Source organism: Vibrio mediterranei, assembly GCF_900088415.1.
GTDB lineage: Bacteria > Pseudomonadota > Gammaproteobacteria > Enterobacterales > Vibrionaceae > Vibrio > Vibrio mediterranei.
This window is the reverse complement of record NZ_FLLQ01000008.1, coordinates 57,672-173,014: the sequence shown is the minus strand read 5'-3', so window position 1 is coordinate 173,014 and position 115,343 is coordinate 57,672. Positions and strand designations below refer to the sequence as shown.

The 115,343-nt window shown below is 43.6% G+C and carries 97 protein-coding genes, 1 other RNA gene and 2 pseudogenes (2 of these 100 cut by a window edge); 68 read left to right on the top strand and 32 right to left on the bottom strand.

From position 1 onward, the window contains the following. The 4 genes from VME0621_RS20630 to VME0621_RS20615 form a co-directional block, all read left to right on the top strand. Window positions 1–718 carry the 3' portion of a cytochrome c1 gene (locus VME0621_RS20630; RefSeq protein ID WP_006075656.1) on the top strand. It extends 20 nt beyond the left edge of the window, so only the last 718 of its 738 coding nucleotides appear in the window; the start codon falls outside the window, past its left edge; it ends in the stop codon at window positions 716–718. Between the two features lie 88 nt (window positions 719–806). Further along, window positions 807–1,442: a stringent starvation protein SspA gene (gene sspA / locus VME0621_RS20625; RefSeq protein ID WP_006075657.1), complete on the top strand. Its 636-nt coding sequence runs from the start codon at window positions 807–809 to the stop codon at window positions 1,440–1,442. Between the two features lie 6 nt (window positions 1,443–1,448). Continuing rightward, the gene (gene sspB / locus VME0621_RS20620; protein ID WP_038224381.1) at window positions 1,449–1,934 is read left to right on the top strand and encodes a ClpXP protease specificity-enhancing factor; all 486 of its coding nucleotides are present in this window, start codon (window positions 1,449–1,451) and stop codon (window positions 1,932–1,934) included. 142 nt (window positions 1,935–2,076) lie between these two features. After that, entirely contained in the window at window positions 2,077–2,328 is a 252-nt protein-coding gene (locus VME0621_RS20615) for a hypothetical protein (protein ID WP_143696325.1), read from the top strand. On the opposite strand, the gene VME0621_RS20610 is transcribed toward VME0621_RS20615, so the two are convergent. Together VME0621_RS20610 and VME0621_RS20605 are read right to left on the bottom strand one after the other, a co-directional pair. Further along, a complete protein-coding gene (locus VME0621_RS20610; protein ID WP_197498264.1) occupies window positions 2,325–3,878 on the bottom strand; it encodes a winged helix-turn-helix domain-containing protein in 1,554 nt (517 codons plus the stop codon). The two genes, VME0621_RS20615 and VME0621_RS20610, sit on opposite strands and share 4 nt — an antisense overlap. 140 nt (window positions 3,879–4,018) lie before the next feature. Further along, a complete protein-coding gene (locus VME0621_RS20605; RefSeq protein WP_062459948.1) occupies window positions 4,019–4,516 on the bottom strand; it encodes a winged helix-turn-helix domain-containing protein in 498 nt (165 codons plus the stop codon). Window positions 4,517–4,847: 331 nt separating this feature from the next. On the opposite strand from VME0621_RS20605, the gene VME0621_RS20600 reads away from it, so the two are divergent. From VME0621_RS20600 to VME0621_RS20550, 11 genes are read left to right on the top strand one after another with little or no spacing between them, the layout of a single operon-like run. Further along, complete coding sequence (locus VME0621_RS20600; protein ID WP_051867776.1) at window positions 4,848–5,378, top strand: prepilin-type N-terminal cleavage/methylation domain-containing protein; 531 nt, start codon at window positions 4,848–4,850, stop codon at window positions 5,376–5,378. 55 nt (window positions 5,379–5,433) lie between these two features. Further along, window positions 5,434–6,480, top strand: coding sequence for a hypothetical protein (locus tag VME0621_RS20595; protein ID WP_062459947.1), 1,047 nt, complete (start codon window positions 5,434–5,436; stop codon window positions 6,478–6,480). An 11-nt stretch (window positions 6,481–6,491) separates the two neighbouring features. Next, complete coding sequence (locus tag VME0621_RS20590) at window positions 6,492–7,235, top strand: TcpQ domain-containing protein (protein WP_062459945.1); 744 nt, start codon at window positions 6,492–6,494, stop codon at window positions 7,233–7,235. Next, complete coding sequence (locus tag VME0621_RS20585) at window positions 7,198–8,628, top strand: type II secretion system protein GspD (protein ID WP_157769578.1); 1,431 nt, start codon at window positions 7,198–7,200, stop codon at window positions 8,626–8,628. The genes VME0621_RS20590 and VME0621_RS20585 overlap by 38 nt, the downstream gene beginning before the upstream one ends. Beyond that, complete coding sequence (locus tag VME0621_RS20580; protein WP_157769577.1) at window positions 8,625–9,137, top strand: hypothetical protein; 513 nt, start codon at window positions 8,625–8,627, stop codon at window positions 9,135–9,137. Before VME0621_RS20585 ends, VME0621_RS20580 begins: the two co-directional genes overlap by 4 nt. Continuing rightward, window positions 9,134–9,934, top strand: coding sequence for a hypothetical protein (locus tag VME0621_RS20575; RefSeq protein ID WP_062459940.1), 801 nt, complete (start codon window positions 9,134–9,136; stop codon window positions 9,932–9,934). The genes VME0621_RS20580 and VME0621_RS20575 overlap by 4 nt, the downstream gene beginning before the upstream one ends. Continuing rightward, the gene (locus tag VME0621_RS20570; RefSeq protein ID WP_062459938.1) at window positions 9,927–10,478 is read left to right on the top strand and encodes a hypothetical protein; all 552 of its coding nucleotides are present in this window, start codon (window positions 9,927–9,929) and stop codon (window positions 10,476–10,478) included. The genes VME0621_RS20575 and VME0621_RS20570 overlap by 8 nt, the downstream gene beginning before the upstream one ends. Continuing rightward, the gene (locus VME0621_RS20565; protein ID WP_062459936.1) at window positions 10,475–12,007 is read left to right on the top strand and encodes a GspE/PulE family protein; all 1,533 of its coding nucleotides are present in this window, start codon (window positions 10,475–10,477) and stop codon (window positions 12,005–12,007) included. Before VME0621_RS20570 ends, VME0621_RS20565 begins: the two co-directional genes overlap by 4 nt. Before the next feature lies 1 nt (window position 12,008). Beyond that, window positions 12,009–13,019, top strand: a complete 1,011-nt coding sequence (locus tag VME0621_RS20560) for a type II secretion system F family protein (RefSeq protein WP_062459934.1) — start codon at window positions 12,009–12,011, stop codon at window positions 13,017–13,019. Window positions 13,020–13,035: 16 nt separating this feature from the next. Beyond that, window positions 13,036–13,824, top strand: a complete 789-nt coding sequence (locus VME0621_RS20555) for an EAL domain-containing protein (protein WP_062459931.1) — start codon at window positions 13,036–13,038, stop codon at window positions 13,822–13,824. Next, entirely contained in the window at window positions 13,784–14,419 is a 636-nt protein-coding gene (locus tag VME0621_RS20550; RefSeq protein WP_062459929.1) for a hypothetical protein, read from the top strand. The genes VME0621_RS20555 and VME0621_RS20550 overlap by 41 nt, the downstream gene beginning before the upstream one ends. A 413-nt stretch (window positions 14,420–14,832) precedes the next feature. On the opposite strand, the gene VME0621_RS20545 is transcribed toward VME0621_RS20550, so the two are convergent. Both VME0621_RS20545 and pykF read right to left on the bottom strand, forming a co-directional pair. Continuing rightward, entirely contained in the window at window positions 14,833–15,516 is a 684-nt protein-coding gene (locus VME0621_RS20545) for a GntR family transcriptional regulator (protein WP_038223427.1), read from the bottom strand. A 154-nt stretch (window positions 15,517–15,670) separates the two neighbouring features. Next, window positions 15,671–17,083, bottom strand: coding sequence for a pyruvate kinase PykF (gene pykF, locus VME0621_RS20540; protein WP_006075666.1), 1,413 nt, complete (start codon window positions 17,081–17,083; stop codon window positions 15,671–15,673). Between the two features lie 534 nt (window positions 17,084–17,617). Here pykF and VME0621_RS20535 point away from each other — a divergent pair. After that, the gene (locus tag VME0621_RS20535; protein ID WP_065311732.1) at window positions 17,618–18,286 is read left to right on the top strand and encodes an HAD-IA family hydrolase; all 669 of its coding nucleotides are present in this window, start codon (window positions 17,618–17,620) and stop codon (window positions 18,284–18,286) included. 15 nt (window positions 18,287–18,301) lie between these two features. Here the strand turns inward: VME0621_RS20535 and VME0621_RS20530 are convergent, their stop codons facing one another. From VME0621_RS20530 to rpiB, 3 genes are all read right to left on the bottom strand, one after another. Then, on the bottom strand, window positions 18,302–19,051 hold the full coding sequence (locus tag VME0621_RS20530) for a metalloregulator ArsR/SmtB family transcription factor (protein ID WP_062459926.1): 750 nt from the start codon (window positions 19,049–19,051) through the stop codon (window positions 18,302–18,304). Between the two features lie 145 nt (window positions 19,052–19,196). Then, a complete protein-coding gene (gene rpe / locus VME0621_RS20525) occupies window positions 19,197–19,874 on the bottom strand; it encodes a ribulose-phosphate 3-epimerase (RefSeq protein ID WP_006075705.1) in 678 nt (225 codons plus the stop codon). Next, a complete protein-coding gene (gene rpiB, locus VME0621_RS20520; protein WP_038225066.1) occupies window positions 19,867–20,319 on the bottom strand; it encodes a ribose 5-phosphate isomerase B in 453 nt (150 codons plus the stop codon). Before rpiB ends, rpe begins: the two co-directional genes overlap by 8 nt. Window positions 20,320–20,534: 215 nt before the next feature. Between rpiB and VME0621_RS20515 the strand changes: the two genes are divergently transcribed. The 9 genes from VME0621_RS20515 to arsB all read left to right on the top strand — a co-directional run bounded on the left by VME0621_RS20515 (window position 20,535) and on the right by arsB (window position 29,427). Continuing rightward, window positions 20,535–21,971 (top strand): sucrose-specific PTS transporter subunit IIBC, encoded by a 1,437-nt coding sequence (locus tag VME0621_RS20515; protein ID WP_231892981.1) that lies wholly within the window; start codon window positions 20,535–20,537, stop codon window positions 21,969–21,971. 46 nt (window positions 21,972–22,017) lie between these two features. Next, window positions 22,018–23,427 carry a glycoside hydrolase family 32 protein gene (locus VME0621_RS20510; protein ID WP_062459924.1) on the top strand — a complete coding sequence of 470 codons (1,410 nt, stop codon included), beginning with the start codon at window positions 22,018–22,020 and terminating at the stop codon, window positions 23,425–23,427. A gap of 83 nt (window positions 23,428–23,510) precedes the next feature. Beyond that, window positions 23,511–24,371: an SIS domain-containing protein gene (locus VME0621_RS20505; protein WP_231892984.1), complete on the top strand. Its 861-nt coding sequence runs from the start codon at window positions 23,511–23,513 to the stop codon at window positions 24,369–24,371. Between the two features lie 181 nt (window positions 24,372–24,552). Then, on the top strand, window positions 24,553–24,876 hold the full coding sequence (locus VME0621_RS20500) for an ArsR/SmtB family transcription factor (protein ID WP_062459922.1): 324 nt from the start codon (window positions 24,553–24,555) through the stop codon (window positions 24,874–24,876). 53 nt (window positions 24,877–24,929) lie between these two features. After that, window positions 24,930–25,934 carry an ArsJ-associated glyceraldehyde-3-phosphate dehydrogenase gene (locus tag VME0621_RS20495; RefSeq protein ID WP_038224056.1) on the top strand — a complete coding sequence of 335 codons (1,005 nt, stop codon included), beginning with the start codon at window positions 24,930–24,932 and terminating at the stop codon, window positions 25,932–25,934. A gap of 2 nt (window positions 25,935–25,936) precedes the next feature. Next, window positions 25,937–26,431 carry a cyclin-dependent kinase inhibitor 3 family protein gene (locus tag VME0621_RS20490; protein WP_038222618.1) on the top strand — a complete coding sequence of 165 codons (495 nt, stop codon included), beginning with the start codon at window positions 25,937–25,939 and terminating at the stop codon, window positions 26,429–26,431. Window positions 26,432–26,617: 186 nt separating this feature from the next. Then, window positions 26,618–27,838, top strand: coding sequence for an organoarsenical effux MFS transporter ArsJ (gene arsJ / locus VME0621_RS20485; protein WP_062459920.1), 1,221 nt, complete (start codon window positions 26,618–26,620; stop codon window positions 27,836–27,838). Window positions 27,839–27,969: 131 nt separating this feature from the next. Continuing rightward, window positions 27,970–28,278: an ArsR/SmtB family transcription factor gene (locus VME0621_RS20480; RefSeq protein ID WP_050798630.1), complete on the top strand. Its 309-nt coding sequence runs from the start codon at window positions 27,970–27,972 to the stop codon at window positions 28,276–28,278. 99 nt (window positions 28,279–28,377) lie between these two features. Further along, on the top strand, window positions 28,378–29,427 hold the full coding sequence (gene arsB / locus VME0621_RS20475) for an ACR3 family arsenite efflux transporter (RefSeq protein WP_006072623.1): 1,050 nt from the start codon (window positions 28,378–28,380) through the stop codon (window positions 29,425–29,427). Window positions 29,428–29,470: 43 nt separating this feature from the next. Here the strand turns inward: arsB and VME0621_RS20470 are convergent, their stop codons facing one another. From VME0621_RS20470 to VME0621_RS20460, 3 genes are all read right to left on the bottom strand, one after another. Next, window positions 29,471–30,319, bottom strand: a complete 849-nt coding sequence (locus tag VME0621_RS20470) for a GGDEF domain-containing protein (RefSeq protein ID WP_038224050.1) — start codon at window positions 30,317–30,319, stop codon at window positions 29,471–29,473. A gap of 221 nt (window positions 30,320–30,540) precedes the next feature. Further along, window positions 30,541–32,310 carry a bifunctional lysophospholipid acyltransferase family protein/GNAT family N-acetyltransferase gene (locus VME0621_RS20465; protein ID WP_062459918.1) on the bottom strand — a complete coding sequence of 590 codons (1,770 nt, stop codon included), beginning with the start codon at window positions 32,308–32,310 and terminating at the stop codon, window positions 30,541–30,543. A 188-nt stretch (window positions 32,311–32,498) separates the two neighbouring features. Then, entirely contained in the window at window positions 32,499–34,631 is a 2,133-nt protein-coding gene (locus tag VME0621_RS20460) for a TonB-dependent siderophore receptor (protein WP_038224048.1), read from the bottom strand. A 220-nt stretch (window positions 34,632–34,851) separates the two neighbouring features. On the opposite strand from VME0621_RS20460, the gene VME0621_RS20455 reads away from it, so the two are divergent. From VME0621_RS20455 to rpoS, 9 genes are all read left to right on the top strand, one after another. Then, window positions 34,852–35,505 carry a PilZ domain-containing protein gene (locus VME0621_RS20455; protein ID WP_062459916.1) on the top strand — a complete coding sequence of 218 codons (654 nt, stop codon included), beginning with the start codon at window positions 34,852–34,854 and terminating at the stop codon, window positions 35,503–35,505. Between the two features lie 116 nt (window positions 35,506–35,621). Further along, window positions 35,622–35,903, top strand: a complete 282-nt coding sequence (ftsB, locus tag VME0621_RS20450) for a cell division protein FtsB (RefSeq protein WP_006072631.1) — start codon at window positions 35,622–35,624, stop codon at window positions 35,901–35,903. Continuing rightward, the gene (gene ispD, locus VME0621_RS20445; RefSeq protein ID WP_062459914.1) at window positions 35,900–36,610 is read left to right on the top strand and encodes a 2-C-methyl-D-erythritol 4-phosphate cytidylyltransferase; all 711 of its coding nucleotides are present in this window, start codon (window positions 35,900–35,902) and stop codon (window positions 36,608–36,610) included. Before ftsB ends, ispD begins: the two co-directional genes overlap by 4 nt. Next, entirely contained in the window at window positions 36,607–37,086 is a 480-nt protein-coding gene (gene ispF, locus VME0621_RS20440; protein WP_006072635.1) for a 2-C-methyl-D-erythritol 2,4-cyclodiphosphate synthase, read from the top strand. The genes ispD and ispF overlap by 4 nt, the downstream gene beginning before the upstream one ends. A gap of 12 nt (window positions 37,087–37,098) precedes the next feature. Next, window positions 37,099–38,076, top strand: a complete 978-nt coding sequence (truD, locus tag VME0621_RS20435) for a tRNA pseudouridine(13) synthase TruD (RefSeq protein ID WP_062459912.1) — start codon at window positions 37,099–37,101, stop codon at window positions 38,074–38,076. A gap of 4 nt (window positions 38,077–38,080) precedes the next feature. Further along, window positions 38,081–38,845, top strand: coding sequence for a 5'/3'-nucleotidase SurE (gene surE, locus VME0621_RS20430; protein ID WP_062459910.1), 765 nt, complete (start codon window positions 38,081–38,083; stop codon window positions 38,843–38,845). 4 nt (window positions 38,846–38,849) lie between these two features. After that, window positions 38,850–39,473 (top strand): protein-L-isoaspartate(D-aspartate) O-methyltransferase, encoded by a 624-nt coding sequence (locus tag VME0621_RS20425; RefSeq protein WP_038224039.1) that lies wholly within the window; start codon window positions 38,850–38,852, stop codon window positions 39,471–39,473. Further along, the gene (gene nlpD, locus VME0621_RS20420; protein WP_038224037.1) at window positions 39,474–40,430 is read left to right on the top strand and encodes a murein hydrolase activator NlpD; all 957 of its coding nucleotides are present in this window, start codon (window positions 39,474–39,476) and stop codon (window positions 40,428–40,430) included. A gap of 115 nt (window positions 40,431–40,545) precedes the next feature. Continuing rightward, on the top strand, window positions 40,546–41,523 hold the full coding sequence (gene rpoS / locus VME0621_RS20415) for an RNA polymerase sigma factor RpoS (RefSeq protein ID WP_062459908.1): 978 nt from the start codon (window positions 40,546–40,548) through the stop codon (window positions 41,521–41,523). A gap of 74 nt (window positions 41,524–41,597) precedes the next feature. Here the strand turns inward: rpoS and VME0621_RS20410 are convergent, their stop codons facing one another. The 3 genes from VME0621_RS20410 to VME0621_RS20400 all read right to left on the bottom strand — a co-directional run bounded on the left by VME0621_RS20410 (window position 41,598) and on the right by VME0621_RS20400 (window position 44,499). Continuing rightward, the gene (locus VME0621_RS20410; RefSeq protein ID WP_062459906.1) at window positions 41,598–42,209 is read right to left on the bottom strand and encodes a TIGR04211 family SH3 domain-containing protein; all 612 of its coding nucleotides are present in this window, start codon (window positions 42,207–42,209) and stop codon (window positions 41,598–41,600) included. Window positions 42,210–42,431: 222 nt separating this feature from the next. Then, on the bottom strand, window positions 42,432–43,694 hold the full coding sequence (locus VME0621_RS20405; protein ID WP_062459904.1) for an inorganic phosphate transporter: 1,263 nt from the start codon (window positions 43,692–43,694) through the stop codon (window positions 42,432–42,434). A 124-nt stretch (window positions 43,695–43,818) separates the two neighbouring features. After that, window positions 43,819–44,499, bottom strand: coding sequence for a TIGR00153 family protein (locus VME0621_RS20400; protein ID WP_038222611.1), 681 nt, complete (start codon window positions 44,497–44,499; stop codon window positions 43,819–43,821). 205 nt (window positions 44,500–44,704) lie between these two features. Here VME0621_RS20400 and VME0621_RS20395 point away from each other — a divergent pair, with 205 nt between their 5' ends. Next, a complete protein-coding gene (locus VME0621_RS20395; RefSeq protein ID WP_038224031.1) occupies window positions 44,705–46,222 on the top strand; it encodes a CYTH and CHAD domain-containing protein in 1,518 nt (505 codons plus the stop codon). A 46-nt stretch (window positions 46,223–46,268) separates the two neighbouring features. Here the strand turns inward: VME0621_RS20395 and VME0621_RS20390 are convergent, their stop codons facing one another. Further along, window positions 46,269–47,036, bottom strand: a complete 768-nt coding sequence (locus tag VME0621_RS20390; RefSeq protein ID WP_038224029.1) for a potassium channel family protein — start codon at window positions 47,034–47,036, stop codon at window positions 46,269–46,271. 134 nt (window positions 47,037–47,170) lie between these two features. Between VME0621_RS20390 and VME0621_RS20385 the strand changes: the two genes are divergently transcribed. Beyond that, window positions 47,171–48,427 carry a methyl-accepting chemotaxis protein gene (locus VME0621_RS20385; protein WP_006072656.1) on the top strand — a complete coding sequence of 419 codons (1,257 nt, stop codon included), beginning with the start codon at window positions 47,171–47,173 and terminating at the stop codon, window positions 48,425–48,427. Between the two features lie 90 nt (window positions 48,428–48,517). Here VME0621_RS20385 and panC read toward each other — a convergent pair whose 3' ends face one another. From panC to sfsA, 7 genes and pseudogenes are all read right to left on the bottom strand, one after another. Next, window positions 48,518–49,405: a pantoate--beta-alanine ligase gene (gene panC, locus VME0621_RS20380; protein ID WP_062459901.1), complete on the bottom strand. Its 888-nt coding sequence runs from the start codon at window positions 49,403–49,405 to the stop codon at window positions 48,518–48,520. Between the two features lie 8 nt (window positions 49,406–49,413). Next, complete coding sequence (gene panB, locus VME0621_RS20375) at window positions 49,414–50,208, bottom strand: 3-methyl-2-oxobutanoate hydroxymethyltransferase (protein ID WP_062459899.1); 795 nt, start codon at window positions 50,206–50,208, stop codon at window positions 49,414–49,416. A 24-nt stretch (window positions 50,209–50,232) separates the two neighbouring features. Next, window positions 50,233–50,718, bottom strand: a complete 486-nt coding sequence (folK, locus tag VME0621_RS20370; RefSeq protein WP_062459897.1) for a 2-amino-4-hydroxy-6-hydroxymethyldihydropteridine diphosphokinase — start codon at window positions 50,716–50,718, stop codon at window positions 50,233–50,235. Continuing rightward, a pseudogene (gene pcnB / locus VME0621_RS20365) lies at window positions 50,718–52,068 on the bottom strand (polynucleotide adenylyltransferase PcnB). The gene folK and the pseudogene pcnB overlap by 1 nt, the downstream one beginning before the upstream one ends. 87 nt (window positions 52,069–52,155) lie before the next feature. After that, complete coding sequence (gene gluQRS / locus VME0621_RS20360; RefSeq protein ID WP_062459895.1) at window positions 52,156–53,043, bottom strand: tRNA glutamyl-Q(34) synthetase GluQRS; 888 nt, start codon at window positions 53,041–53,043, stop codon at window positions 52,156–52,158. Window positions 53,044–53,109: 66 nt separating this feature from the next. Beyond that, a complete protein-coding gene (dksA, locus tag VME0621_RS20355) occupies window positions 53,110–53,556 on the bottom strand; it encodes an RNA polymerase-binding protein DksA (protein ID WP_006072667.1) in 447 nt (148 codons plus the stop codon). 131 nt (window positions 53,557–53,687) lie between these two features. After that, window positions 53,688–54,402: pseudogene (sfsA, locus tag VME0621_RS20350) on the bottom strand (DNA/RNA nuclease SfsA). Between the two features lie 56 nt (window positions 54,403–54,458). On the opposite strand from sfsA, the gene hrpB reads away from it, so the two are divergent. From hrpB to acnB, 4 genes are all read left to right on the top strand, one after another. After that, window positions 54,459–56,924, top strand: a complete 2,466-nt coding sequence (hrpB, locus tag VME0621_RS20345; RefSeq protein ID WP_062459993.1) for an ATP-dependent helicase HrpB — start codon at window positions 54,459–54,461, stop codon at window positions 56,922–56,924. Beyond that, the gene (mrcB, locus tag VME0621_RS20340) at window positions 56,921–59,311 is read left to right on the top strand and encodes a penicillin-binding protein 1B (protein ID WP_062459893.1); all 2,391 of its coding nucleotides are present in this window, start codon (window positions 56,921–56,923) and stop codon (window positions 59,309–59,311) included. Before hrpB ends, mrcB begins: the two co-directional genes overlap by 4 nt. Window positions 59,312–59,392: 81 nt before the next feature. Beyond that, window positions 59,393–61,711, top strand: coding sequence for a patatin-like phospholipase family protein (locus VME0621_RS20335; RefSeq protein WP_062459891.1), 2,319 nt, complete (start codon window positions 59,393–59,395; stop codon window positions 61,709–61,711). A gap of 302 nt (window positions 61,712–62,013) precedes the next feature. Then, window positions 62,014–64,611, top strand: a complete 2,598-nt coding sequence (gene acnB / locus VME0621_RS20330; protein WP_038224012.1) for a bifunctional aconitate hydratase 2/2-methylisocitrate dehydratase — start codon at window positions 62,014–62,016, stop codon at window positions 64,609–64,611. A 100-nt stretch (window positions 64,612–64,711) separates the two neighbouring features. Here the strand turns inward: acnB and VME0621_RS20325 are convergent, their stop codons facing one another. From VME0621_RS20325 to hemL, 4 genes are all read right to left on the bottom strand, one after another. Continuing rightward, window positions 64,712–68,098 carry a response regulator gene (locus tag VME0621_RS20325; RefSeq protein WP_062459889.1) on the bottom strand — a complete coding sequence of 1,129 codons (3,387 nt, stop codon included), beginning with the start codon at window positions 68,096–68,098 and terminating at the stop codon, window positions 64,712–64,714. A gap of 233 nt (window positions 68,099–68,331) precedes the next feature. Continuing rightward, on the bottom strand, window positions 68,332–69,354 hold the full coding sequence (gene rsmC / locus VME0621_RS20320) for a 16S rRNA (guanine(1207)-N(2))-methyltransferase RsmC (RefSeq protein WP_062459887.1): 1,023 nt from the start codon (window positions 69,352–69,354) through the stop codon (window positions 68,332–68,334). A 66-nt stretch (window positions 69,355–69,420) separates the two neighbouring features. Further along, window positions 69,421–70,494 (bottom strand): AI-2E family transporter, encoded by a 1,074-nt coding sequence (locus VME0621_RS20315; protein WP_006072681.1) that lies wholly within the window; start codon window positions 70,492–70,494, stop codon window positions 69,421–69,423. A 339-nt stretch (window positions 70,495–70,833) separates the two neighbouring features. Beyond that, a complete protein-coding gene (gene hemL / locus VME0621_RS20310) occupies window positions 70,834–72,126 on the bottom strand; it encodes a glutamate-1-semialdehyde 2,1-aminomutase (protein WP_062459885.1) in 1,293 nt (430 codons plus the stop codon). A 302-nt stretch (window positions 72,127–72,428) separates the two neighbouring features. Between hemL and erpA the strand changes: the two genes are divergently transcribed. From erpA to ilvN, 5 genes are all read left to right on the top strand, one after another. Continuing rightward, window positions 72,429–72,770, top strand: a complete 342-nt coding sequence (gene erpA, locus VME0621_RS20305; protein ID WP_006072684.1) for an iron-sulfur cluster insertion protein ErpA — start codon at window positions 72,429–72,431, stop codon at window positions 72,768–72,770. Between the two features lie 253 nt (window positions 72,771–73,023). After that, a complete protein-coding gene (locus tag VME0621_RS20300; RefSeq protein ID WP_062459883.1) occupies window positions 73,024–74,139 on the top strand; it encodes an efflux RND transporter periplasmic adaptor subunit in 1,116 nt (371 codons plus the stop codon). 9 nt (window positions 74,140–74,148) lie between these two features. After that, window positions 74,149–77,298, top strand: coding sequence for an efflux RND transporter permease subunit (locus tag VME0621_RS20295; protein WP_062459881.1), 3,150 nt, complete (start codon window positions 74,149–74,151; stop codon window positions 77,296–77,298). A 424-nt stretch (window positions 77,299–77,722) separates the two neighbouring features. After that, window positions 77,723–79,459, top strand: a complete 1,737-nt coding sequence (locus VME0621_RS20290) for an acetolactate synthase 3 large subunit (RefSeq protein WP_038224002.1) — start codon at window positions 77,723–77,725, stop codon at window positions 79,457–79,459. Between the two features lies 1 nt (window position 79,460). Continuing rightward, window positions 79,461–79,955, top strand: coding sequence for an acetolactate synthase small subunit (gene ilvN, locus VME0621_RS20285; protein ID WP_006072691.1), 495 nt, complete (start codon window positions 79,461–79,463; stop codon window positions 79,953–79,955). A 67-nt stretch (window positions 79,956–80,022) separates the two neighbouring features. On the opposite strand, the gene VME0621_RS20280 is transcribed toward ilvN, so the two are convergent. The 4 genes from VME0621_RS20280 to VME0621_RS20265 are packed head-to-tail and all read right to left on the bottom strand — an operon-like array spanning window position 80,023 to window position 83,581. Next, the gene (locus tag VME0621_RS20280; protein ID WP_171392134.1) at window positions 80,023–80,721 is read right to left on the bottom strand and encodes a BON domain-containing protein; all 699 of its coding nucleotides are present in this window, start codon (window positions 80,719–80,721) and stop codon (window positions 80,023–80,025) included. A gap of 10 nt (window positions 80,722–80,731) precedes the next feature. After that, a complete protein-coding gene (locus VME0621_RS20275; RefSeq protein ID WP_006072694.1) occupies window positions 80,732–81,322 on the bottom strand; it encodes a phosphoheptose isomerase in 591 nt (196 codons plus the stop codon). A 2-nt stretch (window positions 81,323–81,324) separates the two neighbouring features. Continuing rightward, on the bottom strand, window positions 81,325–81,714 hold the full coding sequence (locus VME0621_RS20270; protein WP_038224001.1) for a YraN family protein: 390 nt from the start codon (window positions 81,712–81,714) through the stop codon (window positions 81,325–81,327). Beyond that, the gene (locus tag VME0621_RS20265) at window positions 81,677–83,581 is read right to left on the bottom strand and encodes a penicillin-binding protein activator (protein WP_231892980.1); all 1,905 of its coding nucleotides are present in this window, start codon (window positions 83,579–83,581) and stop codon (window positions 81,677–81,679) included. Before VME0621_RS20265 ends, VME0621_RS20270 begins: the two co-directional genes overlap by 38 nt. A 62-nt stretch (window positions 83,582–83,643) precedes the next feature. Here VME0621_RS20265 and rsmI point away from each other — a divergent pair, with 62 nt between their 5' ends. The 23 genes from rsmI (at window position 83,644) to VME0621_RS20150 (ending at window position 112,928) form a co-directional block, all read left to right on the top strand. After that, window positions 83,644–84,507 carry a 16S rRNA (cytidine(1402)-2'-O)-methyltransferase gene (gene rsmI, locus VME0621_RS20260; RefSeq protein ID WP_006072698.1) on the top strand — a complete coding sequence of 288 codons (864 nt, stop codon included), beginning with the start codon at window positions 83,644–83,646 and terminating at the stop codon, window positions 84,505–84,507. 30 nt (window positions 84,508–84,537) lie between these two features. Continuing rightward, window positions 84,538–84,944, top strand: an RNA gene (gene rnpB / locus VME0621_RS20255) — RNase P RNA component class A. Window positions 84,945–85,097: 153 nt separating this feature from the next. Continuing rightward, the gene (gene rsmH, locus VME0621_RS20250) at window positions 85,098–86,048 is read left to right on the top strand and encodes a 16S rRNA (cytosine(1402)-N(4))-methyltransferase RsmH (RefSeq protein WP_006072702.1); all 951 of its coding nucleotides are present in this window, start codon (window positions 85,098–85,100) and stop codon (window positions 86,046–86,048) included. 11 nt (window positions 86,049–86,059) lie between these two features. After that, entirely contained in the window at window positions 86,060–86,380 is a 321-nt protein-coding gene (gene ftsL / locus VME0621_RS20245) for a cell division protein FtsL (protein WP_006072704.1), read from the top strand. Continuing rightward, window positions 86,377–88,113, top strand: a complete 1,737-nt coding sequence (locus VME0621_RS20240; protein WP_006072706.1) for a peptidoglycan glycosyltransferase FtsI — start codon at window positions 86,377–86,379, stop codon at window positions 88,111–88,113. The genes ftsL and VME0621_RS20240 overlap by 4 nt, the downstream gene beginning before the upstream one ends. A gap of 9 nt (window positions 88,114–88,122) precedes the next feature. After that, window positions 88,123–89,622 (top strand): UDP-N-acetylmuramoyl-L-alanyl-D-glutamate--2,6-diaminopimelate ligase, encoded by a 1,500-nt coding sequence (gene murE, locus VME0621_RS20235; protein ID WP_062459877.1) that lies wholly within the window; start codon window positions 88,123–88,125, stop codon window positions 89,620–89,622. Further along, window positions 89,619–90,983: a UDP-N-acetylmuramoyl-tripeptide--D-alanyl-D-alanine ligase gene (locus VME0621_RS20230; protein WP_038223997.1), complete on the top strand. Its 1,365-nt coding sequence runs from the start codon at window positions 89,619–89,621 to the stop codon at window positions 90,981–90,983. The genes murE and VME0621_RS20230 overlap by 4 nt, the downstream gene beginning before the upstream one ends. Further along, window positions 90,980–92,062: a phospho-N-acetylmuramoyl-pentapeptide-transferase gene (gene mraY / locus VME0621_RS20225; RefSeq protein ID WP_062459874.1), complete on the top strand. Its 1,083-nt coding sequence runs from the start codon at window positions 90,980–90,982 to the stop codon at window positions 92,060–92,062. Before VME0621_RS20230 ends, mraY begins: the two co-directional genes overlap by 4 nt. 23 nt (window positions 92,063–92,085) lie before the next feature. Then, window positions 92,086–93,414: a UDP-N-acetylmuramoyl-L-alanine--D-glutamate ligase gene (gene murD, locus VME0621_RS20220; protein WP_062459872.1), complete on the top strand. Its 1,329-nt coding sequence runs from the start codon at window positions 92,086–92,088 to the stop codon at window positions 93,412–93,414. A 14-nt stretch (window positions 93,415–93,428) separates the two neighbouring features. Next, a complete protein-coding gene (gene ftsW / locus VME0621_RS20215) occupies window positions 93,429–94,655 on the top strand; it encodes a cell division protein FtsW (RefSeq protein WP_038223992.1) in 1,227 nt (408 codons plus the stop codon). Next, entirely contained in the window at window positions 94,642–95,703 is a 1,062-nt protein-coding gene (gene murG / locus VME0621_RS20210; RefSeq protein WP_062459870.1) for an undecaprenyldiphospho-muramoylpentapeptide beta-N-acetylglucosaminyltransferase, read from the top strand. Before ftsW ends, murG begins: the two co-directional genes overlap by 14 nt. Window positions 95,704–95,721: 18 nt before the next feature. Continuing rightward, window positions 95,722–97,182 (top strand): UDP-N-acetylmuramate--L-alanine ligase, encoded by a 1,461-nt coding sequence (murC, locus tag VME0621_RS20205; RefSeq protein WP_006072717.1) that lies wholly within the window; start codon window positions 95,722–95,724, stop codon window positions 97,180–97,182. Between the two features lie 233 nt (window positions 97,183–97,415). Then, window positions 97,416–98,210, top strand: coding sequence for a cell division protein FtsQ/DivIB (locus VME0621_RS20200; protein WP_096442837.1), 795 nt, complete (start codon window positions 97,416–97,418; stop codon window positions 98,208–98,210). 110 nt (window positions 98,211–98,320) lie between these two features. After that, window positions 98,321–99,583, top strand: a complete 1,263-nt coding sequence (ftsA, locus tag VME0621_RS20195; RefSeq protein ID WP_038223983.1) for a cell division protein FtsA — start codon at window positions 98,321–98,323, stop codon at window positions 99,581–99,583. Between the two features lie 29 nt (window positions 99,584–99,612). After that, window positions 99,613–100,842, top strand: a complete 1,230-nt coding sequence (ftsZ, locus tag VME0621_RS20190; RefSeq protein ID WP_031495612.1) for a cell division protein FtsZ — start codon at window positions 99,613–99,615, stop codon at window positions 100,840–100,842. A 99-nt stretch (window positions 100,843–100,941) separates the two neighbouring features. Then, complete coding sequence (gene lpxC, locus VME0621_RS20185) at window positions 100,942–101,859, top strand: UDP-3-O-acyl-N-acetylglucosamine deacetylase (protein WP_031494089.1); 918 nt, start codon at window positions 100,942–100,944, stop codon at window positions 101,857–101,859. A 496-nt stretch (window positions 101,860–102,355) separates the two neighbouring features. Then, a complete protein-coding gene (gene secA, locus VME0621_RS20180) occupies window positions 102,356–105,088 on the top strand; it encodes a preprotein translocase subunit SecA (protein WP_062459868.1) in 2,733 nt (910 codons plus the stop codon). Window positions 105,089–105,177: 89 nt separating this feature from the next. Continuing rightward, window positions 105,178–105,576 carry an 8-oxo-dGTP diphosphatase MutT gene (mutT, locus tag VME0621_RS20175; protein ID WP_038223981.1) on the top strand — a complete coding sequence of 133 codons (399 nt, stop codon included), beginning with the start codon at window positions 105,178–105,180 and terminating at the stop codon, window positions 105,574–105,576. Window positions 105,577–105,651: 75 nt separating this feature from the next. Beyond that, a complete protein-coding gene (gene dapB, locus VME0621_RS20170) occupies window positions 105,652–106,461 on the top strand; it encodes a 4-hydroxy-tetrahydrodipicolinate reductase (RefSeq protein WP_006075634.1) in 810 nt (269 codons plus the stop codon). A 545-nt stretch (window positions 106,462–107,006) separates the two neighbouring features. Next, window positions 107,007–108,146, top strand: coding sequence for a glutamine-hydrolyzing carbamoyl-phosphate synthase small subunit (carA, locus tag VME0621_RS20165; RefSeq protein ID WP_062459866.1), 1,140 nt, complete (start codon window positions 107,007–107,009; stop codon window positions 108,144–108,146). A gap of 16 nt (window positions 108,147–108,162) precedes the next feature. Further along, window positions 108,163–111,387, top strand: coding sequence for a carbamoyl-phosphate synthase large subunit (gene carB, locus VME0621_RS20160; protein WP_062459864.1), 3,225 nt, complete (start codon window positions 108,163–108,165; stop codon window positions 111,385–111,387). A gap of 166 nt (window positions 111,388–111,553) precedes the next feature. Further along, window positions 111,554–112,051 carry an outer membrane beta-barrel protein gene (locus VME0621_RS20155; protein WP_062459862.1) on the top strand — a complete coding sequence of 166 codons (498 nt, stop codon included), beginning with the start codon at window positions 111,554–111,556 and terminating at the stop codon, window positions 112,049–112,051. Between the two features lie 97 nt (window positions 112,052–112,148). Continuing rightward, the gene (locus VME0621_RS20150) at window positions 112,149–112,928 is read left to right on the top strand and encodes a TSUP family transporter (protein ID WP_062459860.1); all 780 of its coding nucleotides are present in this window, start codon (window positions 112,149–112,151) and stop codon (window positions 112,926–112,928) included. On the opposite strand, the gene VME0621_RS20145 is transcribed toward VME0621_RS20150, so the two are convergent. The 3 genes in view from VME0621_RS20145 to VME0621_RS20135 are tightly spaced (at most 31 nt apart) and all read right to left on the bottom strand, a layout consistent with a single transcriptional unit that may run on beyond the window. Next, a complete protein-coding gene (locus VME0621_RS20145; protein WP_038223974.1) occupies window positions 112,870–113,724 on the bottom strand; it encodes a LysR family transcriptional regulator in 855 nt (284 codons plus the stop codon). The two genes, VME0621_RS20150 and VME0621_RS20145, sit on opposite strands and share 59 nt — an antisense overlap. Window positions 113,725–113,755: 31 nt before the next feature. Continuing rightward, complete coding sequence (locus VME0621_RS20140) at window positions 113,756–114,340, bottom strand: flavodoxin family protein (RefSeq protein WP_174522830.1); 585 nt, start codon at window positions 114,338–114,340, stop codon at window positions 113,756–113,758. 3 nt (window positions 114,341–114,343) lie between these two features. Further along, a protein-coding gene (locus tag VME0621_RS20135) for an ATP-binding cassette domain-containing protein (RefSeq protein ID WP_062459858.1) crosses the window boundary here: on the bottom strand, window positions 114,344–115,343 show its 3' portion. Its footprint extends 455 nt past the window's final position; 1,000 of the gene's 1,455 nt are visible here — the last part of the coding sequence; its start codon lies beyond the right edge, outside the window — the gene reads right to left on this strand; the stop codon is at window positions 114,344–114,346.

Here is a 115,343-nt window from a genome sequence, read left to right as displayed (position 1 = left end):
ACTTTTCGCATTGCTACCATCTCTAGCGCTAGCTGCTGGTGGTAATGTACATCTAGATAAAGCAAACAACGATCTTAGTGACCAAGCATCACTTCAAAATGGCGCTAAGCTGTTTATGAACTACTGCTTTGCATGTCACTCGACGCAATATCAACGTTATGAGCGTGTCGCGAATGACTTAGGTATCCCAGTAGATCTCGCAAAAGAAAACCTTGTTTTCGACCCAGAAGCGAAGATTGGTGATTTGATGGTGAATGCAATGCCACAGAAGCAAGCAGCGGCTTGGTTTGGTGCTGCGCCACCTGATCTAACACTTGTTGCACGTGTTCGTGGTGTTGATTGGCTATATACCTATCTGCGTTCATTCTATGTGGACCCAAGCCGTCCATTTGGCGTGAACAACGTGACGTTCCCGAACGTAGGTATGCCACACGTTCTTGAAGAGCTTCAAGGCATTCCAACTCCAATCTATGAGACGCAAGTTGTTGATGGTCAAGAAGTCCAAGTGGTTGTTGGTACAGAAACTGATGGCCGTGGTGAACTGAGTTCGAGTGAGTATGATGATGCCGTTCGCGACTTGGTGAACTTCCTAGAATACTCTGGTGACCCAGTGAAACTTGAGCGTCATGCGCTTGGTTGGTGGGTGATGGGTTTCCTAGTCATCTTCACCATTGTTGTAGTGTTGCTCAAGAAAGAGTATTGGCGTGATGTTCACTAATTGTGCTATAATCTCGCGCTAATTCCAAATTTGTTCACAATGGAGGCGTCGCCTCCATTGTTTTTTTGTAAGTATCCCGGAGGGCTCCATGGCTGTAGCTGCCAATAAACGTTCTGTGATGACTCTTTTCTCAAGTGCTACCGATTTATATAGCCACCAGGTTCGAATCGTTCTAGCTGAAAAAGGTGTCAGTGTTGAAGTTGAGTTAGTGGATGAAATGAACATCCCTGCTGAGCTTGCTGAGCTAAACCCATATAAGACCGTTCCTACTTTGGTTGATCGTGAGCTAGCCCTTTACGATTCAAAGATCATTATGGAATATCTTGATGAGCGTTTCCCTCATCCGCCACTTATGCCTGTTTACCCAGTTGCACGTGGTAATAGCCGACTAATGATCTACCGTATTGAGCGTAACTGGTACACGCTTGCGGAGAAAGTTATGAAAGGTTCTGCAGAAGAATCTGAGGCGGCTCGCAATAAACTACGCAATGATCTTCTGACACTTGCACCGATTTTTGCTGAGTACGAATACTTCATGAGTGAAGAATTCAGCTTGATCGATTGCTACCTAGCACCACTACTATGGCGCTTACCTGAAATGGGTATCGAGCTAATTGGTCCTGGATCTAAAGAGATCAAAGTTTACATGAATCGTGTATTTGAACGTGATTCATTCCTTGCTTCACTGACTGAAGCTGAACGTGAGATGCGTTTGGTTCGCTAAGTGACCATGGATATTGAAAAAATGACACCTCGCCGACCATACATGCTGCGTGCATTCTATGATTGGCTGGTGGAAAATGATCTAACGCCACACATTGTTGTCGATGCAATGTTACCTGGCGTTCGCGTTCCTCAAGAGTTTATTCAAGATGGTCAAATCATCCTGAATATTGCTCCTAGAGCAGTAGGTCAACTCGAATTGGGCAATGAAGCGATAACCTTCCATGCTCGATTTGGTGGCCGACCACACTCGGTCATCGTGCCTCTCTATTCTGTACAAGCTATTTATGCTCGTGAAAATGGTGCAGGAACAATGTTCGAGCCAGAAGATGCTTATCTTTCAATTGAGGAAGAAGATATTGATACAGCATCATCGGTTGGTTTGACAGTTGCTTCAGATGCTTCAGTAGAAGAGGACGCAAATGAATCAGAGGGTGATGATAGTCAGCCTCCAAAACCTAAAGGCAGACCAAGCCTACGTGTTATCAAATAAAAAAAGCTGCCTTTGGCAGCTTTTTTTTTAATACTTAAACGAAAAATAATAAAAGAAAATACTGGCTCTGATGTATTCGCTAGTTGGAATAAAAGCTGATAGATTAAATTTATACCAGCTAATTATTGTACTAGGTGTGGTCATGTATGCTCAAGTAATTAAAATGCCAAGAGATCTCCAGAGAGACCTATTCGATCATTCTTCTGAGTTTTTTGAACTCGCAAAAGCGATTAAATATCTTATCAGAGGGAAACTTCTCACTAAAGTTATTGCTATCCAAGAAAAGTTGATTTGGATTGAAGTAAATTTTCTGGACAAAAAGGAGTATGAACAATCATATTGTGTGGCGTTTTCAGAAAAAGAGCTAAAGCTTATTGCTTTGTCATATCGTTAAGTAGGCTTGGAGTAATAGTTTAAATAAGGTGAAGCGCGCTTGCAGTAACTAGTGAAAGAATTTATCCAAAAAGGGTTCACTTGATTAAGTGCTAATACTGAATCTAATTCCTTCCAAGGAGAAAGACATTCAGCGCTATTATTCAAGTTAGCGATTCTATGATAAACATATTTGGCGGAAACAATATTGATAAGCGACATTAGAGATTTCATATAATACTCTAGGAACTTGTTTTCATCAGATAAGCGGATTGATATATCCGATCGGACTAAATATAAAAATGAATTATCGATCATTTTTATCGATTCAGATTTGATAAAATAACGTTCAGAATTATAGAAGTCATTAACTCGATAAAATAACAAAGATAGCCAAATATCGACATCCCTTTGGAACTCGGTATTGCTAGCTTCGAGTAGATATGCCCATTTTCGAACAATTTCATTTGAAATAGTTGTATTAGAAAGCACATAAGGAGTGAGATAATTTATCTCGTCGATGTCAGCATATCCTCTTTGTAGAATCTTATCGATAGAATATCGATGAGGGTTATTTGTGAGTTCATAAAGGTTTGACTGAGGAGTATAACAGCTACCATTCTTTATACTAAAAAAATTTACAATATGAGCGTTTATTTTCTTAACGGATTCCTTTATATCTCTAGGATCAATGATTGATTTATAACGATATGATAATTTTTTACTCATATTGTCTACTATATTAATTACTATTACTAGTTCGTTTGTTCTTTTATAACGATTAATGTTGACATTAAGAGTATATTCTGAATGTTTAATATCTTTTGCTCCTGGCCAATATCGGTCTTCTTGAAATGCTGAAAGATAGAAAGAGGGAGATTCTTTATTCACTACATTTATCTGAGAGTTATATAGTTGTGATTGCATCATTAGGAATTTCAAATTTTTCAAATAACGTTTTGAATAATCATCACTTGCCAATATGCTATAAAGCAATAAATCTATGTCCGCAGTACTTATATACTCGCTGTTTGCATGATTGTTGTTTGAAAATCCAGTCTGATTAATGGTCATATGAAGAAAATAATAAGTAAATAATGCGGCAATAATTAGTGTAACGAGTATGGCATTCTTGTTAAATTTTGCTAAATCTCTAAGTTTGAAGTGAGATGCTTCAGGCTTAGTTGGGTCGATATTTAAATCAGTTCTATTTGGAACTAATGAGACAAACTCTCTGTTTAAAAAATAACCTTTTTTAGGATAAGTAACTAACAATTTATGTGCTTCGTTGACAGTATCCAAGCTTTTGAAAATAGAGCGCAGTGTACTAATTCGATTGGAAATCACATTCTTAGATATATATTTATTACCCCAAACTACATCGATTATTTCTTCAGCTGATGTTGGTTTACCTACATTTTGAAGAAGCAATTCCAAAATATCTAAGGTGCGTTGTTCTAAATTTACCACGTTTCCTGAGAATGAAAGTTCTCTAGAATTAGGATTATAGTTTAACTCTCCAATTCTAATAGAGGAGTCTTCGGCTTTCGCTTTATGAAGTAAATCGGTCATATGACAAAGGAGATGAGCAAGATAATAACCCAATGTTAACATTAGATTTTATACATTTCAGCTGTATTTATGTAATAGTGATTTATGAAACTTTAGTTATTAAATTTGTTTCATATGTGATTAGCCAACTGACTTATAGGTTATATGTTCCTATATACTAAGTAAGAACATAGCATAAAAAGAAACAAGGCGAGATAATAAATATGCCTTATATTGGATATCCAAAGTTTTTTAGTATTAGTGCAGCCTAAAGGTACGCCGTCAACATTATCCTCGACTCTAAGTTCCACGTAGTTAGGTGACAAATAGTAACCTTTTTTAGGATATGTTTTGAGTAATTCTCGTGGTTCTATGCTCGCAACATTCTCTCTAACAATACCTCTAAGAAAACAAACACGGTTTGTAACAACATTTTTCGATATAAACTTATTTTTCCAGACGCGACACAACATTGTTTCGGAATCTACTGGAGTACCGACATTAGATAATAGAATCTCTAATACCTCTAATGAACGTTGATCGATAGCGATAACTTTGTCTGTAGAATTTTTAAGTACCCTTGTTGATGGATTATAGACTAGTTCCCCCATTGTTATATCACATTCTAACTGCAATGCTTGATCCAATACATTTTTCATTACTTATCCTTATAACTTAAAAAGAAACTCTATTGTTATCAGATAACTACGAAAATAATACTGGTGTCAGTCTTAAATTATAAGTTGATTAACTAATGTGTAGATTTGTTATGTCGTGTGATTTTTCTGTTAGCTTTTATTAAGTATTGTTTTTAGGTGTAACTGCGTAGGTTGGTGTAATGTCCTACCGACTAAAGCAGTGTCCGGAAGAAGAGTTAACTTCTATTCAGTCGATAGTCTAGTTTAGTAGAGTTATTCAATTGCGATAGAAAAATTCGGTGGCCAACTCTTTAGCCAATGATAAGTAAAATCTAATATATTAGGAGCAGCGATGAAACTTACTCACAAAGGTAAGCAACACAAAAATAAACAGAAAGGGATTGCATTATTAGAGATGATAATTGCAATCGGTATTATAGGAATCATTACAGCTGCAGTTGTAGCTTTATCGTCATCTGCGTTTGCTGAACAGAAAATGAAGGATACGATTTCGAATATATCTCAGCTAACTACAACTATTCAAAGAGCTTATAGTAATGCAAACTCATACAACGGATTAGCTGCATCAGATTTTTCTGATGATCTAAAGAAAAACCCATATGGCGGCTCCTTCAATATCAGTAAATCTGCGATAGGTTCGAATGCTGATGCTGGTTTTACTATAGGCATTGGTGGATTGGATGTAGATACATGCGTAGATCTACTTCAATCGATCGGAAAAAACTATTACTTTGCTAAGGTAGCTGCTGCAGCTCCTTCAGACATCGGAACAGGAGGTATCTCTGATTTTTCTCCGAGCAACCTTAAAACAGTTGAATGTAAAGATGCTGCCGTAAACCCTCTGTGGTTAGGCGATCGCTAGTTTTATGGTTATTGCCTCTAGTACTTGTTACTAGAGGCAATAGTTGGTAAGAGATATGAGCAGAAAACTAAATCAGGGGTTCGCTTTACTTGACACAATGATAGCAATAATGATTGCTAGCATTTTAATGATCGGAAGTTCCTATTATGCAATGCGAAAATCTGAGGAAAAAAAACTAAAATCGGCTGGACAAACGATAGGTTTGGTTAGTAGTTATATTCTGGACTACGTAGACCTAAAAGGAAATGATCTTAATATATCTGATAGTCAAACGTTTACTGATGTATCGTTTAAGCAGCTTAAATCCACAGATTGTCCATCAGGAGAGAGAAATGAAGCATCGTGGAGAAAAGGACTCAGTTGTGCTCTGTCATTTAACTCAAGTCGTTTAGTAGAGTTTTTTTCATGGAAAATAAACAGAAAAACTTCAAGTGAATTTGAGTATCAGCTTGAATATCAGCCTATTAATTCAAAATTAATATCAAATAAAGTTACTGAATCATTAATAGAAGGAGCGATTAGAAATACGATAAGAGTACATGGTTTTGACACAAATGATTTATCAATCAATTTTGTAAAAAACGGTAGCAAAACAATATTAACCGCTTCAACCATAGCAAGACAGTATCTAGCGTCAGACGGCAGTACTAAAATGCAATCTGGTAGCACTATTTGTTGGAAGAATAGCTCGGGTTTAAATGTTTGCCTAAAAGGTGATGACGAAGGAATATCAATATTAGATGGAAGTAATAATCCAAGAAACATCAGTGTAGGCACTGTTATAACTAAAGATACAAGTGGCAATAAACGTTCAACTATCGAGAGTAGGATTGTACAAGACGGTGATAAACTATTAAAGCCAACCTGTCCAACAGGACTAAGGCCGAACATATCACTTTCATTAGCCTCATATGGTATTAGTGGCAGCCTACCTAGTCGTGATCGATATTCGCCAATAATCAGTAATGTCACGGTACCAGGAGCATTTTCTCTAGGTTGGACAACTAGTGGCAGTGAGTGGAATATTAATATTGCATCAAATAACCCAGACGTAGATAAATCTAAGATATTGGCAATGGCGTTAATATGGTGTGATGCATAAGGCTATATTTAATGCGTAAAAAAGTAATAAAAATATCGATGATTTCCTTGACCGTTATAATATTACCGTTGAAAGCTCTCTCTAAGGAGGTAATTGTTAGCAATGGAGATACTCTTTACAGCATACTTAGGGATAACGGAATAAGAAGTAATGCTAATAATGTTTCTTGTATGGTAGCTATTAATAAAATACCTAACGTTAGAGACATTAAGGTTGGCACTAGGTTATCCTTACCGAGTATTAGCACATGTAAATCAATGGCGAGCATTACTCCTGATGTTATAGGGACTTTTGATTTCCCTTATATGGAAAAAAATAACGATTCTAAATTGATTGAATCTAATGAAGAAAATAATTATAGGAATCACGATGAAGTCAAAATTACATGTAGCTACACATTGCCTAAGAATGCAGATAATTATGCAAACATAGAAGGGTTTAACTGTGGTTTCGCTGGGAAAAATCAGAAGCATAAAAGTGAAAGCTATAGCCAAAATACATCGAATAAAAATAGTATGGATGCAAATAGTTTTAACATATACGAGGATAAGACCTTGTATTACAACATTACAGAATGGATGAATAGTATAAACGGTACATTACGGTGGAATTCAGAGATGGATAGTCGAATTATCAGTGATATAAGCTTTGGTAATGACTTTAGAGTGGCGCTTAAGAAGCTGTCTTCCTACTACGGAGAATATAGGTTTACATATTATGAGAAGAATAATGTGCTTGAGGTTACTAATAATTAATATTCTATTTTTGTTTATTGTTTCTGGATGCTCAAATACAAGCAATGTTGAAACGAAAGCAGATATAAATAATGTAAAAAAGCAATTGGAACAGCTCTCATCAAACACTAATACTAGGAAGAAAAACAACGTTTCATTTGTTAATGACTTCCTATTTAGAGGTGAGCAGATAGCATTAGATCGCGAAGTAAAGTACCAAAGCATTAATGTGGCCATGTTTTCTATGTATGACATCTCGCTAATAGAGGCAACAAACCCTATTAAATCAAAAGGGATAAGAGTAGAGGTTATGGATAATTGCAATTTTCCTTCGGAAGAACATAAGTCAACGATTAACTATAAAGGCAATATTGTTGGGTATTTAAACTATCTTAAAGAAATCTATAACTATGATGCGCTTTTTGATGGGAAAAACCTTCGACTTAACAAGTGTTCTGTTTATAACGCTCAGTTACCGGGGAACACATTTACGTCAAATATGAATATGTCCGTAAATGTAGTTTCTAGTAGTCCCATTTCTGGGGTACATAATCAGGATGATATGGACTCTATTGTATCTACAATAGAATCTATATTAAAAGGGGAAGGTGACATCATACTATCAAAACGTACTGGACACATACGAGTTACATCGAGACCAGACAAAATAGATTCAGTTAGAGGGTTTATAGATAGATTACTAAAGAATCAAGAAAAGCAAACCTCTATTGACGTTAAGATTGTGCAATACTCCGGAGATGAAAGTTCAGTTTTTGGATTATCCGGAAAGTTAGCATATAAAGATAATAACTTTTCAAACTCAATAACTTCACCAAATACTAATACTGACTCTCCCGTAGGTGAAATAAAGGGAACTATTGTGTCAGGAAAATTCAATGGAACAGATATATTGCTGTCAAGCCTATACGGAAATAAAAACGTGTCAATTACTAGTTCAATAAATCTTGTCGGTATTAATGGTTCACCTTTACCATTTAATGTGTCAACAAAAAGAAATTATGTACGCTCGATTGAGTCAGAGTATGATAAAGACAAAAACACAGAAACGAAGAGTTATGAAATAGATAGTGTTGAGTCGGGACTTGAATTATTAATGCTTCCAACAATTGATGAACTTAACAATATTGAAATGACCATAATGATTAAACAGAAGGAGCTGTTGAAAATTACCAAGTATGAAAATATCCAGTTGCCGGAAACAACGGAGAACTCCTCTTTTCAAAGAATGCGCCTTCAGTCTGGTGATACTTTAGTATTAACAGGATTTGATGAGAATCGTTTGAATGATAATAGAGGTAGTACTATTCCCGGTATTCTCGCGCTAGGGGGAAGTATTGATAAGAATAAGGCTAATAGGAAAATTGCCATTTTAATATCACCGAAGGTAATATGATGGACATTGGATATTGGACTAATAATGGTATAGGAAAATCAGAAAAGAAGAATTTTAGTCACTTCTATCGAATGATAGGTTCTTCTCTAATTGATAAAAAAAATAGATATATAGTAAGGAAAAACTCCGACTATAATTTGGAGACAGAGTTAATTAGATTGTTAGAAAGCAATCAAGATTTCGATAGTGCTAAGCCTCATTTTGCGGTTTATCATAACAAGGAAACAGACGAAGGATATATAGCAATCTACATAAGTGGAAGATTCCTAAATACAGCGAGCATGTTTCCGCAGCCAGTAAAAATGACGATTGAAAATATAAATAAGATTGTCAGGATGTGCGAAAAATTAGGTGGGCAACTTCATGAGATTAGCGATGTTAGTAGTAAAGTTGAAGGTTCAGTTAGGTTAAAAAAGGTAACTCTACTAGATTATAAATTGGTAGTTTTATGTTTGATAATCTCTTTGTCCTTTATAGCATCTTTAATATTTAGGTCTATATACTTATGAAGCTATCAATTAATACTTTCTTAATGGTGTTCATAGTTATCGGGTTACTAAGTACCGTATATGTATCGGTAAGTACCTTTTTTGATTACAAAGAAAAGCAAGATCTACAATTACTCGAAAATCAACGTATAGAAGCTATAGCTAGTCAAAGCTCCAAAAAGCGTCAAGTTCTGACCTACTTAAACTTACTTAATGCTAAGGATGCATTACTATATTTTCATACAATCGTCAATATCGGAATTCTTAACGAGATATCTGATTGGAAAATTAAAAGTGTCGACTATGGTATTGATAGTGGTTCTCCACCTAAAATATCAGTTATTTATCAGAATATTAACGGCTCTCAGGTATTCTTCATAGAACATATTGTCAATCAAATTGTAGAGTTAGGGTTAATGAAAAAGGAAGACACGGTTAATTTTAGTGACTCAAATAAGATCGCTACTTTAATGTTGGAACCAATACCCTCAGAACCAATACCGATCATAGATTTTGAACACGTCGAAGTCAAAGATACTCACTCAATATCAGACATGGCAAATCTTATTAATAATTATACTGAGCTTTATAGAAATATGGATAACAATATTAAGGTCACTTTAGCGACTACTCAGAATGAGATTTATGTCTCTGAAGATATGAATATATATAAAATTAATCTATCTTATGAAGGAGATATATACTCACTCTACTCCTTGATTGATATATTCCCTGAGTCATCTAATGTCTTCTTTGAGAAGCTATCTTTTAAAGATTCTAAATATGTTGCAGATATAGGAGTGATATATAATGGGTGATTTTATTATAAACAGTAGGCACACGGTTACGGAAATTTCAATTATAATAGTATGCTTTCTATTTTCTTCTCTATCCTACGCCGGCAATATTAATGATGAGTCAAAATCAAAAAATATTACCTCACAAGAAGAGGTTGCCCCTGTCAGTGAGATTGAACAGCGACTTAAAAAATTCCAAAAAAGAAGCATTGAAAACCAAATTTTAATTAAGGGAATAGAGCAGAATATTGAGATTAAAAGGCTTCAACTCGAACAAAAGAAAATACTAGAACAGTTGAAAAAAACATCTAAGCAAGCATCTATTAAAGGAAGCGTTAGGGTTAAAAACAACAATTCTATTAAGACTACAGAGTCTCCAAAAACATCAAACTATGAAATAACCCTTTCTACTATATATGTAATAGATGGTACTACATACGCTGATTTTCTTAACAGAAGTAACGGGGCTAGATTTAGTGGAATTAAACCAAATAGGATCTTCGGTGGTGGGTATAGTTATGTAGTTTCATCAAATGGCACAGTAGAACTGAGGTACAGAAAGTGACTACCAATGTAATCATTGACTATCAAGATATATTAGAGAGAGAAGATTTGTCTGTTACGAAGTATTCTACGGATCTAGATAGCTATAATATCTACATATGCAAGTTAACTAAATCAAACGAAAAATATCTGTTCCTGCCTGAAGATAGTGGAAGAATGGGATTAGCTATTGATAGTTTAAATAAATTGATTCTTAAAAACAGTTTTAATTTTTCTTATTTTGTTCCTTTAAAAGTTGTTTCTGAAATAGATCGTTTGGCTACTAAAGATTTACTTCATGTAGACTCTACCGAGGCTAAACAAACTTTAGTCTCTGTTTTCAGTGACGCTGATGAGTACGGTTCTAGCGACATTCACTTTGTTAGAAATGACCAACAGTGTGACATCTATTTCCGAGTAGATGGAAATAAGAGCTTTTACAAGACATTGGATACAGATAGTGCGGATGCTGCTATATCAACTTTTTACAATGTAGAAGCAATTAGCAAAGGTAGTGCATGGAATAGAAAGGTTCCTCAGGATGCTATGGGGCCGATTCCTAGTCTTAAAGGGAAGATACTAAATCTACGTTATGCGCACTCACCGCTTAAAACGCGCACCGAGCAAGGTTATCATGCCGTCTTTCGAGTACTTCAAGACGGAGGCGTTGGAGAAATTTCTGACTTAACAGATTTAGGCTTTTCTCCCGAAGAATCTGATCTTATAAAAAAAATGGTAAGTAGACCATTCGGGTTAGTAGTTGTTGCTGGAACAACCGGCTCCGGAAAGTCCACAACTATTAAAGGTTTTTTGGAATGGCTATATCTGAGTTTTCATAATAAGTCTATCTCAGTCCTAACTGTGGAAGATCCTGTAGAGTACTCAATAAGAGGGGCTGTTCAGACAAACGTAAAGAGGAATGAACTAAAAGGGGACGATACGAACCCATTTATGCGTTATATCTATTCGGCAATGAGGCGAGACCCTGACGTGTTGTTAATTGGAGAGACTCGTGATCCCGCTACCGCTAAAGCATTAACTGACGTTGTTGAAAGTGGGCACTTAGCGGTAACTACATTACATGCTAGTAGCGTCACAGGTGTTATATCTCGCCTAAATTCACTAGGGATAGAAATGGATAAGCTTCGGTCATATGACTTCTGGGCCGGAATTATTGTTCAAAAACTTCTAAGGAGGACTTGTACTCACTGCTCCCTACCGTTCAACTTTGATGACGAAACTCTTAAATCACGCATATCACATGGTTTATATACACGACTTATTGATAAGAATGCTGATATTCATATATCGAGTGAGTCTGGTTGTGAAAAATGTAGTTACTCTGGCTACAAAGGTCGCCAAATTTGTGTTGAGTTCTTATTCCCTTATAACGAGGTAATCGATTCAGTTGGTACGCAAGAGCTGTTCGCTACTTGGAAGAGATATGAAGATGGAGTAAGTGGTTACACTATGTCTGAAAATGCATTTTCAAAGATTGTTGCAGGCACACTTTGTCCGCAAGAGTATGAGCGAATCTACGGGGTAAATTGACATGTATAATTCAAAAATACGAGTAGAGATATATGAAGCATTTATTGATTGTTTGAAAAATAATGTATCGGTAGTTAGCTTTTTGGAAAGTAATATTACCATCAACAAAAGCATAAAGAACAAAGAGATGGTGAAGTTATACACAGATTTACTTGAGGTGTATAATATTAAGGGCGATTTGGTTTTACTATTAGAGGGCAAGATTCCAGATGATGAAATGCTAATTCTTAAGCTTTCTTCAGAAGCTGGCGATATGGTGATAGGTATTCAGCGAGCTTATGATATATGCGTACTGAAGAAAAAATCAGTTGATAAAATGTTCTCTGCTTTGATAGGCCCGATTGTAATGGTCGGTTTGGTACTATTGATGATTGGCGGATATTCAATAAAAGTTTTTCCAGAGTTTGAAGCAGTTCTTCCCGTTGAACAATGGCCAAAAGTCTCATCGACGCTATATGCTTTAGGTGGTTTTATATTTAGCTTCGGGTTTCCGGTTTTGATTTTCGCAGTTGTAATATCATTGTTTACATTTAATAGATACTTGAAAAATGGAATTGGCAACTTTAGAGAAAAGTTAAGTAATTTGCCTATTGTTTCTATCCTTACTCTAAACTATGCATCTGTATTTTTAGGGGTATTATCTTTGATGATAAGATTAAATGTCCCAGTTGGACATACTTTTATGAATTTTAAAAGTACGACAAATTCCAGGTGGATTCAAAAACATATGGCTAGTATGCAGGATAGGCAAGCCGAAGGTCTTCCATTGGGTGATGTTTTGAATACGGGTTTCTTACCCATACAATTAGTTTCTAAATTAGCGTTATATGCGGAGTCTGCCGACCTGTCATTGGCAGCAGATAAAATATTCATTAACTCACAAACTCATTTAAGTAAAGACTTAGATAATTTGTCTGCGAAGCTGAAAACTATAGCGACTATTATAATTTCTCTTTTTGCAGTTTGGATTTACTTATCAATTATGATGCTAAGTAATAACCTAGCCCCCTAGATGAAAGGAAAATATAGTGAATATAATAAAAAACTATTTTCTACTAATGTTGTTATTGTTAACTTTCTATACTTCTTTAGACGAATATCAATATGCTATATTGCTATCTTCGATATTTTTTTCTTCGATAGTGTTAGTTTTTTACAGTTATTTATTCTATTTGGTGGTTACTTGTAAGTATCATCTTCAGCCTGTAGTAGACTACCAAGAAAACAAAGTGGTCTATTTTGAAATACTCTCTAGATTTTGTTCTAGTAAAACACCAATACAAGTGATTGAGTTATTTCGTCGCAATGGTTTTTTATACTTCCATACTTTTCTTCAGATTAGACGTTTGCAAAGAATGAATACAAGCTTAGATGTAGGTATAAATATCTGTCCATCTCTATTAAGAAGTTGGTATTGTCAGTTCCTACTAAAAACATTATCAAATGCAGAGAATATAAAATATATAGAAATTACTGAAGATTCAAGTGTCGATTACAACTCCCAGGTGATAGATAATATCCTTTTTTTAAAAAATAAAGGAAAGGTGATTGTTGTTGACGACTTTGGTATAGGTAATAATAATATTTTTCTGGTAGATAAGATACTTCCACAGATAATAAAGGTAGACAAAAAAATATCTCAAAAGTTGGACAAAGACAATGAAAGTAGCAATATAACTTTTACAATAGGTCACCTATGTTCTTTTTTTGGTTGTACTTTAGTTATTGAAGGTATTGAGTCTCTGGAACAACTTGAGAAATATGAGGAAATGGACAATGTTTACTTTCAAGGCTTTTACTTCAACAATAGGTTCTAGCGATAAACTATTAGCTCGTATTTTAGGGCTTATATTTATGTGCTCATCTTCTTTAGTGGTTGCTTCATCCACAGGGCAAAAAAATAGCTTTATTTCTGAATGTGATAATAACTATTTTGATCAAAGTAAAAAGCCGGCAACATTTTATGTAATGAATCCCAATGTTGCCACACTAGATGGCACGGTTTGCAGTGGTACTCTAGGCGCATTCCTATCCTTACTGAAAGAGTATCCTGAACTAAAAAGACTAGAAATATATGAAGTTGACGGTAAGCAGTGTAACGAAAGTAAGTTCCAGCTTTTTAACAATATTTATAGACACAAGTTGGAGATAGTCGTTGTGGAAGGTGGTGTGGCTGTTTCTGATGGTATGGACATTTTTCTCGCAGGCAATACATCTCGGCTCGAAACAGGTTCCCGCATTGGATTTTTCAGTGGAAAACCTTTACAAGATAACGAGATTTCGATGATGAAATGCGAACATTTGTATCGTCAGTACTATAAGGACTTGTCTTTGGATCCTAACTTTTATGGGTTCCGCTTAAGGCAACAACCAACAGCACTTTGGCGCACAGAATCGGTCTATTTCTTTTAGAGCGAATATGCATGTGTAAGAGTGATTCAAAATTGAGATTAGTCTCGGATCGAGTGGAAAAAGTCGTGCCTCAACATTAGACTAAAGTCTAGTGCTGGTTAAAACTTGACCTAAAAGGAATAATCAGTAAACTACCAGTTCTTGAATATAGGTCACATTTTTTTACAAACACTTTTCCTGATTTCAAGAACGGAATTCTTCAAGTTTTTGACAAAATATATTAAGGATGTCAAATAGTTGGGTGGTAGAGGTTCGTTATGTACAATCACTTTTTGGTAAGACTTACCATTGGGACTCTCGTTGTTTTAGGTATTAAGCTGAGTGCATTATACTTTTTGCCTATGGTGCTACTATTGAATACGCACCACAAAGAGTTTTTTGGATGGTAAAAATCGGGGCTAGCCCCGATTTTTTTATGCCATTTCTATCTCATCAACCGTTGACTCAATCTCTTTCATCATTCGATTTAGCTGTTCAGCAAGTTGCTGTTTCGCACCATCAAGATCTTTGTCTAGCGTTAGCTTCATGATCTTCTCATGTTCATCGAGGTTGAATAGCTGTGAGAAGTTTTTTGGTGAATGGGTTAACGAGATACGTCGATAACGTTTAACCTGCCTGATAATATCGCTAAAAAACTCAAGCATGTTCTTAGAGAAGCAACCACTCAATAGAGAACTGTAGAAGGCTTCTTGACGCTCTTCCCACTCTTGCCAATTGAAGTTTTCTGCTTGGAACTTAAAGCGCGATAGCTTATGGAACTCAGTCAGTATTTCCAGCTCCCAGCTTTCACTACCTTCTTTGATTGATTTTTCTAGTAACACAGAGGACACAACCTTGAGGCTTTCATATAGGTCGTAGAGTTCGACCTTAGAAACAGGTGCAACCCAGCATCCTTTTTGCGGTTCAAGCTTTACGTACTTAATCCACGAAAGCTGAATTAGTGCCTCTCGGATAGGGGATGCTCCTACGTTATATTTTTCTTTAAGCTCCGCAACAACCAGCTTTTGGTTTGGTTTAAGCTCTCCGGAAAGAATATCCTGACAGATTAGCTTCGCTACTTTGTCTGTCAAAGTTGGGCTAGACACAATGCACCTCATTAACTTAATAGAATTACCTAAAAGCAACTCAGCAGTATGCTGTGTTGTAAAAACGTAAGGATAGTACAGCGTGTTGAAAAATTGGGCAAGATAATTATAAAAAAAAGAGGGCGTATGCCCTCTTTTTATAGATGTTCTGAATGTACTGTAAGAATTATAGTACGTGAACAGAAGCTGTGTTAGTTGTGCCTGAAGCTACTAGAGCACCAGAAACCATTACTACGATGTCGCCTTTCTTACCAAAACCAGACTCTAGAGCGTACTCTTTACCGTTTTTGTAGAACTCATCAGTGCTGTCGATTGAATCAACAAGAACTGGGCGAACACCCTTAGTAAGAACTAGCTGTGCAGCAGTCTTAGGGTTAGTTGTTAGCGCAACGATGCTTGCTGTTGGGAAGTATTTACGTACAGAACGTGCAGACTTACCACCTTCAGTAGCAACGATGATTAGTGGAGCAGCTAGCTTCTCAGCTGTGTCTACTGCACCTTTACATACTGCTTCTGTGATGCGCAGGCGTGGGCTGTCTAGACGAGAACCTAGCTCAGCTTTTAGTGCGCCGTCAGTACGGTTAGCGATTTGAGCCATGATAGTTACCGCTTCAACAGGGTATTTACCTTTAGCTGTCTCACCTGAAAGCATTACTGCATCAGTACCGTCCATGATTGCGTTCGCAACGTCACCCGCTTCAGCACGAGTTGGACGTGGGTTGTTGATCATAGAGTCAAGCATTTGAGTTGCAGTGATAACTGTCTTACGAGCACGGTTACACTTCTCAATCATCATTTTCTGAGCGAAGATTACTTCTTCAGCTGGGATTTCAACACCAAGGTCACCACGAGCAACCATGATACCGTCAGAAAGCTCTAGGATCTCGTCGAAGTTATCTACACCTTCTTGGTTTTCGATCTTAGAAATGATGTGGATGTTCTCGCCACCGTTTGCGTTTAGAACGTCACGGATTTCTTTAACGTCAGAAGCTTTACGAATGAAAGAAGCTGCAACAAAGTCAACGCCTTGCTCACAACCAAATTTTAGGTCGTTCTTATCTTTTTCAGATAGAGCTGGAAGCTGAACAGAAACGCCTGGTAGGTTAACACCTTTGTTTTCGCCTAGAGCACCGTTGTTAAGAACTTTACACTTAACTTCAGTTTCAGTAGTAGAGATAACTTCCATCTCGATTAGACCGTCGTCTACTAGGATAGTGTTACCAGCAGAAAGGTCTTGTGCAAAACCAGCGTAAGTAACAGCAACAGTGTCTTTGTTACCAACAACAGAGATATCTGTTGTGAAAGTGAATTCTTGACCAGCTACTAGATCAACGTCATTGCCGCCTTCTAGTTTGATAGTACGAATTTCTGGACCTTTAGTGTCTAGAAGAATTGCAAGTTGCTTACCAACGTTTGCCATAACTTCACGGAAGTTAGCAATACGAGTGCCGTGCTCTTCGTAGTCACCGTGAGAGAAGTTAAGACGCATAACGTTCATGCCTGCGTTTACTAGTTCAGTTAGCTTCTCTACTGATTCAGTTTTAGGGCCAATCGTACATACGATTTTGGTCTTTTTCATGGAAGATACTCTCCGGGTAAATATTATTACAATTTGAAAGTTAGTATTAGTCTCTCTAGAAGGCTAGGGATGCCCATAAATAATTCACATGAGCTATCAAATGTCTTGCCTATTTTGCTTCTTCTAGAAATGAAAGTCTTTCAACAAGTTTAGTCATTTTATGACCAACTGAGGCGCTTTCTAGGCCACTTTTTTTGAGCTAATCCACTATATTTCAGTAAGATTGCAAAAAAATAACCGCTAATTCTGTAATTTTTTTTCTTTTCGGGCACGAATTCTACCACCGAATTGATCAGATTTCACTGTGCATAACTTGTTTTAGAGCAAGGTTTCGGCGCTTAGTATTTAATTTTTGGATCAAAATAAATAATCCGGATGAATGGGCACCATTTGGTAACTTTTTTTCAAAATAGTAGTCCATACGGTACAAGCTCTTCCTTCATTGAAGCCAATAAACCCTGATGATATTGTGTGCTTTTTATGGCGATTTGTTGTTCGAAGACAACAGACTGAAATCAGGTGGTGAAATAAAATATGGCATCAAAGAGAATCAAATGCGTGATTTTTGATTGTGATGGAACACTGATCGATAGTGAACGTTTGTGTTTGCAAGCTATTGTAGAGGTGCTAAGCAGTATTGGCGTCGAGGTAAACTATGATGATGTCAAAGATCAGTTTCAAGGCGTGAAACTGGAAAAGATCTTCGGGGCACTGGTCGACAACAACTCCAAGCTTGCTAATGATGGTTTAGCTAAGCTTATTAGCCACTATCGATTGCGTTGTAAGGAGCTGTTTGCTGAACAATTAACGGTTATCGATGGTGTCTATGAAGTATTGGATGAGCTGAAGGCGAATAATATTGCGGTATGTATCGCATCAAATGCTCCCCATGAAAAGATGGCGTTTACGTTGCCGCTGGCTAAACTAGACCAGTACTTTGAAGGCACTGTCTTCAGTGCTTTGGATGCCAATGCATGGAAGCCCGATCCCAAACTGTTGCACTACGTGATGGACAAAATGCAAGTGAGCTCAGAAGAGTGTTTATTCATAGATGATTCTCTGGTTGGCATTCAAGCTGGCGTTGAAGCCAATGTAACCACGTTGTACTTTTCCCATGCGGAACCGCATAAAGAGACCACAATCAATAGCTCATATTTACATAGCATTACTGAAATGCACCAACTGCTGACCTTTATTCGATGATACGAAAATGAGTGGCTAATTATGTTTTTCTGGGCGGGTGGTCGATTGGTTGAGTAGCTGATTAGCCGCCACTAATGCTCCTCTCATACTGACCACAGATGCGTCTAGAATGTCGATTGCCCATAGTGGTAGTTTGCCTGAAATGGAGTAAAACGCCCATTGACCTTTTCTTCTATCTGAAACGATCCCGCAATTTCTGAGTACTGCGAGCGCTCGGGAAATCTTAGGCTGTGATTCTTGTAATGCTTCACACAGCTCCCCAACACTCAATTCAACCTCTGTAAAGATCAATAAAGTGATCATGAGGCGAGTCTGATCGCCTAAGCACTTATGTAGTACTAAAGGATCAAAATCTAAATCGTTAGTCGGTTGATGAACGGTAACAAACAAGTCGATGCGCTTTTGCAGATCATATAAAGACGCTTCGAAGGAGATATCAGAGAGTGACGTTGGCGCAGGAAGATCCCAATAAATACTTTCTTCAGTGTTCTCGAATACACCACATTCACGCTGCGCTGAAGAGCAGAGCGTAATTACATAGTCAAAATGCGTGTCTTTAAACTCGTCGATGGACTTTGAATACAGTTCATCGGTAGGAAAATCTGCATCGTTTAATGTCGATATTGTTCTTGCGTCAACCTGACTTGGACTGCTCCCTGCACTAAAGGCTTGATAAAACTCAGCATAATCGCGATTTATAATCGCTTCCGCTAGTTGCGAACGTGCTGAATTGCCTCGGCAGACAAAGAGAATCTTTTTAGTCATGGTTTCCTCAAGAGATTGAGCATCACGGTGTGGTTACAGGCAATATTATGAGAGTTATTTGCAGCTAAAGAAAGACCTTTCATCATTGAAAGGTCTTATCAAGCTATACGCGAGTTTTATAGCAGGAGCGGTTTTAAAGTAGGGGTTAAGCTGCGGTGGCTAGCTTGCCATCTGCAATTGCTCTCAAGTTATCCATGGTTTCCGCATAACTAGTTGGTTTACCAAATAAGCCAGCAGTACCAAGGATAAAGTATTCGATTTTATCCTTAAGCAAATCGATGACTTCAGGGCTGATCGCACCATCAATAGCCAGCTTAGTATCGGTACCTTGTTTGTTGATCATGTCAATAATGCGATCAATTCGATTGAAAGCATTGGCAATGAACTTCTGCCCCGCAAATCCTGGGTTAACTGACATCACCAAAATTACGTCTGTGACATCAAGTACATCTTCAATCACACTCAGTGGTGTGCCTGGATTGATAGCCAGACCTGATTTAATACCTTTAGCTTGAATATTACCAAGCGTACGATGTAGGTGCGGTGGTGCCTCCGCATGAACATACATTAGGCTTGCACCGAGATCAGCAAACATATCAATGTACTGATCTGGATTGGACAACATTAGGTGCACATCGTATTCAATATCGGTTGTATTGCGGATAGCCTTAATATCTTCCGGGCCTAGGGCGAAGTTAGGAACAAAGTGTCCATCCATTACATCAATATGAAGCATATCTACTTTGGCTTTCTCTAGCTCAGCCAACTCTTGAGGTAATTTAGAGAAATCCACACACATCATTGAAGGACAAAACTTAGCCATGAGTGAGCTCCTTTTCGATGTCAGCAATTTGGTTAATACGATTCTGGTGACGGCCACCTTCAAACTCACCTTCTAGCCAACGGTCTACAATCATTTTAGCGAGCTCAATTCCTACGACGCGAGAGCCAAACGAAAGAATGTTGGTGTCGTTGTGCTCGCGAGAAAGCTGGGCGGTGTATGGGTCGCTGCAAACCACTGCGCGAATTCCTGGAACTTTGTTAGCTGCTAGCGAAATGCCAACACCTGTACCGCAAATCAAAATACCGCGCTCGGCTTGACCTGAAATTACTGAGTTTGCAACCGCTTTGCCGTATTGAGGGTAGTCTGTTCGCTCGGCAGATTGAGCACCTAAGTCGATCACTTGATGACCTTTTTGTTCTAAGTGACTAATAACGAGAGCTTTGTGTTCGAAACCTACGTGGTCACAACCAATAGAAATGATCATGTTTGTCTGTACCTTAACCGATGAATATGGCTTTAATTTTACGATAAAATTCACGCCTGTAAATATTTAAATTTCATTGAAATTGCCAATGATTATATAAGTAATTGAAAAATAGCGGATTAAAAATTCACAATAAAATTCACAATAGTGTAAATTTCATAAAATAATTTATTTTGTGATAAGGATCGTCGTCTAGCACGTAAAGGGGTGATAGATTGAAAAGCAATTACTCAATAAACAAATCGCAGGATGAAATGATGTCTTATTCGTTGATTGCAGAAGAGTTGGTTAACTCGTTAGGCGGTGAACAAAACATAGTATCGGTTGCGCACTGTGCAACACGCTTACGTGTAATGGTGGCGGATGAAGCCAAAATCGATAAAGAGAGGATTGAAGATACAGACAAGGTAAAGGGCGCGTTCTTTAACAGTGGTCAGTACCAAATTATCTTCGGAACTGGGACGGTTAACCGTGTGTTTGAAGCGGTTCAGAATCTCGATTTATCGACGTCTTCAAAGTCAGAAATTAAACAAGCAGCAAACCAACAAGGTACGGCGCTACAACGAGCGATTCGCACATTCAGTGATGTATTCGTCCCACTGATACCTGCCTTGGTAGCAACAGGATTGTTTATGGGGCTTCGTGGACTTGTGACGCGACCTGAAGTGTTGGCTATATTTGGCCTAACGCCTGATTCTATCCCTGCAAACTTTATCCTTTATACCCAAATTCTCACGGATACGGCGTTTATTTTCTTACCTGCGATGGTGGCTTGGTCGGCAAGCCGCGTATTCGGAGGGACTCCATTGATAGGTTTGGTGCTTGGTCTAATGCTGGTTTCTCCTGCATTACCTAATGCATGGGCGGTTGGTTTCGGTGAAGCAAATCCATTGATGTTCTTTGGCTTTATTCCAGTCGTTGGTTACCAAGGTTCTGTTATTCCAGCATTTATTGCAGGTTTCCTAACCGCGAAGTTGGAACGCCGCATTCGCTCAATCATGCCAGAAGCGTTTGATTTGGTGATGACTCCGTTCCTAACGCTGCTTATTATGAGTGCTGTTGCACTTCTTGCTGTAGGTCCATTGTTCCACATCGTTGAAGTGACTATGGTAGAGGCAACTAAGTACTTGCTTGACCTACCATTTGGCTTGAGTGGTCTGATTATCGGTTTCGTGTGGGATTTGATTGTTATCACTGGTGTTCACCACGTGTTTAACCTGCTAGAAATCCAGCTACTAGCGAACGAAGGTAGCAACGTTTTCAACGCACTTATCACTGGTGCTATCTCAGCTCAGGGTGCAGCGTGTCTAGCAGTTGGTATGAAGACGCAGAGTAAGAAGCTTAAAGCGCTGTGTTTCCCATCAACGGTATCTGCTTTCCTAGGCATTATTGAACCAGCAATCTTTGGTGTGAACCTTCGTTACTATCGTCCATTCGTATTCGCCCTAGTTGGTGGTGCTGCTGGTGGTTTTGTGGCGCAAATTCTTGGTCTAGCAGCGAGCGGTATGGCAGTAACCGTTATCCCAGGCACGCTACTTTATTTAGATGGTCAGATTCTCTCTTACTTACTCGTTCACGCGGTAAGTTGTGGTGTGGCGTTCTCGTTGACTTACACCATGGGCTTCTCTGACAAGATGCTTGAAAAGAAATAAGCGATTTAATGATAAGCCTCCCTTAATGGGAGGCTTTGGAGTTTTTATGACAGATTCTCAATATTTCCTGCGAACTATCCAATCTTTGCTTAATGCCCCTAAACATGGAGAGCATGATCCATATCGTCCAGTGTGGCACTTCGCTCCACGTGTTGGTTTATTGAATGATCCCAACGGCTTGTCGTTTTTTAATGGTGAATACCATTTGTTTTATCAGTGGAACCCACTCAAATGTGAACATGGTGCAAAGGCTTGGGGGCTAGCAACGTCTTCAGACCTTATCCATTGGCAACATAAACCCTTAGCCTTGGCACCGACTGAAGACTATGAGATATCGGGTTGTTATTCCGGTTCCGCTATTGAAGTCGATGGTAAGCTTGAGCTGTTTTACACCGGTAATGTTAAATACCCAGAGGGTGGTCGAACTGCCTATCAATGTAGAGCACAGCTAGATGAGCAGGGCACGGTAACTAAACTTGGGCCGGTATTGTCATTGCCTGATGGTTATAGCGGTCATGTTCGCGATCCTAAAGTTTGGAAACGTGGCAATCATTATTACATGGTGCTTGGAGCAGAAGATCTGCAGCGGCGTGGCGTGGTGATTCTGTATCGTTCTACTGACCTGCATCAGTGGGAGAAATGTGGTGACATTTACGGTACTGACATTAACGGCAAGCAAGATGCTAACTTTATGCTGGAGTGTCCAGATCTCTTTGCTCTTGATGGTTGCGATGTCATGATTACTTGTCCAAAGACTTGGATAGATATAGAGGGCAAAGCGACAGAAACATTTGATGTTGAGGTCACTTTGGGTGAGCTCGATTACCATCAAGCGCTTTACAACGCTACTGGCAGCCGTTTGATGGACCACGGGTTCGATTTCTATGCGCCCCAAACCTTCGAAGATAACAAGGGACGTCGTATTTTGTTTGGTTGGATGGGCAAACCGGATGAGTTTGAACCTTATCAACCAACTATTGAATATGGTTGGATTCACCAAATGACCTGCCCGCGCAGATTAACAATTCTCAACGGTGAGCTGTTACAACAACCTGTTGAAGAATTGACGACGTTGCGCCGCAACCCACAATCGGGAACCTGCTTATCCACCTCTTTGGTTGGATTAAGTGCCGAATTGTTGCTGCAAGATATTGACGGAGCCACTATCACGATTGAGCTGTCCGACGACTTATCACTGTTAGTCACGCCTTCGAGTATCACAACTCGACGAAAGAACCTTAAAACAGGTTTATGGGAAGATAGAGCATGGAAGGGAAAAGCCTCTTCGTTGCAGCTGATGCGTGACCACTCATGCGTTGAAGTCTTTATCAATGATGGAAAAGCTGTAATGACCAGTCGATTGTTTGGACAAGCAAGTAGCAGTGAGCTGCAATGTGGTTTCCGGTTCGAAAGTGATAAAGCAGTCAGCTACCAGCATTGGACATTAGAAGTTTAGCGATTCAAGTGCACACTCGTCACCGACAGGTGCAGAAAATCCAGTAGTTTTAGGGTTATAATGAAGGAAATACTTTGAGAGCTGTGTTGAAAGTTGTGAACTCGAATCAGGTAATCCCCAATATACGTATGATGATGCCGTCGCTGACTAAGACGGAACAGTCGATAGCGGAAAACTTTTTGCAGCCGCATTTTTTGCAAAAGTCGACCTCGATAAATGAGGTTGCCGAACGATTAAGCGTCTCTCCGGCGCTGATTGTCAAAGTATCGAAGAAGTTGGGGTTTAGCGGCTTTAAACAGCTGAAAGAGTCGTTATATGCGCAGAGCGAAACTCAGTCCTATGCGCCAAGTGAGCGTTTGTTGCCTGATGATAGCGCCGAGAAGATTGTGTCAAAGGTACTGCAAAACTCCATAAATGCCCTAACTGAGATCCTCAATTTTGTGGATGTAAGCATGGTCGACGCGGCTGCAGAGGCCCTGCTAAAGGCTCGAAATATCGAGCTTTTTGCAGTTGGTGGTTCAAGCATCATCTGTGAAGATTTTCAGCATAAGCTGCTACGTATTGGTATTAAATCATCGGTGCCTAAAGATCGTCACTTAATGCTGATGTCAGCGAGCATTATGACAGACCAAGACGTTGTATTGGTGGTCTCTCACTCTGGCCAGACGGTTGATCTCATGGATGCTGTGCGTCAGGCAAAACAGTCTGGTGCGACCGTGATTTCTATTACCAATAACTATCACGCAGAGCTGTCATCTTTGTCGGATATCCCACTTTATGCCCCAGCGTCGCCTGAGCCTGTACTTGGCAAAAACGGCACTGCACGTTTGGTTAAATTGGCGATGATCGACAGCTTGTATGCCACCATGGCAAGCAAAATGCCATCTTTAGCGGAAGAGAGCTTGAGCAAAACCATCAGAGCAGTAGAACGACTACATCGCTAAATTTCCGTTAAATAAATAGTTTATTCTGCCGACTGAGCCCATCGACCGTAAGAAGTTGATGGGCTTTTCTATGTATCCCTATCCATTTAATTATGAAGGTTTTATGACAGGTCAAAAAGATCCTTGACTCTTAATATGTAAAAATTAATATATATGCATATACATATATGAGTATTTAATTATGCTTCCACATGAGTTTTTCAAATTGATGTCTGATGAAACACGTATCCGAACCTTGTTGTGGGTGTCTGCGAATGAATCGGTCTGTGTGAATAGTCTTGTCGAGGCCTTGGGAGAGAGCCAACCAAAAGTCTCAAGACATTTGGCAATGTTAAGGCAAGCTGGTGTACTAAAAGATACTCGTAAAGGGCAGCATGTTTTTTACAGCTTGGCGGAAGGGCTGCCTGGCTGGTTATACAGAACCTTGAAAGGGCTTGAGCAATCGAACTGCTTGCAAAGCGCTTATCAACTAAACTTTAACGAACTTGTGCCACCTTCTAAGTAGGTATTAGGCGTTAGTTCATCACCGAATGTATTAAGTAATTAAGAGATTGAGTTATGGCTATTAAAGTAGGTATTAACGGATTTGGTCGAATTGGTCGTTTGGCGCTGCGTGCTGCTTTCGATTGGCAAGAATTAGAATTTGTATTGATCAACGATGTCGCAGGCGATGCAACCACACTAGGTCACCTGCTTGAATTCGATTCAGTTCAAGGTACCTGGCATCATGGTGTTACAGTCGAAGGTAATGAGCTTGTCATCGATGGTAAACGCATTAAAACCACGCAAGAGCGCGATATCGACGCGATCGATTGGTCTGATTGTGATGTGGTGATTGAAGCAACAGGTGTGCACCGCAAAACTGAATTCTTGAACAAATACTTAGATCAAGGCGTTAAGCGTGTTGTGGTTTCTGCGCCAGTGAAAGAAGCCGGTATTGCTAATATTGTCGTCGGTGTTAACGACGATATTTTCGACGCTGAAGCACATCGTATTGTTACGGCAGCATCGTGTACGACTAACTGTATTGCACCAGTTGTGAAAGTGATTCACGAAAAATTGGGCATTGAGCAGTCATCGTTTACTACGATTCATGACCTGACTAATACGCAAACTATCCTAGATGCGCCACACAAAGATCTACGTCGTGCTCGCGCCTGTGGCATGAGCCTTATTCCAACAACGACAGGTAGTGCTACTGCTATCGTTGAGATTTTCCCAGAGCTTAAGGGCAAGATTAATGGCCACGCTGTTCGTGTCCCGTTAGCGAATGCATCTTTGACTGACATTATCTTTGACGTTAAACGTGACACCACAGCAGAAGAGGTGAACGCGCTTCTGAAAGAAGCGTCAGAGGGTGAGCTGAAGGGAATTCTTGGCTTTGAAGAACGACCATTGGTGTCCATCGATTATAAAGGTGACCAGCGCTCAACGATTGTTGATGCACAATCTACAATGGTGGTCGGATCTCGTATGGTGAAAATCTATGCGTGGTATGACAATGAAATGGGCTATGCAACGCGCACTGCGGAATTGGTTCGTAAAGTCGGTCTAGCGGGGTAATGATGATGCATCCAACATGGGAACTTAAAGTAGATAACGCAGCGCTTGTATTAACGCCTTGTCCTGGTACTAAAGATGTGTCTCTGGATGATTCATTAGCGCAACTTAAAACTCAAGGTGTGACTGTGATCGTGACGGCTCTCGATAATCACGAGATGGCGGAAGCAGGAGTTGCAGAGCTTGGTGCGAAAGCAAGGTCATTAGGAATCAAATGGTTTCAAACTTCGATTGAAGATGATCGCGCGCCAAGTGTTGAATTTGCAGCGGATTGGAAAGCAATTTCGCCAGAACTACATCAAGCGGTTGAGGCGGGTGAAAAGATTGCAATGCACTGCATGGGTGGTTCCGGACGTACTGGTCTTCTAGCGGCCAATTTGCTGCTAGAAAAAGGTTGGGATCTTGAGACGATTCGCCGTGAAGTGCAGGCATTACGTCCAGGCGCATTTACCAAACAGCCACAAATCGACTATGTAGAGAAGTTAGCGGCGACGTTCTAGTTGTCGCTAGTTTAACTTCTATCCTAATTATTGTATTAGTGAAAGCGGGAACCTCGTTTTCGCTGAAACAGTAATTGGGTAGACCCCTGCTTGAGCAGGGATGACGTTGCTTTACTGAGTAGCTCTGTTTTACGCAAGTCACTCAACTTTACACGAGTAATTAAACCTTACTCAGGCAGAAGAATTATGTTGTCTAACCTTAGCAAAAGCGTTCGCCAGTATATGCTGGTCACTTTTAACTACTGGAATTTCACTATTACTGATGGTGCGCTACGCATGTTGGTGGTGCTGTATTTCCATGATCTAGGTTATAGCACCTTAGCTATTGCTTCTCTGTTTTTGTTCTATGAGTTCTTTGGTGTTGTCACTAACTTAATTGGTGGCTGGCTTGGGGCTCGCTTGGGGCTAAATCGAACCATGAATATCGGCCTTGGGATGCAGATCTTCGCTTTGTTGATGTTGGCCGTGCCGAGTGTCTGGCTAACCATCCCTTGGGTGATGGCTGCACAAGCGCTATCTGGAATCGCCAAAGATCTGAATAAAATGAGTGCGAAGAGCGCCATTAAGACGTTAGTGCCTGACGAACAGCAAGGTGCACTCTACAAGTGGGTGGCGATTCTAACTGGCTCTAAGAATGCACTGAAAGGGGCCGGCTTCTTTATCGGTGGTTTACTGCTCTCTGTGCTCGGTTTCCAATATGCCGTTGCTGCCATGGCAGCTGTGCTTAGTTTGGTGTTTATCGGCAGCGTACTTAGCCTAGAAAGTGATATGGGTAAAGCGAAAGCGAAGCCTAAGTTTAAGCAGATTTTCTCTAAATCGGAGAGCATCAATATTCTGTCAGCGGCACGCATGTTCCTATTTGGTGCTCGTGATGTCTGGTTTGTCGTGGCATTACCTATTTACCTTGGTTCAGTGTTCGGTTGGGATCATACATTAGTCGGTGGTTTTCTGGCTACGTGGGTAATTGCCTATGGCTTTGTTCAAGGCATTGCCCCAAAAATCACGGGCAAAGCCCAAGGAAAGGTGCCCGATGGCAGTGCAGCAATGTGGTGGGCATTAGCACTTGCGGCCGTGACTGGCATAATCGCTTATTGTGTTCAAATGCAATGGTACCCACAGGCTGTGATTGTGGTTGGATTATTGATTTTCGGCGCTATCTTTGCAGTAAACTCCTCGCTCCATAGCTATCTGATCGTCAGCTATGCCAAAGGTGATGGGGTTTCCATGGATGTAGGCTTTTACTACATGGCTAATGCGATGGGACGTTTAATTGGCACTGTGTTGTCTGGCTGGGTATTCCAAGTTGCTGGTCTTGCAGCATGTATGTGGGTCTCTTTTGCCTTCCTTGTGCTCACGACCATCATTTCGATCCGCCTACCTGGTGCTCCGAAAGCGATCGCTCAGTAAGTCATAAAATATCCACTTTAAAGAGTTAATCGTTAAACGACGATTGACTCTTTTTTATGTCAGGCGTATATTTATCGTCAAAATACGATAGAGGGTAGAATGTGACGAATTGTACAGTTGATAATACTGAAATGTTTATTGCATCAGATGAGCAACTGGTCCAAGAGAAAACGCTGGCGGCACAAGCTAAGGCATTGTCCCATCCTGCTCGTATTCGTATCTTACGAATTCTGTCAGACCTAGAACGAGCCGGTGGTTGTTTAAACAGCGATCTAGTTTCTCAATTGGGTCTCGCTCAATCAACGGTATCTGAGCATTTACGTATACTTAAAGTCGCCGGTTTTATTAGTGCTGAGCCGATGCCACCGAAGGTGTGTTATCGAATCCAGAGAGAGGCACTCAGTGACTTTGCGCGTCTAACACAATCAGCCTTTGATTAAGCAAGCTTCTATCATTCTTTGATTATTGAGTCGGCATTGCCGACTTTTATTACTATAATTTAATCGTTATTCGACGATTGACGATATTGGAGAGTTAACATGTCCGAGTTAGCTATGGAACAACCGAAAAAGCTGGGCTTCCTTGATCGCTTTCTTACTTTATGGATCTTTTTGGCGATGGGAATTGGGGTGGTTCTGGGAGTTGCATTTCCGAGCCAGATTGAGAACTTGAATGAGTCAATGACGGTGGGTAGCACTAATATCCCTCTCGCCATTGGCTTGATACTGATGATGTACCCGCCATTGGCGAAAGTGAACTACGGCCTGATGGGCAGTGTGCTCCAAGACAAAAAGGCTGTGACACTTTCATTGGTTATGAACTGGCTGGTTGGCCCAATTCTTATGTTTGTGCTGGCACTGACATTTCTGGGTGATGAACCCAGCTTAATGACAGGTGTCATCTTAATTGGTCTAGCTCGTTGTATTGCTATGGTACTAGTATGGAATGACATTGGTGGTGGTAACAAAGAATACGGTGCAGCCTTAGTCGCACTGAACAGCGTATTCCAAATTATCACATATAGCTTCCTTGCTTGGTTATTCATTACGGTGTTGCCACCAAAATTTGGTTTCCAGGGGCAGGTCGTGGATATCTCAATGGGTGATATCGCTGAAAGTGTAATGATTTACCTAGGTATTCCTTTCTTGGCTGGATTTTTAAGTCGCAAGATCTTAGTCGCGAAGAAAGGAGAGCAATGGTACAACGAGACCTTTATTCCTAAGGTTTCACCGATGACGTTAATCGCACTACTGGCTACCATCGTACTGATGTTCAGCCTTAAAGGTGAGATGATAGTTGAACTACCAATGCAAGTAGTACGCGTAGCGATTCCACTTACGATCTACTTCTTTATGATGTTCTTTGTGAGTTTCTTTGTTGCTAAGAAGATGGGTGTCCCTTTCGATAAGAATGCGTCAATTGCCTATACCGCGACGGGTAATAACTTTGAACTGGCTATCGCCGTGGCTATTGCCGTATTTGGCTTGAATTCACCTGAAGCATTCGCGGGGGTTATTGGTCCTCTAATTGAGGTGCCAGTGCTGATCGCCTTAGTGAACTTCACATTGAAAATGAAAAAGCGTTACTAGCGCTCAAATAAAAGTGAAAAGCTGAGCATTGGGCTCAGCTTTTTTATAATAGGACTTTAGGCTTTTTCGCGCGTTTATCGTGCTTACTTTGGTACATAGCAAGGTCGGCTTTCTTCAAAGTGATTCGCAAACTGGACTGGAATGCCGAATAGCCAATACTGTGGCAAAGTTCAGGGTAGGCTTGGAAGTCATCAATAAATAACCGATGCAGTTTGCCAATAGCTTGCTTTAATGTGTCTTCATTTTCATAGTGCGTTAAAACTACAAATTCATCCCCACCATATCGGACAATCACATCCTTATCAGAAAAGCTCTGTCGCAAGCAACGCGCGAACCTAAGTAGAACCAAATCGCCTTCACTGTGACCCAAATTATCGTTAATTTGCTTAAAGTTATCGAGATCAATAACGACGCAGAATCCTTTTTTCCAGCGAATCGAGCTGAGATAAGTCAGGTTTCGCAGTTTAGTTAATGGATCGGTATACGCTTTCTTTTCGAAGAACTTTGCTTCTTGATGCAGTTCAGAAACATCGAAGCTGGTGGTATAGATGAAAGACTCGCCTTCAATGTCGACTTTAAACTTCAGCACATTGTAGTAAAAAGTGGAATGTAAGCTTTGAAACTTAACGATTTTTGGAATGCATTGGCCGGACTCAATATAATCGATACTCGCGTCATGACATTCTTGAAGCATATTGGCTACATTTTCAGGAACCACTTGAGCCAGTGCGGTTGCCGTCATCCCTATTGGATTGATGTCGGTATACTGGCGCAGCCAGACATTAAATTTATCATTGATATAGACGTATTCGTGGGACGAATTTCTAATCGACAGAAACCCCGGAAAATGGCGAAATAGTTCATTCGCTTGGTGATATGTCAAATCTGTCACTGCTAAATCTCACTCAAGTAAGTCCGATCTTCCTACAGCTGAAAAGCGGTCGATGTCGTTATCGTTTTTTCAGCCGTTTCTAGCATGCTCCCACCATAAGAACTGTGATGCACATCCTCTTGTTGATAGTTATTGTAAAAGAATGACTTAGTTCTCAAGGATGAGACGGTTTGAGAGAGGATAAAGCAGCCTAAGCTGCTTTGAAGAAGGTAACGTAGGCACTAAATGGACAGAGCATTGTGCTTGTTTAGATACTGTTTAGCGTATTCAGATCCCATATAGCGAGCTAAGGATTTGTGAGGTACCGAGGTGAGATCGACGACGATCAAACCATCCAATGCGTCATTGAAATTGGGGTCGACGTTAAAACAGACCAACTTGCCGTTTAAGTTTAGGTATTGTCGTAATAAGACCGGTACGCTTTTTCCAGTGTCCAGTCTTGAGATAACGCGCGATAACAGTTGAACGTCCGCTAGAGCACTCAGTGTTTGAGGGCACCACTGTCTATGGCGATTTTGTTTAGGAGGATTAGACGCACTTACATATCGTGCACTGTCATTATCGTAATGGTGCAAGGTCATTGTGTCGGTGAGGAGCTGGCGAGCGATGTCGCTATAGTCATTGCTAATACTCACCGGACCAAATAGATGAGTGTAGTTGGGATGTCGACGTACAAATTCCGCAATACCTTTCCACAGCAGTAGTAGCGCGCTCATGCTTTTTTGGTATTCTTCAGCGACGACACTGCGTCCCATTTCAATGGATTTGCCCATTGTATTTAAGAAGGAGTGCTCGAAGTTAAACAGGGTGCGAGAGTATAGGGCGCGTATATCCCCTTGCTTAATGAGCTCGTCAACGAGACCTAGACGATAAGCGCCGACCAACTTTTGTTTTTCTTTGTCCCAAACAAATAGATGTTGATAGAGCTGATCAAACTGATCGATGTCTAAAGATTGCCCCGTTCCTTCTCCAACTTGTCGAAAGTTTATTTCCCTTATTCGTCCAATTTCTCGCATCACCGCAGGAATGTAATCCATGGAGGTACAGTAAACCTCAAACTCACCGCTAGTAAGGAGTAAGTGCTCTTGAGGGAGGAGTTCGATGTCCTCAAGCAGTTCGCTGAGGTGAGTTTCTGAGGCTATGGCTTGATCACGTTGATGAGAAGAAAGCGAGCTATGGTTTCTTTCAGGATGTTGCTGATTGAGCAAATAGGTATTAAGGCGCAGATAACTAACAAGCTGCTGGCTGTCTAGCGAACTCACCTCTTTAAACTTGATTTTGTTGCCAATTGAAATTCGGATGGCGGTGTTCTTTTTATTGAGAAGCTCGCGACCTAACATAGCAGTTCTTAGCATCGGGTGGACTTTTCCTGCCAAGTAGAAGTGTTTGGAGTTAACGCCGCCGATATGCACTGGCACCGTTGTTGCCTGATTTCTTTTGATAAGGGTACTTACGGAGCGGCTCCACTGCTTATCCTCCAGTTGAAGCGATTTTCTGTCAACCAGTTGTGACACTTCGCCTGCAGGAAATACAAGCAGAAGGCCGCCAAGTTCTAAATGCTGGTTGGCTTGTCGCAATGCTTTGGAGTTTGATCGATGTGCATTGGTTCCGTTGAACACATCGACACCGATAAACAAAGGCTCCAGCTCCGGAACCAGTTTAAGAAATTCATTGGCAAGAATTTTCACGTCCTTGCGAATCTGCAGTAGCACCTTGGCCAAAATGACACCTTCAACACAACCTAGGGGATGATTCGCTACAATGATGGTTGCTCCAGTTTTAGGTATCGTCTCACTACTGCCTGCTTCGATGCGATAATCAATACCTAGGATATCCAACGTGAAACGCAAGAAAGACTCGGTATCACAATCTGCAGGACGTTGAGCGTATAATCTGTCTAAAACTGACAGGCCAGTAGCCCACTCAGTAACGTTTTCGGCTAGGCCTAGTGGAGACCTGCGCGGCAGACGAAAAGGACTGGTAGTATCCATAGCAACCTCTGAATATAAGCCAAATTGATGTGGCTAAAATGCTATGACGTTGATATGTCAAAATGGCGAACAACAGATGGAAGATGGATGACGTGTTGATGTCAAAATCGTGACATCGAATTAGAGGGAAATGAGACCGTGAGAAGAAAAAGCCCAGCGATGAGGTCGCTGGGCTCGATTTAGTTAGCTTAGAATGTTGCGTTCACGGACAGTTTGAAGCGGCGTTCATTTCCGAAATGAACATCGTTGATCACGCCTGTCGAGCTACCTGATTTAGTGATATATTCGCCACCACCACCTGTGCCAGCAACATACTCTTTATCAAAGAGGTTTTCGATATTGAATCGGAAATCCCATACGACATAATCGCTCTTAATTTTATGAGATGCTCCAGCATCAAAGCGCACGTAACCATCCAGTTTTACGGTGTTAGCATTATCAGCCCAGCGCTCACCTTGATAGAACATACCAAGATTAAATGCCGTTGTATCAGTCATCGCATAGCGAGTCCATGCAGAGCCACTCCACTCTGGAACGTTAGCTGGACGCTTATCTTGGTACTTATCATGTTTGTCGAAATTTGCATCTAAGTACATACCGGTTGCCATCACAAACCATTTATCGGCGATTTGACCTTGTGCACCAGCTTCCACACCTTTATGACGCTGAGTACCATTTTGCGTGGTGATACCGTTTTCTGTGATACTGATATTTTCCTTCTCAATGTCAAATAGGGCTCCAGTAAGCAGTAGGCGATTATCCATTAGCTCCCACTTTGTACCTAACTCGTATTGACGACTTTTCTCAGGTTCGCGTTCTGTCACTGAGTTGTCATCGTTAACCACGTTTGAGACTGGATTGAAGCTCTCCGAGTAGTTAGCATAAATGCTGCCGTTGTAGCTTGGATGGAAGATTAAGCCAGCTTTTGGTGAAAATGATTGGCTGTCATTAGCACCACTGATGATTTCGCCTTTTGAGTTTTTTCCATCGGCAAAGTACATATCATATCGACCGCCTACAAGTGCTTGCCATTGGTCATTGAAGGTGATGAGGTCTTGAGCATAAAAACCGTAGAAATGGTTGTTGCTCTCATAGGTAGACGTGGCATTGTTGTAGTCTAGACCCGGGTTTGTAGGGTTCTCACCAGGTTGCACACTAATTGAGCTGCCTTTCACTCTCTGCTGAGCATAGTCATAGAACTGGCCGTTAGTACCAAGCAAGACTTGGTGATCCACATTGAGAGCAGTGAAGTTACCGTGAAGATCTGCGTGGAAAGCTTGAGTTTTCCAATGATCATGACGATCAAATGGGCTCATGGTGTAACTGCCATCAACGAGCGTATTAGAGTCTGGTGTCGGCATCGAATCATAGCGATGACGCTTCATGTCTTGTAAGTTGTAGCTTAGTTTGGCTTCCCATTGTGTATTGATATACAGGTTAAGATCAGCACCAAAGTTTTCTACATCGTTGTTGATGAATGACCAGTGAGCGTCTCTGATGGTTTCTTTATCGCCAATTCGATTACCATTTAGATCCAACCAAGAGCCTGAGTCGATCGGTGCATTATCTTGAGTCTTTTCGTAGTTGAAGGAGAGTAGGCCCCAGTCGTAAAGATCGGCTTCAATGACGCCATAACCTAGAAAACGATCGCGTTCTCGGTTATCACCCGTTGCATACTTTCTACTTTCAACACTGTCTTGTTTTACTAAGACAGTACGGCCACGAAGTGTCCCTGATTCATTCAATTTACCGGATGCATCAACGTGATAGCGCGTGCTACCTAGATCGTCAAAATCTGCACCTACGTTGACTTTTGGCGTCGCAGTCGGCTTTTTTGACACCATATTAATCATGCCGCCTGGTGCTGAGTTACCGTATAAAAGGCTGGATGGACCCTTTATAACTTCAATGCGATCTAAGGTTTCAATTGGCAGCATGTAGTGAGTGAATAGCGAGTGACCATTGCGCAAGTAACCATTGGTTGATGACAACTCAAATCCACGTAAGTAGAACGTTTCTCTATTCCATTTCTGTGAGCCTGCGCTGACACTAGCATCGTTTTGCAACGCTTCACCTAATGTGGTTGCCAGTTGTTCATCCAAAACAATCTCAGGAATCACGTTTACAGATTGAGGGGTTTCTAACATAGAGGCATCGGTGCGCATAGCACCTGAAGCACTGTCAACTTTATAGTCATCAAAGCTTTGCGCATGTACGACGAGTGTTTCATCCACACTCGATTTGTTTTGTTCGGCAAATGCTGGAGAGGTGTTAAGTGCGAGTACCACGGCACTGCAAAGTGTGGTCACTTGAAATTTCATTCTGGGCTTTCCTTGCTCGTAAAAATCGAGACAAATTGAATAATTTATTATTGGTATATGACATCATATTAGTAGCGAGGTGAATGCTAATGCTATTTATTATCATTAGCAATATTGCTAAGTGTAACAATCTGTATCTTTTGAAATTTAAGCTGATGGATTGCATCAAACAGGTAAATAAGGTGTAATTAATTTGTTGATAAACAAAAGGATAACGTCAGTGGAATGGGGACAACAAAAACAATATGAATGCTATCGTTACCTTAAAACAGGCATGAAACTCAGTCTTTCTGTTACCGGTGAGGAATCGCTCAAAGGGCTACCTGCATCTTTAATCGGCTTTAAATTTGATAACTATCTGGTTGTGGATGCGCAAGAACTAGAACAAGAGACGATTTGTGCCTTGAGAGAAAAAAAAGTGATTGTCAGAGGGTTGACGGATACGGGATACGGACATGTGGTGGCTTTTACTTGTCAGTGTATTGCCGATTCTAATGTACCTAGTAAACAGGTTTATCTTTCACCTCCTAATAACTTTGTGACTAAGCCCATTCGAGAGCATTCGCGTTATAAGCTTGCAATTCCTTGCTCTCTTTCGCTGGGTAAAGCGCAAACCGAAGCAACGATGGTGGATTTCTCGTTGTCTGGTTGTGGTATTTTTATCGCTTCAGAACATGACTTTTGCAAAGGGCTAGAGGTAAAAATAGATTGTGAATTGAATCGATTTTTACCTGCAGGAATTACCTTCGAAATTGCGAGTATTAAAAAGCATGGCTTAGGTTCGTTAATCGGAATTCAATTCAACCAGCAGGTGTTAATGTCAAATAACCTAAAAATGACACTTGCCGAATGGTCTCTTCAAGCCAGTCATTAGGGCGAGTAGGCACTTACTTTTCACCTTAGTCGCGAACAAGGCTTTCTCTTCGCTTATTTCAAGGTGTAAACTGTGCTATATAAAGAGCAGATTTTTTCGATGGAACGTGCCAGTTTATGCGTATCTTTACCCTAGTGTTGTTAGTTGTTTTTTCTTGGTTGCAATATACTCTCTGGTTTGGAAAAAACGGTATCGTCGACTTCAATCAAGTTGAATCAGAAATCCAAGTGCAACAGCAAGTGAATCAAAACCTACAGACACGTAATAATGAGATGTTTGCGGAAATTGATGACCTTCGACAAGGGCTTGATGCCATTGAAGAAAGAGCACGACATGAACTAGGAATGATTCAAGACGGAGAGACGTTCTATCGCATCATAGGTGAGGACAACCAATGATACCTGAACACCATCCTATCATTGCTATTGTGCCAGCTGCTGGCGTGGGCAGTCGTATGCAAGCTGACGTCCCAAAGCAATACCTTAAGATTAATGACAAAACTATTTTAGAGCACACGGTTGATAAGTTGCTGTCACACCCAAGTGTCGAAAGCGTCATTGTCGCTGTTAGTGAGAGTGACCCTTATTATTCTGGACTGTCATTTTTATCGGAAAAGCCAGTAGTGCGTGTTGCTGGTGGCAATGAACGTGCCGACTCGGTACTCGCTGCCATCGACTACGTTAAACAGCGTATCCCTAATGCGTGGTGTTTGGTTCATGATGCCGCTCGCCCTTGTATCACCTTGGCAGACATCAGTAAGCTGATTTATGAAGTGTCCGTGCACCCGGTTGGCGGAATTTTAGCTTCGCCCGTGAAAGACACCATGAAGCGAGCCGATGACGTCAATGGTATTGACCATACTGTAGAGCGAGTGGGTCTGTGGCATGCGTTGACGCCACAAATGTTCAAAGTAGAGCTACTTCATAGTGCACTTACTAATGCACTAGAGGAAGGGGTTTCAATTACCGATGAAGCGTCTGCTGTTGAGTGGACCGGGCTTTCTCCATTGCTGGTTGAAGGGCGTGGAGACAACATCAAAATTACTAGGCCAGAAGATTTAGCTCTGGCTGAATTTTATTTAATGAAAGAGGAAGTACAACAATGAGAATAGGCCATGGCTTTGACGTTCATAAGTTTGGTGGCGAAGGTCCTGTAATCATTGGCGGTGTGGCCATTCCTTACGAGCAAGGATTGATCGCACACTCTGATGGTGATGTTGCACTTCACGCTTTATGTGATGCCTTACTTGGGGCTATCGCCGCAGGAGATATTGGTCGTCACTTCCCAGATACTGATGCCGAGTGGGAAGGAGCGGATAGTCGCGCTCTACTTCGTGATGTGTACAGTAAAGTGAAAGCGAAAGGCTACGAACTGGTTAATGCGGATATCACCATCATGGCGCAAGCTCCTAAAATGGCTCCTCACATTGACAGCATGTGCCAAGTCATTGCACAAGACTTAGATACCGATATTGGTAACGTTAATGTGAAGGCAACGACAACTGAAAGATTAGGCTTTACAGGACGTAAAGAAGGAATTGCCACTGAAGCAGTGGTATTGATTAGCAAAATTACGTCTTAATAGGCAGCGATGATGACTGATGTTTTACAACACTTAGCCTACCTATACGGTAAGCCAACCACGACAGCCAAATTTAAAGCGACCAATGAAGATTTTGTAGTTCGCGAAGTACTTGGCTTCGAGTTCACAGGAGAAGGCGAGCATTTGATGTTACGCGTTCGCAAAAATGGTGAGAATACCAGCTTTGTTGCCAACGAACTGGCAAGGTTTTGCGGGGTCAAGTCCAAAGATATAGGTTGGGCAGGTCTTAAAGACAGACATGCTGTGACAGAGCAGTGGTTGAGTGTGCATCTGCCGAAAAAGAATGTCCCTGACTTTTCCGACTTTCATAAGCAATATCCTAGTATTGAGATAGTAGCAACTAACTGGCATAACAAGAAGTTAAGACCAGGTGATTTAGCGGGGAACGAGTTTGATATTCGTCTTACGGACGTTTCTGATATAACGGAATTGAGCGCGAGATTACAGCAAGTCGAAGCGAGTGGTGTTCCTAACTATTTTGGTCAGCAACGATTTGGTAGAGATGGCGGCAATGTCACCGAAGCAAGACGTTGGGGACGTGAAAATGTACGAACTCGTAACCAAAATAAGCGCAGCCTATACTTGTCGGCAGCTCGCTCTTGGATTTTTAATGAGATTGTCTCTAAGCGCATCGAAGCTCAGAGTTTCGAGAGTGCAATCGCGGGTGATATTCTGGACGATAATGGCGTGATTACCGCTGCACTGGCTGGTGATAACGCACTGCCGACAGAGCAAGATGCTTTAACACTTGAGCAAAGTGCGGTAGATCAAGAGCCTGACCTCATGTTGTTGATTCGTGGTAATCGTATGCGACACGATCGCCGAGCTATCTTACTGAAGCCTGAATCATTAAAAAGTCAGCTAGAAGATGATGCCGTGACGCTTTCTTTCTTTTTAGACTCAGGTAGCTTTGCAACATCAATCTTACGAGAGCTGGCTCAAATAGAAGAAGTGGAACGACAATTCTAAACACATGGATATGAGTAAAAAACTTAGCATTTTAATCAGCAATGATGATGGGGTGCATGCCGAAGGCATTAGAGCACTGGCGAAAGAACTTAGTGATATTGCGCAAGTAACCATTGTTGCACCAGATCGCAACCGATCTGGTGCCTCCAACTCATTGACGCTAGAACAGCCTCTGCGCGTTAATCAAATTGAGCCGGGTGTGTACTCTGTGCAAGGCACACCGACGGACTGTGTGCATTTTGCACTCAATGAGTTGATGAAAGATGACCTGCCTGATCTCGTGCTATCTGGTATTAATCATGGCGCAAACCTTGGTGACGATGTTCTGTATTCCGGAACGGTTGCCGCAGCTATGGAAGGGCACTTTCTTGGAGTTCAATCCATTGCATTTAGCTTGGTAGGCAAACAGAACTTTACCGCTGCGGCGATTATCGCTCGTCAGTTTGTGGAGCGACATCTTAAGCAAAGAGTCCCAACTAATCGCTTGTTGAATATCAATATTCCAGATTTTCCATTAGCGCAATTGGGTCAGGTTGAGGTGACTCGATTAGGCGCGCGCCATCATGCTGAGAGTATGATTAGACAGAAGGACCCACGTGGTCACGATATCTATTGGCTAGGTCCTCCGGGGAAAGAGCAAGATGCGGGTATAGGAACGGACTTCTATGCAATAGAGCATGGCCATATTTCCATCACTCCACTTCAGGTGGATTTGACCGCGCATGAATCAATTGGTGCAATGGAACGTTGGATAGCAGGGAGAGATTAAGGTAATGAATCCGCAAGCGGAACGACTCGTTGAGTTTATCAAAGGGCATGGCATTACCAATGGTGCAGTATTGGAGGCGATTCAATCTGTACCGAGAGAACAGTTCGTGTCTCAAGCGATGATACATCAAGCGTATGATAACAATGCGTTGCCTATTGGCGCTGGCCAAACAATATCTCAACCTTATATTGTCGCCAAAATGACCGAGCTTTTAGAGCTATCAAGAGAAACTAAAGTACTCGAGATAGGAACGGGTTCTGGCTACCAAACTGCAGTTTTAGCTCAAATAGTTGAGCACGTCTTCTCGGTAGAAAGAATCAAATCTCTTCAATGGGATGCTAAACGTCGCCTAAAGAGACTCGATATTTACAATGTCTCGACTAAACATGGTGATGGTTGGCAAGGGTGGAAAGCAAAAGGTCCTTTTGATGCGATTATTGTGACAGCGGCAGCGGCGACAGTCCCTGACGCGTTATTGTCTCAGCTCACAGAAGGTGGGCGACTTGTAATTCCTGTTGGTGATGATGAACAACAACTATTAAAAATTACTCGAAAAGGTGATAGTTTTAATAGCGAAGTTATTGAATTAGTAAGGTTTGTTCCTTTGATTGCAGGTGAATTAGCGTAAATGCAAAGCCGTTTGAAGGCCGTGGGTTCCGTAATTATGTTGTCCAGTGCACTTGTTGGGTGTGCTGGGCGTTCGCCTGCACCTGTCTCAGATTTGGGAGGCAGGTACGATAATGTCTCTCGAGGGAGCTATCGCGGTAGTTATTACGAAGTGCAAAAGGGTGACACCCTCTATTTCATCGCCTACAAAACGGATAAAGATGTTAAGGAACTGATTCGACTTAATAATCTTCGTTCTCCTTACACCATTCATCCTGGTCAGCGCCTCAATTTGTGGCGACCTGTTTATACTCCTCCTGCGTACGCTGGCTCTGGTGCTGGGGAAGTGGCTGCGGCTTCTACTGCAACAGCTGCCGCGGGTTCTACCACCGCTAAAGCTAAGTCTTCAAACTCGCAATCCTCCAAAGCGAAGACGGGTAGTTCATCAACGCAAAATAGTCAAAAAACAGCCACTAAGAAGGTTGATCAATCAAAAACAAAGGAGTATGGTGACTCTAAAGGTAAACAAAATGTTAATAACACAAAACCCAATACGGCAAAACAGAGTACTGCTCAAACTAAGCCGAAGCCACCACCTAGCTCTAGCGGCAAAGTAACGAGCTGGCAATGGCCAACCAAGGGACGTGTAATAAAGAACTTTTCTGCAGGGGACCAAGGAAATAAAGGTATCGACATTGCAGGCCAAAGAGGCCAAGCAATTGTTGCCACTGCAAAAGGAACCGTAGTTTATTCGGGTAATGCACTCAGAGGTTATGGAAATTTGGTTATTGTTAAGCATAACGATAGCTACCTCAGTGCCTACGCACATAACGATCGGTTATTGGTATCAGAAGGGCAAAGTGTAAAAGCCGGACAAAAAATCGCAACAATGGGAAGCTCCGGAACCAACAGTGTAAGACTGCACTTTGAAATTCGTTACCAAGGTAAATCGGTAAATCCTAAGCGTTACTTACCGTAATTACCGTATACGTATTTACAATACGAAAGCTACTTGCAATTTGATTGACGTTATCAGAGAAGGTTAGCGACATAGTTTGTAGTCATGTTTTGCTAACTCGCCAGGGGGAGGCGCTATGAGTATCAGCAATGCAGTAACCAAAAATGAAAACTTCGACGTTGAAACGGAATCAACGGGGGTTGTCGAAAACGCACTTACCAACGATGAATCCATTTCTGACGATAAAGATATGTATGACGCATCGGCGAAAAGCCTGGATGCGACTCAGCTTTACTTAGGTGAAATTGGATTCTCTCCATTACTTACCGCGGAAGAAGAAGTCCTGTATGCACGGCGTGCCCTAAAGGGTGATGAAGCTGCTCGCAAACGTATGATCGAAAGTAACCTACGTCTGGTGGTGAAGATCTCTCGACGTTACAGCAATCGTGGACTTGCGCTGCTTGATCTTATTGAGGAAGGAAACCTTGGTTTGATTCGAGCCGTCGAAAAGTTTGACCCTGAACGAGGCTTCCGTTTTTCTACTTACGCCACATGGTGGATTCGACAAACGATTGAACGTGCGTTAATGAACCAGACTCGCACCATTCGTCTTCCGATTCATGTAGTGAAAGAACTCAATATCTATTTGCGTACTGCTCGTGAGTTATCACAGAAGCTAGACCATGAGCCTACAGCAGAAGAGATTGCACAGAAACTTGATAAGCCAGTCAGTGATGTATCCAAGATGCTACGTCTAAATGAACGTATTAGCTCAGTAGATACACCGATTGGCGGTGATGGTGAAAAAGCACTCCTAGATATTATTCCTGACTCAACGCATTCAGATCCTGAAGTCTCGACTCAAGATGATGATATCAAGTCTTCGCTGATTCACTGGCTTGACGAGCTAAACCCTAAGCAGAAAGAAGTACTAGCTCGACGTTTCGGTCTGCTCGGTTATGAGCCATCGACGCTAGAAGAAGTAGGACGTGAGATTAATCTGACCCGTGAACGCGTGAGACAGATTCAAGTTGAAGGCCTACGTCGACTTCGCGATATCCTGATCAAACAAGGGTTGAATATGGAGTCACTGTTCAATTTCGATGACGATTAAACTTTTCGTCTCATAAACAAAAAAATACCGCCAAATTAGGCGGTATTTTTGTCTGTGCGTAATGCTGAACTGTCTTATGCCCAGCCGTTTGGACTCTTCTTACGACGAGGAATGATGTGTGGAAGAATCAAGCCAAACAACAGACCTGCTCCAGCAACACCACCGCCATACATAAAGTAGCGCAGCAGTAGGTCTTCTTTCTGTGTATCCAGTTTTGCGCGTAGCTCACGGATTTCAGTTTGTGACGAGGTTAGCTGTGAGCTGATATCTGAGTAGTTTTGCTCAAGTTCAGCAATTTGCTTGTTACGTGCCTCTAGAGAGCTCACTAGACCATCTTTTTCGCTGTTTGCTGTTTGACGAGCGTTAGCCAGCAGTGATTTCGCTTCAGTCAGTTCTTTCTCAAGGCGCGGAAGACGCACTGCCATGCTCTCTTGAGTGGTCACATACTTAGTTTCAACCCAGCCTTTACGGCCACGGCTATCTTGAACTTGAGAGTAACCATTCTCTCTGTTAGTGGAGAGTAGTCGAACTTTGTCACCAGCATTGATGCTGCCAATGATTCGATATTGGCTGCTAGGGCCAGAATGCATGTAAGTAAATAGCTTGTCAGCAATATAACGATCCTGCGCCAATGCAGCAGGGGCTGCCAGTAATGACACCATGATCATGCAGATCAGTTTTTTCACAGTAAGTCCCTTAAGTGTTTCAATGGGGGAATGAACAAGAAAGTATCGTTCGCTTTGGTCGCGGGGACGTACTCTCAATTTGTAAATTTTTAAGAATGGGCAAATAGTATGAAGTTTCTTAACGGGGTGCAACAAAGAAGGGAGGCAAAGCCTCCCTTTATTTGAATTTGAGTCAAATATGACGTGAGCTTCACATCTCTCTGACTTTATTGCACATCGTGCTTATGCACCAAAGATGGCTTGCATTGCGTAGAAGAATACGACCGCTAGTAGTGCACCGGCTGGTAACGTCACAATCCAAGACGCTACGATGTTACGAACAACACCTAAGTTTAGTGCAGCAATACCGCGAGCAAAACCAACACCTAGAACCGCACCTACAAGTGTTTGTGTGGTCGAAATAGGAAGACCTGTACCTGAAGCTAAAACAACTGTACAAGCTGTTGCTAGCTGTGCAGCAAAGCCACGGCTTGGTGTTAGTTCGGTAATACCGGTACCAACAGTCGCCATTACTTTGTGGCCCATTGTTGCAAGACCTACAACGATACCGATACCACCTAGAGGAAGAATCCACCAAGCGATAGAGCTTTTCGCTGTAATTTCACCCATATGTTCTACGGTAGATACTACCGCAGACAGTGGACCAATTGCGTTAGCTACGTCGTTTGAACCGTGAGCAAATGCCATTGCACAAGCTGTGATAACCATTAGAACACTGAAGATACCTTCAACGCCGCTAAAGCCATGATCTTCCTCACGGTTAGCAAATTTACGCTGGATATAGATGTAACCACCGATCATAACGAGTGCTGAAACACCTGCAGCCCAGAACCACGCTTCCATACCTTCTAGGTGCAGACCTACGTGTTTAAGACCTTTTTTAATCGTTACCAGGGCGATAACCATGGTAGTAATGAACATGTAAACAGGCACAAAGCGCTTTGCGTTAAACAGTGGTTTTTCAGTATCAAATATCAGTCGTTGTGCACTGATAAATATTACGTAAGCAAAAAAGCCAGAAATAACAGGGGTAATAACCCAGCTACCTACGATGCCTTTAACTGATCCCCAGTCTACCGCTTCAGTACCGACTGACACACATGCGAAACCAATGATGGCACCGATGATTGAGTGTGTCGTTGATACTGGCCAGCCCATGTAAGAAGCTAGAAGCAGCCATGTACCAGCGGCAAGTAGAGAGGACATCATACCGTAGACAAGAATGTCAGGTTGATGGGCGAACAGTGACGTTTCAATAACACCTTTACGAATCGTGTCAGTCACTTCACCGCCGGCAAGGTATGCGCCAGCAAATTCAAAGATCATCGCGATGATGATCGCTTGCTTAACTGTTAGAGCTTTAGAGCCAACAGAAGTACCCATTGCATTGGCAACATCATTTGCACCAATACCGATTGCCATAAGGAAACCGAATACTGCTGCAACAATAATTAGGATAGTGCCGTAGTTTGCAAGAATATCCATTGTAATACCTAGTTTTGTTTCATAACAAGCGGAGCAATTCTTTAGGCGCAGGGCAAACTCTTAAGCATTGTCTGTGCTCAACGCCTAATTCATCCTTGCTCTTTGTTACTTAGTTAACGTTCGATTAAGACCTAGACAGCATCACTTCAAGACGAGCGCCTACACGCTGTGCTTGATCTGCAATACCGCCGACCCATTCAAAAATCTTGTAGAGGAACATGACATCAATTGGATTCATGTCGTGCTCAATCGTCATCAATTGCTGACGAAGTTGGATCTGCATTGCATCAGTGTCATCTTCGATGATGTCTAGCTGATGAATCATTTCTGCTACAAGCGTAACTTCGCGGCCTTTAAAGCCAGTCTCTAACAGTTCATCAAGCTCGTTAATTACTTTTTGAGCTTGGTTAGCTGCATCAAGACAACGCTTCACATATGCGATGAAGTTTTCTTGCAGTGGAGCTGGAATGACGAGCTGTCGACCGTATACACGCCCGGCAATGTCTTTTGATAGGTTCGCTAACTTATCTTGCTGTGTAAGTAGCTCAAGCATGTCGCTACGATCCACAGGCATGAATAAACCGCGTGGTAGTTTTAGGCGTATTTCACGCTTAAGTACGTCCGCCTCTTTCTCTAGGTGAGAAATCTGCGCACGGATCTCTGCTGCTTTCTCCCAATCGCCTTGAGCACTAGTCTCAAAGAAGTTGATAAGATGAGAACAACATTCTGTTACGCACACTACGTGGCGCTGCAAAGGCTTAATAGGGGACTTTGCAAATAACCCCATAATTGTATTTACTGGCATGGTCATTCAACCTAATTAATATAACCTGAAATAAACATACACCAATTCATGGTGAAATGTTGAGCGATGGCTATAAAGGCGCGCATGGTAACCCATTAAAAGTCTGATTTAAACTGTTTTAGATCATCATTTGGGTGATATTTGTCACTTGCTGAACGCATCGATTGCTCATATCCTGTTGTGAGTGTCCCCGAAAGGTAAAACTATGGAAACCGAGATAGAACTGAAGTTTTTTGTTTCTCCTGAATTTTCAGAAACTTTGCGTAACAAAATTTCTGAAACAAAAGTACTTCAGCACAGTTGTCGTGAGTTAGGAAACACTTACTTTGATACTCCTGATAATTGGTTACGCCAACATGATATTGGCTTAAGAATTCGCCGTTTTGATGATGTTTTTGTTCAAACTGTAAAAACATCTGGACGCGTGGTTGCTGGCTTGCACCAACGTCCAGAATTTAATGCAGAACACACTTCCAACTCTCCATTGCTCACTCTTCATCCAGTAGATATCTATCCTCAAGGAAAAGATATCGATGTATTGCAAGCAGAACTGACACCTATTTTTGCGACAGACTTTACGCGTGAACAGTGGTTGATTGGTATGGCTGATGGTAGCCAAGTGGAAGTGGCCTTCGATCAAGGAGTGGTCTCTTCGGGTGATAAAACTTATCCCATTTGCGAAGTGGAGCTGGAGTTAAAATCAGGTCAGACCGATGCGCTATTCACATTGGCTCGCTCATTTATTGAAAACGGTGGTATTCGTTTAGGTAACTTAAGTAAAGCGGCGAGAGGTTATCGCTTGGCAATGGATTACGAAGGTGATCCCGTCAAGACAATGGATCTAGTCGACACAGTAGAAAGCGATAATGTTGAAACCTGCTTTATCCAGTCTCTCGAACATGCTCTAGCTCACTGGCACTATCATGAGCAAATTTACGTTGAACATGAGTCCATAGAAGCGCTGCATGAAATTAGTCATGCACTAAGCTTTATTCGCCAGATTCTTACTGTTTACGGTGGTATTGTTCCTCGCCGTGCTAGTGCAATTGTACGACAGGAATTGAAGTGGTTAGAAGAGGAGCTAAGTTGGCTTAAGAGTTATGATCACTTCGAAACGTTACTTGAAGATAAAGGGCATGTTCTAAGAAAACTGGATGCAAGAAAGTATTTGGTTGCTGAGCTCAAAGAAATGGAGCAAGAGCTACCTGATCGTGAAGACATGCTGAAATTGATTCACTCGGCACGCTATGCAGGTCTATTATTAGACTTAAGTCGCTGGATTTTATCGCGAGGCTGGCAGCCGTTTCTTGATGACAAAGCTCGCGATAAGATGGCGCAAAATATTAAGCCGTTTTCCATCAAACAGCTTGCACGCACTTGGGCTGAATTGATTGAGGCTTTCCCGCCTGAGAAACTTCTCACTCGACAGGATTACATCGACCAACAATATCGTTTGATGAGGAATCTCTACACCGGTGTTGGCTTTGCTAGCCTTTATAATACGGATGAGCGCAATAGTTTCCGGCTTCCTTGGGCTGATTTACTTCAGGGAATTGACGACTTACTGATGTTGGAGCCTTTGGAGCGCTTAGTCACAAAATTAGAAGGCGAAGAACAACAGCAACTAGAACGTTGGTTGAAACGCCAGGAGAGCTCCATACTACATGCGATGGAGCAAACGCGACAAATCAGTATTGAAGCCCAGCCTTACTGGCAGGATTAGTGGCTAATTAACTGCTACAAAAAAGAGGCGTGCTGCCTCTTTTTTGTTATTTATTGGAGTCCAGTGAATCCATTTTCTTTTCGATTTTCTCTAGCTTATGTAAGATGATTTCTTGTTGGTTTAATACCTTCTGTAGCATCACTTCTTTATGTTTAGAACGCCTTTCATCCATTGAGCTTGGTGAAGAAAGCAGCGAGGTAATCAAACCTGATGTCATACCAAACAAACCAACACCACAGATGATAATCACTCCAGCTAGCGCTTTCCCCAAACCCGTAACAGGGTAATGATCTCCATAGCCCACTGTTGAAACGGTAACGAAAGCCCACCAAACTGCATCGCCGATATGCTGAATATTGGCTTCGGGATCATCTCCTTCCGCCCAGAGCATAAGCCCAGCGCCTGCGGTGATCAGTAAGATCAGTAGTAATAAAATAGAAGCAATGGTGGTTTCGTGCTTATTCCGCGCCAGTTGTCTTAGTAGGGCCTCACCAGAACGGATAACCAAAATAACTCTAAAGATATGAAACACTCTGGCAAAACGTAGCGGCTCAATCATAGGTACACTAGCGACAAAATCGATCCAGTGGGTTTTCATAAATTGCAGACGATCTGTGGAGCGGATCAGATCTATGAAAAGCTGCAGCAGAAATAAACTACAGATTATAAAGTCTAGGCCGATAAGGACGGTACGCTCATCGCTATTGATAGGCGCAAACAACAAGGCTGAGATCACAAATAGCGCCATAAACGACAGAAAAAGTGACAATAAACTCAGAGGCTTAGTTTCAGTTTTGGTATCATTTGCTTTCATACGAGGCTCGAAATAAATAACTTGGGCTCATGCGTGCCATTTCCTTTAGCGAAGGTAACGTACAAGTAAATGACGTTGGCATCAAAGTTAGGTAAAGACACCCTAACTATATAATAAATAATGGAGAACGGATAATGACCACACTGGCATTTAAACCTTGGGAGCGTGTAATAACGGACGTGCGCTTAGTTCCTAAGATGTTGATGTTGATGATATTTAGTACGGTTCTGTTGGTTAGCAAGCAATTATGGGATGCCAGTACATTTTATGATTCATTGCTTGCTGCGACGCAAAGTGCAGAGGTCGCGCAACAGCATTATGAAGCCTACTTGGTTCAAGTGGTTTGGCAAACAGCATTGATGATCGTGCTCTTTGTCGCGCTCTTATTATTCGCCGCTAAAACGATGTTAAAACAAACTACATATCTCAGCGATGCTATCAAACGTATGGCGGACAAAGACCTGACCGTGCCGGTCAACATGGATTGTAAAGATGAGTACGGTGACGTTGCTAGAGAGCTAGAACGCACTCGTGTTCAGCTGCAAGATATCATCAAGACTCAAGTGGTTACTTCTCAAGAACTCGCGACGCTCACTGAAGTGATGACGTTAAGCATGTCTGAGACCAAAGAGTCTTCTCAAGAAGAGTTTAACGAAATCGATCAGCTTGCCACGGCAATGAGTGAAATGACTTCAACGGTTCAGACTGTTGCAGATCACGCTCAGAATGCTTCTCAGCTAACAGAACAAGCTTCAGGACAGGCATCGACAGGACAACGTTTTGTTCAAGGCACTGTGACTAAAATGAGTGAGTTGTCGGATGATATCGCAGCTTCTGCGCAAGCGGTAAACCAAGTTGAAGAACGTGTTGAATCAATCGGCAGTGTTGTGGGCACCATTCAAGGTATTTCAGAACAGACTAACCTTCTAGCACTCAATGCAGCTATTGAAGCTGCACGTGCAGGAGAGGCAGGCCGAGGCTTTGCTGTTGTTGCGGATGAAGTGCGTAATCTAGCTCAACGCACACAGCAGGCGACGGTAGAAATCCAAGATATGATTTCTCAACTACAATCTAGTGCCAATTCAGCAGTTGAATTGATGGAAAAGAGCGTAGTTGAAGCGGCCGACGGTGTAGAACTTGTCACCAATGCCGGTGTAGAACTTGATGGCATTGTGAATCAAGTCAATCAGATTAATGATATGAACTTCCAAATTGCCACTGCAGCGGGTCAGCAAAGCAGTGTTGCCGAAGAGATGAATCAAAACCTGACTAATGTAAGAGAGCTGGTCGAAGCGTCGGTTGTGGTTGTTACTGAGCTGCTGGAAACGTCGGAAATGATGCAGAATAACGCAACAGAACTCGATGGTAAGATTCAATCGTTTAGAGTTTAATTCGCAATAATAGAAAAGGGGTCACTGATTACAGTGACCCCTTTTTTGTATCCAACGAATGTGTGCTCTGTAGCAACAAAAACTACAGTGCTAGCTTTCTTCTGCTGATTCTGTTTCCGCTTGTTGCTGTTGTAACTCTAAGACTTGGTTGTCAATTAGACGCGCTTTTCCTAAGAAAGCCGACATCAAAATAACCGCGTGCGTTGAATCACTGCTAATCGGTTGCAAGCTATGTGCGTCGCGAATGAAAATTTCGTCTGGCTGAAGACCTGCTGCACGCAATTGATCACTTGCGTCTTCAACAATGGAAGCGTAATCATCACGACCACCGCGAATTGCACTGTTAATCCAACGCATGGTTTTTGCTAACACAGGTGCACGCTGGCGTTCATCCATTGTCAGATAACCATTACGTGAGCTCATTGCCAAGCCATCCATTTCACGCACTGTTGGGACACCGATAATGTCAATATTCATGGCAAGATCGCTCACCATTTGACGGATAAGCGCCAGTTGCTGGTAATCTTTTTCACCAAAGCAAGCTACGTCTGGCTGAACGATATTGAACAGCTTAGTGACGATAGTTGATACGCCTCTAAAGTGCCCTGGACGTGAAGCACCTTCAAGCATGTGAGAAATGCCTGGAACCTCAACAAAGCTCTGTTTATCCAAGCCTTGTGGGTACATAACTTCTGGTGTTGGCGTGAACAATAAGTCGACACCTTCAGCCGTCAACTTCGCCATATCTTCGTCAAGCGTGCGTGGATAGTTGTTTAAGTCATCCGCACGATCAAATTGCATCGGATTAACAAAAATGCTCGCGACGACGACATCAGCATGTTCGCGTGCTTTGCGCATTAAAGTAAGATGGCCTTCGTGCAAATTACCCATAGTAGGAACAAAGGCAATTCGACGCTGTTCACGCTTAAGTAGTGCAATTTGCTCTCTAAGTTCAGCAATATCAGCTAAAGTTTGCATGATTCCCCCTAGGCAATCGTATGAGCGTCATCAGGGAAAGTGCCGCTTTCCACATCAGCGATGTACTTCGCGACAGCACTGCGCATATCACCAGTTTCTGCGAGGAAGTTTTTCGAGAACTTAGGCATGTAGTTCGCCGAAATTCCAAACATGTCATGCATCACTAAGATTTGGCCATCAGTAGTGTTACCTGCACCGATACCAATAACAGGAACGTCGAGCGCTTCTGTGATACGTTTTGCGAGCTCTTGAGGAACGCATTCCAATAAAACAATTTGAGCGCCAGCTTCTTGAAGAGCCAGTGCGTCACGTACCATTTTATCTGCATTCTTCTGATCGCGACCTTGAACTTTATAACCACCAAAAATATTGACGCTTTGCGGCGTTAAACCTAGGTGAGCACAAACTGGAACAGCACGTTCAGTCAGCATTCTTACGGTATCAACGAGCCAATCACTGCCTTCAATCTTAACCATGTTAGCGCCAGCACGCATCAGCTTTGCCGCATTCTCACAAGCTTGCTCTGGAGTGGCATAGCTCATGAAAGGCATGTCGGCCATAAGAAGACAGTTAGGGCTGCCTGCACGTACACTACGAGTATGATAAACAACGTCTTCTACTGTTACAGGAAGTGTGTCGTTGCGGCCTTGAAGCACCATACCTAGTGAATCACCCACTAGTAGAACTGGCATTTCTTGGCTTTCAAATAAACCTGCAAAGCTCGCATCATACGCGGTTGACGTTGCAAATTTACGACCTTCTTGTTTCCATTTAACAAGATCGTTGATGGTGATTTTTTTCATTTTTAATCCTTACTTAGGGGTTGGCTACGATTGCCAAACTCTGAGCCCATTACGTGACACATTGTCCACCAGTGTTTTGAGCTCAGTCCCGTCAGGGAGTTGTAAATTTGGTGCGATTTCCAAAAGCGGATAGAGAACAAACTCTCTCTCTTTCATCCCATAATGAGGAACGGTTAGGCGCTCGGAATCGATCACCTCATTGCCATAAAGAATAATATCGAGATCAAGAGTTCTTGGGCCCCATCTCTCATCTTTACGGACACGCCCTTGTTCCAGTTCGATCGCTTGTGTGCAATCGAGGAGCTCAAGTGGCGTTAATTCGGTAGAAAGTTGCGCGACAGCATTAATGTAATCAGGCTGATTTTGTGGTCCCATTGGTGTGCTGCTATAAAGCGAGGAGCAAATCGTGAGCTTACTCTTTGGTAAGTGCTTAAGTGCTTCAATCGCTTCGTTAGCTTGAGCTACGGGATCTGACAGGTTGCTGCCAATCGCTATAAAACAAGTAATCATTACTCAGCGCTCTTAGATTTCTTCGGTGTTCTTCTGCGACGAGAACCAGAACGAGAGCTTGAACCACCAAGGTCATTGACCATGGCTTGACGCATATTACGCCCCGCTGATTGGAACGTTGCCCACCATTTTGCCAAAGCAGCCACTTCACCGCCTTCAATTTCGCCACGCATTTCGAGGAAATCAAAGCCCGCTCGGAACTTGTTAAGCTCCATCAATCGGTAAGCTCGCTTGCCTGAACGACGAGGCAGTCGCAATTGCAGTTGCCATATCTCGCGAATCGTTGCAGTATGACGGCGCGGGATTGCTGTCGATTTAACTTGTTCATCGAGAATGTTATTGCTAGCTTCCATGATGGCATCGTACTCAGACATGCCTTTCGACATTAATCCGAGTGGCGTATTCCATCATTGGGTACCAAAGCATGGCGGCAAACATAAACGCTGGGTTTACGCGTTTACCTTCTTCGATGCGCTCATCGGTAGCGTCCAACACCAAGTCTAAGACTTGCTCAGTGCGAGAAGAATACTCTTCAGTAAAGTGCGGCGCTATGATTGGGAACAATTGTTGGAATAAATTGTATTCCCTCAATAGGTGATAGGTTTCTAGTCCATACCCAGACTGTAATAGCTTTAATGATTCTTCATATAAGCGAGCAGATGGGATATCACGCAATAATGGTGCAAGTTCTTCAATCGGCGCTGCTGTATCTTCTTCAATGTCAAAATCTAATTTGGCAGCAAAGCGTATAGCGCGCAGCATACGCACAGGATCTTCGCGGTAGCGAACTTCAGGCTCACCGATAAGACGAATTAAACGATCTTCTAGATCTTCCATTCCACCTGCATAGTCGTGAATGGAGTAGTCGCCGATGTTGTAATACATCGCATTGATTGAGAAATCACGACGCTCTGCATCTTCATCAATAGAACCATAGACATTGTCGCGCAGTAGCATGCCTTCTTTGCTCTGTTGAGAAACGTTTTTCTCTTGTTCTTGATGGTGTCCACGGAAGGTAGCGACTTCAATAATATCGCGACCGAACATAATGTGTGCAAGACGAAAACGTCGACCAATGAGACGACAATTCCTAAATAGTTTTTTGATCTGCTCTGGCGTTGCGTTAGTGGCTATATCAAAATCTTTAGGTTGTTCTCCAAGCAGCAGATCGCGCACGCCGCCGCCAACGAGATATGCGTCATATCCTGCACCATTAAGGCGATATAAGACTTTTAACGCATTTTCGCTGATCTGCTTGCGCGAGATGTTGTGTTCGTCTCGGCTATAAGTCTGCAATGAAAGCTCGTGATAGACTGGTTGAACTTTTTGAGAATTTTCTTTTTTATTCATAATATTAACGCAATTTAGGTTCGCGAAATGACGCAGTTTTGGCGTACATTCCGTGCCTGACGCATGAAATTTGCCGCTTATGATAGCTTAGAGAGCCTCATTTGAGAATGGCGGTTTGATTTTGAGCTCATTTGGTAGTTGTAAAAGCTGCCAGTTTTCCACGCCCCACTGGATGATAGTCTCTATGTTTTCTGTTTCAATATGGCTATCAATGTTGAAACCAAGAAAACGCATTGCATTGAGTAATGTGGGTCTTGGATTATCTAAATCAATAGCGGTGGCATGATTTTGTTTGGATAACTTGTTGCCATTATCATCAATTGCCAGCGGAAGATGCAGGTAGCTCACTGGTTCCACGTCTAATGTCTTATATAAGCTGATTTGACGACCTGTCGGTTCAATAAGATCAGCACCGCGAACGACTTCGGTGATGTTCTGATAAATATCATCGAGCACCACCGCAAGGTTGTAGGCAAACAACCCGTCACGACGCTTAATAATGAAGTCTTCTTCAGCTAGCGCTTTAGGGATATCCAGTTGGCCATATCGTTGGTCGATAAAGGATTCAACCGGGTGGTGCATTTTGAGGCGGACCGCGCACTGATTGCTTGAACTCAGTGCTTTATCTCGACACGTACCTTGATAGTAGCCACCCAGTGCTTTTATTTGCTTTCTGGTGCACTCACACAAATAAGCTTGCCCTTGATGAAGCCAATGGTCGATTTGAGCCTGATAAGCGTCCAACCGAGAACTTTGATAAAGAACATCACCATCCCAGTGCAATTGATAGGCTTCCAGTGTTTTTAAGATAAGCGAGGCTGCTCCAGCCACTTCACGAGGAGGATCAATGTCTTCTATTCGAACTAACCACTGGCCTGAATGGCTTTTGGCTTGGAAATAACTTCCCAAAGCGGCAATTAAGGAACCAAAATGGAGTGGACCTGAGGGAGAGGGGGCAAATCGACCTATGTACATAGTATTTGTTTCGTATGAAGTAGTGGATCAAAAAAGGGAGCGCTTGCTCCCTTTTCTTATCGCTTATTAGCCTTGCATTTGTCTTTCTTTGATTTCTGCAAGAGTCTTACAGTCGATACATAAATCGGCAGTAGGACGAGCTTCTAAACGACGGATACCGATTTCGATACCACAAGATTCACAGAAGCCAAACTCATCTTCTTCAATCTTGTTTAGTGTCTTCTCAATCTTTTTGATTAAGCGACGTTCGCGGTCACGATTGCGAAGCTCAAGACTGAACTCTTCTTCTTGTGAAGCGCGGTCAACGGGATCAGGAAAGTTAGCTGCTTCGTCTTGCATGTGGTGCACAGTTCGATCAACTTCTTCCCTAAGTTGGTTGCGCCAAGCGCTCAAAATTTTTGTAAAGTGATCCATTTGAGCTTGTGACATGTATTCTTCACCAGCTTTCTCTTGATATGGTTCAACACCTGCAATGGCTAGGATGCCTAGCGCTTTTTTCTTAGTTTCTGGCATGCAGCATCTCCTACTTACACCTAGTCAACTGTGCGTACAGTTAATTTTAAGGCGGGTATCTATAGCAAAAAGAAATGCTGGTGGCAAATGAAGTTTGTTAAAGTTCTTATCAATGTGAAGTGAAATCACTTTTAGCTGAAATCGACCTTCGATAAGAGCGTAATTTCATTATCAAAAAACGCTGCCTTGTAACAAATTACCTCTACCCCTGCTTCCTCTGCTTGCTTGAGTAATTGTGAATATTTCGCATCTAGTATGGTGTGCCGCTGACACTTTTTCAATCCCTGAATGCAAAACAGCGAAAAATAATACAGCTCGATGTCCGGTTTGAACCATTTCTGTGAGCTCTCGCAAATGCTTTTGTCCTCTTGTGGTTTGTGCATCTGGAAAGTAGCCCTGACCGGTGGTGCTTGCATCATCAAGCAGTGTGACACTTTTTACTTCAATGTAGCAATCTGCGCGATCACTATCTTGTAATAAAATGTCGATTCTGCTGTTTTCTTGACCATACTTCACCTCGGTTCTCAACGATTGATAACCATTAAGCTCCTCAACAATGCCATTTTCTATTGCTTCAACAACTAAAGTATTAGCCCTAACTGTATTAACGCAAATTTTATGACCTGAGACGGTTTCCGTTAGCTCCCAACTATTAGGATATTTTCGCTTTGCATTGTCAGAGGTGGAGTACCAAACGGTAGAGTCTGGGTCGGCGCAACCAGTCATTGCCCCGGTGTTTGCGCAGTGGATAGTGAGCTGTTCTTTGTTGCTTAAATGGATATCAGCAAGAAAGCGTTTGTATCGTTTTATTAGCTTTCCTTGCTTTAAAGGAGGATCAAAGTGCATTTCGAGGCCATTTTTTATTAGAATGAGTGGCCACATTACAACATAAGGTCAAAGCGTTGTCACAGCTCCCTATAGAACAAGTGTTGCCTTCAATATTTGAAGCGATTTCCTCATCGAGTCAGATCATACTTAAGGCGGCGACTGGTGCCGGTAAGTCAACGTACTTTCCTGAAAAGCTTGTTGAAAGTGGACTGATAGATGGCAAAATTATTATGCTCGAACCGCGACGTATTGCGGCGAGAAATATTGCCATGTACGTAGCATCGCAGCGTAATGAAACGGTTGGTCAAACTGTAGGCTACCGAGTACGTGGCGAGAGCAAGGTGAGCAAGGGTACAAAGTTAGAGGTTGTGACAGAAGGTATCCTAACTCGTATGCTGCAAGACGACCCTGAGTTGACGGGCGTTGGAGCGATTATTTTTGACGAGTTTCATGAGCGTAGCCTCCATGCAGATACTGCTCTAGCTTTTACCCTTGAAAGCCAAGAGGCGCTGCGAGATGACTTGAAGCTGATAGTGATGTCTGCAACGTTGGAGGCCAATGACCTTCAACGTGTTTTACCGACGGCGACCTTTATAGAATCCAGTGGACGCTCTTTCCCAGTGGAAACCCATTATGTGCCAATAAGCCGCAATGATAATCTGCCAATATTTATGGCAAAACAAATAGAGAACCTGATGTTACGTGAGTCAGGCTCTTTGCTGGCTTTCTTACCAGGCGTTGGCGCCATCAAAAGAGTTGAAGAGCTTTTGCTACAAGCTGGTATCGAAGCAGATGTCTGTCCTTTATATGGGCAGTTGGATTTTAAAGCGCAGCAAAAGGCTATCCAGCCAGCTAAATCCGGAACACGAAAAGTCGTTCTTGCAACCAATATCGCTGAAACTTCCCTGACCATTGAAGGTATTCGCCTCGTCGTGGATTCTGGATTAGAAAACCAATCTTGGTTTGATTTAAAAACGGGTGTTTCGAGACTTGAGCAAACCCGCATTGCACAGTCCTCCGCGATTCAAAGGGCAGGACGTGCAGGTCGAATTGAGCCAGGGCTTTGTGTACGTTTATATAGTGAAACTCAGTTCAACTCACAACCTGAGCAAAGTACGCCAGAAATTTTACGTAGTGACTTGTCCGCATTGCAATTAGAACTGACCAAATGGGGCTGCTCTGATGCAATGGATTTAGCTTGGATAGACCCTCCAAAGTCCACGCATCTACAGCAAGCCCAGTCGCTTCTTATCAAGCTGCAACTTATCGATGAGAAGGGCAAACAAACCGCACTTGGACATCAAGCTCATGAGTTGGGTGTCGAGCCTCGCCTTGCTAGCATGTTGCTACAGGCTAAGCAGTTAGGGTCTGAGACGCTTAATGTGGCAATAGCCGTATGCTGCCTAATTGAAGAGCCCGAACGCAATGAGCTGGATCTTACCCGTTCATTAACGCGCTGGCAGCAAGGCACTCACTCTCGCCGTGGCTCTCTTTCCCAAAGAGCTTCTGTCTTGGCGCAACGTTTATCGCATCGTTTTGTATTAGAGGCGATGAATGAATCTTTACTCGGATTTGTCGCAGTGCTCGCATTCCCAGATAGAATAGCGGCAAGTCGCAGTGCTGCATCGGGACACTATTTGTTAGCAAATGGGCATGGAGCAAGTGTCGATAATCAGCAACCATTAGCTAAGTCACCTTACTTGGCCGTTGTTGATTTAATGAAAACCGGTCAGGGAAGTAGTCAGATTTTTAAGGCGTTGCCGCTGGATATTGAGTTGCTTTCGACAACAGCACCGCAATTAATTGATGAACTCTCTGTGGTGGATTGGGATGATCAGAAAGGTCGCTTAGTTGCCAGTGAACAACGAAAAATTGGCGCGATTGTTTTGCATCACAAAGAGATTCCCGTTCCAGAAAAAGCGGATGTTGAAGCTGCGCTGCTTGGCTATGTTAAGCGTAAAGGTTTAGTTGCGTTAGACTGGAACTCTGACGCGCAAGCACTTTGTACGCGCGTCATATGTGCTTCGGACTGGCTCCCAGATGAAGGTTGGCCGGATATGTCTGAGCAAGCATTGTTCGACGAGCTTGAGACGTGGTTATTACCCTTCATGACTGGCATCAAGAATGCCAAACAACTTAAGAAGTTGGATGTAATGGCCGCATTACAAGCCCGCTTAGGTTGGGATAAACAACAACGACTCAATGAATGGCTCCCGACGCATTTGGTAGTTGCCTCTGGCGGAAGAAAGAAAATACATTACCAAGTTGGTGAAGCTCCGACGTTGTCTGTGAAGCTGCAAGAAATGTTTGGCGAAAAGTCGTCACCTACTATTGCGCTAGGGAAACAAGCGATTGTGTTAGAACTGTTATCTCCAGCTCAACGTCCGTTGCAGATAACCAGAGACTTGGCGGCATTTTGGCAAGGTGCCTACAAAGAAGTACAGAAAGAGATGAAGGGGCGTTACCCGAAACATCCTTGGCCTGATGACCCAATGAATCATCAGGCAACGAGTAAAACTAAAAGACAATTGAATTCATGACAGTAACGAAAAAGTTGGCACCTAGTGGTAAAAAGCCAGCACCAAGAAAGACCACCACAAAATCGGCTCCTAAATCGAAAGCCAAAAGCAGCAAACCTAAGCGTAAACCGAGCCGGAAAAAAGCGAAACAAGGGTGGGGGAAACGTCTGCTCTCAATCGGTTGGAAACTAGCTCTGGTTGGCGTGGTCGCCCTTGGCGCGGTGTTTTACTATCTCGATCAAGTGGTTAAAGAGCGCTTTGAAGGTAATTTATTCGAGTTGCCAACAGTGGTTTACGCTCGTGTGCTCAATCTGTCTGTCGGCGACAATATTACGATAGCTCAGTTACGTAATGAACTGGACGTATTGAACTATCGTAAGGTATCTCAACCGCGCCATCCAGGAGAGTACTCCTCGTCTTCCACCAAGATAGAACTGATTCGTCGTCCCTTCGAATTTGCCGACGGTCCAGAACCCGATCGTCATGTGATGTTGTATTTTAACGATGGGTCATTGTCTAGAATTCAGTCGTTGGAAAAGAAAGGCGATCTTGGCTTTCTAAGAATTGAACCTAAGATGCTAGGGATGCTCGAGAAAAAAGCCGATGAACAACGCTTGTTTTTAAGGCGTGATCAATTTCCAGAAATCATGATCGACGCGTTATTAGCAACGGAAGATCGTGATTTTTACCAACATGATGGCATCTCCCCTACTGCCATAGCTCGTGCGTTTTTTGCTAACATTCGTGCTGGCCGCACGGTACAAGGGGGCAGTACGTTAACACAACAGTTGGCTAAAAACCTGTTCCTCACCAGTGATAGAACCTTATGGCGTAAAGTAAGAGAAGTGTTTATCGCACTCATCCTTGACTATCGCTATAGCAAAGACCAAATCTTAGAAGCATATTTAAATGAAGTTTACCTTGGCCAAAGCCGCGGTGAGGCTATTCATGGTTTTGGGCTAGCGTCTCGTTTGTATTTTGGTCAGCCATTACAAGAGTTGAGAATTGACCAGCTTGCGTTATTGGTGGGCATGGTAAAAGGACCATCGTACTACAACCCTATTCGTCATCCAGAGCGAGCTAAGCAGCGCAGAGACTTAGTGCTGCGTTTAATGATGGATCAGAACATGCTGACCGGACGTGAGTTTGAAATGGCAGCCTCTCGTGATCTCGACTTGCAGAACAATCCACAAATTGCGAGCCGCCAACCAGCGTATTTTCAGCAGCTTAACCGTGAGCTGAATAGCAAGCTAGGCGATAAGCTACGTGGTGGCAAAGGCATTCGAATCTACACCTCTCTGGATCCTGTTTCACAGGACAAGTTAGAAAAGGCCATTGCTAAGCGGGTACCTCAGTTAGAGAAAATATCCGGTAAAGGTCTTGAAGCGGCTGCCGTCGCGGTGGACAGAAATACTGGCGAGATCCGCGCTATGGTGGGCGGTAAGCGTACTGGTTACAGTGGTTTCAACCGAGCGTTGAATGCGAGTAGGCCAATTGGTTCGTTAGTCAAGCCTGCGGTCTATCTTACTGCGTTGGAACAGCCGCAGAGCTATGATTTGGCATCGACACTTCAAGACACTCCGATAACTTTGAAAGGAAGTCAAGGTAATGTTTGGCAGCCACGAAACTACGACCGTAAGTTCCGTGGTGATGTGCCGCTCTATCAAGCGCTTGCAAAATCTCTTAATGTCCCGACTGTGCGTTTAGGTATGTCTCTCGGCATTAAACCGGTTTCCGAGACATTAGTGCGCTTAGGTGTAGATGCGAATGAGATCAGGCCTGTTCCATCCATGTTCCTTGGTTCGCTATCGTTGACGCCGTATCAAGTCGCTCAGATGTTCCAAACTATCGCCAACTCTGGACGACAAGCCGAGCTATCGGCTTTACGCTCAGTCGTTACTGTGGACGGAGAGGTGCTCTATCGATCTCTACCTAAAGCGCAGCAGAAGGTCTCTCAACAAGCAGCATGGCTTACTACCTTTGCGATGAAAAAAGGGGTAGCTGAAGGAACGGGACGTTACCTGAATAGTCAGTTTGCATGGGCAGCACTGGCAGGAAAAACGGGTACCAGTAATGATACTCGTGATAGTTGGTTTGTTGGTGTTGATGGACGAGAGGTGACGACAATTTGGGTTGGGCGTGACGATAACAAGTCGACTAAACTCACAGGCTCAAGCGGTGCGTTGCGAGTGTATTCAGACTATTTGAAAGCTCGAATTCCAGAGAAGTTAACATTGCCTTGGCCTAAAAACATCAGCATGATTGGTTTCTCTAAGCAGCGCAGTGGTGCACTGGAGCTTGATTGCGGAAGCCAATTTGAATTACCCGTCTGGGATGAAGGTGGAAAACTGAAAGCTTCCTGTGACAACCAACCCAAACAGTGGATAAAAAACCTATTTGACTGGTGATTTCAACTACGTTTAATTATGAAGAGAATTTGCTAATTACCTGATATATTGGATTAACCATAGTAAAAAGTGCTTTTAGGGATGAATGTGAAACGCCTGATTCAGTGGCTAGTAGCCGTCGCTCTCCTGTCCAGCAGTGGATGGGTGTTAGCAACCGAAAATACTGATAACAACGCAAAGGAACTTGACCGTCCTAAAATAGGATTGGTTCTGGCAGGTGGCGGCGCGAAAGGGGCTGCACACATCGGTGTTCTAAAAGCACTAGAAGAAATGCAGATTCCTGTTGATATCATCACGGGCACAAGCATGGGTGCCTATGTGGGTGGCCTTTATGCGACCGGAATGAGTGCTGACGAGATTGAGAGCTTCATCTATACCGTGGATTGGAATAATGGATATCGCGACCGCGTCAGCCGCAGTCAACGCAGGGTTCGCGATAAGGAGTCGGAAGATCGCTACCAAATTCGCACCGATATCGGTTTACATTTTGGCTCGATAGAAGCCCCAAAAGGGGTGGTACAAGGCCAGAATATGTTACGCATTCTGCGCAAAACCACGGGCAACCTCCCTGAGTTCAAATCGTTTGATGATTTGGCCATTCCTTATCGTTCGGTGGCGACGGACATATTAAAACTTGAGCCTGTTGTACTGGATAAAGGTTATCTCGTGGACGCGATGATGGCGAGTATGTCGGTACCGGGCGCACTGCCACCTTACGAGCTAGACGGCTATTTACTGGTTGATGGTGGGGTGACTAATAACATGCCTGTCGAGCTGGCTAAGCAGATGGGTGCGGATATTATCATCGCGGTTGATATCAGTAGCGACTACAAAACCCGAGAAGATTTCAGTAGCTTCTTGACCGTTGGCGAACAGCTATCCAATTATTTGGTACGTCGCAGTACAGAAGAACAGATGCAAGCTTTAGATGACAATGACATCCTTATGCACCCAGACGTGGGACAGATCGCCACCACCGATTTTTCAGCGATGCCGAAAGCGTATGATTTGGGTTATCAAGCGGCTTATCGTAATGAGAAACAGCTTAAGGCGCTCACCGTAAACAGTGCTAAGTTCCAACATTATATCGATGCTAAACAGCTAGCACGTAAAAAGCTAGTGTACGGTGATGAGAACGTAATCGATAAGATAGTGATCAATAACCAAAGCCACTACAGTGATGAGCTAATCAAAAGCCGCTTAGGGTTGGAAGCGGGCGAGATCCTAGAAACTGATGAGATAGAAAAGCATATCGAGGAGCTCTATGCTCTCGATCGTTTCGAATTGATCACATACCATTATGATGACAGTAAGGGAGATACCGAGCTCGTCGTTAATGTTAAAGAGAAATCTTGGGGTCCAAATTATATGGACTTTCGTTTCTATCTTGAAGAAGACTTCAATGCGAACAGCTTCTATTCGATAGGTGTTACTACGAACTTTACCGATTTAAACGATCGCGGTGCTGAACTGAGAGTGAATGCTGACTTTGGTACCGATAAACGTGTGGAAGGTGAGCTTTACTCACCGTTCATGTTCAATCAGGACTTTTTCTTATTGGCAGGTCTGCGTTACAACAGTGATAAGCGTAACGTACTTTGTCAGTTAAACAGCAGCGAAGATGGCTGTGTTGACCCAGCTCTTGAAGGTAGTGATGACTTTGTCCCGGTGACCTACAGAGAATGGGAAGGTGAACTTGCTGTGGGGTATCAACCCACATTGTGGCAAGAAGTAAAAATTGGTGCGCGTTATACCACTGGAGAATCATTCGTATCACCGCTCCCATCATCTGGAAAGTTTGATTTTGATCGTCGAGGCTTTTTTGCCAGCTATAAACTGGATACGTTAGATGATTACAGCTTGCCAACCAAAGGCTGGTTGGTGAGCATGGAGTATTTGCTATCGAGAGACAGTGGCGACCAAAACATCCAAACTGAACCCTCAGAATTTTCTGATAATGCCTATGAAATTAGCCTTGCTACTAAATATGCAAAAACCTTCAATCGCAACACTTTTGTAGGCTCATTCGATTATGAAATGATCGAGACGGAAAACGACTCGTTACCTGTAAGTCCAAGAGAGCTGGGTGGCTTTTTGAATATGTCGGGGATTCCTCGTAATAGTTTGATTGGCCAGAACAAGCTCTATGGCAGCCTGGTGTATCGCTATCGCTGGTTCGACAACGACTTTGGTATGTTCCAATCACCGGTTTACTTAGGAGCAAGTGCTGAGTATGGCGGTGTCTGGAATGGCGACCGCACTTTGTCTAATGCACCATTGTATTTAGCGGGGTCAGTATTTGCTGGTATAGACTCCCCTGTCGGGCCTATTATGCTGTCTTATGGTCAAGTAGAAACAGGGTTACGCTCGTTCTATTTGATTATTGGAGCCGCTTACTAAACGACATTATCACTCCAGATTATGTTGAATATAAATACTCTAAATGAAGGGTAGTATTGCAGCGACCTGCTGCAACTTTAGTCGCAAAATGCTTGTTTTTACTCAAACTTGCAATGTTGGTCAAAATGATAAGATTTTAATCTAACGTTAAATTTGCTATCCTTCGCCCCACAGTTTGGCCTCTCTGGCACTGCTGATTCAGTTACTTGATGACGAGATAAGGCGAGGGAGAGCCAAGTTTCCAAGGATGTCCACTCCTAATTCTAATTATTAAGGAGGGACCGCAATGAGAGGAAAAAGTCGTGCTTGAAGCCTACCGTAAACACGTCGAAGAGCGTGCTGCCGAAGGAGTTGTCCCAAGACCCCTAGACGCCGAACAAGTTGCTGGACTTGTTGAGCTATTAAAGAACCCACCTCAGGGTGAAGAAGAGTTTATTCTAGACCTCCTCGAGAACCGTATTCCACCTGGTGTTGATGAAGCTGCTTATGTTAAAGCAGGTTTTCTGACGGCTGTAACTAAGGGCGAAGTAGAATCGCCACTAGTGAGCCGTGAAAAAGCAGCTGAACTCCTAGGCACTATGCAAGGTGGTTATAACATTGAATCACTGATTGCCTTGCTGGACGATGCAGCGCTAGCGCCAATTGCCGTTAAAGCACTGTCTCATACGCTACTAATGTTTGACGCTTTCTATGATGTAGAAGAGAAAGCAAAAGCGGGTAATGCCTACGCAAAACAAGTTCTAACCTCTTGGGCTGAAGCGGAATGGTTCCTGTCTAAACCAGAGCTACAAGAGAAAATTACGTTGACAGTATTCAAGGTGACGGGTGAAACCAACACTGATGATCTGTCGCCTGCACCTGATGCTTGGTCTCGTCCAGATATTCCAGTACACGCCCTAGCGATGTTGAAAAACGTACGCGATGGCATTGAGCCGGATCAACCAGGTTCAATCGGCCCAATCAAACAAATTGAAGCACTTAAAGGCAAAGGTCATCAACTTGTTTATGTTGGTGACGTGGTCGGTACAGGTTCTTCTCGTAAATCAGCAACCAACTCTGTGTTGTGGTTTATGGGTGATGACATTCCAAACGTACCAAATAAGCGTGCTGGTGGTTATGTATTGGGTGGCAAGATTGCGCCAATCTTCTTCAACACAATGGAAGATGCAGGGGCACTGCCAATCGAAGTGGATGTAACTAAGCTGAACATGGGTGACGTGATTGACGTGTATCCATACCAAGGCAAAGTATGTAACCACGACTCAGGTGAAACCCTAGCAGAGTTTGCACTAAAAACAGACGTACTGATTGATGAAGTTCGTGCAGGTGGTCGTATTCCACTTATCATTGGTCGTGGTCTAACAGATCGTGCTCGCCAATCTTTAGGTCTTGAGCCGTCAGAAGTTTTCCGCCGCCCAGTAGCCGTTGAAGAGTCAGATGCTGGCTATACATTGGCTCAGAAGATGGTTGGTAAAGCGTGTGGCGTTGAAGGTGTTCGTCCGGGGACTTACTGTGAGCCTAAGATGACGACGGTTGGTTCTCAAGATACGACAGGCCCAATGACACGTGATGAGCTAAAAGACTTAGCATGTTTAGGCTTCTCTGCAGACCTAGTAATGCAGTCATTCTGTCACACCTCAGCATATCCAAAACCAGTCGATGTGAATACTCATCATACATTGCCTGATTTCATCATGAACCGTGCCGGTGTTTCACTGCGTCCAGGTGATGGTGTTATCCACTCTTGGTTAAACCGTATGCTTCTACCTGATACCGTTGGTACAGGTGGTGACTCACATACTCGTTTCCCTCTAGGTATTTCTTTCCCAGCAGGTTCTGGCCTGGTCGCGTTTGCTGCGGCAACCGGTGTTATGCCTCTTGATATGCCAGAATCTATCCTTGTTCGCTTTAAAGGTGAAATGCAGCCAGGCATCACACTTCGTGACCTTGTTCATGCGATTCCTTACTATGCGATTCAGCAAGGTCTATTGACGGTTGAGAAAGCCGGTAAGATCAACGAGTTCTCTGGTCGTATCCTAGAGATTGAGGGCGTTGAACATCTAACTGTTGAACAAGCATTCGAACTTTCTGATGCTTCGGCTGAGCGTAGTGCTGCAGGTTGTACCGTTAAACTGTCTCAAGAGTCCATCGAAGAGTACTTGAACTCAAACATCACTATGCTTAAGTGGATGATTTCAGAAGGCTATGGTGACCGTCGTACTATCGAACGTCGTATTGTTGCAATGCAAGAGTGGCTTGCTAATCCAGAACTGATGCAAGCGGATAGCGATGCAGAATACGCACATGTTATCGAGATTGACCTTGCAGACGTGACGCAGCCAATTCTTTGTGCACCAAATGACCCAGATGATGCTCGCCTACTTTCTGAGGTGCAAGGAACAGAAATCAACGAAGTCTTCATTGGTTCTTGTATGACTAACATTGGTCACTTCCGCGCTGCTGGTAAGTTACTTGATAAGTACAATGGTCAACTAGATACTCGTCTATGGATTGCTCCGCCAACGAAAATGGACCGTGACCAGCTAACAGAAGAAGGCTACTACGGTATCTTTGGTCGCGCTGGGGTTCGTATCGAAACACCGGGATGTTCTTTGTGTATGGGTAACCAAGCGCGTGTGGCTGACGAAGCGACAGTTATGTCTACGTCGACTCGTAACTTCCCGAACCGTCTTGGTACTGGTGCTAATGTATACCTTGCGTCAGCTGAGCTTTCTTCAGTCGGTGCAATCCTAGGTAAGATTCCAACGAAAGAAGAATACCTAGAGTACATGAAGCAGATTGACCCAACGGCTGCAGATACTTACCGCTATCTAAACTTCCACCGTATGGGGCAGTACACAGAGAAAGCAGACACAGTCATCTTTCAAGAGCCTGCTTAATGGTGAATTATAGGGCTCGATAAGAGCTCTATGCTGAATAGCAAAACGGCCACTTTGAGTGGCCGTTTTTTTATGCGCTGAGTTAGTGATTTGATCTAGGCTAATTGGTCAGCAACTTTTGTAGCTTGTCGCGTAGAGCAATAATATGGTCGCGCTCTGGGCCTTGACGGTGACAATGGTCGAGTATGTATTCTACTGAGCTTAGTACTGTACGCCAACGAGGTGTTTTGGGTAACGTCTCTAAGCGCAAATATTTATCCAATGTGCGCGTTTGCAAGGTGCTGCGGTCTAAGTAAACACGCCACAAGCCACTTTGTTCAGCAAAGGCAAACTTGGTTTGTCCAGTAACACTTTCCCAATACTCCAACGCATTGGTCATGGTATCTACCAATAACTCGCGCATCAATTCAGGACGAGACTTCTCTTCATCGACGGCTTTATCCGCCAATTGAGTAAATTCTCCGCCCAGCTCTTTGAGCTCGAGCAGTTTCGCCTTATCACCTTCAATCGCATATCGAGAAAGCGCATCAATAGCGGTCTCTAGGTTTTTCACGCGCGTTTGATCGAGAGACTGCCCTTGTTCGAATATGTAGATGCTCTTTAACCCCGAACCTTCAGGTAAGGTGAGAATGTCAGTATTTATATGTTGGCGTACATCATCGACAAAAATATCGATATCGCCGCAATAATGCTCCTGAGACAAGTGAATAAATTTAGGCGCAATTAGCTCTTCAACATTGGAGCGTTTGAGCTGCTCAACACTGCGTTTAAACATACGTCCGGCACTTTGGTTAGCAAATTGTACCTTGAGATCTTCTCGGATGCATAGAATCGCTTCCGGCGCACTATCGAGCTGCTCGATCAAACGCCCTTGTGTTTCTAACAAGCTGGCTTCAACCAACGCACGTTGTTTGATTTCATACTTGAGAAGTTGATTTTCGGCGCGTCTTTCTTCGGCTTTGCTTGCTTGAAGGTGAGCGGCGATACGTGCTGCCAGCTCCGGTTTACTGAACGGTTTTGCAAGATAGTCATTGGCACCGAGCTCAAAACCACGAACTCTGTCTTCTGATTGATTCAAAGCGGTGAGCATTATGATAGGCAGCGCGGCATGATCATATTGTTCACGAATGGTTTCACACACTTCAAAGCCACTCATTCCAGGCATCATAATATCGAGCAGCAGTAAGTCTGGTTTTTCATGCTCAATAACATCCAGTGTTTCTAAGCCATCTTTGGCCAGTTTTACTTGATAGCCTTCTAGTCTTAAAAAGCTCTCTAGGATACGTAAATTCACTGGCTCATCATCCGCGACAAGTAGTACTGGTCCATCTGGATTCTCAGGAAGGACTTCCTCTTCTTCGGGATTGATCTCAGTCGGCTCGGCGATATGGAAGTGACTATTCTGTCCTAATTGAGACATATGCTCTATTTCTTCCTGTGTCGCTAAAGGAAGGGTGAAGCTGAACGTGGTGCCAACATGAGGCTGACTACTGACATAAAGAGAACCGCCCATTAACTCAATAAGCTGTCGACTTATCGATAAGCCAAGCCCTGCACCTTGGCGATAATGACCTGAATCATGACCCGCTTGAACTAACGGCTCGAAAATATGTTCAAGCTGCTGAGCAGGAATCCCTTGGCCAGTATCTACTACTTGTACACGAATATGATCATCCATGGCGGTGGCCGATAATACGATCTTACCTTCATTGGTGTATTTGATGGCATTACCTACAAGGTTATAAAGTACCTGTTCTAAGCGCTGTGGGTCGGCTGAGACATAAGGCAATGGTTCGAGGACTTGATTGATAATTCGAATCTTTTTTTCACCAAGCAAGTGATGTGACAGCTCCAAGACCAGCTGTGTTGCACCGGTTAAGCTGATAGCAGAACGTTCAATATCTAAGTTGCCGTAACGCATCTTGTGATAATCGAGAAGATCGTCCACCAATCCAGCAAGGCGCTGGCCACTGTTAACAATGATATCAAGCTGATACTTATGATTGGCGCCAATTGGTCCATTGGCACCAGAGATCATTGCCTCTGCAATCCCAATCATGCCGTGAAGTGGAGTGCGAAGTTCGTGAGAGGTGGTTGCAAGGAATTCATCTTTCAGCTTGTTTGCTAGCTGTAATTCTTCATTTTGCTTTTTAATCGTGACTAGATTCTGTTCTAGCTCTTGGTTCTGACTCTTAATGAGCTCGATTTTCTCTTTTATTGAGCGCCTCATACGCTCGAAACTCAGAGCCAATCGGCCAATCTCATCTTTACGGTCTGCGCTAATAATCGAAGGTTCTAAGTCTCCACCAGAGGCTCTTTCAGCCGCCCAAGTAAGCTTAAGCAGTGGCGACGTAATAAAGTTAGAAAGGTAGTGTGAAGCAATGACAACCAGCACAATCGCGGTCAGCATTGCAATAACAAACAGTTTTTCTAGTTGCTTAACGCTAGCAAAAGCGATGGCTTCTGGTGTTTCGGCAACCAGTGCCCAATTGGTTTCATTGAGTTGAATAGGAGTGAATGCCGCAAAGTAGTCTTCGCCTTTGGCATTGGTGTAGCTACCCACCATGGTGAGACCCGATAAGGCTTGTGATATAACTTCGTTGCTGTTGTCTATGGTGTCTTGTTCAAGCCCAAGTATCTTAGCAGCATGGTCACTACCGACGAGCAGCAGCTTAATATCATCTGGTTTGCCGTCAGTGATGAGTTTAGTGATTCCCTTGATGGGAAGTCTGAACATGGCATAACTGTGAAGGTAACCTTGCTGGATAATCGGTGCACCAAGCCAAGCGTACTGTTGGTCATCTTGCAGGGCAAAGTCGGAAATAACAACCGGGGTGTACTCTTCGTTTTCTTTGCGCTTGTGAGTGACTTCAGATTTCAAACGATCAAAGGTTTCGCCAAGGATCTGAGTTGAAAACTCGCCCGTTTCTAAATTTGTGCCGTAATAGCGATTTTTATAGACGGAGTAGGTGACGTTGCCTGCAAGATCGACCAGTATGATGTCATCAAAATCTGAGCGTTTCAGGTGCTCCATAAACGCCCTATGATAGCGCTTGTGTAGAAGACGGTAGCGCTCACTTCCTACATAACTACTAGAGTCTGGAAGGATTGCGGTTTTTACTTGATTGCCTGAACCTTGAATATAGCGTTCTTGCGCATGTTCTCTTGCTTGTTCTATATCGTCACCGAGGCGCTGGAACGCATTTACCAGGCCATAGAATCGTCCTCCACTGGCATAAGCGAGTTCTGAACGTACGAATCCCATGACTTCAGACTCTTGAGCTTGAAAGTAGTTGATCAACTGCTGTTTTTTAGTATCTCTTATCGATACCAGATGAGAGGTACTTTGATCTTTTAGATCCTGACTGTGTGCGTTGAGAAAGAATAGCGCGATGACCGTCAAGGGTGTAATGCTGAGCACCAAAAAAGCCATCATCAAGGTGTTTTGCAGTCGCTTGAATTTCTGTTTTCGATACAACTTGAACATATTTATCGCTTAGCTCTCGGTATGACGAATTAAGAAAGAGTTAACCTTAGCAATTTAATGACTTTTTTTTCTTTGACAAGTAAGTTGGCGATAAACCGTGTTGAGTAACACAAAAATAACGTATGCAAGCAGCTTTGCTGTGTAAGAAAGGGCCTAGTGAAGCGAGTTATTTAAATGAATTCAATTGGTTGATAAAAGGCTTGAGAACACCAACCAATTGGATTCTTGATGACTTATTTTGTTGCGTGATAGATAGCAAACTTACGATTTTTATCGACTGTATGACAGTGACCAAATTGCTGCTCAATAATAGGTGGGTATTTGAGGAAGCTATTAGCAACAATCATTAACTGCCCGTTGTTATTCATATAGTTAGGTGCGTCAGACAATAAGGTTTCTGTTGCTGAATAACTGGTATCTAAGCCAGCGTGAAACGGAGGATTACTGATAATAAAGTCGAGTCCCGGGGTGACATCTGAGTAGACGTCTGACGCAAATACCTGACCTTCTAAATTATTTGCTAATAGAGTTTGCTTGCTCGATTCAATGGCAAAGGCATTGATATCACACATATTGAGTTCAATATCGTTATATTTTAGCCCCATGTAAGCGCCAATAACACCGGCACCACAACCAAAGTCGAGCACTTTACCTTTCAGTTCAGGTAGGTTGTTCAGGAGCAACTGACTACCACCATCAAATTCACCGTGACTGAAGACGCCTGGCAGGCTTTTAACTGTGATGGGTAATCCATTGAGCTCTACGTGGTAGCTTTTAAACCAGTTTTCAAGCTCAAATGACTCGGGCGCTGATTGACACATGCCCCAGTAAAAAGAGCAACGTCGAGCTGAGTCATATTTGTTCATTGGTCCGTAAGGCTTGAACATTTTTTCGATGCTTTTTACACCAGAGCGATTTTCACCGACAACAGCAATCTCAGTGTCGTTGCCAAGTTTTGCTAGTGCCATTTCCAGTAGCATTTGCGCTTCGGCTTTCGCTTTTGGCCAGTAGAGTAAAATCATATCGGCATCAATGTCACTCGGTAATGAAGCGCCGAACAACGTAGTGACTTTACTTGAAGAGCTTAACATGCGGTAGGTGATGTAATTACTGGTAAATACCGTCACCTTGTCGCAATGTTTACTAAGCTCGATAGGGAACTGATCTTCTATTTCGCCGATGACCAATACACGCTTTTGCGCGAAGTATTCGAGTTGCCTTTCCGCGATTTGACTAGGTGCGATGTAGGTTGCCATGACGAGTTATCTCTGGAAGTAAAAAGGGAGGGGATTCTCTCACAAAGCCCTCCCTGAAAAAAGTGTCTAGCTGTTATCTTGTCCGTCTAAGAAGTCTTTAAATTCTTCTTCGTACATATTGAACAGAACCATAGTGATGGCAAAGATAAGAGGGCCGTAAATCAATCCAATTAAGCCAAATAGATGAATACCCCCTAAGAGAGAGAAGAATATCATCAGAGTATTCATACCCGCACTGCCTTGCATTAGCAGCGGGCGCAGCACGTTATCAATAGAGCCTACGACGGCGATGCTCCAGACAGCTAAGAACAAGCCCCATGTGGTATCGCCAGTAATGAGCAAGTAAGCGGTAGCTGGTATCCATATAAGTGCGGTACCTACAACAGGAATAAAGGATGCAAAGCCCATCATTGTGCCCCAAAACAGCCCGGGGAAACCTGCCATCCACATACCAAAACCACCTGCGGCCCCTTGAGCTATCGCGGTCAAGAATGAACCCATGACCGCTGATTTCGACACTTTTTCAATCTCATTCAATAGGCGGTCTTCTTGACTGCGCGAGAAAGGCAGAATATGGCGAATCGCAGCGATGATTTTGTCGTGGTCACGCAATAGGAAAAACAGAACAAACAACATCAAGAAGAAGTTCATCAGGAAGTTTGTTGCGTCACCAAGAATTTTTGCACTAGTCGCAACTAAATTCGAACCTAGCGAAGTCGCAAACTCAGCCGCTTTCTGAGCAATATCTTGTGCGTTAATTGCGTCAAAAGGGAGGTAGTCATTGATAAAAGACAACCCTTTCTTTACCCAAGGGTGGGCGATAACCTCTTGAATACCACCGCCAGTGACCCATTGATACATGTTTTGAGAGAACACGGAACCTTGTTGAACGATAGCACTAAACACCAAAAGCAGAGGCATAACGATAATAAACGTCAATACAATACATGAGAGCAAGGCGACGACGTTCTTGTGTTTTGGCATTTTGCTCTCAATCCACTCATGAATCGGGAACATCAACAGAGAAAGGATGAACGCCATAACAATGGAATTCATATAGGGTTCGACTAATAAATAACAAGCAAACGCTGCAAACAGAAGGGCAAGGATAAGTACCCAGTGGCTAGCAGTCACATTCATTTTATTTTTCACAACGTTTCCTCAGACCTTCTTAAAGAAGGGGTAATGACTTTATGACAAACACCTACAGACGAGGCATTTTTACTTAGTTATAGTGGTCATATAATGGACGCAAAATGTTGATCGATCAATGTTAATTACTTTTCATTTACTGGCTTTACGGAGGGAATATGGGGTGTTGTAGCGACGACAAAAAGTGTCAATCGAATAAGCGTCAAAAACGTGCTATTCCTTGGTTTTCTCTGACCATTGCAGTGCTCATTATTCTGGCATTGTTTAATTGGCAGGCATAAAAAAGGGCTGATTAATCAGCCCATAAGGTATTTTTACAATGCTTGCTTATGCTTCGCTAGCAATGATGGCGAAACAGCGATCAGCTGCTTCTAATGTTGCATCGATTTCTTTAGAGCCGTGTGCCAACGAGGTGAAGCTTGCTTCAAATGCTGATGGTGCTAGGTAAACACCGTGGTCTAGCATTAAGTGGAAGAAGCGTTTGAAACGTTCAACATCACACTTAGCTACTTCTTCATAGCAAGTGATAGTTTCTTGCTCAGTAAAGAAGAAACCGAACATGCCACCTACTTGGTTCACGACTAGTGGTACGCCGTGTTTGTCAGCAAGTTTTTTAAAGCCATCAGCAAGTTGTTTGGTCTTATTCGCTAGGCGTTTTTCATTACCTTCTTCGGAAAGTAGCGTCAAACAAGCGTAACCTGCCGCCATTGCAATTGGGTTGCCTGATAGTGTACCTGCTTGATAAACAGGACCTGTTGGTGCGATGTATTGCATCACTTCTTTACGACCACCGAAAGCACCAACTGGCATACCGCCGCCGATGATTTTACCTAGCGTGGTTAAGTCTGGTTTGATGTTGTAATGTGCCTGTGCACCACCTTGAGCAACACGGAAACCTGTCATTACTTCATCAAAAATAAGTAGAGCACCTTCCTCATCGCAAATCTGACGTAGACCTTCATGGAAACCCTCTACTGGCGGAATACAGTTCATATTGCCCGCAACAGGTTCAACGATAATACAAGCGATTTCGCCTTTGTTTGCTTCAAACAGAGCTTTAACGGAATCTAGGTCGTTGAAACGTGCCGTCAGTGTGTATTTAGCGAAGTCAGCAGGTACACCTGGAGAGCTTGGTTGTCCAAGAGTCAGTGCGCCTGAACCTGCTTTAACCAATAGGCTATCGGCATGACCGTGGTAGCAACCTTCGAACTTAAGAATTTTGTCACGACCAGTGTAGCCACGCGCTAGACGAATAGCACTCATGGTAGCTTCTGTACCAGAACTTACCATGCGCAGTTGTTCCATTGATGGAACCAACTTGCGAACTAATTCCGCCATGTTGATTTCCATTTCAGTTGGTGCACCGAAACTTAATCCACGTTGCGCTGCATTAATCACTGCATCACGAATTGCGGCGTGGTTATGGCCTAGAATCATAGGACCCCATGAACCTACGTAATCGATGTACGCTTTACCATCAGCATCAAAAATCAATGGACCATCGGCACGTTCGATAAAAATAGGTGAACCTCCTACGCCGTTGAAGGCACGAACCGGAGAATTAACACCGCCTGGGATGGTCTGTTGCGCTTTTTCATACAGCTCAGCTGATTTGGTCATGGAAAGTTCCTCTTTGCTTGTTCGGACCAAGTTGAGCAGCATTGTACATCTCCGCACAGATTCTAGTAGTGTTTTGAGCACATTTTCGTAAATTAGCGTTTGAATCTGCTGTAAAGCTAATTTGCTTTTGCGTAATACTTGAACGAAGCAGTCAGGTATTAGATAATCTGGTGCAATAACTTTAAAATTATATGCAAGGTCTGGTGAGCAGCTGGGCCGTCCTTTTTCATCGCAGGGGATATCTGCCCATCATTAGGTTGTGGTAGGGTGTTATTTGCGATTGAGTAGCAAGAGAGGTTCCCGTGAGTGATGTAGCTATTCCTTTAGATTTTTCAGATGCCGCGGCAACGCGTGTACAGACCCTAATTGCAGAAGAAGAAAACCCACAGCTTAAGCTTCGTGTTTATATCACGGGTGGCGGTTGTAGTGGCTTCCAATATGGTTTTACGTTTGATGAGAACGTGAACGAAGGTGACACGACAATTGAGAAATGTGGTGTAACTCTGGTGGTTGATCCAATGAGCCTGCAATATTTAGTTGGTGGTGTAGTTGATTATACTGAGGGACTAGAAGGTTCTCGTTTCTTTGTGAATAACCCAAATGCGACAACAACCTGTGGCTGTGGCGCATCGTTTAGCGTATAGCAGATAAAAAGGCGAACCATGTGTTCGCCTTTTTTGAGCCAGCTTTCAACACTGTGAAAAATCCCCCATTAAGAGCAGATTAGGAGAGAAGTTTAGTTGTCTATTTCTCTAGGCTGAGTAAAGTATTCCAGTCATCGCATTAAACATAGGATGTCGTTTAATGTTTGATTGCTAATAATTTTTTAGAACCAGTTGCCTTAGAGCAGCGTATCTAACCAGTTAGCGTCAAAAACACAATTATAAGGAAATGATTATGCCAATCAGTCAATCTGGCAGTTTTTTTTCAAAACGTCCTTGGCTTATTTCTCTGCTCTGTATCTTCATACTTAGTGTGTGGCTAGGTTTAGGCGTGTTAAAAGCTGAAGAAAATCAATCTACCGCACCTTCCGATGACCCTGCGCCTCTAGCCCGCGTTGTCTATCAAACTTTCAAGGCTCAACAAGTCGAGAAGAAAATCGATCTCTACGGCCGAACAGCGCCAGATCGTACCGCGAAATTGGGCGCTGAGATTGCAGGTAAGATCATTAAACTGAATGTACGAAAAGGTGACTCAGTTAAAGCCGGTCAGTCTATCGCTCAAATCGATCTCGGTGATTTGCAGATACGCTTAGAGCGTGCTCAAGCGATGCTAAATGTCAGACAGCAAGAATTCAATGCCTCTAAATCTTTAAAAAGCAAAGGACTTCAAGGAGAAGTGGCTTACTCAACCGCTGCCGCAAATTTAACTGAAGCGAAAGCTATGGTGAGTGCGGCGAAATTGGCATTACGCAATACATCAGTCAAAGCTCCATTTACCGGTATTGTTGACCATCTATATATTGAACTTGGTGATTTTGTTTCGGTTGGTGACCCTGTGGCGACGCTGATTGATTTAGAAACGTTGATCATCGAAGCGGATGTTAGCGAGAGACATATTCAGCAATTGGTCACTAGTCAACCATCGCAAATCCGCTTTATTAACGGTGATGAAGTGACTGGAAAGTTGCGCTATATCTCTCGAGTTTCTTCCGAATCGACGAATACTTTCCCGATTGAAATCGAAGTACCAAATCCTAATCAACGTATTCCGGCTGGTATCAGTGCTGAGGTTGAACTTGCGTTAGATGAGCAACTAGCGATTAAGATTACGCCTGCAATGCTGGCGCTAGATGAAAGTGGCAACCTAGGGGTGAAAACTCTCAAGGAAAATCGAGTCGCCTTTATACCGATTCAGCTTGTTAAAGCTGAGCAAGATGGCGTTTGGCTGACCGGGCTGGGCAAGCAAGTTGACATTATTGTGCTCGGACAGGGGTTTGTTCGTGATGGCGACAACGTTGAAGCGATCAGTGTTGACCAAGCCAATCAAATTGCCCAGCAGCAAGAGCAATAAGGAGCTGCTATGTTTGCATTAATTGATGCGGCGCTGTCTCGCTCTAGAACTATGTTGAGTTTACTGGTTCTAATTTTGATTGCTGGTATTGCGACTTATAACTCGATACCAAAAGAGTCTAGCCCCGACATTACCATTCCAATCATTTATGTTTCTGTTAGCCACCAAGGTATTTCTCCTACTGACAGTGAACGATTGTTAGTTCGTCCCCTTGAAAAAGAGATGCGCTCCGTAGAGGGAGTGAAAGAGATGACGGCGACGGCTTCAGAAGGGCATGGCTCAGTGACGTTGGAATTTAACGTCGGTGTCGATCTAGCCAAAGCAATGGCCGATGTCAGAGATGCGGTAGATTTAGCGAAGCCTAAGCTACCTGATGGCAGTGATGAGCCGACGGTAAACGAAGTAACCCTTGCCTCTGAGCAACCTGTGTTATCAGTCGTTCTTTACGGTACTGTTCCAGAGCGCACAATTGTTCAACTCGCTCGCCAATTGCGGGATAAGTTGGAAAGCTATAGGCAGATCCTTGAAGTGGATATCGCGGGTGACCGTGAAGACATCGTTGAAATCGTTGTCGATCCATTATTGATGGAAAGCTATGGCTTAGATCAGGGCGATATCTACAATTTAATCGCATTGAACAATAAGGTGGTGGCTGCGGGTTTTGTCGATACTGGATATGGACGTTTTTCCGTTAAAGTGCCTTCCGTATTTGATAGCTTGAAAGATGTATTAGAGCTACCAGTTAAGGTCGATGGCAAACAGGTGATTACTTTTGGTGATGTGGCGACAGTGCGCCGCGCATTTAGAGATCCTGACAGCTTTGCTCGTTTAGATGGTCGTTCGGCAGTGGTACTTGATGTCAAAAAACGCTCGGGTGAGAACATTATTGAAACGGTAGATCTCGTTAAAGAGGTATTACGCCAAGCACAAATGCTACCGGAGTGGCCAAATAACCTTTTGGTGAAATTCACCAAAGATGAATCGAAAGACGTAAAGATCATGCTTAATGATCTCCAAAACAATATTCTTTCGGCCATCATTTTAGTAGTGATCGTCATTATAGCTATTCTTGGTGTACGCACGGCCTTGTTGGTAGGGATATCAATTCCCGGCTCTTTCCTAACGGGCTTATTGGTGCTCTCAGTATTTGGTTTAACGGTCAACATTATCGTGCTGTTCTCACTAATCATGGCCGTGGGAATGCTGGTTGATGGGGCCATTGTTGTCACTGAGTTTGCTGACCGTCGAATGCAAGAGGGTACGCCTCGTAAACAAGCTTATCGCGACGCTGCAAGGCGAATGGCGTGGCCAATTACAGCCTCAACGGCCACTACGTTAGCAGCTTTTGCGCCGCTATTATTCTGGCCGGACACCACCGGCGAATTTATGAAATTCTTACCGTTGACTCTTATCGCAACCCTCACTGCATCGCTTGTCATGGCGCTGTTGTTTGTGCCAGTTATCGGTGGTTTGATTGGCAAGCCTCAGTATGTTTCACAGAAGCGCCAGCAACAGATGGTTGCATTACATAACGGTGAATTTGATCAAGCAACCGGTATCACTAAGCTCTATTACCACACGCTAGATATTGCCATTGGTCACCCTCTGAAAATATTGTTGTTGGCGATTTTGATGGCGATAGGGGTCGGGTTCGCCTACAACAAAGCGGGTCTAGGTGCCGAGTTCTTCCCTGAGGTAGATCCTCCTTACTTCAATGTAAAAGTACGTTCTCACGGTGACTTATCGATCAAGGAGAAAGATGAAGTGATGAGAGTGGTGGAACAGGTAATGTTTAACCACAAAGAATTTGAGAGCGTCTATACCAAAACCGGTGGTAAGGATGAAATTGGTACGATTCAGATCACTCCGGTTGATTGGCAAGATCGTCGCCGTGTGAATGTTATTATCGAAGAGCTCAAGCAGACCACGGATCAGTTTGCTGGTGTCGAGATCGAGTACAAATTCCCAGATGCTGGACCGCCTGTTGAACACGATCTAGAAATTGAGCTCTCGGCGCGTTTCCCAGAAAAGCTCGATGAAGCCGCTAAAATGATACGCCGTTGGGCTGATGGTAACTCTAAGCTGACCAATATCAGTGATACCTCGAATAAGCCGGGTATTGATTGGCAAATTGATATCAGTCGCGATGATGCATCACGGTTTGCTGCGGACGCGACTTTGGTTGGAAATACGGTACAGTTTGTCACTAATGGATTGAAAATTGGCGACTATTTGCCTGACGACTCGACGGAGGAGGTGGATATTCTTGTTCGATTCCCAAGTGACAAACGAGATATTGGCCGATTTGATGAGCTCCGTATCAAAACCCCTGCGGGATTGGTGCCTATTACCAACTTTGCAGAGATAACTCCTCAGCCTAAACAAGATACGATCAACCGTTTAGATGGCGTTCGTATCATTAGTGTTAAGGCTGATATGGCTGAAGGGTATAACCTCGCGGTCGAACTGCCAGGGTTTCAGCAGCAACTGAGTAATATCGATTTACCAGCCGGTATCGATTATAGAATTCGTGGTCAAAACGAAGAACAGAAGAACTCATCTGAATTCCTACAAAGTGCGTTTTTGGTTGCACTAGCGGTGATGGCATTGATTCTGATAACTCAGTTTAATAGTTTCTATCAAGCCTTCCTTATCTTAAGTGCCGTTATATTCTCGACAGTGGGGGTATTTGCAGGTCTGCTTATTTTCCAGCGACCATTTGGCATTATCATGTCGGGAATTGGGGTTATCGCTTTAGCTGGGATCGTCGTGAACAATAACATCGTGCTGATCGACACATATAACCAACTACTAAAACGAGGTTTAGACAAGCGAGATGCCATATTGAGAACCGGAGTTCAGCGTTTGCGTCCCGTCTTATTGACTACAGTAACGACCATACTTGGCCTTATGCCAATGGTGCTGGAGATGAATGTCGACATCATTAACCAAAAAATAGAGTTTGGGGCTCCGAGCACTCAGTGGTGGTCGCAGTTAGCAACAGCTATCGCTGGTGGTTTGGCATTCGCGACAGTATTGACATTAGTATTAACTCCTTGTTTGTTAATGTTAGGAAAGCGAGAAGAGAAGCAATCTAAACCATCGATTTTCAAGCGTTGGCGCTTCAGTAAGAGAAAGCCTCCAGCAAAAGCGGCTTAAAAACATAGAGCCTTCAAATTTGAAAGCCTCCTTTGGGAGGCTTTTGTTTTTTCTGCGGATAGCTTAATTGTGAATTATCCAACTCACCGATAGGTTTGCGCGGTTTTTAGGGCTATCTGAAAGAATTTAATACTGAATTTTCATTGATATCCTTGTTGATCGTTTGGCTAGTGGTTCAAGCTTGTAACAAATGTTTGCAAAACGACTCATTAAAAGTGGAGTGTGTTTTTTGAGAACTTGATAGGGTTAGATCTTGTGCTAAGAAAGAGTTAAAGTTGTTGCGTAAACGAATGGCTTGTTATGACAAGCTAGGCGTGACATAGCCGAAAGTGAGTAATTTCGATTTAGGCTACGAATAAGACCTAACTATGTAATGCCAGCTCAGCAATAACCAAATTGCTGCGATAACTGGTAAGGAGACAATATGGCAGATTCAACCCCAGAAATGCTATCTGGTGCAGAGATGATCGTACAATCTTTGATTGACGAAGGTGTTCAACAAATCTTTGGCTACCCAGGTGGTTCCGTTCTCGATATCTACGATGCGCTGCATGAAAAGCGCGAAAACATTCAACACGTACTCGTTCGTCACGAACAAGCTGCGACTCATATGGCTGATGGCTACGCACGTGCAACCGGTAAACCTGGCGTTGTATTAGTGTGTTCTGGTCCTGGTGCAACTAATACGATTACTGGTATTGCAACCGCATACATGGACTCTATCCCTATGGTTGTTATCTCTGGTAACGTACCAAATAACCTGATTGGTAATGACGCATTCCAAGAATGTGACATGGTGGGTGTATCACGTCCTGTGGTCAAACACAGCTTTCTAGTACAACGTGCAGAAGATGTACCCGAAACATTAAAGAAAGCGTTCTATATCGCCTCTTCTGGTCGTCCAGGTCCAGTTGTTGTTGATGTTCCAAAAGATGTTATGAATCCGCAAATTAAGTTTCCTTACGAGTATCCGGAAACGATTAAGATGCGTTCTTACAACCCGACAATGACGGGCCATAAAGGACAAATCAAAAAAGCACTAAAAGCGATTCTAGAAGCGAAGAAACCAGTGCTTTATGTCGGTGGTGGTGCGGTAATGTCAGAAGCCGACCAGCATATTATTAAGCTAGCTGAAACGCTTAACTTACCTGTTATTAGTACTTTGATGGGGCTAGGCGCGTTCCCTGGTACCCACAAAAACGCACTAGGTATGCTGGGTATGCACGGTACCTACGAAGCGAACTTGGCAATGCATAATGCTGATCTGATTTTTGGTGTAGGTGTACGTTTTGACGATCGTACAACTAACAACCTTGATAAGTACTGCCCTAATGCCAAAGTGGTTCACATCGATATCGATCCATCGTCGATTTCTAAAAACGTTCGTGCTGACCTGCCGATTGTTGGCTCTGCAGATGTGGTGCTTGAGACCATGCTTAGATTGCTTGTGGAGCAAGGCGGAACGAATGATGAAGCTGCGCTTAATGCTTGGTGGGATGACATTGCAGGATGGCGAGCGCGCAACTGCTTAGGTTATGAGACCTCAGAAGAACGTATTAAACCACAACAAGTTATTGAAGTGTTGCACAAACTGACTGGCGGTGATGCGTATGTCGCGTCAGATGTTGGCCAGCACCAAATGTTTGCAGCGCTTTATTACCCATTCAACAAACCTCGTCGTTGGATCAACTCTGGTGGTTTAGGAACCATGGGCTTTGGCTTCCCAGCAGCCATGGGCGTGAAATTTGCGCATCCCGATGAGGAAGTGGTGTGTGTCACCGGTGACGGCAGTATTCAGATGAATATTCAAGAGCTGTCGACGGCGATGCAATATGATGTGCCAATTAAGATCATTAACCTAAATAACCGTTTCTTAGGAATGGTAAAACAGTGGCAAGACATGATTTATCAAGGTCGTCACTCAAACTCATATATGGACTCTGTTCCAGACTTTGCTGCGATTGCAGAAGCTTACGGCCATGTAGGGATTCGAATCTCTAACCCAAGCGAGCTTGAGTCTGGTTTGAAGAAAGCGCTAGAAATGAAAGATCGCTTAGTATTTGTCGACATCAATGTTGACGAAACAGAACATGTTTACCCAATGCAAATTAAAGGGGAAGGCATGGATAAGATGTGGCTAAGCAAAACGGAGAGAACATAATATGAGACATATCATTTCACTACTAATGGAAAACCAACCGGGTGCACTTTCTCGAGTGGTAGGTTTGTTCTCTCAACGTGGTTATAACATCGAGTCACTCAACGTATCACCAACAGATGATGAAACCCTATCTCGTCTTAATATCACGACTGAGTCAGACGAAATGGAACTTGAACAGATTCAAAAGCAGCTCCACAAACTTATTGATGTTCTAAAGGTTCAAGAAGTAACTGAATTTGACCATATTGAGCGTGAGCTGATGATGGTGAAAGTAAAAGCCAGTGGTTTCGCTCGTGCGGAAGTAAAGCGTACTGCAGATATTTTCCGTGGTCAGATTGTTGATGTGACGGCTTCTCAGTATACCGTGCAACTCGCGGGCACCGCAGAGAAGTTGGATGCTTTTGTTTCAGCACTTTCTGAAGTGACTGATGTGGTGGAAGTTGCTCGAAGTGGTATCGTAGGTATTGCCCGTGGTGAGCGAGCACTTAAGCCATAGAGAGTTAAAGACGCACCACAGATATTAAAAAAGCGAGCATTAAGCTCGCTTTTTACGTTTAAGGACTTTAACCTTCTATTTCATGAAAAGGTGCAGGCTCTTCAATGATTGGTCTCATTTCTTCTTCAGGTTCGGCATTTTTAACCGGAGCTTCTGGCTGTTTTGTTTCTTCAACTGGAGCCTCGGTATTGAGTTTGTCTTGCTGCTCACTAAATTGGAAAGCGCGAATAACTTGGTTTACCCCAGAGACGTTACGAGCGATTTCAGTGGCAACATCTGCATGTTCTTTAGAAACATAACCGAGTAAGAACACTTCTTTGTCTTCAGTGATGACTTTAACTTTTACACCGTTAAGGCGCTCATCGGTCAGCAACGCTGATTTCACTTTTGTCGTTAACCAACTGTCATTACTGACACTCGTGAAGCTGATCGGATCTTTAATTCGAATTTGGTTATAAACTCGTTTAACACCTTTTAAGCCTTTGACTTGCGCTTCAAGTTGGTTGCTTAGTGCTTGAGTCTTGGCTTGTCCCATCAGAACCACGGTACCGCGTTGAGAACTTGCAACCACGCGTACTTGGCCTACGTAGGGGGCTTTATTACTCATCCCCGCAACTTCGGATTCTAATGAGTTATCGTTCCAAATTTCTTTTGTGGTTCGAGTATCAGTCACTAAATTGACAGTGGTTGCAGCGCCAGCGACAAACAAGCCCGCACATCCAGACAACATGATGCTAACCAATAGCAAAGTCAGAACTTTGTACATCTTCATGGTATTACTCTTCGTGGGAAGGGAACAGAACTTGGTCAATAAGATCGCATAAGCAATGCAGAGTTACCATATGCACCTCATGAATGCGTGCGGTTCTGTGAGATGGGATACGGATTTCAACATCATTCTCACCCAGCAGACCTGCCATTTCGCCGCCGTCCTTACCAGTAAAGGCGATGATGGTCATATCTCTAGTTACTGCGGCTTCCATCGCTTTGATGACGTTTTTACTGTTACCACTGGTAGAAATCGCAAGCAATATATCTCCAGCCTGACCAAAGGCGCGTACTTGCTTGGCAAAGATATCTTCAAAGTTATAGTCATTTGCTACTGCCGTCATAGTGGTGCTATCGGCAGTTAGAGTCATAGCGGGTAAGCTGGGACGTTCAGTTTCGAAGCGGTTCAGTAAACAAGAGACAAACTGTTGGGCGTTGGAAGCTGAGCCGCCATTACCACAGCAAAGAATTCTGTGACCGTTGAGTAGTGTTGCTACCATGGCTTGTGCAGCGTGGGTAATAACGTCAGGAAGCGCTTCTGCAGCCGCAATTTGAATTTGAATACTTTCAGTGAAACTTTCTTTAATGCTATCGCGCATGGTTATCCTTGAGTGATCGCGTTCTTTATCCAGTTAATGTCATTGCCTTGCTGATGAATGGCAACGACATCGAATCGAAAATCAGTATCGTAAGGCGATAAGCCGTTTTGCAGCAACCAAAGGGTGGCGGCTTTTTGAAGCTTTCGTGCTTTAGAGGGCGTCACCATCTCTTGAGCTAAGCCATACTGAGTGCTTTGACGATACTTTACCTCGACAAAGACAAGAGTGGAACCGTCTTGCATGATGAGGTCCAACTCACCGCATTTAGCGGTGTAATTCTCCGCTAAGGCTACCAGACCTTGTCGACCTAGATAGTCCTTAGCGAGAATTTCGTAGTTTTTGCCAACCGCTCTTTTATTGGCTGATCGGTTGTTCCACGGTAGCAGTGCCATCCGTACCTTCTTCCGTGTTAGGCGCTTGTGTCTCAGAGGCTTCCGTTACTTGAGTTGGCTTTTGACCATATACACCCCATGAAATTTGGCGCTGTACAACACAGTCAGAATCAACGCTCAATGTGCCAGTTTGGCCATCTACAGAATAACCTTGAACGGCTTTTAACTGCGGTAACTCTTTAGTTAATGAGTAAGCATCCATTCCCAATGCTTGCAGACGTTTCTCTGCATTCGAGCTCTTCGGCCAGAACTTGGTCATTTGTGCGTCAAGCTGAGGATCTTGGTCAATCAGCAGAGGGATATCACTGTAGACTACGCCAGTGAGATCCTCGTATTGACGTTTACTAGTGTGGCTGTGTGAATCAGCAAACAATTGAGGTTGCTTCGCATCTGGGTTAATCGCCACTTCAATAAACGGTTTGATCAACGTCAGATCTGCACTGTTAGCAACAATGTAAACAGAGTCAATATCACGGCGGCTACGTGGTTGATTCTCTAGCTTCATGCCTGTCAACGCTTCCATCTGGGCAATGCGTTGCTGACTTTGCTGAAGACCGAATACATTATTGATGGTTTTTTGCAGCTGAGCGCGATTTCCATATTGTGCAATAGCCACTTTGTTGTCACTGACTTTTGCCCACTCTTCTTCAAATGCTTTCACTACGCGGTCACCGAGGTTGCCTCTTGGTGCTAGGACTAGAGGATACTCATAGTTACCTTCAGAAAGATGAGCAGCGGCTTGCGCCACTTCTTGCTCTGGGGAAAGCGTTAGGTAACACATCATTTGTGATGGCTCTAACTCGCTAGGAATATTGAGTGCGAGTGCTGGAATTGGCGTTTCAGATTGTTTTTGTGCTTGCTGCAGTTTCTCAACGTTTTCTTTGATAAGTGGGCCAACAATGAAGTCCACTTCATTGGCAATTAGTTGTGCCTTGATATCTGCTGGAGCTGTTTCATTAGTATCGATAACGGTAAAAATCGCTTCTGGGTTGCGCTGCTCATCGTCCATCATTGCCATCATAAACCCATCACGAACCAGCTGCGCTTGTTTCGCATATTTGCCCGTTAATGGAAGCAACAGTGCAGTGCTGTGAGGCGTCGTGATCTCTAAACTTAAAATGTCTAAGATACTTTGCGGGGTATATTCAGCAGCGGGATGGTCTGGGTTCTCGGCCAACCAGTTCTTTAAGGTATTTTGTAGCTGTGGAAGGCTACCACCTAGTGCTTTCATATAAGTTGCAAGCTGTAACCAGCCATCAAGAACTTCTTCTTTAGGTTCTGCGACTAGGGTTGAAAGCTGCTCAGCAGAATACTGGTTGAGGTTATTCCAAATCTCATCATTGATGCCTTGCTGCTCTTCGCGTGGAGCGAAACCTGACATGGCAATCAATTCTCGGCTAGCCTCAAAGTAGCGGCCTAATTGGGCCAGACTTTGCGCTCTTAACTCGTAGTAACGTTGCCATTGCTGTTGGGCAAGAGGCCATTCCGCAGGGAAGTTCAGTTGTAGATACGCATCCTGTGCATTGCCTTGCGCTAGGTTAAGCTCGGCACGAGCTAACTGCCATTCTGCTTGCTGAATAACGGTTAGGTTTTGTTTGGCTAGACGATTAGAAAGTCGCTTAGCTTGTTCGTAGTTGCCTTCTTGAATCGATGCTTTGAACGCTAGAATTAGCCATTCATTAGCAAAACCACCTTGATCGGCATCGGCACGCATTAAGTACGTTTCAGAAGATGCGGTTGGAGCAAGGGTGATATCAACACTCGTTGGGGCGCTTGGCTGAGTAGAACAAGCGGCAATGGACAAAGCCAATGCAATTGGAGTCAGTAGGCGTGTTACACTATTTCTCTTTGGGTTCATCATTGCCATGAGCTCTTTAATCACTATTCGTGTAAAATCATTATATTAATCGTTGAAGTGCTGGTAAACAAATGACAAGCAACAAAACCACTTATATTGAGCAACCAACGCTCTTTATTGTACCGACTCCTATTGGAAATCTCGGTGATATCACACAAAGAGCGCTCGATGTCTTAAACAGCGTCGATATTATTGCTGCTGAAGATACTCGTCATACGGGTAAACTTTTATCGCACTTCAATATTCAAACTAGGACATTTGCGCTCCATGATCACAATGAGCAGCAAAAAGCACAAGTTTTAGTCGATAAATTGTTAGCGGGCGAATCCATCGCATTGGTTTCAGATGCGGGTACGCCACTGATCAGCGATCCAGGGTACCATTTAGTGTCTCAATGTCGTCAAGCGGGCGTTAAAGTTGTGCCATTACCTGGTGCGTGTGCCGTAATAACTGCCTTGAGCGCCTCAGGTCTACCATCTGATCGATTTAGCTTTGAAGGTTTCTTGCCTGCAAAAAGCAAAGGTCGTAAAGACAAGTTTATGGAAATCGCTAAGGCAGAGCGTACCTGTATTTTCTATGAGTCACCACATCGAATCACTGAGTCGTTGGCAGATATGCTTGAAGTTCTTGGTCCGGAGCGTGAAGTTGTATTGGCACGTGAGCTGACAAAGACTTACGAAACCATACAGGGCCTGCCATTAGGTGAATTGGTTGAATGGATTGAAGAAGACGAAAACCGCAAGCGCGGTGAGATGGTTTTATTGATTCATGGATACCGCGAACCCGTGACGGACACGCTACCAGACGAGGCGACTCGAACCTTAGCGATCTTAGTTAAAGAGCTGCCATTGAAAAAAGCTGCGGCAGCGACGGCAGAGATTTATAACCTGAAAAAGAACGCATTATACAAATGGGGTTTAGAAAACCTTGAGTAATTGCTCGCGCTCCGCTACAATCCGCGCCCTGAAGTTGACTGGATAGTCGCTGCTTCGTTGACGTCCCCTTGAGCTTGTCTTGGGGGAGACTGACGGAGGGGAGGAACGTCCGGGCTCCACAGAGCAGGGTGCCAGGTAACGCCTGGGGGGCGTGAGCCCACGACAAGTGCAGCAGAGAGAAGACCGCCGATGGCTCCATTTCTTCGGAAGGAGCACAGGTAAGGGTGAAAGGGTGCGGTAAGAGCGCACCGGACGACTGGTAACAGTTCGTTGCAAGGTAAACTCCACCCGGAGCAAGACCAAATAGGCTTCCACATTGCGTTGCTCGCGTATGGAGGCGGGTAGGTTGCTCGAGCCAGTGAGCGATTGCTGGCCTAGACGAATGGCTATCACCGCTTCGGCGGATACAGAACCCGGCGTACAGGTCAACTTCACCTATTATAAAAAAACCCATTACAAATTGATTTTGTGATGGGTTTTTTGCTTTTTTATCACCTATCTTTACGTTAGGCTGAACTTAACCAGATGACGTTACTGAAGGAAATCAGTACACTTGTCTACTTTGCCTTTAGCAACTCTCGAGATCACCAATGAGCGAATCATTCCAACACATTTCGGTACTACTTCATGAATCTATCGATGGCTTAGCCATTAAACCTGACGGTATCTATATCGATGGGACGTTTGGACGTGGTGGTCACAGTCGTCAAATTCTTTCACAATTGGGTGAAAATGGTCGCCTTTATAGTATTGACCGAGATCCTCAAGCGATTGAAGAAGCGGGTAAAATCGATGACCCACGATTCACCATTATTCACGGCCCGTTTTCTGGTATGGCAGAATATGCGGAGCGCTATGATTTAGTTGGTAAAGTTGACGGTGTGTTGCTGGACTTAGGTGTCTCTTCACCACAACTGGATGATGCGGAACGTGGTTTTAGCTTTATGAAAGATGGCCCACTGGATATGCGCATGGACCCAACATCAGGTATGCCGGTTTCTGAATGGTTGGCTCAGGCTGAGCTAGATGATATCACTTGGGTTATTCGTGAATTTGGTGAAGATAAGCACGCTCGTCGAATCGCTAAAGCGATTGTTGCTCATCGTGAAGATGAAGAGAAAGAGCCACTTACTCGCACAGGCCAGCTAGCGAAGTTAATTTCTGACGCGGCACCAAAAAGCTTCAAAGAGAAGAAGCACCCAGCGACACGTTCATTCCAAGCGTTTCGTATCTATATCAACAGTGAACTTGAAGAGATCGATACTGCTCTAAAAGGAGCGGCAAGCATTCTAGCACCAGAAGGTCGTTTATCTGTTATCAGTTTCCACTCGTTGGAAGATCGCATGGTAAAGCGTTTTATGCGTAAAGAAAGTAGAGGCCCTCAAGTGCCTCACGGTATTCCAATGACGGAAGATCAAATTCGTGCCTTGGGGAGTGCAAATCTAAAAACAATTGGTAAAGCACTTAAACCATCCGATCAAGAAGTTGAAATGAACACGCGATCACGCAGCTCTGTACTTCGAGTTGCAGAAAAACTGTAGCGGACAAGTGGATGTCTAACGAGCCAAAACACAACTTAGCCAAACTCATCGGGATAGATATCATAACGGTGGGTCGAGTTCCTTTAATGGTACTGCTATTAATATTCGCGTCAGCGATGGGGGTCGTCTTTGCTACTCACCATACTCGCCAGGCAATAAACCAAAAAGATGTGGCGCTCCAAGAGCGTGAAAGGCTTGATAATGAATGGCGCAACTTACTTCTTGAAGAAAATGCGTTGTCTGAACATAGTCGAGTCCAAGCGATGGCAAAGCAAGAACTGGATATGAAGCGTCCTGATGCTGACAAGGAAGTAGTGGTTTCCCTGAAATGAAAGGCAAAAAAGTTGTAAAACCCTCCAACAAGAAGAAAAGTACACAAACTGCGGAAGCTCCAACGCTGATTGCATGGCGCTTTCGTCTCATCTTAGGTTGTGTGTTATTAATCTTCACTGCACTGGTAGCCAGAATCGGCTATATCCAAGTTATCGAACCGGATAACTTAATCAAGCAAGGTGATTTACGTTCGGTTCGCGTTAAAGCACTTCCCTCTGCCCGCGGCATTATTTCAGATCGCAATGGCGAGCCCTTGGCGGTCAGCGTTCCAGTTCAAGCGGTATGGGCAGATCCTGCTACGATATTTAAAGATAATGGTTTGGCAAAACTTGACCGTTGGCATGCCCTAGCGGATGTACTCGGTCTTGACCGACAGGCCCTTATCAATAAGATTGAGAAAAACAAAACTCGCCGCTTTATCTATCTGCAACGCCAAGTCAGCCCTGCAATGGCAAAGTACATCAAAGAGTTAAAACTCTCGGGAGTTGGACTGAAAGCTGAATCTCGCCGCTATTACCCTGCTGGTGAAGTCAGCGCGCACTTAGTTGGGGTCACTGGCATTGATGGTCATGGTCTCGAAGGGGTGGAACGCAGCTATGATAAATGGCTGACAGGTGAGGCGGGTAAACGCATTATTCGTAAAGACCGTTATGGTCGAGTCGTAGAAAATATCTCTCTAGAGGAGCGCGAAGAGGGTAAGCCGCTCGAACTTACTATTGACCAGCGTTTGCAAGCGATTGCTTATCGCGCAGTAAAACAAGCCGTTGCTGATTACCGCGCGACCTCAGGCAGTGCAGTGATTATCGATGTGAAGACTGGCGGTGTGTTGGCTATGGTCAATGCACCATCATACAACCCTAATAATCGCTCCTCTCGTCAATCCTTTACCATGCGTAACCGAGTGATAACCGATGCGATGGAACCAGGTTCGACTGTTAAACCGTTTGTTGTGTTAGCCGCTTTAGAAGCGGGTGTAGCCGATGAAAATACCGTGATTGATACCGGTAATGGCATCATGCAAATTGGTGGGAGTCGCGTTCGTGATACTTCAAAAGTTGGTAAGGCTAACTTGGCGAAGATTCTTCAAAAGTCCAGTAACATCGGTGTGGCTAAGCTTGCGTTGGAAATGCCACTGCAAGAACTATTGGGAATGTATAGTTCGATCGGTTTTGGCCAGCTTTCTGGGTTGAACTTAGTCGGTGAAACCACCGGTATTTTCCCTAACCGTCGCCGTTGGTCTCAATTTGAAATTGCTACACTTGCCTTCGGCTATGGTATTTCGATTACTCCACTGCAATTAGCGCATGCCTATGCGACATTAGGTAATGGCGGGTTGTATCAACCAGTGCATATTATCGAGAATAACCAGCAAGATTTATCGAAGCAGGTCATAGACCATCACTACGCGGTTGAAGTATTACACATGCTAGAAGCGGTAACTCAACCTGGTGGTACAGCGACGCGTGCTGCCGTTCCTGGGTATCGTGTTGCAGCCAAAACAGGTACATCACGAAAAGCAGCCGCTGGTGGCTATAGTGACGAATACGTGGCAATTACTTCGGGTGTTGCTCCTGTGAGTGACCCTCGCATTGCGCTTGTTGTGGTGATTAACGAACCACAAGGTGATCAGTATTATGGTGGTGCTGTTGCAGGCCCAGTATTCTCAGAAATTATGAAAGGCTCGCTGCAAATATTAAATGTAGCACCTGATGAAAATCAGTTTCAAAAATAGGTGAAAACAATGTTGACCTCTTTGACATTGGCAAAACTGCTAAAACCTTGGATTAGCGAAATGGAAAGCTCAGTGAGCTACTTGTCACTTGATGACATAGTCGTTTCCAATTTGGAATTAGATAGCCGGGCTATTAAACAAGGCGATAGCTTCGTCGCGATCATTGGTCATACTGTCGATGGCCGTCTGTTTATCGAAAGAGCAGTGCAAGCAGGCGCTACGTCTGTGCTAGCTCAAGCAGACAGTGAGCATAAGCATGGCGAAGTGACCTATATTGGTGAAGTGCCAATTATCCATCTCTACCAACTCGACACGCTGCTTTCTGTCATCGCGGCACGCCTATATCAATATCAGCAACAAGTCATTGGTGTAACTGGGACGAATGGCAAAACCACCATCACCCAGCTTATTGCTCAATGGATTGATTTACTCGGTGATAAAGCCGCTATTATGGGCACGACGGGCAATGGCTTCTTAGATCAGCTTGAAGAGGCAAAAAACACCACAGGCAGTGCCATTGATGTACAGCGAATCTTAGCAAAGTTAGATCAGCAAGGTGCGAACTATACAGCGATGGAAGTGTCTTCTCACGGCTTAGTTCAAGGTCGCGTTGCCGCTGTGCCATTTAAGTTAGGTATTTTTACCAATCTGAGCCGTGATCATCTCGATTATCATGGCACAATGGAAGGATACGAAGCCGCGAAGAAGCTCCTGTTTACCGGCCATCATTGTGAACATGCGGTTCTCAATATTGATGATGTCGTTGGTCGCCGTTGGTTGACGGAACGAAGTGATGCCATCGCGGTGTCTGTGGAAGGACGTCAAGAAGGTGAAAGAGGGCTGTGGGCAACAACAGTAGAATACAGCGATAGCGGAATCTCACTTGAATTCGATGGTTACTTTGGGCAAGGCAATCTGCATGCACCACTGATTGGTCAATTTAACGCTAGCAATCTCATGTTGGCGTTTGCGTCGTTATTAGCGCTTGGCTTTGATATCGAACATCTGCAACAAACTGCGCCGAAACTGCAACCAGTGCTTGGCAGAATGGAACTATTCCAATCCACCAATAAACCTAAAATAGTTGTCGACTATGCTCACACTCCCGATGCTCTTGAAAAAGCGCTGTTGGCGTTGCGAGTACATTGTGAAGGTAAACTTTGGGTGATTGTCGGCTGCGGTGGTGATCGAGATAAAGGTAAACGACCAATGATGGCGGCGATCGCTGAACGCTTAGCTGACCACGTTATTCTTAGTGATGATAATCCTCGAAGTGAAGACCCTGCTGCTATTGTCGAAGATATGTTGGCCGGTATGAGCCAACCGCAAGCTGCTATTGTTGAACACAAACGGTTTGATGCGGCGCGGGTGGCGATGAACCAAGCTGAGGCATCGGACATTATTTTACTCGCCGGTAAAGGTCATGAAGACTATCAGGTTGTTGGTACCGAAACGGTGCATTACTCAGACAGAGAATCGGCCGCAACATTATTGGGACTTACATTATGATTGCATTAACACTATCTGACATTGCCAATATTGTTGAAGGTACGCAGAGTGGCGGTGAGGTTCAAATCCTAGAAGTCACGACAGATACTCGTGCGATTCAGTCTGGAGCACTGTTTATTGCGTTAGTCGGTGAGCGCTTTGATGCTCACGATTTTTGCCAGCAAGCTGCTGATAAAGGTGCCGCCGCACTTATTGTTGAACGTCAACTGGATATTGATATTCCGCAGGTTATCGTAGCAGATAGTAAAGTTGCACTTGGCTTATTAGGAGCTGAAGTGCATCGTCGTTGTGGCACAAAAACTCTTGCCATTACTGGTAGCTGTGGCAAAACCACAGTAAAAGAGATGGTGGCGAGTATCTTATCTGGCCTTGGACAAGTGCTCTATACGGCTGGCAACTTCAATAATGATATTGGCGTCCCACTGACATTACTTCGCAGCACACCACAAGATGACTTTTCTGTTATCGAACTAGGTGCGAATCATATTGGCGAGATTGCTTACACCACGGCGCTGGTGAAACCTGATATTGCCATGGTTAATAATGTGGCAGAAGCGCACCTAGAGGGCTTTGGTTCTCTTGATGGCGTGAAAACTGCGAAAGGTGAAATTTACCAGGGTCTCACAGCCAACGGGACAGCGCTGATCAATCTCGATAGCCAAGGTGAGTCGATTTGGTCAGAAGTTTTACAAGATAAAAACCTTATAACGTTCTCTAAACAAAACACTAACGCCGATTTTTATGGCTCTGACATAGCGATGTCATCAGAGGGCTATCCGTTATTTACACTGCACACACCTATCGGCAATGTCGAATTGCAGTTGTCATTGCTAGGTGAGCATAATGTGGCGAATGCCGTTGCTGCCAGTGCTTTGGCGATTCAATGTGGTGCGACCTTAGAGCAAATCAAAATAGGTTTGCAATCGCTAAGTAAGGTTAAACGTCGAGTTGATGTCGAAAAACTTACTGAGCACATTACCTTAATTGATGACAGCTATAACGCCAGTGTGCCTGCGATGAAAGCGGCGGTTGACTTACTTGCACAGTTTAAGCAAGGGCAGCGCTGGTTGATTCTGGGTAATATGGCAGAATTGGGGCATGAAAGTCTTGCACTTCACAAAGAAGTCGGACAACATGCTGCTCCTTTCGCATTTGAACATGTTTTGACCTATGGTGAAGATGCGAAGGTTATCAGTGACCTATGTGGTGGTATGCATTTTCAGAGTCACGACAGCATGCTTGAATATATCGAGCGCAATTTAACACAGCTAAACCAGACCTCTCATACCTTATTGGTGAAAGGGGCACTAAGTGCAGGCATGTACACCATTGCTAATGCACTGAAGGAGACTTACACATGATTATTTGGCTTGCGGAATTACTACAGCCATACTTTTCTTTTTTTCGACTGTTTGAATACCTGTCATTCAGAGCCATAGTCAGTGTGTTAACCGCTTTAGGGTTATCCTTATGGATGGGACCTAAAATGATTGCCCGCCTGCAAATGCTGCAAATCGGTCAAGTTGTTCGTAACGAAGGTCCTGAATCGCACTTTAGTAAGCGCGGAACGCCAACCATGGGCGGCGTGATGATCTTGTTTGCGATTACATTAACAGTGTTGCTGTGGTCTGACTTAAGCAACCCTTATATCTGGGCTGTATTGGTTGTTTTACTTGGCTACGGTGCAGTGGGTTTTGTCGACGATTATCGCAAAGTTGTTCGTAAGAACACAGACGGTTTGATTGCTCGTTGGAAGTATTTTTGGCAGTCAGTTATTGCTCTGTTCGTGGCTTTCGCTTTATATGCTCATGGACAAGATACAGCTGCAACTCAATTGGTTGTGCCGTTCTTCAAAGACGTGATGCCGCAGATGGGACTGTTTTATATCGTCTTCACCTATTTTGTTATTGTAGGCACAAGTAACGCTGTAAACCTAACGGATGGCTTGGATGGCTTGGCTATTATGCCAACAGTGCTTGTCGCGGCGGGTTTTGCGGTTATTGCTTGGGCAACAGGTAACGTAAACTTCGCTAACTACTTACATATTCCTTATATCCCATATACCTCTGAGCTGGTCGTTGTATGTACCGCAATGGTAGGGGCTGGCCTTGGCTTCCTTTGGTTTAACACGTATCCAGCGCAAGTGTTTATGGGTGATGTTGGCTCACTGGCTCTTGGTGGTGCACTTGGTGTGATTGCGGTGTTGGTTCGTCAAGAGTTCGTGCTTGTTATTATGGGTGGCGTGTTTGTAATGGAAACGCTGTCGGTTATTCTTCAGGTTGGTTCATACAAACTGCGTGGCCAGCGTATTTTCCGTATGGCACCTATTCATCACCACTACGAGCTGAAAGGCTGGCCGGAACCACGTGTTATTGTTCGTTTTTGGATTATTTCAATCGTACTAGTTCTTATTGGATTAGCCACTCTTAAAGTACGTTAGAAACGCAGTAGGACAATCAGTTCATGGATTCTTGGCAAGACATAAAGCAAGTCGTTGTAGTTGGGCTCGGTATTACCGGGCTCTCTGTCGTTAATCATGTTAGTAAAAACCATCCAGACGTGACTGTTCGTGTGATGGACAGTCGGGAGAACCCTCCCGGTGCTGAGCAGTTGCCAGAAGGTGTAGAGCTGCATGCTGGAAGCTTTAATACTGAGTGGTTGAGTCAAGCAGACCTGATTGTTTGCAACCCTGGTATTGCTTTGGCAACACCAGAAATTCAGCAAGCACTGGACAAAGGTATTCGCGTTGTTGGCGATATCGAACTGTTTGCGTGGGCAAATACCAAGCCTGTTATTGCTATTACGGGCTCTAACGGTAAAAGTACAGTGACCGATCTAACAGGGGCAATGGCCAAAGCTGCGGGTATCAACGTCGGTGTTGGCGGTAATATTGGTGTTCCTGCTTTAGATTTGCTGGAACTGAATGCTGACTTGTATGTCCTAGAGTTATCTAGCTTCCAACTCGAAACAACCTACTCACTAAAAACCAAAGTATCGACATTTTTGAATCTGTCCGAAGATCATATGGATCGCTACTATGGGATGGAAGACTATGCGCAAGCGAAACGACGTATTTTCTTCAATGCTGAATATGCTTTGGTGAATCGTGATGAGCCAGAGACTTCCCCTGAGCATGCCGAACTTCCTGTAGCAACGTTTGGTTTCAATGAGCAAGACTTCGGTATGCGTGAAATCGACGGACAAGTCTGGCTAGTCGATAACGGTGAAACCATTATTTCCACCGACCAGCTTCGTTTGGTTGGCAAGCACAATTGGTCTAATGCGCTGGTGGCCTGCGCACTGCTCAAACTGAGCGATATCGACTACCGAAAAGGTTTGGCGTGTTTGGCTGAGTACACTGGTTTGAGTCATCGTTGCCAAGTGGTTGCAGATGAAAAGGGCGTCAAGTGGGTGAATGATTCTAAGGCTACTAACGTGGCGAGCACACTTGCAGCGTTATCTGGCTTAACCTTAGCGGGTAAACTGTATCTTTTGGTGGGTGGTGTTGGTAAAGGCGCTGATTTTTCTGAGTTAGCCAACCCCCTGTCTGAGCTGAATGTGAAGTTGTGCTGTTTTGGGAGAGATGGTGAGGAGTTCATGACTTTGCATCCATCGGCGGTTCGATATGACACGCTCAATAATGTCCTAGCCGACATTACACCCGAACTGCAAAAGGGTGATATGGTTATGTTATCTCCAGCTTGTGCAAGCTTTGATCAGTTTGCCAATTTTATGGCTCGTGGATATGACTTTACTCAGCTGGCTCAGCAATTTTCAAAACAAGTTAGTTAAACGGACTCGCTACTATGTTCCATCAATTTCGACAAAGGGTAACAGGTTGGTTCTCACAGCCAGCTCCTGATGCCCTCTATGATAGACAGTTAGTGTGGTTAGCGTTTGCATTGATGATTACCGGTTTGGTCATGGTAACATCGGCTTCTTTTCCTATTAGTTCAAGACTCACTGACCAACCATTCCACTTTATGTTTCGACATGCGATTTTCTTGGTGCTAGCGCTTGGGACATCGTCTATTGTTCTGCAAGTACCAACGGAAAAATGGTTTCGTTACAGTACTTATTTGCTTGCGTTGTCGATATTTCTTCTGGTCGTCGTATTGGCCGTCGGGAAGTCGGTTAATGGTGCCTCGCGCTGGATCCCTCTTGGGCTCTTTAACTTGCAGCCCGCTGAAGTCGCTAAATTGTCGCTGTTCATTTTCATGTCGAGCTATCTAGTTCGCAAGCAAGATGAGGTAAGGCAATCCTTCTTTGGCGGCTTTATCAAACCTATCATGGTGTTTACTACCTTTGCTATTTTGTTGCTTGGTCAGCCTGACTTAGGAACCGTGGTGGTAATGTTGGTGACCCTATTTGGTATGCTGTTTATAGCGGGTGCAAAGCTGTCTCAGTTTATCGCGTTATTGGTGGCTGGTGTCGGTGCGGTTATTGCCCTGATCTTGGTGGAGCCCTATCGTGTTCGCCGAGTGACATCTTTCCTTGACCCATGGGAAGATCCTTTCGGAAGTGGCTACCAGCTAACACAATCGTTGATGGCGTTCGGCCGTGGTAATTTGATGGGGCAAGGGTTAGGCAACTCGGTGCAAAAACTGGAGTACCTGCCTGAAGCACATACTGACTTCGTATTTGCAGTTTTAGCTGAAGAGTTGGGTTTTATTGGTGTGCTTTTTGTGTTGATGTTGGTGTTTGCTTTGGTGATTAAAGCGCTGTACATCGGCAAGCGTGCCTTTGAGAAGAAGCAACTATTTGGAGGCTATCTCTCTTTTGCGATCGGAATTTGGTTTGCTTTTCAAACGTTAGTCAACGTTGGTGCTGCTGCTGGTATGGTTCCTACCAAAGGTTTGACATTGCCCTTAATCAGTTATGGTGGTTCCAGTCTTATAATTATGTCCGTTGCGGTGTCGATACTGCTACGTATCGACCATGAATGCCGTCTGTTACCAGACATAGATGAACCTACACCTCAGGAAGCGCCTCCTGAGAAAGATAAGAAAAAAGCCAAAGATGAAAAAGAATAAACGTTTGATGGTGATGGCTGGTGGTACTGGTGGTCACGTGTTCCCAGGGCTTGCTGTTGCGCATCGACTACAGGAACAAGGTTGGGAGATTCGCTGGTTAGGAACGGCTGATCGTATGGAAGCCGACTTGGTTCCAAAGCAAGGTATTGAGATCGATTTCATTAAAGTGAAAGGTCTACGAGGACAAGGAATTACCAAGCTTATTAAAGCGCCATTTCAGATATTTAGCGCTATATTACAGGCTAGAAAGCACCTAAAAAAATGGCAACCGGATGCCGTGCTAGGCATGGGTGGTTATGTGAGTGGCCCTGGTGGTATTGCGGCTTGGACCATGGGTATTCCAGTTGTATTACACGAACAAAATGGTGTAGCGGGATTAACCAATCAATGGTTGTCGAAAATTGCCAGGAAGGTATTTCAGGCGTTTCCAGGTGCATTTCCCAATGCTGAAGTAGTTGGGAACCCAGTAAGACAAGATTTAATTGATACTGAAGAACCGCAACAGCGACTTGAAGGCCGCGAAGGTGATATTCGTATTCTTGTCATGGGTGGCAGTCAAGGTGCACGTATTTTAAACCAGACGTTACCTCCAGTAATGGCAGAGCTTGGTTCAGGCTACATAATCCGTCATCAAGCAGGTAAAGGTAATAGCGAAGAAGTGGCTGAGCTATATCGCTCCAATGCAGTTGACAATGCAGACGTTACTGAGTTTATCGACGATGTTGCCCAAGCCTATCGCTGGGCTGACCTAGTAATTTGTCGCTCTGGTGCTTTGACTGTCTCTGAACTAGCGGCGGTCGGCGTAGGCGCCATATTTATTCCATTTATGCACAAAGATCGGCAGCAAGCGCTTAATGGTGATCACCTAGTGCACAGTGGCGCTGCCTATATGATTGAACAGCCGGATTTAACGGTAGAAAAATTGGCGCAACAAGTAAAACAGCTCGATCGACTGCAACTGCTAGAGCTTGCGAAGAATGCACGAAAAGCCGCTAAACTTGATGCAGATACACGCGTCGCCCAAGAAATTATCGAATTAACAAAATAGATTGACGAGATTTAATCCATGACACAGCAACATACTCAAGACCTAGCACAAATACGGGCCCTGATACCTGAAATGAGACGAGTGAAGTGTATTCACTTTGTCGGAATTGGTGGTGCTGGCATGAGTGGTATCGCAGAGGTACTGCTTAATGAAGGCTATCAGATTACCGGCTCAGATCTTGCTGAAAATGCTGTGACAGAGCGTCTGACTCAAAAAGGTGCCACTGTCTATATTGGCCATCAGGCGAGTAATATTGAAAACGCAAGTGTGGTAGTGGTGTCTACGGCTATCGATCCAGAAAACCAAGAATTAGTTGCTGCAAAAGAGCTGAGAATTCCTGTAGTTCGCCGTGCTGAAATGCTAGCGGAACTGATGCGTTTTAGACATGGTATCGCGGTGGCTGGTACGCACGGTAAAACCACTACGACCGCACTGGTTACTCAGATTTATTCGGAAGCTGGAATGGATCCGACGTTTGTTAACGGTGGCTTGGTAAAAAGTGCTGGTACTAATGCTCGATTAGGATCAAGCCGAATATTGATCGCTGAAGCGGATGAAAGTGATGCGTCTTTCCTTCACCTGCAACCGATGGTGAGTATTGTGACTAATATTGAAGCTGACCATATGGATACCTATGGTGGTGACTTTGATACGCTAAAACAAACCTTTATCGATTTCTTACATAACCTGCCTTTCTACGGTCAGGCGGTGATGTGTGTTGACGATCCAGTGGTTCGTGAATTGATTCCAAGTGTTAGTCGTCAAGTGATTACTTATGGTTTTTCTGATGATGCAGATGTGCGAATCGAGAACTATCGTCAAGACGGTCAGCAAGGTAAATTCACGGTTGTCAGAAAAGGCCGAGAGAACTTAGAGATTACTCTGAATATTCCAGGTCAACATAATGCTCTTAATGCAGCGGCGGCGATTGCTGTCGCAACGGAAGATAACATTGCCGATGAAGCTATCGTTAACGCTATGTTAGGGACTGAAGGTACTGGCCGACGTTTTGAACACCTTGGTGAGTTTGAAACTGGTAACGGTAAAGTGATGTTAGTGGATGACTACGGTCATCACCCAACAGAAGTGGATGTTACGATTAAAGCGGCGCGCAATGGCTGGGCTGAAAAACGCTTAGTGATGATTTTCCAACCTCATCGATATAGTCGTACTCGCGATTTGTATGATGACTTTGCCAATGTGCTGGAACAAGTTGACGTTTTAGTGATGTTGGATGTTTACTCGGCAGGAGAGGCGCCGATTGCTGGGGCTGATGGACGCTCACTATGTCGTACTATTCGTACAAGAGGTAAGTTGGATCCTGTTTTTGTTCCAGACGTGAATGCGTTACCATCTGTTTTATCGAATCTTTTGCAAGAAGGCGACCTTCTTCTGACGCAAGGTGCTGGTGATATCGGTAAAGTAGCCAGAAAGCTTGAGCAGATGAAGTTAGATATCCAGCTAATGCAGAATAGTTAGCAACGTCAGTTCAATTAGTAAAAAACTTAACTGTTCGACCGAGCTATCGAGAATTTTGATCGCTTAGTCGAACATTTTTGTTATTTCAATGTGTAAAAGCCGATATTTCTTAGGTTCAGTGTTTGATAGTTTGATATTCATTAGTATAATCCTAAGGTTAACAATATTAGATTAGACTCTTATTCCACTATCTTAAGGAAAGGCGAAGAGAAGTTAATAAAGGACCAAAGAGTTTGACTGAAACTTCAGAGAGCAGTGCAGAATCAACGCGTCGAATTACCTTGTTTTCTAAACATGGGGTCGGGGCTGTTTTTTTATTAGCTGTAATCACCGTAATAGGTTCAACACTTTATTCCACCATTAGCTGGATGTTGGACGACCAGCGCCTCCCTTTATCAAAGATAGTGTTGCAGGGCGATTTGACTCATGTAACTGCCAAGGATGTGCAACACGCATTTGCCAACCTTGAACACATTGGCACTTTTATGTCTCAAGACATCAATGTGCTGCAGCAAAGCGTCGAGCAAATCCCTTGGGTATCTCAGGCCTCCGTTCGCAAACAATGGCCAGATACAGTAAAAGTCTTTCTTACAGAGCATCAGGCTAGTGCTATCTGGAATGGTATTGATATGTTAGACACAAACGGTGTTGTGTTTAGCGGTGATGTGTCGGCAATTGAAGAGCAGAAAGTAAAACTTTATGGGCCAAAAGGCACTGAGTTACAAGTACTTCAAACTTATCGAGACAGCAACGGGCAATTAGCACCGCTTGGGTTATCCATATCATCATTGGTACTGAACGAACGCCGAGCTTGGCAAGTTATTTTGGACAACGGTATCCGTTTAGAGTTGGGTAAAGACTCGATGCAGGAGCGCTTGGAGCGCTTTATTTCGCTTTATCGAAAGCTGGGCGATCAAGTCTCTAAAATTAGTTATATCGACTTAAGATATGATACCGGTGCTGCGGTTGGTTGGTTCCCTGCGGAAGAGGCTGGAACCTCTCACGCAGAGAGCAAAAAAGTAGGATGACTGGTATTACGTATCGGTAGAGCAATCTATCGATACCTAAGTTCAGTTTGGACATTGAGCAACAAGATTGTTCGCTGGAAATTGAAATATCTATAACAAAGAGAGTACAGATGACGAAGACCACGGATGACAATATTATTGTCGGTCTTGATATAGGCACTGCAACTGTATCTGCGTTGGTCGGTGAAGTATTACCCGACGGTCAGGTCAATATCATTGGTGCTGGCTCCAGTCCTTCTCGAGGCATGGACAAAGGCGGTGTAAACGACCTAGAGTCAGTGGTTAAATCCGTGCAGCGTGCTATCGATCAAGCTGAGTTGATGGCAGAATGCCAGATTAGCAATGTATTTATTTCTCTTTCAGGCAAGCATATTGCGAGTCGAATTGAAAAAGGCATGGGAACCATTTCTGAGGAAGAAGTGTCACAGGATGATATGGACCGAGCGATTCATACCGCGAAATCCATTAAAATTGGTGATGAACAACGTATTCTTCATGTGATTCCTCAGGAATTTACCATAGACTATCAAGAAGGGATAAAAAATCCGCTTGGTTTGTCTGGTGTTCGAATGGAAGTGAGTGTTCATCTGATTTCTTGTCACAATGATATGGCAAGAAATATCATCAAGGCCGTTGAGCGTTGTGGATTAAAGGTAGAGCAGCTGGTTTTCTCTGGATTAGCTTCCAGTAACGCTGTTATTACTGAAGATGAACGAGAGCTGGGCGTTTGTGTGGTAGACATTGGCGCGGGAACCATGGATGTCTCTATTTGGACCGGTGGTGCACTTCGACATACAGAAGTGTTCTCTTATGCTGGTAATGCGGTGACCAGTGATATCGCATTTGCATTTGGTACACCTCTTAGTGATGCAGAAGAAATAAAAGTAAAGTATGGTTGTGCTCTAAGCGAACTAGTGAGCAAAGATGATACAGTTAACGTTCCAAGCGTTGGCGGTCGACCATCTCGTAGTTTGCAACGCCAAACATTGGCAGAAGTGATAGAACCGCGCTATACAGAGTTAATGGGACTAGTAAATCAAACCATTGATAATGTTCAAGCTAAACTAAGAGAGAATGGTGTAAAACATCATCTAGCAGCAGGCGTGGTCTTAACGGGCGGCGCAGCACAAATTGAAGGGGTTGTGGAGTGTGCAGAGCGCGTCTTCCGCAATCAGGTTCGTGTAGGCAAGCCTTTAGAGGTTAGCGGTCTCACGGACTACGTAAAGGAGCCGTATCATTCTACGGCCGTTGGATTACTTCATTACGCAAGAGACAGTCAGATCAATGACGACAATGATTATAACGAACCAAAACGTCAATCGGTGTCGACAATCTTTGGAAAGTTGCGTAATTGGATACAAAAAGAGTTTTAACCTGAGTTGCAGGAAAACGGAGATAACAAATGTTTGAACCGATGATGGAAATGTCTGACGAAGCAGTCATTAAAGTAGTTGGAGTCGGCGGTGGCGGTGGTAACGCTGTAGAACACATGGTTCGTGAATCAATCGAAGGGGTTGATTTCATTAGTGTGAATACGGATGCTCAGGCACTTCGCAAAACGAGTATTAGTCACGTCATTCAAATCGGCGGCGATATTACAAAAGGCTTGGGTGCGGGTGCAAACCCACAAGTTGGACGTGATGCAGCTCTCGAAGATAAAGAAAGAATTAAAGAAAGCATTACTGGCGCCGATATGGTATTTATCGCAGCTGGTATGGGTGGTGGTACTGGAACCGGTGCAGCTCCCGTTATTGCTGAAGTAGCGAAAGAGCTTGGTATTCTTACTGTTGCGGTGGTGACTAAACCATTTAGCTTCGAGGGTAAAAAGCGTCTTGCATTTGCAGAACAAGGTATTGAAGAGCTATCAAAGCATGTTGACTCTTTAATCACTATTCCAAATGAAAAGCTACTTAAAGTACTAGGTCGTGGCGTTACGCTTTTAGAAGCCTTTGCAAGTGCGAACGATGTTCTTAAGAATGCCGTTCAAGGTATTGCAGAGCTAATTACTCGCCCAGGTATGATTAACGTCGACTTTGCGGACGTACGTACTGTGATGTCTGAGATGGGTCATGCGATGATGGGTAGCGGTGTTGCTAAAGGCGAAGACCGTGCAGAAGAAGCCGCTGAAATGGCGATTTCTAGCCCGCTTCTAGAAGATATTGATCTTGCTGGTGCTCGTGGTGTTCTAGTGAACATTACTGCAGGTCTGGATATGCGTTTAGACGAGTTTGAGACAGTCGGTAACACAGTGAAGGCTTTTGCTTCTGATAATGCAACAGTGGTAATTGGTACTTCGCTAGACCCTGACATGAGCGACGAAATTCGCGTGACTGTGGTTGCTACTGGTATCGGTAATGAGCGCAAACCTGACATCACGCTTGTTGCAGGTGGTAAAACACCAGTAACAGCAAGTCAGCCACAACAACAAACGCAAGCTCCAGCTGCGAAAGTTGAAGAGAAAGTGGCACAAACTTTGCCTGTAAATAGTCAGGATAAGGTTGAAGTGAACACACCGAGTCATTCGGGATCAAATGCACCTGCATCTGGCGCGAATACTAGTGCTGCACCTAAACCTGAAAAGGAAAGTGGCTACTTAGATATTCCAGCATTTTTGCGTCGTCAAGCAGACTAAGCTGTCTGCTTAAATTTGACACAGCTCAAAAATCTGGTAGGATTCGCGGTTGCTTACATAATCAACCGTGATTTGTAGCGTTGAAGAAGAGGTTTGTAGATGATCAGACAACGTACGCTTAAAGAAATAGTGACTACTGTAGGAGTGGGTCTCCACTCTGGCCGTAAAGTAACACTAACTTTGCGTCCAGCGGCTGCTAATACTGGTGTCGTTTACCGTCGTACTGACGTGAATCCGCCTGTGGATTTTCCTGCGGATCCTCTTTCTGTGCGCGACACAATGCTATGTACTGCGCTTGTTAATGATGACGGTGTTCGTATTTCAACAGTCGAGCACTTGAATGCAGCATTAGCGGGTATGGGCATTGATAACATCATCGTTGAAGTTGATGCACCTGAAATCCCTATTATGGATGGCAGTGCAAGCCCGTTTGTATACTTGCTACAACAAGCCGGCATCGAAACTCAGAATGCACCAAAACGTTTCATCCGTATCAAGAAACCAGTGCGTTTCGAAGATGGTGATAAGTGGGCAGAGCTTCGTCCATACAACGGTTTCCGTATGGATTTCGAAATTGAGTTCAACCACCCTGCAATTGATGCTGACGAACAGCGTCTGCAGTTTGATTTCTCGTCGCAAGGCTTTATCAAAGATATCGCTCGCGCTCGTACTTTTGGTTTCATGCGTGACATCGAGTACCTACAATCACAAAATCTTGTGTTAGGTGGTAGCTTCGATAATGCTATCGTTCTTGATGAATACCGTATTCTTAACGAAGAAGGTCTTCGTTTCGATAATGAGTTTGTTACTCACAAAGTATTGGATGCGATTGGCGACCTCTATATGGCTGGTCACGCGATTGTTGGTGAGTTCTCTGCGTATAAATCGGGTCATGGTCTAAATAACCAACTACTGCGCGCGGTATTGGCAGACCAAGAAGCGTGGGAATGGGCAACATTCGAAGAGCAAGCTGGTTCTCCAGTTGCTTTTGCAGAACCAAATATGGTTCTTGCTTAAAAAACTACTAGTGTTTAAAAAACCAGACCTTGAGTCTGGTTTTTTTTATGCCCATTAAACACTGATGTGGCAGTTTGTTGCCTGTTGAACTTTACTTAATAGTGGCAAAGATCTGCAGTGGATCTTCGTGATCTTGCAGTTTGGCTGCTTTAAATGAAACTCGCTGCGCAGTTTAAGTTTTCACTTTTGATGTATGCTGCCGCTATCTCCGTTTAGAAATATCCGCCACAATGCTGCGCTGAATGCGGCTTTATATGACAAAACTTCCAAACACATCAAACTAATTACGGTTAGTTTGTATTGAAGCTTGGTTGTTAGGGCAAAAATTCCTTAAACTATGTGCCATTAATTGGTATATCTGCCTTGAAATTTAACAGCTTGAACTCAATATCAGTTGGTATAGATTTTATCTCAGTTAGGTCAGTAGACCCTAGTCGAGACGGAAGGCAATTTTAATAGGTCGATATGATCTAATGGTAGAGAGAATAAAAACACAATGATTACTAACCTACTGACAAAGGTCATCGGTAGTCGTAACGACAGAACACTGCGTCGACTAAGAAAAATCGTAAAGCAGATCAATAACTACGAGCCACAGTTCGAAGCATTGTCTGACGAAGAACTGAAAGCAAAAACAGTAGAGTTTCGTGAGCGATTGGATAAAGGTGAAAACCTAGACCAACTTCTGCCAGAAGCATTTGCTACAGTTCGTGAAGCGTCTAAACGTGTCTTCGGGATGCGCCATTTCGACGTTCAGCTTATCGGTGGCATGGTGTTGAACTCTGGTCAAATTGCAGAGATGCGCACTGGTGAAGGTAAAACGCTTACAGCAACATTGCCTGCTTATCTAAATGCTCTACCGGGCAAAGGCGTTCACATCGTAACGGTGAATGACTACTTAGCAAAACGCGATGCTGAAACAAACCGCGCTCTATTTGAATTCCTAGGCATGAGTGTTGGCGTGAACGTGCCAAACATGCACCCACAAGAAAAGAAAGAAGCTTATCAAGCGGACATTCTATACGGTACCAACAACGAATTTGGTTTTGACTACCTACGTGACAACATGGCTTTCCGTGTGGAAGACCGAGTTCAGCGTGAGCGATTCTTTGCTGTTGTCGATGAAGTGGACTCAATCTTAATTGATGAAGCTCGTACTCCACTTATTATTTCAGGTCCTGCTGAAGACAGTTCAGAGCTATATACACGTATTAACACGTTAATTCCTCAGCTTGAACAACAAGATCAAGAAGACTCAGAAGAGTACCGTGGTGATGGTCACTACACGGTTGATGAAAAATCAAAACAGGTTCACTTAACCGAAACAGGTCAGGAGTTTGTTGAAGAACTATTGATCAAAAATGGTTTGATGGAAGAGGGTGACACACTTTACTCGCCAACCAATATTAGCCTATTGCATCACGTGAACGCAGCCCTTCGTGCTCATGTTTTATTTGAGAAAAACGTTGACTATATCGTTAACGAGCAAGGCGAAGTAGTTATCGTTGATGAGCATACTGGTCGTACTATGCCAGGCCGTCGTTGGTCTGAAGGTCTTCACCAAGCTGTTGAAGCGAAAGAAGGGGTGAAGATTCAAAACGAAAACCAAACACTTGCTTCTATTACGTTCCAGAACTACTTCCGTCTTTATGAAAAACTGTCGGGTATGACAGGTACGGCAGATACTGAAGCGTTTGAGTTCCAGTCTATCTATGGTTTAGAAACAGTTGTTATCCCAACCAATAAACCAATGGTTCGTGATGACATGGCTGATGTGGTTTATCGTACTGAAGTTGAAAAATTCAACGCGATTATCGAAGACATTAAAGAGCGCAGTGCAAAAGGTCAGCCTATTCTGGTTGGTACGGTTTCGATTGAGAAGTCAGAGCTGTTATCTAATGCGTTGAAGCAAGCTAAGATCAAGCACAACGTTCTTAACGCGAAGTTCCACGAACGCGAAGCTGAAATCGTTGCTGAAGCGGGTACGCCAGGTGCGGTAACTATCGCAACTAACATGGCGGGTCGTGGTACCGATATCGTATTGGGTGGTAGCTGGCAGTCTAAAGTTGAACAGATTTCTGAGCCTACGCAAGAGCAAATCGATGCCATTAAAGCAGAATGGAAAGTGATTCATGATCAAGTTCTTGCTGCTGGTGGTCTACATATCATTGGTACAGAGCGTCATGAATCTCGCCGTATCGATAACCAGTTACGTGGTCGTTCTGGTCGTCAAGGTGATGCTGGTTCGTCTCGTTTCTATCTATCAATGGAAGATCAACTACTCCGTATATTCACTTCTGATCGTATGGCTAGCCTTATCCAAAGTGGTATGGACGAAGGTGAAGCGATTGAAAGTAAGATGCTATCACGCTCTATTGAGAAAGCTCAGCGTAAAGTGGAAGGTCGTAACTTCGATATCCGTAAGCAACTGCTTGAGTTTGACGACGTAGCTAATGACCAGCGTAAAGTAGTCTACGAGCTTCGTGATGAATTAATGACGGCAGAAGACATCAGTGAAATGCTTGAGCAAAACCGTGCTGATGTGTTCACTTCTGTTATCGATGAGTACATCCCACCTCAGTCTCTAGAAGATATGTGGGATATCGAGGGTCTAGAAGAACGTCTGAAGAACGACTTCGATTTAGAGCTTCCAATCAAAACTTGGCTTGATGAAGATGACAAGCTCTATGAAGAAGCACTTCGTGAGAAAATCCTTGATACAGCAGTAACGATTTATCAACAGAAAGAAGAAACTGTTGGTGCACAAGTACTTCGTAACTTTGAAAAATCGGTCATGCTGCAGACTCTAGATACGCTATGGAAAGAGCATCTAGCGGCTATGGATCATCTACGTCAAGGTATTCACCTTCGTGGTTATGCTCAGAAGAACCCGAAACAAGAATACAAGCGTGAGTCGTTTGAGTTGTTTGAGCAACTGTTGGATTCTCTGAAATTTGACGTGATCACTATACTTTCAAAAGTACGTGTGCAACAGCAAGAAGAAGTTGAGCGTATGGAAGCTCAGCGTCAAGCGCAAGCAGAGGCGGCAGCAGCAAAAGCACATGCTCAACACGCGGATGCTGAGAACCAACTTGCTGATCACTCAGAAGAGTCTAGTGATGATTCACAACAGCCTATGGTTCGTGAAGAACGTAAGGTGGGGCGCAATGAGCCATGTCCTTGTGGATCTGGTAAGAAATACAAACAATGCCATGGTAAGATTAACTAAACCATGATGTAAAAATGAAGAGTCGCATTATGCGGCTCTTTTTTTTTAATCTGAATTTACGAGAAACACAGAAATAGGTGGGGAAAAACGTGAAGCGAGTTCATATCGTTGCCGCGATCATCTTTAACCAAGATAAGTCGCAAATCTATATCACTAAACGTCCTGATAATCTTCACAAAGGCGGCTTTTGGGAGTTTCCTGGGGGTAAAGTCGAGTTAGGAGAATCAGTCGGCGAGGCGATAACTCGTGAGCTGTTCGAAGAGATCGACATAAAAGTTAAAGAGTTTGAGTTGTTCGAGCACCTACTTCATGACTACCCAGAAAAATCGTTGGAGTTTGATTTTATCTCGGTGACGTCGTTTGACAATGAACCATACGGAAAAGAGGGACAGGAAGGCTGTTGGGTAAATATTGCTGATTTACCGAATTATGCATTCCCCGAAGCGAATGTACCCATCCTAAATAAAGTGGTCGAAAAATACCGTTAAAATCTGTAACGACTCTGGTAGCCCTAGTGTCTTTGCGTTACATTGGTAGCAACATAAACAACGGAGAATAACGCAATGGTAAGAATTGCGATTGCAGGAGCAGCGGGCCGCATGGGTCGCAACCTAGTGAAAGCAACGTTTCACAACAATCAGGCTGAAGTAGGCGCAGGTTCTGAACGCCCAGAGTCATCTTTAGTTGGTGTTGATGTTGGTGAATTGTGTGGTGAAGGGCGATTTGACGTCGCTTTGGTGGATGATCTTAATAAGTCTATTGATGACTTTGACGTTATCATCGATTTCACTGCGCCAAAAAGTACCCTTGCGAATCTAGAGCTATGCAAACAGCATGGCAAAAAAATGGTGATTGGTACAACTGGCTTTAGCGAAGAAGAGAAGGCGATCATCGATGAGGCTGCTCAATCTGTGCCAGTGGTTATGGCGCCGAACTACAGCGTTGGGGTTAACCTAGTCTTTAAGCTTCTTGAGAAAGCTGCGAAGGTTATGGGCGATTACTGCGACATCGAAATTGTTGAAGCACACCACCGCCATAAAGTAGATGCTCCATCTGGTACTGCTATAGGTATGGGAGAAGCAATTGCAGGTGCAATGGGTAATGAACTCAACGATGTAGCCGTCTATGCTCGTGAAGGCATCACTGGTGAGCGTACTCGTGACGAAATTGGCTTTGCAACGATTCGAGCTGGCGATATTGTTGGTGAACATACCGCTATGTTTGCTGATATTGGTGAGCGCGTCGAGATTACCCACAAAGCGACCGATCGCATGACGTTTGCCAATGGGGCCGTTAAAGCTGCGGTATGGCTCAATGATAAGCCTGCGGGCTTTTATACCATGACTGAAGTTCTCGGTCTCGATAGCATTTAACGAAAAGCGCCAGTTGGCGCTTTTTTTATATCTCATTGAGTCGAATCTCAAAGCTCAATTGTTTTACATAATTATTCTCAGAGTCAATATTGATTTAGGGTATGAATGGCCATCTCGCCAAATCGAACAAAAACACAAAAACTGTACAAAACGAATGGATTTGTATGTGAGTTTTGTGGCTTTGAGGTGAAATGCATTCTCTATGTCTTGTTTTTTTATGTTAACTTGTTTCGGTTAACGTTTGCGTAGTGATGAGGTAAAAATTGCAGGGTTGTTATTAACTTTGCTAGCACGAAAAACTATGCGGAATCATAACTGATTGATTTTTGCTCTTTAAATGTGTTTTTTTGAGGGTTTAGAGTAAAAAAATGGTCAATGGCGATAAAATTTAATTTTATTTTTCAGCAGTTGTTGACACTTGTCACGGGCATCATTAGAATACCGCCAATTTGTCTGAACTACCTAAAAGCGCTTATTTATAGCGAAGAGGAAGGCAAATCTGCAATTTAATTTAAAATTTATGCATTTTTATTCTGGAGGTTGTCTTGAGTAAATCAGCACTGTTAGTCCTAGAAGATGGGACAGTGTTCCACGGTGTTTCCATTGGAGCAGATGGTTTATCCGTTGGTGAAGTTGTTTTTAATACCTCGATGACGGGGTACCAAGAAATCCTCACTGATCCTTCCTATTCTCAACAGATCGTAACTCTTACTTATCCTCACATTGGCAATACTGGTACTAATAAAGAAGACGAAGAGTCTTCAGCAATCCACGCACAAGGCCTTGTGATTCGCGATCTTCCTCTTATCGCATCAAACTTCCGTAACGAACAATCCCTTTCAGACTATCTCAAGTCTCAGAACATCGTTGGTATTGCTGATATCGATACACGTAAACTGACTCGCCTTCTTCGTGAAAAAGGTGCGCAGAACGGTTGTATCGTAGCGGGCGATAACCTAGATGAAGCTCTAGCACTTGCTAAAGCAAAAGAATTTCCTGGCTTGAAAGGTATGGATCTTGCGAAAGAGGTTACAACAAAAGAAACGTATCAATGGAAACAAGGTTCGTGGACGCTCGAGGGTGGACTTCCTGAAGCGAAAGACGACAGTGAATTGCCATATCACGTTGTTGCCTACGACTTCGGTGCCAAGCGTAACATCTTGCGCATGCTTGTTGACCGCGGCTGCCGCCTAACGGTGGTTCCAGCGCAAACTTCAGCGGAAGAAGTGCTCGCGCTTAATCCAGATGGCGTATTCCTATCGAACGGCCCTGGCGACCCAGCACCTTGTACTTACGCTATTGAGGCAACTAAGACTTTCCTAGATAACGGACTGCCTATCTTCGGTATCTGTCTGGGTCACCAAATTTTGGCGCTAGCATCAGGTGCACAAACTGTAAAAATGAAGTTTGGCCACCACGGTGCCAACCATCCGGTAAAAGATCTCGATCGCAATGTAGTGATGATTACCTCTCAGAACCACGGTTTTGCTGCTGATGAAGAGACGTTACCTGAAAACCTGCGTGCGACGCACAAGTCTCTATTTGACGGTACGCTTCAAGGTATCCATCGCACTGATAAGCCGGCATTTAGCTTCCAAGGTCACCCTGAAGCAAGCCCAGGTCCACACGATGCTGCACCATTGTTTGACCACTTCATTGAACTGATTAAAAAACACAAAGCGTAATTCGGAGTAGTTGAGAATGCCAAAACGTACTGACATTAAAAGTATTCTAATTCTTGGTGCTGGCCCGATTGTTATCGGTCAGGCTTGTGAGTTTGACTATTCTGGCGCACAAGCGTGTAAAGCGCTACGTGAAGAAGGTTATCGAGTTATTCTAGTGAACTCGAACCCTGCAACAATCATGACTGACCCGGACATGGCGGATGCGACGTACATCGAACCTATTCAGTGGGAAGTTGTTCGTAACATCATCGCTAAAGAACGTCCTGACGCGGTTCTACCTACAATGGGTGGTCAAACCGCGCTGAACTGTGCACTTGACTTAGAGAAGCACGGCGTACTTGAAGAGTTCGGTGTGGAAATGATTGGTGCAACAGCCGACGCTATCGATAAAGCAGAAGACCGTTCTCGCTTCGATAAAGCGATGAAATCAATTGGCCTAGAATGTCCACGCGCTGATACTGCGAAAACTATGGAAGAAGCGTACGCGGTTCTTGATATGGTTGGCTTCCCTTGTATCATTCGTCCTTCTTTCACTATGGGTGGTACTGGTGGCGGTATCGCATATAACAAAGAAGAATTCGAAGAAATCTGTCGCCGTGGTTTAGACCTTTCTCCAACGAACGAACTTCTTATCGATGAATCCCTTATCGGTTGGAAAGAATACGAAATGGAAGTGGTTCGTGACAAAGCGGACAACTGCATTATCGTTTGTGCGATTGAAAACTTCGACCCAATGGGTATTCACACGGGTGACTCAATCACAGTCGCACCAGCGCAAACGCTGACAGATAAAGAATATCAATTGATGCGTAACGCTTCTCTAGCGGTACTGCGTGAGATTGGTGTTGAAACAGGTGGTTCAAACGTTCAGTTTGGTATCAACCCGAAAGATGGCCGTATGGTTATCATCGAGATGAACCCACGTGTATCTCGCTCTTCTGCTCTAGCGTCTAAAGCAACGGGTTTCCCTATCGCTAAGATTGCAGCGAAACTAGCGGTTGGTTTCACACTAGATGAACTGATGAACGATATCACGGGTGGTGCCACACCAGCATCGTTCGAACCAACTATCGACTACGTAGTAACTAAGATTCCTCGTTTTAACTTCGAGAAGTTTGCTGGCGCTAACGACCGTCTAACAACACAGATGAAGTCAGTTGGTGAGGTAATGGCGATTGGTCGTAACCAACAAGAGTCGCTACAAAAAGCGCTTCGTGGCCTAGAAGTTGGCGCGACTGGCTTTGACGAAATGGTTGACCTTGATGCTCCTGATGCACTGTCTAAAATCCGCCACGAGCTGAAAGAAGCTGGTGCCGAGCGTATTTGGTATATCGCTGACGCATTCCGTGCAGGTCTATCTGTAGATGGTGTCTTCAACCTGACACAAATCGACCGTTGGTTCCTAGTTCAAATCGAAGAGATTGTGAAACTAGAGCAAGAACTGCGAGCGAAAGGTTTTGCAGGCCTTGATAAGCAAGAGCTAAACAAGCTTAAGCGTAAAGGTTTTGCTGATGCGCGCCTATCTAAGATTCTAGGTGTAGCGGAAAGCGAAATTCGTCGTCTGCGTGACCAATACGATATCCACCCAGTGTACAAGCGCGTTGATACTTGTGCGGCTGAGTTCTCTTCTGATACCGCTTACATGTACTCCTCTTATGATGACGAATGTGAGGCGAATCCAACAGATAAAGACAAAATCATGATCCTAGGTGGCGGTCCAAACCGTATCGGCCAAGGTATCGAATTTGATTACTGTTGTGTACACGCATCTTTAGCACTACGCGAAGACGGTTACGAGACCATCATGGTTAACTGTAACCCAGAAACGGTTTCAACTGACTACGATACGTCTGACCGTCTGTACTTCGAACCAGTTACACTGGAAGATGTATTGGCTATCGCTCGAGTAGAGAAACCGAAAGGCGTAATCGTTCAGTACGGTGGTCAAACGCCTCTGAAACTGGCTCGTGCTTTAGAAGCTGCTGGTGTGCCAATCATTGGTACTAGCCCTGACGCTATCGACCGTGCAGAAGACCGTGAGCGTTTCCAAGTAGCGGTAGACCGTCTTGGCCTTCTACAACCAGAAAACGCAACAGTAACGACAATGGAGCAAGCGGTAGAGAAATCTCGCGAAATCGGCTTCCCATTGGTTGTTCGTCCATCGTATGTACTAGGTGGTCGCGCAATGGAAATTGTTTACGACGAGCAAGATCTACGTCGTTACTTCAACGAAGCTGTGAGTGTTTCTAACGAGTCTCCTGTTCTGTTAGATAGCTTCCTAGATGACGCCGTTGAGGTTGACATCGACGCACTATGTGACGGTGAGCGAGTGGTTATCGGCGGTATTATGGAGCATATCGAACAAGCAGGTGTTCACTCTGGTGACTCAGCATGTTCACTTCCTGCATACACGCTAAGCCAAGAAATCCAAGATACAATGCGTGAGCAAGTTGAAAAGCTAGCGTTTGAGTTGGGTGTTCGTGGTCTAATGAACACTCAGTTTGCGGTTAAGAACAACAAGGTTTACTTGATTGAAGTTAACCCACGTGCAGCGCGTACCGTTCCGTTTGTATCGAAAGCAACAGGTGCACCTATTGCTAAGATTGCTGCTCGTGTTATGGCGGGTCAATCTCTAGAGTCGCAAGGCTTCACTAAAGAGATTATTCCTCCTTACTACTCAGTGAAAGAAGTGGTACTGCCATTCAACAAGTTCCCTGGCGTTGACCCACTATTAGGCCCAGAAATGCGTTCTACTGGTGAGGTAATGGGTGTCGGTGCGACATTTGCTGAAGCTTATGCGAAAGCAGAGCTAGGTTGTGGCAATGTTTACCCTGAAGGTGGTCGTGCGCTATTGTCTGTTCGTGAAGGTGATAAAGAGCGCGTGGTTGACCTAGCTTCTAAGCTAACGAAGCTTGGCTACCAACTAGATGCAACACACGGTACAGCAGTAATCTTAGGTGAAGCTGGAATCAACCCTCGTCTTGTAAACAAGGTACACGAAGGTCGTCCACATATCCTAGACCGTATCAAGAACAACGAGTACACCTACATCGTTAACACGGCAGCAGGTCGTCAAGCGATTGAGGACTCAAAAGTTCTACGTCGTGGCGCGCTTGCGGAGAAAGTGAACTACACCACAACGCTAAATGCAGCGTTTGCAACCTGTATGTCTCATACCGCAGATGCGAAGTCGACAGTGACATCGGTTCAAGAGCTTCACGCACAAGTAAAAAGTGCTTAATAGATAAAAACTAAGAAGCAGGTCTAACTCCTGCCTTTTAGACAACCTCATTGCCCGCTCATTTGAGCGGGCTTTTTTTGTCGCATTCTTTATTCAGAGAGTGTTTTTTAAACAATTATTTTAGTCGTTATATTCCTACCCCCAATTAAAACGTAGGAAATTAGCAGTGAAAATTAAACATACTTTATCTATCTTAACGGCGGCAATGACATTGTCTTTTTCAGCTTTGGCTGACGATAGTTTTTACCTAGGTACCATATATAGTGCGGTGCGAGCAGCGGATGAGAGCGTTGACAAATCGACTTCCAATATTAGTAATTTAGGACTTCAGGCAGGGTACTCATTCAATCAGCATTTTGCCCTTGAGGGACGATATTTCTATGCACTCAATCGTTCAAGTTCTTTGCCTCAGCACCAGTCGCAAATTTATGCCAAAGCAAGCTATCCACTCAATGACACTTTTTCGATCTACGCCTTAGCTGGGGTCAACTTTGCGAAAGAATATTCCGCAAGTAGTCAAACTAAAGGGTATTTTTCGGGAGGTGCCGGAGTCTCTTATACCTTTACGGATAAACTTAAAGGGTCATTAGAATATGTCTCTTTAGCTCATAGCAAGTTTTATAAAGGTAATGCTGTCAATATCGGCTTAAGTTACTGCTTCTAATTAATTCCTTCGGGGAATAGGTTTGTATCCATGATTTCGCTAGTGTTGATATTTGTCGCGAGTAAAATGAGACAATATTTCACGTTGAGTTAGCATAATGGAAGTTACGATAGAAATTCTTGGACTCCTATTCCTGGTGGCAGGATTAGCGGGTTTTATTGATGCGATGGCTGGTGGTGGCGGGTTACTTACTCTTCCTGCTCTCCTGTCAGTCGGCGTTCCCCCAACTCAAGCATTGGCAACTAACAAGTTACAAAGCTCATTTGGTAGCTTTTCGGCAACTTGGTATTTTGTGCGCAATGGTATTGTTGACCTCAAGGAAATGCGACTTGCGATTCTATGTACTTTTATAGGATCTGCAGTTGGTGCTGAATTAGTACAGCATATTGATGCAGGGGTGCTGACGAGCTTGATTCCAGTTTTACTGCTGGGGATTTCTCTGTACTTTTTGCTGGCTCCACAAGCAGGAGAGGGCGGTGGCAAACCTAAAATGTCAGAAACCCTATTTGCCTTTTCTGTAGGTACTGGTGTCGGATTCTACGACGGCTTCTTTGGACCGGGTACCGGTTCTATCTTTACCATTTGTTTTGTCGCCATCGCACAACTGTCGATTGTTCATGCGACAGCAAAAACCAAAGTGCTCAATTTTACTTCCAATCTAGCCGCATTAATCTTTTTCATTATTGCAGGCTTACCGGTTTGGGAAATCGGCTTAGTTATGGCAGTGGGCGGTTTTTTGGGTGCCAGAATGGGAGCTAAGGTCGTTGTATCTAAGGGGAAAAAATTCATCCGCCCATTGGTTGTGGTCATGTCAATGGTCATGGCATTGAAGCTACTTTGGGAACAGCATCCTCAATGGTTTCAATCACTGTTCTAACTCGTTCTAATTTCAGTGCCGAGGGACGATAAACAAGGTGCACGGGACGTGTCAACGTAGCAAGAAAATCGAAGTCAAAGCAAAGCCCTTCATCAATGTGAAGGGTTTTTATAATTGATAATGGAACCAAAGCGGCAGAGACACCTTTGATTGCCAACTGCGCTGCTGCAGTATACGAGTCCATCTGCATGCTAGGAATAATACCCGCTTGCTGAAGCAAGCCCGCTTGATAGGTATTCGCCGGATTGTTGAGGTCGTTAGTGATGAGCTTAGCGGGCGGTGCTGTAAGCGGTTGATGGCTCACGACTCGAAACGGTTCGTTAAATAGATGGGTAGCGTGCAGGCCAAGACGACTATTAAGATGCCCTGCACAGAGTCCAATCGCCGCGTCCCCAGCTTTAACGTGTTCAATGATTCGGGGCGTATGGTTGGTGGTAATGGTGAGGAATGGGTCTTTAAGCAGCAACGTGGGAAATACTTCACTGAGATAACCTGCCACTAAGGTTTCCGAACAATCCACGCGAATAATCGTTTGATCATCAAGGGTCTGCTCTTCAGCAATTAATCCGCGAAGCTCATGCAAACTTGGACCAACACGGTCGATAAGAGAGAGAGCGTCAGGAGTTAGTTTTATTTGCCTCCCTTCTGGCTCGATTAACTTTTTACCAAGTTTTCTCTCTAGATTGGCTATTCGCTTACTGACCGCCGACTGGCTGATATACAGTCTGCTGCCAGTACGGCTCATAGTTTTTTCTTGTGAGAGCACGAGTAAGGTTTCAATGCCTTCCAATAGCATACGCTTTGATGAAAATTGGGAATGGATTTTATTATTCTAACATAACCTGACGACGACGTTGGTAGGCTAAGTCAGCAATTCGGCGACCAAAGTAATGTGCAGTTTCTAAGTCATTAGGGTGAACTTGCTCATTGTCATCGTAGCTTGCCACTAAGCCAATTGAGGAGCCTGTGCGGTTCAAAGCTTTGTTATCTGTGTGTTTTGAAACATCTAACCCTGCCCAAATCATACCGTGCTGGCAGGCTAAGGCAAAGAAACCAAGCAGCGTTTGTTGTTGCTCACCATTGAGACTACCGCCCATGGTAAATCCTGCGGCAAGCTTATTACGCCAATTGAGTTGGACATATTCATCGCTACTCGCATCCATAAACGCCTTAAATTGAGCGCTGGCCGAACCCATGTAAGTAGGACTTCCGAAAACAATAGCATCGAAATGCTTTAGTGATGAAAGTAAATGATTATTGACGTAACGACCCTCTTCAATATCACAGCTCTCAATCTCAAACAGAGTGGCACTATAGAGCGCACACTCGATGCCACTTTGAATGGCTTTTGCGAGTGCTCGTGTCGCTCCACTCTTAGAGAAGTAAACAATAGCGATGTTTGACATCTCAATCTCCTACATAGGCTGTGTGAGTTCAACGCGATAGTATTCATCGTCTTCATCTTTAATAAAATCGACAAAATAGTGAATGCTGTCTAGTTCATCTTCCACATAATGGGAGACATAGAGCAACTGGCTTAAGTTTTCTTTGGCTATCATATCGAGGGCATTCATCACCAGCTTACGACCTAGAAAATCAAGCCCTTGATAAGGCTCATCCAAGATAAGGATAGTAGGCTGCTTGATGATAGCTCGAGCAATTAAAAGGAGTCTTTGTTGACTATATTCGAGGGACTTAAAAGAACGGTCGTGCAAGTGCTCCATATGAAGCAGCGTTAACCACTCTTTCGCCGCATCTATCTGATTTTGGCTAGGCTTATCATAAAGTCCGATAGAGTCGAAAAAGCCCGATAGCAAGACTTCCAAGGCGCTGCAACTGACACGATATTGCAAGTGAAGTGCAGAAGAGACCATGCCAGTATGCTGCTTGATGTCCCACACGGTTTCTCCGCTGCCGCGCTTCAAACCATAAATCAGAATGTCATTGCTATAACATTGTGGATGATCGCCAAAGATCATGCCGAGCAATGTACTTTTTCCACAACCGTTTGGTCCACGAACTTGCCAGTGCTCTCCATTGTTAATCTGCCAGTTCACGCCGGAGAATATTTTTTGGTCGACGTATTCTACGTGTCCGTCGGTAATTTTAACCAAGGGGTCTGGAAACTTCGATTGATGTTGATGCTTACGAATTAGCGCAAGCCATTGTTCGCTTTGCGCTGAAGATTGAGCCAGTAGCTGCGAAATGACAGGGTGAGCGCGCCATTGCTGGTAGCTTAGTTGTTCGGTCAATGTACCATCTTCAAACATGGCGACATGATTAACCCAAACAGGGATTTCATCTTCCCTTGAGGTGATCACCACCAATTGAATATGCAGTGATAGGTCGCGAAGGTAGTCGGCGAGCATCTTGCGATGCAACGTATCTAAGCCGACAAATGGCTCATCCAAAATA

Bases quoted from the DNA above. Each gene is read 5' to 3' on its own strand.
- sspA (WP_006075657.1), top strand. From the start codon at position 807: ATGGCTGTAGCTGCCAATAAACGTTCTGTGATGACTCTTTTCTCAAGT.
- sspB (WP_038224381.1), top strand. From the start codon at position 1,449: ATGGATATTGAAAAAATGACACCTCGCCGACCATACATGCTGCGTGCA.
- VME0621_RS20615 (WP_143696325.1), top strand. From the start codon at position 2,077: ATGTATGCTCAAGTAATTAAAATGCCAAGAGATCTCCAGAGAGACCTA.
- VME0621_RS20610 (WP_197498264.1), bottom strand. From the start codon at position 3,878: ATGACCGATTTACTTCATAAAGCGAAAGCCGAAGACTCCTCTATTAGA.
- VME0621_RS20605 (WP_062459948.1), bottom strand. From the start codon at position 4,516: ATGAAAAATGTATTGGATCAAGCATTGCAGTTAGAATGTGATATAACA.
- VME0621_RS20600 (WP_051867776.1), top strand. From the start codon at position 4,848: ATGAAACTTACTCACAAAGGTAAGCAACACAAAAATAAACAGAAAGGG.
- VME0621_RS20595 (WP_062459947.1), top strand. From the start codon at position 5,434: ATGAGCAGAAAACTAAATCAGGGGTTCGCTTTACTTGACACAATGATA.
- VME0621_RS20590 (WP_062459945.1), top strand. From the start codon at position 6,492: ATGCGTAAAAAAGTAATAAAAATATCGATGATTTCCTTGACCGTTATA.
- VME0621_RS20585 (WP_157769578.1), top strand. From the start codon at position 7,198: ATGAGAAGAATAATGTGCTTGAGGTTACTAATAATTAATATTCTATTT.
- VME0621_RS20580 (WP_157769577.1), top strand. From the start codon at position 8,625: ATGATGGACATTGGATATTGGACTAATAATGGTATAGGAAAATCAGAA.
- VME0621_RS20575 (WP_062459940.1), top strand. From the start codon at position 9,134: ATGAAGCTATCAATTAATACTTTCTTAATGGTGTTCATAGTTATCGGG.
- VME0621_RS20570 (WP_062459938.1), top strand. From the start codon at position 9,927: ATGGGTGATTTTATTATAAACAGTAGGCACACGGTTACGGAAATTTCA.
- VME0621_RS20560 (WP_062459934.1), top strand. From the start codon at position 12,009: ATGTATAATTCAAAAATACGAGTAGAGATATATGAAGCATTTATTGAT.
- VME0621_RS20550 (WP_062459929.1), top strand. From the start codon at position 13,784: ATGTTTACTTTCAAGGCTTTTACTTCAACAATAGGTTCTAGCGATAAA.
- VME0621_RS20545 (WP_038223427.1), bottom strand. From the start codon at position 15,516: ATGAGGTGCATTGTGTCTAGCCCAACTTTGACAGACAAAGTAGCGAAG.
- pykF (WP_006075666.1), bottom strand. From the start codon at position 17,083: ATGAAAAAGACCAAAATCGTATGTACGATTGGCCCTAAAACTGAATCA.
- VME0621_RS20535 (WP_065311732.1), top strand. From the start codon at position 17,618: ATGGCATCAAAGAGAATCAAATGCGTGATTTTTGATTGTGATGGAACA.
- VME0621_RS20530 (WP_062459926.1), bottom strand. From the start codon at position 19,051: ATGACTAAAAAGATTCTCTTTGTCTGCCGAGGCAATTCAGCACGTTCG.
- rpe (WP_006075705.1), bottom strand. From the start codon at position 19,874: ATGGCTAAGTTTTGTCCTTCAATGATGTGTGTGGATTTCTCTAAATTA.
- rpiB (WP_038225066.1), bottom strand. From the start codon at position 20,319: ATGATCATTTCTATTGGTTGTGACCACGTAGGTTTCGAACACAAAGCT.
- VME0621_RS20510 (WP_062459924.1), top strand. From the start codon at position 22,018: ATGACAGATTCTCAATATTTCCTGCGAACTATCCAATCTTTGCTTAAT.
- VME0621_RS20500 (WP_062459922.1), top strand. From the start codon at position 24,553: ATGCTTCCACATGAGTTTTTCAAATTGATGTCTGATGAAACACGTATC.
- VME0621_RS20495 (WP_038224056.1), top strand. From the start codon at position 24,930: ATGGCTATTAAAGTAGGTATTAACGGATTTGGTCGAATTGGTCGTTTG.
- VME0621_RS20490 (WP_038222618.1), top strand. From the start codon at position 25,937: ATGATGCATCCAACATGGGAACTTAAAGTAGATAACGCAGCGCTTGTA.
- arsJ (WP_062459920.1), top strand. From the start codon at position 26,618: ATGTTGTCTAACCTTAGCAAAAGCGTTCGCCAGTATATGCTGGTCACT.
- VME0621_RS20480 (WP_050798630.1), top strand. From the start codon at position 27,970: ATGTTTATTGCATCAGATGAGCAACTGGTCCAAGAGAAAACGCTGGCG.
- arsB (WP_006072623.1), top strand. From the start codon at position 28,378: ATGTCCGAGTTAGCTATGGAACAACCGAAAAAGCTGGGCTTCCTTGAT.
- VME0621_RS20465 (WP_062459918.1), bottom strand. From the start codon at position 32,310: ATGGATACTACCAGTCCTTTTCGTCTGCCGCGCAGGTCTCCACTAGGC.
- VME0621_RS20460 (WP_038224048.1), bottom strand. From the start codon at position 34,631: ATGAAATTTCAAGTGACCACACTTTGCAGTGCCGTGGTACTCGCACTT.
- ftsB (WP_006072631.1), top strand. From the start codon at position 35,622: ATGCGTATCTTTACCCTAGTGTTGTTAGTTGTTTTTTCTTGGTTGCAA.
- ispD (WP_062459914.1), top strand. From the start codon at position 35,900: ATGATACCTGAACACCATCCTATCATTGCTATTGTGCCAGCTGCTGGC.
- ispF (WP_006072635.1), top strand. From the start codon at position 36,607: ATGAGAATAGGCCATGGCTTTGACGTTCATAAGTTTGGTGGCGAAGGT.
- truD (WP_062459912.1), top strand. From the start codon at position 37,099: ATGACTGATGTTTTACAACACTTAGCCTACCTATACGGTAAGCCAACC.
- surE (WP_062459910.1), top strand. From the start codon at position 38,081: ATGGATATGAGTAAAAAACTTAGCATTTTAATCAGCAATGATGATGGG.
- VME0621_RS20425 (WP_038224039.1), top strand. From the start codon at position 38,850: ATGAATCCGCAAGCGGAACGACTCGTTGAGTTTATCAAAGGGCATGGC.
- nlpD (WP_038224037.1), top strand. From the start codon at position 39,474: ATGCAAAGCCGTTTGAAGGCCGTGGGTTCCGTAATTATGTTGTCCAGT.
- rpoS (WP_062459908.1), top strand. From the start codon at position 40,546: ATGAGTATCAGCAATGCAGTAACCAAAAATGAAAACTTCGACGTTGAA.
- VME0621_RS20405 (WP_062459904.1), bottom strand. From the start codon at position 43,694: ATGGATATTCTTGCAAACTACGGCACTATCCTAATTATTGTTGCAGCA.
- VME0621_RS20400 (WP_038222611.1), bottom strand. From the start codon at position 44,499: ATGCCAGTAAATACAATTATGGGGTTATTTGCAAAGTCCCCTATTAAG.
- VME0621_RS20395 (WP_038224031.1), top strand. From the start codon at position 44,705: ATGGAAACCGAGATAGAACTGAAGTTTTTTGTTTCTCCTGAATTTTCA.
- VME0621_RS20390 (WP_038224029.1), bottom strand. From the start codon at position 47,036: ATGAAAGCAAATGATACCAAAACTGAAACTAAGCCTCTGAGTTTATTG.
- VME0621_RS20385 (WP_006072656.1), top strand. From the start codon at position 47,171: ATGACCACACTGGCATTTAAACCTTGGGAGCGTGTAATAACGGACGTG.
- panC (WP_062459901.1), bottom strand. From the start codon at position 49,405: ATGCAAACTTTAGCTGATATTGCTGAACTTAGAGAGCAAATTGCACTA.
- panB (WP_062459899.1), bottom strand. From the start codon at position 50,208: ATGAAAAAAATCACCATCAACGATCTTGTTAAATGGAAACAAGAAGGT.
- folK (WP_062459897.1), bottom strand. From the start codon at position 50,718: ATGATTACTTGTTTTATAGCGATTGGCAGCAACCTGTCAGATCCCGTA.
- gluQRS (WP_062459895.1), bottom strand. From the start codon at position 53,043: ATGTACATAGGTCGATTTGCCCCCTCTCCCTCAGGTCCACTCCATTTT.
- dksA (WP_006072667.1), bottom strand. From the start codon at position 53,556: ATGCCAGAAACTAAGAAAAAAGCGCTAGGCATCCTAGCCATTGCAGGT.
- mrcB (WP_062459893.1), top strand. From the start codon at position 56,921: ATGACAGTAACGAAAAAGTTGGCACCTAGTGGTAAAAAGCCAGCACCA.
- VME0621_RS20335 (WP_062459891.1), top strand. From the start codon at position 59,393: ATGAATGTGAAACGCCTGATTCAGTGGCTAGTAGCCGTCGCTCTCCTG.
- VME0621_RS20325 (WP_062459889.1), bottom strand. From the start codon at position 68,098: ATGTTCAAGTTGTATCGAAAACAGAAATTCAAGCGACTGCAAAACACC.
- rsmC (WP_062459887.1), bottom strand. From the start codon at position 69,354: ATGGCAACCTACATCGCACCTAGTCAAATCGCGGAAAGGCAACTCGAA.
- VME0621_RS20315 (WP_006072681.1), bottom strand. From the start codon at position 70,494: ATGAATGTGACTGCTAGCCACTGGGTACTTATCCTTGCCCTTCTGTTT.
- hemL (WP_062459885.1), bottom strand. From the start codon at position 72,126: ATGACCAAATCAGCTGAGCTGTATGAAAAAGCGCAACAGACCATCCCA.
- VME0621_RS20300 (WP_062459883.1), top strand. From the start codon at position 73,024: ATGCCAATCAGTCAATCTGGCAGTTTTTTTTCAAAACGTCCTTGGCTT.
- VME0621_RS20295 (WP_062459881.1), top strand. From the start codon at position 74,149: ATGTTTGCATTAATTGATGCGGCGCTGTCTCGCTCTAGAACTATGTTG.
- VME0621_RS20290 (WP_038224002.1), top strand. From the start codon at position 77,723: ATGGCAGATTCAACCCCAGAAATGCTATCTGGTGCAGAGATGATCGTA.
- ilvN (WP_006072691.1), top strand. From the start codon at position 79,461: ATGAGACATATCATTTCACTACTAATGGAAAACCAACCGGGTGCACTT.
- VME0621_RS20280 (WP_171392134.1), bottom strand. From the start codon at position 80,721: ATGTACAAAGTTCTGACTTTGCTATTGGTTAGCATCATGTTGTCTGGA.
- VME0621_RS20275 (WP_006072694.1), bottom strand. From the start codon at position 81,322: ATGCGCGATAGCATTAAAGAAAGTTTCACTGAAAGTATTCAAATTCAA.
- VME0621_RS20270 (WP_038224001.1), bottom strand. From the start codon at position 81,714: ATGGCACTGCTACCGTGGAACAACCGATCAGCCAATAAAAGAGCGGTT.
- VME0621_RS20265 (WP_231892980.1), bottom strand. From the start codon at position 83,581: ATGGCAATGATGAACCCAAAGAGAAATAGTGTAACACGCCTACTGACT.
- rsmI (WP_006072698.1), top strand. From the start codon at position 83,644: ATGACAAGCAACAAAACCACTTATATTGAGCAACCAACGCTCTTTATT.
- rsmH (WP_006072702.1), top strand. From the start codon at position 85,098: ATGAGCGAATCATTCCAACACATTTCGGTACTACTTCATGAATCTATC.
- ftsL (WP_006072704.1), top strand. From the start codon at position 86,060: ATGTCTAACGAGCCAAAACACAACTTAGCCAAACTCATCGGGATAGAT.
- VME0621_RS20240 (WP_006072706.1), top strand. From the start codon at position 86,377: ATGAAAGGCAAAAAAGTTGTAAAACCCTCCAACAAGAAGAAAAGTACA.
- murE (WP_062459877.1), top strand. From the start codon at position 88,123: ATGTTGACCTCTTTGACATTGGCAAAACTGCTAAAACCTTGGATTAGC.
- VME0621_RS20230 (WP_038223997.1), top strand. From the start codon at position 89,619: ATGATTGCATTAACACTATCTGACATTGCCAATATTGTTGAAGGTACG.
- mraY (WP_062459874.1), top strand. From the start codon at position 90,980: ATGATTATTTGGCTTGCGGAATTACTACAGCCATACTTTTCTTTTTTT.
- murD (WP_062459872.1), top strand. From the start codon at position 92,086: ATGGATTCTTGGCAAGACATAAAGCAAGTCGTTGTAGTTGGGCTCGGT.
- ftsW (WP_038223992.1), top strand. From the start codon at position 93,429: ATGTTCCATCAATTTCGACAAAGGGTAACAGGTTGGTTCTCACAGCCA.
- murG (WP_062459870.1), top strand. From the start codon at position 94,642: ATGAAAAAGAATAAACGTTTGATGGTGATGGCTGGTGGTACTGGTGGT.
- murC (WP_006072717.1), top strand. From the start codon at position 95,722: ATGACACAGCAACATACTCAAGACCTAGCACAAATACGGGCCCTGATA.
- ftsA (WP_038223983.1), top strand. From the start codon at position 98,321: ATGACGAAGACCACGGATGACAATATTATTGTCGGTCTTGATATAGGC.
- ftsZ (WP_031495612.1), top strand. From the start codon at position 99,613: ATGTTTGAACCGATGATGGAAATGTCTGACGAAGCAGTCATTAAAGTA.
- lpxC (WP_031494089.1), top strand. From the start codon at position 100,942: ATGATCAGACAACGTACGCTTAAAGAAATAGTGACTACTGTAGGAGTG.
- secA (WP_062459868.1), top strand. From the start codon at position 102,356: ATGATTACTAACCTACTGACAAAGGTCATCGGTAGTCGTAACGACAGA.
- dapB (WP_006075634.1), top strand. From the start codon at position 105,652: ATGGTAAGAATTGCGATTGCAGGAGCAGCGGGCCGCATGGGTCGCAAC.
- carB (WP_062459864.1), top strand. From the start codon at position 108,163: ATGCCAAAACGTACTGACATTAAAAGTATTCTAATTCTTGGTGCTGGC.
- VME0621_RS20150 (WP_062459860.1), top strand. From the start codon at position 112,149: ATGGAAGTTACGATAGAAATTCTTGGACTCCTATTCCTGGTGGCAGGA.
- VME0621_RS20145 (WP_038223974.1), bottom strand. From the start codon at position 113,724: ATGCTATTGGAAGGCATTGAAACCTTACTCGTGCTCTCACAAGAAAAA.